General features: G+C 65.7%; 95 protein-coding genes, 3 tRNA genes and 3 pseudogenes (1 of these 101 running past the window's edge). 68 read left to right on the forward strand and 33 right to left on the reverse strand.

The genetic code is table 11. The features are described 5' to 3' along the window. From BM436_RS21270 to BM436_RS21285, 5 genes and pseudogenes are all read right to left on the reverse strand, one after another. A pseudogene (locus BM436_RS21270) lies at positions 1-199 on the reverse strand (IS481 family transposase); the annotation flags it as partial. Beyond that, positions 196-2,631, reverse strand: coding sequence for an NACHT domain-containing protein (locus BM436_RS36370; protein WP_143133261.1), 2,436 nt, complete (start codon positions 2,629-2,631; stop codon positions 196-198). The gene BM436_RS36370 and the pseudogene BM436_RS21270, both read right to left, overlap by 4 nt. A gap of 561 nt (positions 2,632-3,192) precedes the next feature. Continuing rightward, a complete protein-coding gene (locus BM436_RS21275; RefSeq protein ID WP_093557546.1) occupies positions 3,193-3,396 on the reverse strand; it encodes a type II toxin-antitoxin system MqsA family antitoxin in 204 nt (67 codons plus the stop codon). Between the two features lie 64 nt (positions 3,397-3,460). Next, positions 3,461-4,999, reverse strand: coding sequence for a D-alanyl-D-alanine carboxypeptidase/D-alanyl-D-alanine endopeptidase (dacB, locus tag BM436_RS21280; protein WP_093557547.1), 1,539 nt, complete (start codon positions 4,997-4,999; stop codon positions 3,461-3,463). Between the two features lie 8 nt (positions 5,000-5,007). Then, a complete protein-coding gene (locus BM436_RS21285; RefSeq protein WP_093557548.1) occupies positions 5,008-6,246 on the reverse strand; it encodes a spore maturation protein in 1,239 nt (412 codons plus the stop codon). A 178-nt stretch (positions 6,247-6,424) separates the two neighbouring features. Between BM436_RS21285 and BM436_RS21290 the strand changes: the two genes are divergently transcribed. Next, the gene (locus BM436_RS21290; protein WP_093557549.1) at positions 6,425-8,176 is read left to right on the forward strand and encodes an ABC transporter substrate-binding protein; all 1,752 of its coding nucleotides are present in this window, start codon (positions 6,425-6,427) and stop codon (positions 8,174-8,176) included. 65 nt (positions 8,177-8,241) lie between these two features. Next, positions 8,242-9,147, forward strand: a complete 906-nt coding sequence (locus BM436_RS21295) for a YihY/virulence factor BrkB family protein (protein ID WP_093557550.1) — start codon at positions 8,242-8,244, stop codon at positions 9,145-9,147. A 52-nt stretch (positions 9,148-9,199) separates the two neighbouring features. On the opposite strand, the gene BM436_RS21300 is transcribed toward BM436_RS21295, so the two are convergent. Next, positions 9,200-10,501: an ATP-binding protein gene (locus tag BM436_RS21300; RefSeq protein ID WP_093557551.1), complete on the reverse strand. Its 1,302-nt coding sequence runs from the start codon at positions 10,499-10,501 to the stop codon at positions 9,200-9,202. A 144-nt stretch (positions 10,502-10,645) separates the two neighbouring features. Here BM436_RS21300 and BM436_RS21305 point away from each other — a divergent pair, with 144 nt between their 5' ends. From BM436_RS21305 to BM436_RS21315, 3 genes are read left to right on the forward strand one after another with little or no spacing between them, the layout of a single operon-like run. Further along, positions 10,646-11,899: a protease complex subunit PrcB family protein gene (locus tag BM436_RS21305; RefSeq protein WP_093557552.1), complete on the forward strand. Its 1,254-nt coding sequence runs from the start codon at positions 10,646-10,648 to the stop codon at positions 11,897-11,899. 58 nt (positions 11,900-11,957) lie between these two features. Next, positions 11,958-12,872 (forward strand): MipA/OmpV family protein, encoded by a 915-nt coding sequence (locus tag BM436_RS21310; RefSeq protein WP_093557553.1) that lies wholly within the window; start codon positions 11,958-11,960, stop codon positions 12,870-12,872. Positions 12,873-12,874: 2 nt separating this feature from the next. Beyond that, positions 12,875-13,582: a hypothetical protein gene (locus tag BM436_RS21315; protein WP_229490573.1), complete on the forward strand. Its 708-nt coding sequence runs from the start codon at positions 12,875-12,877 to the stop codon at positions 13,580-13,582. 83 nt (positions 13,583-13,665) lie between these two features. On the opposite strand, the gene BM436_RS21320 is transcribed toward BM436_RS21315, so the two are convergent. After that, entirely contained in the window at positions 13,666-14,367 is a 702-nt protein-coding gene (locus BM436_RS21320) for a response regulator (protein ID WP_177307404.1), read from the reverse strand. Positions 14,368-14,760: 393 nt separating this feature from the next. Between BM436_RS21320 and BM436_RS21325 the strand changes: the two genes are divergently transcribed. Then, a complete protein-coding gene (locus tag BM436_RS21325; RefSeq protein WP_093557554.1) occupies positions 14,761-15,219 on the forward strand; it encodes a GNAT family N-acetyltransferase in 459 nt (152 codons plus the stop codon). Positions 15,220-15,394: 175 nt separating this feature from the next. Here the strand turns inward: BM436_RS21325 and BM436_RS21335 are convergent, their stop codons facing one another. The 7 genes from BM436_RS21335 to BM436_RS21365 form a co-directional block, all read right to left on the reverse strand. Beyond that, entirely contained in the window at positions 15,395-15,637 is a 243-nt protein-coding gene (locus BM436_RS21335) for a hypothetical protein (protein WP_093557556.1), read from the reverse strand. A gap of 29 nt (positions 15,638-15,666) precedes the next feature. Next, on the reverse strand, positions 15,667-16,806 hold the full coding sequence (locus BM436_RS21340; protein ID WP_093557557.1) for an acyl-CoA dehydrogenase family protein: 1,140 nt from the start codon (positions 16,804-16,806) through the stop codon (positions 15,667-15,669). Between the two features lie 135 nt (positions 16,807-16,941). Beyond that, positions 16,942-17,622 (reverse strand): SDR family oxidoreductase, encoded by a 681-nt coding sequence (locus BM436_RS21345; RefSeq protein WP_093557558.1) that lies wholly within the window; start codon positions 17,620-17,622, stop codon positions 16,942-16,944. A gap of 3 nt (positions 17,623-17,625) precedes the next feature. Further along, positions 17,626-18,825, reverse strand: a complete 1,200-nt coding sequence (locus tag BM436_RS21350) for an acetyl-CoA C-acyltransferase (protein ID WP_093557559.1) — start codon at positions 18,823-18,825, stop codon at positions 17,626-17,628. Further along, positions 18,818-20,647, reverse strand: a complete 1,830-nt coding sequence (gene aceK / locus BM436_RS21355; RefSeq protein ID WP_093557560.1) for a bifunctional isocitrate dehydrogenase kinase/phosphatase — start codon at positions 20,645-20,647, stop codon at positions 18,818-18,820. Before aceK ends, BM436_RS21350 begins: the two co-directional genes overlap by 8 nt. Positions 20,648-20,703: 56 nt before the next feature. Beyond that, entirely contained in the window at positions 20,704-21,888 is a 1,185-nt protein-coding gene (locus BM436_RS21360; protein WP_093557561.1) for an isovaleryl-CoA dehydrogenase, read from the reverse strand. A 119-nt stretch (positions 21,889-22,007) separates the two neighbouring features. Continuing rightward, the gene (locus BM436_RS21365) at positions 22,008-22,418 is read right to left on the reverse strand and encodes a MerR family transcriptional regulator (RefSeq protein WP_093557562.1); all 411 of its coding nucleotides are present in this window, start codon (positions 22,416-22,418) and stop codon (positions 22,008-22,010) included. A gap of 128 nt (positions 22,419-22,546) precedes the next feature. On the opposite strand from BM436_RS21365, the gene BM436_RS21370 reads away from it, so the two are divergent. The 3 genes from BM436_RS21370 to BM436_RS37180 all read left to right on the forward strand — a co-directional run bounded on the left by BM436_RS21370 (position 22,547) and on the right by BM436_RS37180 (position 24,584). After that, positions 22,547-23,605 carry an MBL fold metallo-hydrolase gene (locus tag BM436_RS21370; protein ID WP_093557563.1) on the forward strand — a complete coding sequence of 353 codons (1,059 nt, stop codon included), beginning with the start codon at positions 22,547-22,549 and terminating at the stop codon, positions 23,603-23,605. Positions 23,606-23,816: 211 nt separating this feature from the next. Continuing rightward, positions 23,817-24,224 carry a hypothetical protein gene (locus tag BM436_RS21375; RefSeq protein WP_093557564.1) on the forward strand — a complete coding sequence of 136 codons (408 nt, stop codon included), beginning with the start codon at positions 23,817-23,819 and terminating at the stop codon, positions 24,222-24,224. A 189-nt stretch (positions 24,225-24,413) separates the two neighbouring features. Continuing rightward, on the forward strand, positions 24,414-24,584 hold the full coding sequence (locus tag BM436_RS37180; protein ID WP_177307406.1) for a hypothetical protein: 171 nt from the start codon (positions 24,414-24,416) through the stop codon (positions 24,582-24,584). Between the two features lie 86 nt (positions 24,585-24,670). On the opposite strand, the gene BM436_RS21380 is transcribed toward BM436_RS37180, so the two are convergent. The 3 genes from BM436_RS21380 to BM436_RS21390 form a co-directional block, all read right to left on the reverse strand. Beyond that, a complete protein-coding gene (locus BM436_RS21380) occupies positions 24,671-25,264 on the reverse strand; it encodes a UbiX family flavin prenyltransferase (RefSeq protein ID WP_093557565.1) in 594 nt (197 codons plus the stop codon). Next, positions 25,257-25,568, reverse strand: coding sequence for a Grx4 family monothiol glutaredoxin (grxD, locus tag BM436_RS21385; RefSeq protein WP_093557566.1), 312 nt, complete (start codon positions 25,566-25,568; stop codon positions 25,257-25,259). Before grxD ends, BM436_RS21380 begins: the two co-directional genes overlap by 8 nt. 262 nt (positions 25,569-25,830) lie before the next feature. Beyond that, on the reverse strand, positions 25,831-28,191 hold the full coding sequence (locus BM436_RS21390) for a Tex family protein (RefSeq protein ID WP_093557567.1): 2,361 nt from the start codon (positions 28,189-28,191) through the stop codon (positions 25,831-25,833). 230 nt (positions 28,192-28,421) lie between these two features. Here BM436_RS21390 and BM436_RS21395 point away from each other — a divergent pair, with 230 nt between their 5' ends. The 8 genes from BM436_RS21395 to BM436_RS21430 all read left to right on the forward strand — a co-directional run bounded on the left by BM436_RS21395 (position 28,422) and on the right by BM436_RS21430 (position 49,960). Beyond that, entirely contained in the window at positions 28,422-31,544 is a 3,123-nt protein-coding gene (locus BM436_RS21395; RefSeq protein ID WP_093557568.1) for a DEAD/DEAH box helicase, read from the forward strand. A gap of 4 nt (positions 31,545-31,548) precedes the next feature. Continuing rightward, the gene (locus BM436_RS21400) at positions 31,549-32,592 is read left to right on the forward strand and encodes a PAS domain-containing sensor histidine kinase (protein ID WP_093557569.1); all 1,044 of its coding nucleotides are present in this window, start codon (positions 31,549-31,551) and stop codon (positions 32,590-32,592) included. 92 nt (positions 32,593-32,684) lie between these two features. Next, positions 32,685-33,365, forward strand: coding sequence for a response regulator transcription factor (locus tag BM436_RS21405; protein ID WP_093557570.1), 681 nt, complete (start codon positions 32,685-32,687; stop codon positions 33,363-33,365). Positions 33,366-33,500: 135 nt separating this feature from the next. Then, the gene (locus BM436_RS21410; RefSeq protein ID WP_093557571.1) at positions 33,501-35,096 is read left to right on the forward strand and encodes a methyl-accepting chemotaxis protein; all 1,596 of its coding nucleotides are present in this window, start codon (positions 33,501-33,503) and stop codon (positions 35,094-35,096) included. 102 nt (positions 35,097-35,198) lie between these two features. After that, entirely contained in the window at positions 35,199-35,891 is a 693-nt protein-coding gene (locus tag BM436_RS21415; RefSeq protein ID WP_093557572.1) for a transposase, read from the forward strand. 182 nt (positions 35,892-36,073) lie between these two features. Continuing rightward, on the forward strand, positions 36,074-40,795 hold the full coding sequence (locus BM436_RS21420; protein ID WP_093557573.1) for a glutamate synthase-related protein: 4,722 nt from the start codon (positions 36,074-36,076) through the stop codon (positions 40,793-40,795). 23 nt (positions 40,796-40,818) lie between these two features. Further along, a complete protein-coding gene (locus BM436_RS21425) occupies positions 40,819-42,282 on the forward strand; it encodes a glutamate synthase subunit beta (protein ID WP_093557574.1) in 1,464 nt (487 codons plus the stop codon). A 253-nt stretch (positions 42,283-42,535) separates the two neighbouring features. Next, positions 42,536-49,960 carry a DUF4214 domain-containing protein gene (locus BM436_RS21430; protein WP_093557575.1) on the forward strand — a complete coding sequence of 2,475 codons (7,425 nt, stop codon included), beginning with the start codon at positions 42,536-42,538 and terminating at the stop codon, positions 49,958-49,960. Positions 49,961-50,096: 136 nt separating this feature from the next. On the opposite strand, the gene BM436_RS21435 is transcribed toward BM436_RS21430, so the two are convergent. Next, the gene (locus tag BM436_RS21435) at positions 50,097-50,327 is read right to left on the reverse strand and encodes an AbrB/MazE/SpoVT family DNA-binding domain-containing protein (protein WP_229490575.1); all 231 of its coding nucleotides are present in this window, start codon (positions 50,325-50,327) and stop codon (positions 50,097-50,099) included. A gap of 263 nt (positions 50,328-50,590) precedes the next feature. On the opposite strand from BM436_RS21435, the gene BM436_RS21440 reads away from it, so the two are divergent. The 24 genes from BM436_RS21440 (at position 50,591) to tatC (ending at position 67,857) form a co-directional block, all read left to right on the forward strand. Continuing rightward, positions 50,591-51,394: an ABC transporter ATP-binding protein gene (locus BM436_RS21440; RefSeq protein ID WP_093557577.1), complete on the forward strand. Its 804-nt coding sequence runs from the start codon at positions 50,591-50,593 to the stop codon at positions 51,392-51,394. A 29-nt stretch (positions 51,395-51,423) separates the two neighbouring features. Next, positions 51,424-52,182 (forward strand): lipid asymmetry maintenance ABC transporter permease subunit MlaE, encoded by a 759-nt coding sequence (gene mlaE, locus BM436_RS21445; RefSeq protein ID WP_093557653.1) that lies wholly within the window; start codon positions 51,424-51,426, stop codon positions 52,180-52,182. A 67-nt stretch (positions 52,183-52,249) separates the two neighbouring features. Further along, the gene (mlaD, locus tag BM436_RS21450) at positions 52,250-52,720 is read left to right on the forward strand and encodes an outer membrane lipid asymmetry maintenance protein MlaD (RefSeq protein ID WP_093557578.1); all 471 of its coding nucleotides are present in this window, start codon (positions 52,250-52,252) and stop codon (positions 52,718-52,720) included. After that, positions 52,720-53,559, forward strand: a complete 840-nt coding sequence (locus BM436_RS21455; protein ID WP_093557579.1) for an MlaA family lipoprotein — start codon at positions 52,720-52,722, stop codon at positions 53,557-53,559. The genes mlaD and BM436_RS21455 overlap by 1 nt, the downstream gene beginning before the upstream one ends. A 31-nt stretch (positions 53,560-53,590) precedes the next feature. Further along, positions 53,591-54,232, forward strand: coding sequence for an MlaC/ttg2D family ABC transporter substrate-binding protein (locus tag BM436_RS21460; protein WP_093557580.1), 642 nt, complete (start codon positions 53,591-53,593; stop codon positions 54,230-54,232). Positions 54,233-54,257: 25 nt separating this feature from the next. After that, complete coding sequence (locus tag BM436_RS21465) at positions 54,258-54,623, forward strand: STAS domain-containing protein (protein WP_093557581.1); 366 nt, start codon at positions 54,258-54,260, stop codon at positions 54,621-54,623. Between the two features lie 163 nt (positions 54,624-54,786). Then, on the forward strand, positions 54,787-55,698 hold the full coding sequence (locus BM436_RS21470; RefSeq protein WP_093557582.1) for an ABC transporter ATP-binding protein: 912 nt from the start codon (positions 54,787-54,789) through the stop codon (positions 55,696-55,698). After that, entirely contained in the window at positions 55,695-56,456 is a 762-nt protein-coding gene (locus BM436_RS21475) for an ABC transporter permease (protein WP_093557583.1), read from the forward strand. Before BM436_RS21470 ends, BM436_RS21475 begins: the two co-directional genes overlap by 4 nt. 23 nt (positions 56,457-56,479) lie before the next feature. Then, a complete protein-coding gene (locus tag BM436_RS21480; protein ID WP_093557584.1) occupies positions 56,480-56,716 on the forward strand; it encodes a BolA family protein in 237 nt (78 codons plus the stop codon). 23 nt (positions 56,717-56,739) lie between these two features. After that, entirely contained in the window at positions 56,740-57,990 is a 1,251-nt protein-coding gene (gene murA / locus BM436_RS21485; protein WP_093557585.1) for a UDP-N-acetylglucosamine 1-carboxyvinyltransferase, read from the forward strand. Between the two features lie 28 nt (positions 57,991-58,018). Next, a complete protein-coding gene (gene hisG, locus BM436_RS21490) occupies positions 58,019-58,699 on the forward strand; it encodes an ATP phosphoribosyltransferase (protein WP_093557586.1) in 681 nt (226 codons plus the stop codon). A gap of 4 nt (positions 58,700-58,703) precedes the next feature. Beyond that, positions 58,704-60,026, forward strand: a complete 1,323-nt coding sequence (hisD, locus tag BM436_RS21495; protein WP_093557587.1) for a histidinol dehydrogenase — start codon at positions 58,704-58,706, stop codon at positions 60,024-60,026. A gap of 10 nt (positions 60,027-60,036) precedes the next feature. Beyond that, entirely contained in the window at positions 60,037-60,984 is a 948-nt protein-coding gene (locus BM436_RS21500) for a DNA-methyltransferase (RefSeq protein ID WP_093557588.1), read from the forward strand. Positions 60,985-60,999: 15 nt separating this feature from the next. Beyond that, positions 61,000-62,091 carry a histidinol-phosphate transaminase gene (gene hisC / locus BM436_RS21505; RefSeq protein WP_093557589.1) on the forward strand — a complete coding sequence of 364 codons (1,092 nt, stop codon included), beginning with the start codon at positions 61,000-61,002 and terminating at the stop codon, positions 62,089-62,091. Between the two features lie 21 nt (positions 62,092-62,112). Continuing rightward, on the forward strand, positions 62,113-62,703 hold the full coding sequence (gene hisB / locus BM436_RS21510) for an imidazoleglycerol-phosphate dehydratase HisB (protein WP_093557590.1): 591 nt from the start codon (positions 62,113-62,115) through the stop codon (positions 62,701-62,703). A 58-nt stretch (positions 62,704-62,761) separates the two neighbouring features. Then, positions 62,762-63,400, forward strand: a complete 639-nt coding sequence (hisH, locus tag BM436_RS21515) for an imidazole glycerol phosphate synthase subunit HisH (protein WP_093557591.1) — start codon at positions 62,762-62,764, stop codon at positions 63,398-63,400. Between the two features lie 31 nt (positions 63,401-63,431). Beyond that, positions 63,432-64,211 (forward strand): 1-(5-phosphoribosyl)-5-[(5-phosphoribosylamino)methylideneamino]imidazole-4-carboxamide isomerase, encoded by a 780-nt coding sequence (hisA, locus tag BM436_RS21520; RefSeq protein WP_093557592.1) that lies wholly within the window; start codon positions 63,432-63,434, stop codon positions 64,209-64,211. 7 nt (positions 64,212-64,218) lie between these two features. Continuing rightward, positions 64,219-64,980, forward strand: coding sequence for an imidazole glycerol phosphate synthase subunit HisF (gene hisF, locus BM436_RS21525; RefSeq protein WP_093557593.1), 762 nt, complete (start codon positions 64,219-64,221; stop codon positions 64,978-64,980). 19 nt (positions 64,981-64,999) lie between these two features. Next, complete coding sequence (gene hisI, locus BM436_RS21530) at positions 65,000-65,437, forward strand: phosphoribosyl-AMP cyclohydrolase (protein ID WP_093557654.1); 438 nt, start codon at positions 65,000-65,002, stop codon at positions 65,435-65,437. Then, positions 65,434-65,805, forward strand: a complete 372-nt coding sequence (locus tag BM436_RS21535; protein WP_093557594.1) for a phosphoribosyl-ATP diphosphatase — start codon at positions 65,434-65,436, stop codon at positions 65,803-65,805. The genes hisI and BM436_RS21535 overlap by 4 nt, the downstream gene beginning before the upstream one ends. 26 nt (positions 65,806-65,831) lie before the next feature. Next, positions 65,832-66,203: a histidine triad nucleotide-binding protein gene (locus BM436_RS21540; protein ID WP_093557595.1), complete on the forward strand. Its 372-nt coding sequence runs from the start codon at positions 65,832-65,834 to the stop codon at positions 66,201-66,203. Between the two features lie 100 nt (positions 66,204-66,303). After that, positions 66,304-66,543, forward strand: a complete 240-nt coding sequence (gene tatA / locus BM436_RS21545; RefSeq protein WP_093557655.1) for a Sec-independent protein translocase subunit TatA — start codon at positions 66,304-66,306, stop codon at positions 66,541-66,543. Between the two features lie 48 nt (positions 66,544-66,591). Then, entirely contained in the window at positions 66,592-67,098 is a 507-nt protein-coding gene (gene tatB / locus BM436_RS21550) for a Sec-independent protein translocase protein TatB (RefSeq protein WP_093557596.1), read from the forward strand. Continuing rightward, on the forward strand, positions 67,099-67,857 hold the full coding sequence (gene tatC, locus BM436_RS21555; protein WP_093557597.1) for a twin-arginine translocase subunit TatC: 759 nt from the start codon (positions 67,099-67,101) through the stop codon (positions 67,855-67,857). 62 nt (positions 67,858-67,919) lie between these two features. Here the strand turns inward: tatC and BM436_RS21560 are convergent, their stop codons facing one another. The 5 genes from BM436_RS21560 to BM436_RS21580 all read right to left on the reverse strand — a co-directional run bounded on the left by BM436_RS21560 (position 67,920) and on the right by BM436_RS21580 (position 77,150). Continuing rightward, on the reverse strand, positions 67,920-69,866 hold the full coding sequence (locus BM436_RS21560) for a DUF885 domain-containing protein (RefSeq protein WP_093557598.1): 1,947 nt from the start codon (positions 69,864-69,866) through the stop codon (positions 67,920-67,922). Positions 69,867-70,008: 142 nt separating this feature from the next. After that, positions 70,009-70,494 (reverse strand): hypothetical protein, encoded by a 486-nt coding sequence (locus BM436_RS21565; RefSeq protein WP_093557599.1) that lies wholly within the window; start codon positions 70,492-70,494, stop codon positions 70,009-70,011. 74 nt (positions 70,495-70,568) lie between these two features. Next, on the reverse strand, positions 70,569-70,919 hold the full coding sequence (locus tag BM436_RS21570) for a hypothetical protein (protein WP_093557600.1): 351 nt from the start codon (positions 70,917-70,919) through the stop codon (positions 70,569-70,571). 86 nt (positions 70,920-71,005) lie between these two features. Beyond that, the gene (locus BM436_RS21575) at positions 71,006-75,190 is read right to left on the reverse strand and encodes a DEAD/DEAH box helicase (RefSeq protein ID WP_093557601.1); all 4,185 of its coding nucleotides are present in this window, start codon (positions 75,188-75,190) and stop codon (positions 71,006-71,008) included. 10 nt (positions 75,191-75,200) lie between these two features. Beyond that, positions 75,201-77,150, reverse strand: a complete 1,950-nt coding sequence (locus BM436_RS21580; RefSeq protein WP_093557602.1) for a S9 family peptidase — start codon at positions 77,148-77,150, stop codon at positions 75,201-75,203. A gap of 116 nt (positions 77,151-77,266) precedes the next feature. Between BM436_RS21580 and hemE the strand changes: the two genes are divergently transcribed. Beyond that, positions 77,267-78,343: a uroporphyrinogen decarboxylase gene (hemE, locus tag BM436_RS21585; RefSeq protein ID WP_093557603.1), complete on the forward strand. Its 1,077-nt coding sequence runs from the start codon at positions 77,267-77,269 to the stop codon at positions 78,341-78,343. Between the two features lie 771 nt (positions 78,344-79,114). Beyond that, positions 79,115-81,136, forward strand: a complete 2,022-nt coding sequence (locus tag BM436_RS21590; RefSeq protein ID WP_093557604.1) for a primosomal protein N' — start codon at positions 79,115-79,117, stop codon at positions 81,134-81,136. Positions 81,137-81,271: 135 nt separating this feature from the next. Here BM436_RS21590 and BM436_RS21595 read toward each other — a convergent pair whose 3' ends face one another. Next, positions 81,272-82,165, reverse strand: a complete 894-nt coding sequence (locus tag BM436_RS21595) for an ArgP/LysG family DNA-binding transcriptional regulator (RefSeq protein WP_093557605.1) — start codon at positions 82,163-82,165, stop codon at positions 81,272-81,274. Positions 82,166-82,280: 115 nt separating this feature from the next. Here BM436_RS21595 and BM436_RS21600 point away from each other — a divergent pair, with 115 nt between their 5' ends. Both BM436_RS21600 and BM436_RS21605 read left to right on the forward strand, forming a co-directional pair. Next, positions 82,281-83,723 (forward strand): dihydrolipoyl dehydrogenase, encoded by a 1,443-nt coding sequence (locus BM436_RS21600; RefSeq protein WP_093557606.1) that lies wholly within the window; start codon positions 82,281-82,283, stop codon positions 83,721-83,723. Positions 83,724-83,786: 63 nt separating this feature from the next. After that, positions 83,787-84,905 carry an HD-GYP domain-containing protein gene (locus BM436_RS21605; RefSeq protein ID WP_093557607.1) on the forward strand — a complete coding sequence of 373 codons (1,119 nt, stop codon included), beginning with the start codon at positions 83,787-83,789 and terminating at the stop codon, positions 84,903-84,905. 25 nt (positions 84,906-84,930) lie between these two features. Here the strand turns inward: BM436_RS21605 and BM436_RS21610 are convergent, their stop codons facing one another. Further along, on the reverse strand, positions 84,931-85,413 hold the full coding sequence (locus BM436_RS21610) for an SRPBCC family protein (protein WP_093557608.1): 483 nt from the start codon (positions 85,411-85,413) through the stop codon (positions 84,931-84,933). Between the two features lie 125 nt (positions 85,414-85,538). Here BM436_RS21610 and BM436_RS21615 point away from each other — a divergent pair, with 125 nt between their 5' ends. The 4 genes from BM436_RS21615 to BM436_RS21630 all read left to right on the forward strand — a co-directional run bounded on the left by BM436_RS21615 (position 85,539) and on the right by BM436_RS21630 (position 90,492). Next, positions 85,539-87,599, forward strand: coding sequence for a UvrD-helicase domain-containing protein (locus BM436_RS21615; RefSeq protein ID WP_093557609.1), 2,061 nt, complete (start codon positions 85,539-85,541; stop codon positions 87,597-87,599). Between the two features lie 80 nt (positions 87,600-87,679). After that, a complete protein-coding gene (locus tag BM436_RS21620) occupies positions 87,680-89,602 on the forward strand; it encodes an adenylate/guanylate cyclase domain-containing protein (RefSeq protein ID WP_093557610.1) in 1,923 nt (640 codons plus the stop codon). 38 nt (positions 89,603-89,640) lie between these two features. After that, on the forward strand, positions 89,641-90,240 hold the full coding sequence (locus BM436_RS21625; protein WP_093557611.1) for a transglutaminase-like domain-containing protein: 600 nt from the start codon (positions 89,641-89,643) through the stop codon (positions 90,238-90,240). A gap of 48 nt (positions 90,241-90,288) precedes the next feature. Next, the gene (locus BM436_RS21630; RefSeq protein ID WP_093557612.1) at positions 90,289-90,492 is read left to right on the forward strand and encodes a SlyX family protein; all 204 of its coding nucleotides are present in this window, start codon (positions 90,289-90,291) and stop codon (positions 90,490-90,492) included. An 81-nt stretch (positions 90,493-90,573) separates the two neighbouring features. On the opposite strand, the gene BM436_RS21635 is transcribed toward BM436_RS21630, so the two are convergent. Then, positions 90,574-91,863, reverse strand: a complete 1,290-nt coding sequence (locus BM436_RS21635; protein WP_093557613.1) for a GMC family oxidoreductase N-terminal domain-containing protein — start codon at positions 91,861-91,863, stop codon at positions 90,574-90,576. A 102-nt stretch (positions 91,864-91,965) separates the two neighbouring features. On the opposite strand from BM436_RS21635, the gene BM436_RS21640 reads away from it, so the two are divergent. Next, positions 91,966-92,271 (forward strand): hypothetical protein, encoded by a 306-nt coding sequence (locus BM436_RS21640; protein WP_093557614.1) that lies wholly within the window; start codon positions 91,966-91,968, stop codon positions 92,269-92,271. A 25-nt stretch (positions 92,272-92,296) separates the two neighbouring features. Then, the gene (locus BM436_RS21645) at positions 92,297-92,629 is read left to right on the forward strand and encodes a prevent-host-death protein (RefSeq protein ID WP_177307408.1); all 333 of its coding nucleotides are present in this window, start codon (positions 92,297-92,299) and stop codon (positions 92,627-92,629) included. 39 nt (positions 92,630-92,668) lie between these two features. On the opposite strand, the gene BM436_RS21650 is transcribed toward BM436_RS21645, so the two are convergent. Further along, positions 92,669-93,469: a M48 family metalloprotease gene (locus tag BM436_RS21650; RefSeq protein ID WP_093557615.1), complete on the reverse strand. Its 801-nt coding sequence runs from the start codon at positions 93,467-93,469 to the stop codon at positions 92,669-92,671. 208 nt (positions 93,470-93,677) lie between these two features. Between BM436_RS21650 and BM436_RS21655 the strand changes: the two genes are divergently transcribed. From BM436_RS21655 to BM436_RS21675, 5 genes and pseudogenes are all read left to right on the forward strand, one after another. Then, complete coding sequence (locus tag BM436_RS21655; protein ID WP_093557616.1) at positions 93,678-94,253, forward strand: TMEM175 family protein; 576 nt, start codon at positions 93,678-93,680, stop codon at positions 94,251-94,253. A gap of 266 nt (positions 94,254-94,519) precedes the next feature. Continuing rightward, positions 94,520-95,179, forward strand: coding sequence for an RNA-guided endonuclease InsQ/TnpB family protein (locus tag BM436_RS21660; RefSeq protein ID WP_177307410.1), 660 nt, complete (start codon positions 94,520-94,522; stop codon positions 95,177-95,179). Continuing rightward, positions 95,125-95,484, forward strand: a pseudogene (locus BM436_RS21665) (M3 family metallopeptidase); the annotation flags it as partial. The gene BM436_RS21660 and the pseudogene BM436_RS21665, both read left to right, overlap by 55 nt. A gap of 88 nt (positions 95,485-95,572) precedes the next feature. After that, positions 95,573-96,205, forward strand: coding sequence for a hypothetical protein (locus tag BM436_RS21670; RefSeq protein WP_093557618.1), 633 nt, complete (start codon positions 95,573-95,575; stop codon positions 96,203-96,205). A gap of 70 nt (positions 96,206-96,275) precedes the next feature. After that, positions 96,276-96,557 (forward strand): DUF4404 family protein, encoded by a 282-nt coding sequence (locus tag BM436_RS21675; RefSeq protein ID WP_093557619.1) that lies wholly within the window; start codon positions 96,276-96,278, stop codon positions 96,555-96,557. Positions 96,558-96,629: 72 nt separating this feature from the next. Here the strand turns inward: BM436_RS21675 and BM436_RS21680 are convergent, their stop codons facing one another. Further along, positions 96,630-97,142, reverse strand: coding sequence for a DUF1269 domain-containing protein (locus tag BM436_RS21680; protein WP_177307412.1), 513 nt, complete (start codon positions 97,140-97,142; stop codon positions 96,630-96,632). A gap of 180 nt (positions 97,143-97,322) precedes the next feature. Between BM436_RS21680 and BM436_RS21685 the strand changes: the two genes are divergently transcribed. The 6 genes from BM436_RS21685 (at position 97,323) to ahpF (ending at position 109,131) form a co-directional block, all read left to right on the forward strand. Further along, a complete protein-coding gene (locus BM436_RS21685; protein WP_093557620.1) occupies positions 97,323-99,692 on the forward strand; it encodes a YgiQ family radical SAM protein in 2,370 nt (789 codons plus the stop codon). A gap of 179 nt (positions 99,693-99,871) precedes the next feature. Then, positions 99,872-101,272 (forward strand): Ig-like domain-containing protein, encoded by a 1,401-nt coding sequence (locus BM436_RS21690; RefSeq protein ID WP_093557621.1) that lies wholly within the window; start codon positions 99,872-99,874, stop codon positions 101,270-101,272. Between the two features lie 8 nt (positions 101,273-101,280). After that, on the forward strand, positions 101,281-104,091 hold the full coding sequence (locus BM436_RS21695) for an EAL domain-containing protein (RefSeq protein ID WP_093557622.1): 2,811 nt from the start codon (positions 101,281-101,283) through the stop codon (positions 104,089-104,091). Positions 104,092-104,172: 81 nt separating this feature from the next. Continuing rightward, on the forward strand, positions 104,173-106,707 hold the full coding sequence (locus tag BM436_RS21700; RefSeq protein WP_093557623.1) for a chemotaxis protein CheW: 2,535 nt from the start codon (positions 104,173-104,175) through the stop codon (positions 106,705-106,707). Between the two features lie 180 nt (positions 106,708-106,887). Continuing rightward, a complete protein-coding gene (ahpC, locus tag BM436_RS21705) occupies positions 106,888-107,451 on the forward strand; it encodes an alkyl hydroperoxide reductase subunit C (protein WP_093557624.1) in 564 nt (187 codons plus the stop codon). 90 nt (positions 107,452-107,541) lie between these two features. Continuing rightward, positions 107,542-109,131 (forward strand): alkyl hydroperoxide reductase subunit F, encoded by a 1,590-nt coding sequence (gene ahpF, locus BM436_RS21710; protein WP_093557625.1) that lies wholly within the window; start codon positions 107,542-107,544, stop codon positions 109,129-109,131. Positions 109,132-109,251: 120 nt separating this feature from the next. Here the strand turns inward: ahpF and BM436_RS21715 are convergent, their stop codons facing one another. From BM436_RS21715 to BM436_RS21735, 5 genes are all read right to left on the reverse strand, one after another. Further along, complete coding sequence (locus BM436_RS21715; protein WP_229490577.1) at positions 109,252-110,382, reverse strand: AI-2E family transporter; 1,131 nt, start codon at positions 110,380-110,382, stop codon at positions 109,252-109,254. After that, on the reverse strand, positions 110,379-110,858 hold the full coding sequence (locus tag BM436_RS21720; protein ID WP_093557627.1) for a cyclic nucleotide-binding domain-containing protein: 480 nt from the start codon (positions 110,856-110,858) through the stop codon (positions 110,379-110,381). Before BM436_RS21720 ends, BM436_RS21715 begins: the two co-directional genes overlap by 4 nt. Before the next feature lie 156 nt (positions 110,859-111,014). Beyond that, positions 111,015-111,091, reverse strand: a tRNA-Asp gene (locus BM436_RS21725). Positions 111,092-111,136: 45 nt separating this feature from the next. Continuing rightward, positions 111,137-111,213, reverse strand: a tRNA-Asp gene (locus tag BM436_RS21730). Between the two features lie 35 nt (positions 111,214-111,248). Further along, positions 111,249-111,324 (reverse strand) — tRNA-Val (locus BM436_RS21735). A 218-nt stretch (positions 111,325-111,542) separates the two neighbouring features. On the opposite strand from BM436_RS21735, the gene BM436_RS21740 reads away from it, so the two are divergent. The 6 genes and pseudogenes from BM436_RS21740 to BM436_RS21760 all read left to right on the forward strand — a co-directional run. Then, entirely contained in the window at positions 111,543-111,899 is a 357-nt protein-coding gene (locus tag BM436_RS21740; protein WP_093557628.1) for a nuclear transport factor 2 family protein, read from the forward strand. A gap of 307 nt (positions 111,900-112,206) precedes the next feature. After that, positions 112,207-112,527 (forward strand): annotated as a pseudogene (locus BM436_RS37980) (alpha/beta fold hydrolase); the annotation flags it as partial. A gap of 85 nt (positions 112,528-112,612) precedes the next feature. Then, positions 112,613-112,888, forward strand: coding sequence for an alpha/beta fold hydrolase (locus BM436_RS37985; RefSeq protein ID WP_229490579.1), 276 nt, complete (start codon positions 112,613-112,615; stop codon positions 112,886-112,888). Between the two features lie 12 nt (positions 112,889-112,900). Beyond that, positions 112,901-113,737 (forward strand): helix-turn-helix domain-containing protein, encoded by an 837-nt coding sequence (locus BM436_RS21750; RefSeq protein WP_093557629.1) that lies wholly within the window; start codon positions 112,901-112,903, stop codon positions 113,735-113,737. 72 nt (positions 113,738-113,809) lie between these two features. Beyond that, positions 113,810-114,958 carry a DNA polymerase IV gene (gene dinB / locus BM436_RS21755; protein ID WP_093557630.1) on the forward strand — a complete coding sequence of 383 codons (1,149 nt, stop codon included), beginning with the start codon at positions 113,810-113,812 and terminating at the stop codon, positions 114,956-114,958. Between the two features lie 57 nt (positions 114,959-115,015). Continuing rightward, positions 115,016-115,343, forward strand: the start of a protein-coding gene (locus BM436_RS21760) for a recombination-associated protein RdgC (RefSeq protein WP_093557631.1). Its footprint extends 569 nt past the window's final position; the window shows 328 of its 897 coding nt (coding positions 1-328); the start codon lies at positions 115,016-115,018; its stop codon lies off the right edge, out of view.

Consider the following 115,343-nt stretch of genomic DNA (forward strand, 5'->3'; position numbering starts at 1 on the left):
GCGCGGCCGACAACGTCGTATGTAGCGTGTGGGCCCGATGCGAACGGTCTTGCACGTCATCGCGCTTGAGCCACTTGGCGGCGGTCGCCTTGGTGATGTTGAACACCTTTGCCGCCTCGTGGGCGGTCAAGCCGGAGGCTTTGATCTCCTGGCGGATTTTCGGCGTTGTGCGGGCCTGCGGATGAATGCGTGTGCTCATGCTCTCTGACGCTCAGGTGTGCTGCTGCGGTGGGTTGGCGACCGCTTCGGAAAACCAGCGATCAACTCGTCAAGCACGGCCTTGGCACGGAGCAGAGGCATGCTGCGACGGGGGATATGATCGCATGAAACTAAACAGCTAAGTAGTGGTGCGATTAATATGTTATCAATTCGTCCGATATTTTTTCTTACGGGATGCACTACGTTACCTGTAACGAAAACAACTCCCTCGCTTTCCAATATGCCAACAATTTTATCTATATAATCTAATACTTGGCGTTGAGTAATTCCGCGATGTAATGCATTCATCTGCCGTCCGCCACCAGCTTGCTTAAAGAGCTTTCGCAATACGGTAATTAGAGCTTTCAACTGGGGCGCAAGATTTAGCTGCAAAACCGCATTTGTGGTCGACATTTCGTCATAATGCTCCACCGTGCATTTTAAGAATATGTTTTTTGGAAGTCCTAACTCGCCCCCCACGCCACCAATTTTCTGAATCAGACATTCATTAAACCTGATTCCATAGCCAGACACATTGGAAGCAGTTAAAACTTCTACGATGATACACTCCTGCAAAGTCAAGCCATGTAGAGCTATCTCTTCTAAATTTATTTTTCCGAATATCCCAGAATCAACAATCAAATCATCGAAGTTAACACTGCCAATTCCTTCATTATTTGCTACGGCTAAAACCACCATTACCAAATCAGCTAAAATTTGGTCGACATTGGAGATTCGAGATTTCTGGCGTGCTAATCCTAATACAACAGCCACTAATGTTGACGTTGTATAACCCGATTTTTGCAGCAAGTATGCTGCCATTTCGATGGCGCGAGGAGAGATTTCGGCAATTGGTAAAGTATTGTTAGACTTAAAATTATCGACTATCAATCTGTAGAATGCACCACCTTGCAAAGCGGAAAGCATATCTTCGTCAACAAACGAACGCGAACCTGGTTCTTTATCTCTCTGCGTTAGACCAGGAAGGCGCTGAAGCTGAGCGAGTACGCCTTCACTGGCAGACTGACCAGTTTCAAGGTTGAATGCATTCGAGAGATCAGTACCAGTTACCGGTCCATCTTTTGTTGGGCGCTCGCGCATCATAAAGGCTATACGTTCCATTACTGCGCGCAGTGTTAGTGACGCCATTGTAGATGACTCAAGATCAGCCTCGCGCTCAGTAATCTTTGCAAGAAATGTATCCCAAGCATGTGCAAAACCGTTTCTTCCATCAATAGCAACGATTTCATCAATTAATTCTTTTTGAATTAGATAGCCGAGAAGCAATGGCTTGCGCGGTAGCCAATCTGGAAGATTCTTTGACACGCCGTTTTTCTCCAGGAATTCGCGAACGCCATCCTCCGAAAATTCCCCCAGTCGAAAAACCTGCACATTTTTACTGCCAATTGCTAATGCATCGGCTACTTCCTTTTCATCATCAAAATAGTGGTCTCTGCCGCAAATAAACGCACCAATTCCGGCGGGGATCTTTGATAAAAAGTCTCGAACGCCACTCAATGCATCGCGCCGTGCTGCTCGCATGAATGTGATGTCATCGCGTCTCATTATAGTTTGCGATGCAACCTCATCAAAGCCATCCAATATTAATGTTGCCACGCCGGATCGCCACGCGATTGTCAGATCTTCTTTGGGTGAATATCCAATAGATCGACCGTGACGGTCAAGAATTTCATCTGCATGAACTTGGCCCCAGTGCTCTCGGAGATTGAGTGTAAAGGGAACTGGTTCGTTGCCATCAACCCTATGCTGTTCAGCCAATCGCAAGAAAATTTGCCGAGTAGTAATGCTTTTGCCAGAGCCAAACGGAGCTATTAATATAGCGATTTTCCCTTGAATTATGCACTTTATAATGCTGTCGATAAGAACCGATTTTTGTAAACAGAACGAAAGAGGTTTGCTAGGTAGTTTGTCGGCTATAAGCGTTATCGGAAGTTGAACATATTTCCTATCATCGATAGTGATCGAATCGGTATTTGGATCTCTGGCCGATCCGAAAGACGAGTTTTTTCTCAATTTTATATATTTAGAGCCATCAAAAAAACGTCTACGAAGCTGATTGAGCGTAATTGCAATAACCTTGCTTTTACGCGCATATTCGATATGTTGCGCGTCCAGTTGTTTTTCCGTGATGAACCATTTTGAAATTGCTACTCCATCTTTCCCCTCGTGCAATTCGGCGGCATTTAATTTTTTTACATCATCCTTGGCTTTTTCTAGACGAGTGCTGGTTGTCGCCATGATTAGATGAACCACGTCACGAAGTCGTACTATCCCATCGAGTTCCTGAATATGAGGATTGTTAGGATAATGCGAAGGCTGGCATTCTCCTGGCGATAGCCCCCATATCGCTTCTGCGACAACCCTTACTTCGGCTTCAAAATCCATATTATGCTGATGGTCAGTTTTTGACATTTTGAATTCCTAATGAATTTTTAACAAAAAATCATGAAATCATGAATTTAACTGTTTCTATCGATTAATTCATATTAAATCATTATGCTCTGACAGTGGAATTTTTATTTTTATCATAGGATACCTCGAAGAACGGGTAGTCCAAGGGAGCGCTTATATGCACCTCGTTACCGTGAAAGCCACGGAGCGCGGGCACATGGATTTCCAGCCCGCGTTGCAGCGAGTTAGTATATATCGCCAGGCCCGACCCCTCATTGTGGCGACGACTATGTGCTGGTCGGCGCTGCCGCCTTATCTGGCCACTGGCCAATTGCCTTCAGCTGCTTGATCCAACGTAGCGCGTTCTTTTTCGCACTCATGGCCTGGTAGTCGATCTGCGGGGCGTGACACAGGAAGGTGGAATGCTCGCTCGTGGCGGGGCTCACCCTACTGCACATCGCCAACCGTTAACTGGTGGTCGGCTTCGTCGGCATTAAGAGCGTAGGGTGGCATTTTATGCGGCGACCGTTCAGCAGTGTTGTCACACCTACCCCCCCGGGTCTCCAGACGCACGCATTGTGATCACGCAGCCTTGGTTTGATCGATAAAAGCGCGGATCTGAGCGGCATACCTGTCGCCCTCATCCGTATCCAGCACACCCTCGCCACAGGAGAGACAGTAGTCACCGGTTACGCCATGTATGAGGGTGCGGAACCCCCTGTAGGTGAAGGGCAAGTCGCGTGTTTCATGTATGAGCTCAGCGGCTCCGCAAGCAGGGCATTTCATTCACAACTCCTATCGCCAGTGATGTTTTAGCCTATCCGCTAAGCTTTGCAAGTTTGCCGCTTTCTTACTGCAGGCGTCGGGCCTGGGCCACCCAGTCGATCAAGGCGTCGACGGCCTTGCGGCCGTTGCCGTTGCCAACCAGCTCGTGGTTGACCATGGCGACCACGATGCACAGGTCGCCATTCGCGTCCGGCACGTAGCCGGCGATGGACACCACGTTGCGCAGCGCGCCGGTCTTGACGCGGGCGCGGGCGGCGGCGGCGCTGTCCTTCAGGCGCCGCCTCATGGTGCCGTCCACCGCCGCGATCGGCAGGCTGGTAAGGAACTCGGGCATCCACAGGCTTTTTTGCGCGGCCCGCAGCAGGCCGGCCATCTGCGCCGGCTTCACGCGCTCCAGCCGCGACAGGCCGGAACCGTTTTCAAGCACCAAGCCGTTGTCGTCGATGCCTTGGCGCTGCATCCAGGCGCGGATGACTTGCTCGGCGCGGATGGCGGTGGGCAGCACCGTCGCGGCCGCCAGGGCACCGGCTTGCGGGTCGCCAACGCCGGGACCGGCGGCGCCCTGCGGCGGCGCGGTGTAGATGGGCGCCAACGGCCGGCTGCCCAGCACGGCGTCGGCCTCCAGGCTGCCCAGACTGAGGAACAGCGTGCGCGCCAGGCCGTTGTCGGAGGGCTTGTTTATGTCGCGCAGCACATCCATCAGCGGGCGCGACACGTGCTCGGACAGCAGCCGCGACGTGGCCGGCGTGGCGCCGCCGGGCAGGGCCTCGCGCGCCTTGCCGGTGAACGTGCCGCCCAGCCGCGCCCAGCTGCTGCGGAACAGGCCCTCGGCATAGTCGTTGCGATCCAGCACGTTGACGGCGGTGGTCTTCGCGCAATTGCGCGGGAAGGTGCCGTGCAGCGTGACGGTGATCCTCGCGCCCCTGCGCTCGTATGTCGGCAGTTTCCACCCGCCTTCCCACTTCGCGCAGTCGCCGTCGACCAGTTGCATGTCCGACGCCACCGTCACGCGCTCCAGCACCGGCAGCATGTCCAGTTTCACTTGCGTGGCGGTCGAGCTGATGTCGACGCGCAGCATGTTCATGTTCAGCAGCAGCGCGTCCGGTATGACGTTGTAGTAGGACTCGGGCGATTCGTCGAACGGCGGCGCGCCGACGTCGGTGCGGGCGGGCTGGAACAGCTGGCGGTCCAGCACCAGGTCGCCGGTGATCTTGCGTATGCCCTGGGTGCGCAGCTTTTCCAGCATGTGCACCAGCGCGTCCTCGTCGAAGTCGGGATCGGCGCCGCCGCGCAGGTAGAGGTCGCCCTGCAGCGCGCCGTTCACCACGTCGCCGGTGGCGCGCAGCTCGGTGCGGCCCTTGAACACCGGACCCAGCTGGTCCAGCCCCACCATGGTGGTCACCAGCTTCATCGTCGAGGCCGGTTGCATGGGAAGCTCGGCGTTGTGCGACAGCAGCACGGCGTCGCCGCGCATGACCACCGCGCCCATGGCCTCCTCGGGGATGTTGGCGGCCTGCAGCAGCCGCGCCACCGGCTCGGGCAGGGCGGCGTGGGCGGCGCCGCAGGCGGCGAGCAGGGCGGCGACGAGAATGCGGCGCAGCATGCCCGGCCTCAACCGAAGAACACGTAGGCGACGCAGATCGCGGTGATGACGCCCGCGAAGTCGGCGATCAGGCCGCAGGAGATCGCGTAGCGCGTCTTGCGGATGCCCACCGAGCCGAAGTACAGCGCAACGATGTAGAAGGTGGTGTCCGCCGAGCCCTGGAAGATGCACGCCAGGCGGCCGACGAAGGAATCCACGCCGTAGGTGTTCATGGCGTCGATCATCATGGCCTTGGAGCCGCTGCCGCTGAGCGGTTTCATCAGCGCGGTCGGCAGCGCCGGCACGAAGTCGGTGTTCATGCCCAGGCCGGTGAAGATCCAGTTGAAGCCGGTGACGACGAAGTTGAACACGCCGGCGTTGCGGATCACGCTGATCGCCACCAGCATGCCCACCAGGTAGGGAATCACGGTCAGCGAGGTCTGGATGCCGCCCTTGGCGCCCTCGATGAAGGCCTCGTACACGTTGACCTTCTTGCGCAGCGCGCCGACGATGAACACGGTGATGATGCCGATCAGCACCAGGTTGCTGACCACCTTGGACACGGTTTCGATCTCGGTCTTGGTCAGGTATTGCGTGAAGTACCAGATCAGCGCGACGATGGCGGTGGTCATGCCGCCCAGCCAGGACAGCACCACGCTGTCCATCAGGTTGATGCGCTGGCGTATCGCCACGGCGATGATGCCGGTCACGGTGGCCACGTAGGTGGCGATCATGCAGGGGATGAAGATGTCGGACGGGTCGGCCGCGCCCAGGATGGCGCGCTGCGCCATGATGGACAGCGGGATCAGGGTCAGGCCCGAGGTGTGCAGCACCAGGAACATGATTTGCGCGTTGCTGGCCTCGTCCTTGTTCGGGTTCAGCGATTGCAGGCTTTCCATGGCCTTCAGGCCGAAGGGCGTGGCGGCGTTGTCCAGGCCCAGCAGGTTGGCGGAGAAGTTCATCACCATGTGGCCGGTGGCCGGGTGGTCCTTGGGGATTTCCGGGAAGATACGCGAGAAGAAGGGCGCGATCACCTTGGCCAGCCAGCCGATCGCGCCAGCTTTTTCGCCGATGTTCATGATGCCCAGCCACAAGGTCATCACGCCCGCCAGCGGCAGCGCGATGTCCATCACGCCCATCTTGGCGGACTCGAAGGTGCCGTCGATGATGCGTTTGAAGATTTCGTTATCGCCCAGGAAAATCCACTGCGCCAGGGCGGCCGCGAAGCCGACCAGGAAGAATCCAGACCAGATGTAATTGAGCGACATAGAGCGATAATCCACGAACGAAGGTGACGGGGCGGTTTTGCAGCCAAAGTATAGGGCCACACCGCCATTCGGCGATGAAAGATTGCGGAGCGCGCATGTAAAAAAGTTATAAGCTGGCGCCACGGCGCGGCAATCGTTATGCTGTCGCCGCGCCCGTCGTGGGGCTAACGGAGGAAAAATGATGCGTGGTTGGAAATCCGCCCTGCTGGGGAGCGTGCTGGCGCTGGCCTGCGCCGTCGCAAGCGCCGACGCGGCCGAAGCCGCCCCGAAAGTCTTGCACGCCTTCCTCTCCACCGGCGAAACCGGGCTGGACCCCGCCGTCGCGTCGGACATCGCCACCCTGGGCCTGCTGGAGAACGTGTTCGACCCCATGCTGCGCTACGAGTACCTGGCCCGTCCCGTCAAGCTGCAGCCGAACACGCTGCGCGCCATGCCGGAGGTGGACGCGGCCGGCACCACCTACACCTTCCGGCTGCGCGAAGGCGTCTATTTCACGCCCGATCCCGCCTTCAAGGGCAAGCGGCGCGAAGTCACCGCCGAGGACTACGTCTACAGCCTGAAGCGCCTGTACGACCCCGAACTGAAATCGCCCTGGCTGTTCCTGCTGGAGGACAAGCTGCAGGGCGACGCCGCGCTGAAAACAAGGTTCAGTCACGGCACCGCCATTCCCGGCTTGCGGGCGGTGGACAAGTACACCCTGCGCATCCGCCTGAACGCGCCCGATCCCAACTTCCTGTTCTACCTGGCCATGCCGGCCACCGCCGTGGTGGCGCGCGAGGTGGCGGAGGCCCACGGCGGCCAAGTCGGCAACCATCCGGTCGGTACCGGCCCCTTCATGGTGGGCGAGTGGAAGCGCAGCGACAAGATCACGCTGCTGGCCAACCCGGACTTCCGCGAAACGCTGTTCGAAGGCAAGCGCATCCCGCTGGTGGACCGGGTGGAAGTGAAGGTCATGGAGGAATACCAGTCGCGCATGCTGGGCTTCCTGAACGGCGAATTCGACTACATCGAGCAGGTGCCGGAATCGATGCGCGACATGGTGCTGCGCGCCGACAGCGCCGCGCCCGCGCTCAAGCCCGAGCTGGCGCGCCGCGGCATGGAACTGTCGCCCTTCCCGGTGTTGCAAACCTATTACATGTGGATGAACATGGAGGACCCGGTGATCGGCGGCTACGGCAAGGACAAGATCGCCCTGCGCCGCGCCATCGCGCTCAGCTACAACGGCCCGGAGGACGTGGCGCTGCTGAAGAAGGGCCTGGCGCTGCCGGCGCAATCGCCGCTGCCGCCCGACGTGCTGGGCTACGACCCCGCCTACCGCAGCCCCATCGCCTACAACCCGGCGCTGGCGCGCGCGCTGCTGGACCGCTTCGGCTACCGAGTGGGGGCGGACGGCTTCCGCACCTTGCCCAACGGCCAGCCGTTGACCTTGACCATGCACACCGAGCCCTCGCAAGTGGGGCGGCTGCGGGATGAATTGTGGCGCAAGGGCTTGAACGCCATCGGCCTGCGCGTGCAGTTCAAGAGCGACAAGAAAACCGAGATCATCAAGGCTTCCCGCCTGGGCAAGGTGATGATGTTCGAGACCAACTGGATCGCCGACTTCCCGGACGGCGAAAACTACTTCCAGCTACTGTACGGCCCCAACAGCGGCCGCGCCAACTACGCGCGCTTCAACCTGCCCGAGTACAACCAGCGCTACGAGCGGGCCCGCAAGCTGGGCGACACGCCCGAGCGCCGCGTGCTGTACCGCGAGATGAGCCAGCTGATCCACGCCTACAACCCGTGGGTGCTGCTGACCCATCCCATCTCGGCCGACATCCGGCAACCTTGGCTAAAAAACTACAAGCGCCACCCGGTGGAAGTCACCAACTGGCGCTACCTCGATATTGACGTCGCCGCGCGGAACCGCGCCTCCAAAACGGCGCCCTGACAAGCGGGGCGCGCGGGACGCATCTACCGAACGCCGCGTTTGCCCCGTCTGCGTAGAATGGGGTCATGCAGATACTCAACCACAAGGCTGCCGCCTGGGTGGCCGGCCATCCCCTGGAGTTCCTGCTGCAATGCGTCAGAGGCTTTCGCGCCAACCAGGGGCTGCTGCTGGCGGGCGCCGTCGCCTATTACTCGCTGTTGTCCATCGTGCCGCTGCTGATGCTGGTGGCCGTGGTGCTGTCGCACTGGGTGCCGGAGGGCGAGCTGCTGCAGACCATAGGCCGCTACCTCGAATGGCTGGTGCCGGGACAGTCGCGCGCCATCGTCAACGAAATCAGCCTGTTCCTCGGGCAACGCACCGTCATCGGCTGGGTACTGGCCGTCACCATGCTGTTTTTCAGTTCGCTGGCCTTCACCGTGCTGGAAAACGCCATGTGCGTCATCTTCCTGCATCGTGTCGCGATACGGCGGCGCCACTACCTCATCTCCGCGATACTGCCCTATTGCTACATCCTGTCGCTGACCGTGGGCGCGCTGCTGGTGACCCTGGTGGCGGGCAGCCTGCAGGTGATCGGCGAGGAGGAACTGAACTTCCTCGGCTACAGCTGGTCGTTGCACGGCGTGTCCGGCGCGCTGCTCTACCTGCTGGGCGTGAGCGGCGAGGTGCTGATGCTCAGCTCCATCTACCTGGTGATGCCGGTGGGGCGGCTGTCCTGCGCGCACGCGCTGATCGGCGGCGTGACCGCCACGCTGCTGTGGGAAATCGCGCGCCATGTGCTGGTGTGGTACTTCTCCACCTTGTCGCAGGTGAACGTGGTGTACGGCTCGCTGACCACGGCCATTGTGGTCATGTTCAGCCTGGAGATAGGCGCGACCCTGCTGCTGTTCGGCGCGCAGGTGATCTCGGAATTCGAGCGCGTCGGCCGCGACGAGCAGGACGAGCAGCCCGAGCCCATGAGCACCACCGGCTAGCGCGGGCTTGGGGCCAGGGCATGGGACACGGACCGCGGGTCTGACCCCGGTCTCAAGCGGGCAGGCGAATCACGAAGCGGGCCCCGCCCAGTTCCCCGTCCTCCGCGTGCAGCGTGCCGCCATGCAGCGCCACCGCCTTGCGCGCGATCGACAATCCCAGGCCGAAACCGCCGCTGGCGCGGTCCCTGCTGCGGTCCATGCGGTAGAAGGGCTCGAACACGCGGTCGCGCTCGTCCACCGGTATGCCGGGGCCGTCGTCCTCCACGGCGATCTCCACCAGGCCCGGCTTGCGCACCGCCGTCACCACCACCGCCCCGGCCGCATACTTGCGCGCGTTGCCGACCAGGTTGCCCACCGCCCGCATCAGCAGCCGGCGGTCGCCGTCCACGCCACCCAGGCCATCGGCGAGGCGCGTCTCCACCACGGGCGGTCCCTCGGGCTGCGCGGCGACGCAGTCCAGCAGCGCGGGCGCCAGCTCGAAGAACTGGCGCCGCATGGCCTGGCCGCTGTCGAGCCGCGTCATACCGAGCAGTTCGCCCACCAGCGCGTTCAGCTCGTGCAAGTCCGCCTCCATCGCGGCGATGCGCCCCTCCAGCGCGGGATTGTCGGCCGCCGAGCGCAGCAGTTCCAGCCCGAACTCCAGCCGCGCGATCGGCGTGCGCACCTCGTGCGACACCGAATGGAGCAGGTTGCGCTGCGACTCCAGCAAGCGCTCGATCCGCTCCGCCATCGCGTTCATGCGTTCGGCCAGCGGATGGATGCTGGCGCTGGGCCGCGTCGCCGCCCGGGCCGACAGCTTGCCCGCGCCAAATTCGTCCGCCACGCGCGACAGCTGCTGCAAGCCCTGCCAGTGGGCGCGCGACCACAGCGCGATCGGCAGCAGCAGGGCCAGCGCCACGATCACAAAGCGCAGCGCCTCCTGCTGCAGCGCCTGGGTGGTGTCGATCGGCAAGCCTTGCGCGAGGATCGCGTCCTCGTCGCTGCCCACGTAGCGCTCGCCCTTCAGGTCCACGCGGCGGTAGAAGGCCTTGGCCGCCACGTCGACCACCACCTCGCCCCGCTCCAGCGCCGCGCGGCGGCCGGCGGGCAGGGCGGCGCGCGCCTGCGCCAGCGGCAGCAGCTCGTAGCGCGCCTCGGACACTTCCCGCACCTTGTTCAGCCGCACCAGCCATTCGTCGGCGGGCGCCTGGTCGACATAGTGCTGCAGCAGGAAGATCTGGGCCGCCGCCTGGCGACGGGCGATGTCCTCCAGCGGATCGCCGTACAGGCGGCTGATCGCGAAGTAGATGAGGAAGGTCGCGCCGGTGATGGCCAGCATCACCAGCACGAAGAAGCGGAAGAACAGGCGGTTCATGGCCGACAGTGTATAAGAATTAACATTGCGCGAGACGTTGCTGGGCCGCAAGCTTACAAATTCACGACAATTGGCCTACATTTCGAAGGGGATGTCGGAGAGCGCCGCGCGTAGCATGGTCGCATCGATCATAACGGAGGCATCATGAGCAAGCTGGCTTTGGTTTTCGGTTCATCCCTACTCACCGCCGCGATGCTGAGCGCATGCGGCGGCGGCGACGGCGGAGCGGCCGAGCAGGTCTTCAGGCTGCCCGACACCCAGCCGATCGCCGTCGGCGAACCCAGTCCCGCGTCGCCGGTGGCGAAGGAGGACTTCATCAAGATGGCGCGCGACGCCAGCTGCGCGGACGTGCGCAACAAGCTGTACGTCATCGACGACCATCAGGTGTTCTGGGACGTGGCGGGCAATTGCGCCGACGCGTCGTATTCGCACGCGCTCTACGGTCCGCAACCGCAACTGAAGCTGTGTTCGTCCGGCGACTCCATCGCCGGCCCGCGCACCAGTTGCGCGGACGAGCGCTACCGCGAGATGTTCGACACCATCGTCAAGAACCGCGACAAGGCCGACCTGGGCCTGGGCGTGGCGCACAAGGTGGCGGTGCTGTACGAGCAGGCGCCGGCGGTCCAGGCCGGCGCGCCGGTCGTGTACCGTTCGCTGGTGCGGACCACCTACACCGGCGTATACAGCGCCAAGAACGTGGTGGTGGAAAACCTGGCCGGCTGGGAAGCGCTGTGGAAGGAAATCAACGCCAATTACACCGAGCCGCCACCCATGCCCATGGTCGATTTCACCAGCCAGGTCGTGGTGGGGGTCTTCATCGGCGGCCGGCCGGATGGCTGCCACGGCGTGGACATCATCCGCACCTCCAGCGACAACGGCGCGCTGCGCGTCGAGTACGAGGAATACGGCCCGTCCACGGACCCGATGGTCGCCTGCACCATGGCCATCACCTCTCCGGCCAGCGTGGTGGCGGTGGACCGTCCCGCCGGCAAGGTGGTGTTCGAATCGATCAAGACGCAGTACCTGAAACCCGTCCGCGTCGAGATGCCGCTGCGCCCGGATGTTGATCTGCGCCCGTACAACGTGGTCGTCAAGGACGAGGCCGCCCTGCTGGCGCTGTGGGCCGCGCACGTGGACAAGTCCATCCCGGCGCCGAAAGTCGATTTCGCCAAATCCATGGCGCTGTTCGCCTTTGGCGGCCTGGGTTCGCCGGGTTGCAACACGACGACGTTCACCCGCGTGAGCGAGACCGGCGGCAAGGTGTACGCCGAGGTGCGCCACCGCAAGCCCGGCCCCGCGACGCTGTGCCTGGCGTCCATCGTGGCCACCGGCGAGCTGGTCGTGGTGGACCGCGGGGACGCGCCGGTGCTGTTCGTCGAGAGCACGGAGCTGCTGTAGCGATGAAAGCCCCGGGGGGCGATAGAATGGCGGAGTTTCCAGCCCCCCGATCCTGATTATGCGCAAGTACCCTGTCCTCGTCCTCGCGGGCGCCCTTTCCGGCGCCTGTGGCGGCGTATCGGCCCAGACGCCGGCCCCCAACCCCATGCCGGACGGCAGCTACGACATGTACGCGGGCCTGGGGGTGCGCTCCGCGCCGAACTACGAGGGCAGCCGCGAACGGGGCCTGCGTCTGACGCCGGTTCTGCAGATCGCGTGGGGCAATGGCGTGTTCATTTCCGGCATGAGCGCGGGCATGCACCTGTCGCCGCTTCCCGGGCTCGAATTCGGGCCGCTGCTGTCGGTGCACGCCGCGCGCAGCAAGGACGGCTCCAGCGTCTTCGACACCCCGGTCGACGCCACCGGCGCGGGCACCGGTAGCACCATCCTGCCGCCGAAAGCGGTGACGACGTCGAGCGCGAGCACGGGCGCGACGGGCGTGGATGTCGCCGCGCCGGGCACCTGGTACAAGGTGCGCCGCATCGGCCCGCGGCTGGAGGGCGGCGCCTTCCTCAACTATTACCTGACGCGCCAGCTGCGCCTGACCAACAACCTGCTGTACGGCGCCGGCGACGGGCGCGACGGCCTGCGCTGGACGCTGGACCTGCAGCGCACCGCCTTCGAGGTGGCGCCGCACCAGAAGTTGTCGCTGGCGGTCGGCGTGACGGTGGTGAACCGCGCCTACAACACCAGCTATTTCGGCCTGCGCGACAACGAGATCGTGACCGTGCCCGGCCCGAGCCTGCCCTACCGCCCCGGCGGCGGCGTCAAGGACGTGCACGCCTCGCTGCGCTGGAACTGGGCGCTTTCGCCGTCCTTGCTGCTGACCACGGGCGTGCACGCGGCGCGCCTGGCGGGTGACGCCAAGGCCAGTCCGCTGGCCGGGCGCGCCGGCGACGTCACCGTGTCCACCGCGCTGGCCTACCGCTTCTGAACATGAGACCGACACGCCGCCTTTTCGTCCGCATTGCGCTCGCCGCCGGCATCGCCGGCGCGGCCGCCGCGCACGCGCAGGACGGCGATTGGCTCAGCTATCGCGACGTCTACCGGACCATGGTGGTGTTCGAGAAATACGGCAAGCCCAAGCAGTTCCTGCAGCAGCATTTCCAGGTCAGCGCGCGCGACGGCGGCGCGCCGCCGGAGGGCCTGCGCCTGGGCCTGAGCGGCAAGACCATCCAGCTGAACCTGCCGCTGGACGGGCTCGGCCGCGCCGTGTTCCCGCTGCTGAAGGCGGCCTACGACGAGAACGCCGTGCTGACGGTGAACCGCAAGCCGGGCCAGTACGCCTACCGGGCGCGCGTGTCCATCGTCGCCCGGCCGGACGGCGTGTACGAGGCGGCCGAGCTGCGCGCGGCTTGCGAGCAGGCGCTGGCCTACCAGCGGCACGTGGACGCGGGCGCCTACCGCGACAAGCGCTGCGTGGGGGTGCGGTTCGCGTTCGCCCGCAAGGGCGAGGCCAGCGTGCGCGCGCGCCTGGCGGGGCAGGACGGCACGGCCCTGCCGGTGGCCGAGGGCGCGGCCTTCGCGGACGAGGGCGGCGGGCACGCCGGCCACCCTATCGTCAATTACCGTTTCGAGGCGGGCGACAAGGGGCAGGTGGTTAGCCAGAACCCGCCGCTGGCCATCGCGCCGCTGTTCGAGTGAGGCGGCCAAAACCAGATGCAAAATCCGGGGACAGACCCATTGGGTCTGTCCCCAGCCTTTGCCGTCGGTTCTAACCGCGTCGCCTAGCCCCAGGCGGACGGCGAGAACAGATAGCCCTCGCCCCACACCGTCTTGATCTTCTCGCCCTCGTGGTCGTCGAACTTGCGGCGCAGCTTGGAGATGCTGTTGTCGATGCTGCGGTCCAGGCCGTCGAACTCGATGCCGCGCATCTTCTTCAGCAGCGCGTCGCGCGACAGCACCGTGCCGGCCGACTCGGCCAGCACCAGCAGCAGCTTGTATTCGGTATTGCTGAGCGTGACCGGCTGGCCGCGCCAGTGCACGGCGCGGTCGCTGTGGACGATTTCCAGCATGCCGAAGGCCAGCGCGCCGGCCGGCCGCGGCGCCGCCGGGGCGCCCGCCGCCGGCGCCGCGCGCCGCATCAGCGCGCGCAGGCGGGCCAGCAGCACGCGCGGCTGCACCGGCTTGTTGACGAAATCATCCGCGCCATATTCCAGCAGGGCCACCTGGTCGTAGCTGTCCTCGCGCGCGGTCAGCACCAGGATGGGCAGCGCGCTCACGGCGCGCAGCGCGCGGCACACCTGGGTGCCGTCGGCGCCGGGCAGCATCAGGTCCAGCACCGCGATGTCCGGCGCCCAGGCGTGGAAGCGCGGCAGCGCCTCGTCGCCGCGGGCCACCACCTCCACCTCGAACTCGTAGCCGGACAGGTATTCGGCGATCAGGGAGGACAAGCGCGCGTCGTCCTCCACCAGCATCAGTTTCGTCATGAACTCCTCCTGCGCGTATTTTACGCAGGAAACGAGCGCGTGTTATGGCGCGCGCCCGCGTGATATGTCCGGACGCGGCTCCCGATGGCCTCGCCGCTTCGCCTGCATAGGCGGCGTGCCGCATAATTCGTTTATTATTTGAAGTTATTAATTTGTTCTATGTGGGGAAGTAATTTCGTTCATTTCCGTGCGCCGGGAACTCATCAAACTGTTTGTGGAGGAACGCAACCACGACAAGATGATGATACGTTCGCTGGCCTGCGGTCGGCGTGGAGGAGGAGACGCTGCGCCGCCGGATGTCCAAATCGTCGACCGCTATGGCAAGCCGGACCGCGATTTGCCGAGAACGTTTTCAGCCTGGTTACGGGCCGATGCCTTTTTTGGAATCCCAAAATGTTGCAAAAAGTTTATGAATCACAAAGCGGCGAGTACCTTCTCAGCACCGACCAAAGCCGCCTCGACGTGGATACTGTGTATCAATTCCTGGCCGAATCGAGCAGCTGGGCGCGTGGTATTTCGCGCGGCGTCGTGGAGCTGGCGATCGCCAACTCGCTGTGCTTCGCCCTGTACCGCGATGGCGCGCTGCTGGCCTTCTGCCGCATCGTCACCGATGGCGCCACCTTTGGCAATCTGGTCGACGTGTTCGTGGTGCCGGACATGCGCGGCCGCGGCCTGTCCAGGGTGCTGATGGGCTTCGTCATGTCGCATCCGCTGGTGCCCCGCCTGCGCCGCTTCACCTTGGCCACCACCGATAGCCATGGCCTGTACCGGAAATTCGGCTTCGACGCGCTGACCAAGCCGGAAACCTTCATGGAGATCTATCAGCCGAATATTTACCGCTTGCCACCATGAAGGCCGATTCCAACCAGGAGTTGGCGCACCAATTCCGGTCGCGTCTTCCTGTCCCCAATTCCGTCCATCGATCCGGCCTCCCAGGCCCGCGCGCTAGACATCCTGTCTACATGGTCGAACTGAATTTCCGCGCCTTGGAGGAGCTGCATCAAGGCGTCATGTTGGAGGGGCAACCCTACATGGCATGCAGGCCAACTACGAGTTCGGCTTCACCCCCGGCCCGCTCGGTTTTGGCCTCGACGCCTAGCCCTGCTCCACGCTGGTGCTCAATGCCAGCAAGAACACGGGCAATATGATCAATGTGGCTGCGGACGGCGTCGGCCGGGATGACCGGGCCCGCGTCCACCTTGGGAAATATGTTCTCAAGGCGCGCCTGGGGAACGCGACGCTCAAATACGGCTTGCAGCAATTCAGCCATCCCTTCCTGGAGGGTAACCAAGCTCCGCGTTACAGGGCGCGCGCGATCAGCAGCTTCTGGATGTCGCTGGTGCCCTCGTAGATCTGGCACACGCGCACGTCGCGGTAGATGCGCTCGACCGGGAAATCGGACACGTAGCCGTAACCGCCGTGCACCTGGATCGCGTCCGAGCACACGCGCTCGGCCATCTCGGAGGCGAACAGCTTGGCCATCGCCGCCTCCTTCAGGCAGGGCAGGCCGGCGTCCTTCATGGCCGCCGCGTGCAGGATCAACTGGCGCGCCGCCTCGATTTGCGTCGCCATCTCGGCCAGCTTGAACTGCACCGACTGGTGCTCGAAGATGGGCTTGCCGAAGGTCTCGCGCTCGCGCGCGTATTTCAGCGCCGCCTCGTAGGCCGCGCGCGCCATGCCCACCGACTGCGAGGCGATGCCGATGCGGCCGCCCTCCAGGCCGGACAGCGCGATCTTGTAGCCCTGGCCCTCCTCGCCGATCAGGTTGGCGGCGGGCACGCGGCAGTTCTCGAACAGGATCTGCGCCGTGTCCGACGAGTGCTGGCCCATCTTCTGCTCCAGGTTGGCCACCACGTAGCCGGGCGTGGCGGTGGGCACCCAGAAGGCGCTGATGCCCTTCTTGCCGGCCGCCTTGTCGGTGACCGCCATGACGATGGCCACGTCGGCGTACTTGCCGCTGGTGATGAACTGTTTGACGCCGTTGATCACGTAATGGTCGCCGTCGGCGTCGGTGCCGCGGGTCGCGGTGGTGCGCAGCGCGGCCGCGTCCGAGCCCGTGTGCGGCTCGGTCAGGCAGAACGCGCCCAGCATCTCGCCCTGCGCGAGGGGGCGCAGCCACTGTCGCTTCTGCTGCTCGTTGGCGTACATCATCGCGATGCTGCAGACCGGGCAATTGTTGACCGAGATGATGGTGGAGGTGCCGCCGTCGCCGGCCGCGATCTCCTCCAGCACTAGCGCCAGCGAGACATAATCCATGCCCGCGCCGCCCAGCTCCTCCGGCACCGCCACGCCGAAGGCGCCCAGCGCGGCCAGCTCCTTCAGCTCCTCCTTCGGGAAATGGTGTTCCCGGTCCCAGCGCGCGGCTTGCGGCGCCAGGCGTTCCTGCGAAAAAGTCCGCAGGGCGTCGCGTATCATTTGGTGTTCTTCGCTCAGTATCATTATCGCGCGCTCATAAAAGTTGCGTTTCAATATCGGTGTCAGGCGCGACATTCGGACATTCGGACATTCGAACGGATGGTGCCGAGTCATTCATGCGGCGAATGTCCGAATGTCGCGCCTGACACCGATGTGGTTTTACCAACTAATCGGGGTGCCGTCGTAGTTGCGGTAGACGGCGCGGGGGGAGGCGGGCAGGGCGGCCAGCGTGCGGCGTATCCCGGCCGCGCTGTCCTCCACCGCGAGGTCGGCGCCGGCGCCGCCCATGTCGGTCCGCACCCAGCCCGGGTGCAGCGCCACGCAGGTGGCGCCCCGGTCGCCGAAGCTCAGCGCGGTGTCGATCAGCACGGAGTTCAAGGCCGCCTTGCTGGCGCGGTACAGCGAGCCGCCGGGGCTGCTTCGCTCGCTCAACGATCCCATGCGCGAGGACAGCACGGCCAGCTTGCCGCCGCCCTTGCCCTTGGCCGCGCACACCATCGGCGCCAGGATCGGCAACAGCCGCATCGCCGCCAGCACGTTGGTGTGCATCACCTGGTCGAAATCGCCCTGCGTGGGGAAGCCGTCGTGCCGCGGACCGTACACGCCCGCGTTCAGGATCGCCACCTCCAGCTGCTCGCCGTCCAGCTTCCAGCCCAGGCCGGCGACGGCCTCCACATTGTTCACGTCCAGCGTGTGCGTTTCCGCGCCCAGCGCGGCCAGCGCGGCGATGTCCTCCGGCTTGCGGGCGGTGGCGATCACGCGCCAGCCGTCGCGCAGGTATTGGCGCGCCAGCTCGTGGCCGATGCCGCGCGAGGCGCCGATGATGAGGGCGGACGGCATCGCTTACACCAGCTCGATGGCCATGGCGGTGGCCTCGCCGCCGCCGATGCACAGGGCCGCCACGCCGCGCTTGCCGCCGGTGCGTTTCAACGCGCCGATCAGCGTCACGATGATGCGCGCGCCCGAGGCGCCGATCGGGTGGCCCAGCGCGCAGGCGCCGCCGTGCACGTTGACCTTGGCGTGCGGAATGTCCAGCTCGCGCATGGCGGCCATCGGCACGGCCGCGAAGGCCTCGTTGATCTCGAACAGGTCGACGTCCTTGGCGCTCCAGCCGGTCTTCTTGAACAGCTTCTCGATGGCGCCGATCGGGGCCACCGTGAACTGGTTCGGCGCCAGCGCGTTGGTGGCGTGGCCCAGGATTTTCGCGATCGGCGCCAAGCCCAGCTCGCGCGCGGTCGATTCGCGCATCATCACCAGCGCGGCGGCGCCGTCGTTGATGGACGAGGACGAGGCGGCGGTGATGGTGCCGTCCTTCTGGAACGCGGCGCGCAGGGTCGGGATCTTGTCTATCCTGGCCTTGAGCGGGCCCTCGTCCTTCTCGATCACGCTGTCGCCGGCGCGGCCGCTCACCGTCACCGGCGCCACTTCCCATTTGAACCAGCCCTCGTTGGTGGCGGCCTGGGCGCGCTTGACCGATTCGATCGCGAACGCGTCCTGGTCCTCGCGCGAGAACTGGTACTTGGCCGAGCATTCCTCGGCGAAGGTGCCCATGGAGCGGCCCTCGCCGGTCTTCTCGTTGCGCGAGTAGGCGTCCTCCAGGCCGTCGTACATCATGTGGTCGAACAGCTGGCCGTGGCCGATGCGGTAGCCGCCGCGCGCCTTGGGCACCAGGTAGGGCGCGTTGGTCATCGATTCCATGCCGCCGGCCACCACCACGCTGGCGCTGCCGGCCAGCAAGGTGTCGTAGGCGAAGATGGCGGCCTGCATGGCCGAGCCGCACATCTTGGACAAGGTCACCGCGCCGGTGGAGGTGGGCAGGCCCGCCTTCAGCAGCGCCTGGCGCGCCGGGGCCTGGCCCTGGCCGGCCATCAGGCAGTTGCCGAAGTAGACGTGTTCGACCGCGTCGGCCTTGATGCCGGAGCGCTCGACGGCGGCGGCGATGGCGACCGCGCCCAGGTCGTGCGCGCTCTTGCCGGAAAAGTCGCCCTGGAAGGCGCCCATCGGGGTGCGCGCGGCGCCGACGATAACGATAGGATCATTCATTTTCAGTGGTCTCCAGTAGGGTAGGCGCCACGTGCGCCGGGGGCGGCGTGGGTGCGCCTTGGTAAGAAAAGCGGATGTGCTGCGGATACGGGAACACGTCCTCCACGATGCCGGCCTGGATGCGCTCCTTGCGCGTCTGCCAGAATTCGCGGGTGAACAGGTCGGCGTGGTGCCGCATGAAGTATTTGCGGATCTTCGCGTTGCCCAGCAGGAAGCGGCCGAACTGCTCGGGGAACACGTCGTGCTTGCCGACGTGGTACCACGGCTCGGCCGACATCTCGTCCTCCTCGTTGCGGGCCTGCGGGATGTCGCGGAAGTTGCAGTCGGTGATGTATTCGATCTCGTCGTAGTCGTAGAACACCACGCGCTTGTGGCGGGTCACGCCGAAGTTCTTGTACAGCATGTCGCCGGGGAAGATGTTGGCCGCCACCAGTTCCTTGATGGCGTTGCCGTACTCGATCACGCCGTGCTCGAGGCGGGTGTCGTCGCCCTCCTGGTCGGCGTTGCCCAGCCAGATGTTCAGCGGCACCATGCGGCGCTCGATGTACAGGTGCTTGATGACGATCTTGTCGCCGTCCTCCTCCAGCAGCGAGGGCGCGAAGTGGCGGATCTCGGCGATCAGCTCCTCCTTCACGCGGTGGCGCGGGAAGGCCACGTTGGAGTACTCCAGCGTGTCGGCCATGCGGCCCACGCGGTCGTGGTGCTTGACCAGCAGGTATTTCTCCTTGACCAGCGCGCGCGTGGTGTCCTTGGGCGCCGGGAAGAAGTCCTTGATGACCTTGAACACGTAGGGGAAGGATGGCAACGCGAACACCAGCATCACCAGGCCGCGGATGCCCGGCGCGACGTCGAACTGGTCGGACGAGTGCTTCAGGTGCTGCAGGTAGTCGCGGTAGAACAGCGTCTTGCCCTGCTTCTGCAGGCCGAGGATGGTGTAGATCTCGCTGCGCGGCTTGCGCGGCAGCAGGCTGCGCAGGAACTGCACGTAGGCCGACGGCACCTCCATGTCCACCTGGAAGTAGGCGCGCGTGAACGAGAACAGGATGATGATCTGTTCCTGCTCGAACAGCACGGTGTCCAGTATCAGCTCGCCGTGCCGGTTGTGCAGGATGGGCACCACGAAGGGATACTCGCGCGCGCCGTTGACGCCCTTGCCGACGATGTAGGCGCCCTTGTTGCGGAAGAACAGGCTGGACAGCACCTGGATCTGGTGGTTGGGCTCCAGCTCCTGGGCCCCGAACAGCTGGCGCAGGCGCTTCTCCACCTGTTCGATGTCGCGGTCCAGGTTGGCGAACCTGGTCTTCAGCTGGAAGTTGGTGACGATGCGCTTCAAGGTGAAGCGCAGGCCGTCCGTGCCGGGGAAGTACATGCGGTAGGTCGGCGACAGCTCGTCGGTCTCGATGTACTCGGTGGACACCACGGGGCGCACGAAGATGAACTCGTTGTGGAAGTAGCTGCGGTGCAGGATGTTGCAGCAGACCGAGTTGAAGAAGGTCTCGGCCAGCTCCGGCTGCTTGTGGCCGGTCAGCATGCCGATGAAGTGCAGCTTGCATTCGCGCCACACCTCGTCGGTCAGCTCGGCCGGGACGTACTCGTCCTCCAGCGTCTGCACGCACTCCTGCACGCGCTGGTCGTAAAAGCCGATGCGCTCGCGCGCCGCCAGCTGCGCCACCTTCCACGCGCCCTGCTCGAAATGCTGCTTGGCGAGCTGGCTGGTCTGGCGGAACAGCCGGTAGTGCTTGTCGAAGCCCTCGCGGATGGTGCGCGCGATGTCGAACGCTATCTGGGACGACAGCAGCTTGGGGAATGCGGCCTGGATCATGGTCGGGGTCGTGTTGGTTCTTGAACTTGCCGGCCAGCCGCGCTCCGCCCGCTCCGCTATTTCGTTTCCGCGAACAGTTCGCGGCCGATCAGCATGCGGCGGATCTCGCTGGTGCCGGCGCCGATTTCGTACAGCTTGGCGTCGCGCCACAGGCGGCCGACCGGATACTCGTTGATGTAGCCGTTGCCGCCCAGCGTCTGGATCGCCTCGCCGGCCATCCAGGTCGCCTTTTCGGCACTATACAGAATCGCGCCGGCGGCATCCTTGCGCAACTGGCGCACGGCCTCCGGTGTGGTGGCGCGGTCACAGGCCTGGCCGACGGCGTAGACATAGGCCTTGCACGCCATCATGGTCGAGTACATGTCCGCCAGCTTGCCCTGCATCAGCTGGAACTCGCCGATGGGCTGGCCGAACTGCTTGCGGTCGTGGATGTAGGGCACCACCGCGTCCATGCAGGCCTGCATGATGCCCAGCGGGCCGCCGGACAGCACGGTGCGCTCGAAGTCCAGGCCGGACATCAGCACGTTGACGCCCTTGCCCAGGCCGCCCAGCACGTTCTCGGCCGGCACCTCGCAGTCCTCGAACACCAGCTCGCCCGTGTGCGAGCCGCGCATGCCCAGCTTGTCCAGCTTTTGCGCGATCGAGAAGCCCTTGTAGCCCTTTTCGATCAGGAAGGCGGTCATGCCGCGCGGGCCGGCCTCCAGGTCGTTCTTGGCGTAGACCACCAGCACGTCCGCGTCCGGGCCGTTGGTGATCCACATCTTGGTGCCGTTCAGCACCCAGCGGTCGCCCTTGAACTCGGCGCGCAGCTTCATGCTCACCACGTCCGAACCGGCGTTCGGCTCGGACATCGCCAGCGCGCCCACGTGCTCGCCCGAGATCAGCTTGGGCAGGTACTTCCGCTTCTGCTCCTCGGTGCCGTTGCGCTTGATCTGGTTGACGCACAGGTTGGAGTGGGCGCCGTACGACAGGCCGACCGAGGCCGACGCGCGCGAGATCTCCTCCATCGCGACGATGTGGGCCAGGTAGCCCATGTTGGCGCCGCCGTATTCCTCGGAAACGGTGATGCCCAGCACGCCCAGGTCGCCCATCTTGCGCCACAGGTCCATCGGGAACTGGTCGCTGCGGTCGATCTCGGCGGCGCGCGGCGCGATCTCGGCGGCGGCGAATTGCTGCACGGTTTCGCGCAGGGCGGCGATGTCCTCGCCGTGGTCAAAGGTCAGGCCTGGAAGATGGAGCATGTCGTCCTCGTATTCTGTTGGGATGGAATGGAACGCTAATAATACGCCTATGTGACGTTTACGTAAACGTAAAGTAACCGCCGCGCGACACCGGCGGCCCGGTGCCGCCGCGCGGCGGCCTAGGCCGCGTCCCCGTCCGGCGCCGGCTCGCCGATGGCGGCCAGCAAACGCTTGCAATCGTCCTCATGCGCGGTGATCTCCGCCAGGGTCATTTCGATATCCTCGCGCTGCTGCTCCAGCGTTTCGCGGTGCTGGCCCAGCACGCCCAGGAAACGGTGCATTTGCGCGCTGGTGTCCTTGGGCGACTCGTACATGTCCACCAGGCTCTTGATCTCGGACAGCGACAGCCCCAGGCGCTTGCCGCGCAGGGTCAGCTTCAAGCGGGTGCGGTCGCGCGCGGTGTAGACGCGGTTGCGGCCGCCGGCGCCCTCGCGGGTCGGGCTCAGCAGGCCCTGGTCTTCGTAAAAGCGGATCGCGCGCGCCGTGACGTCGAATTCGCGGGCCAGTTCGGTGATGGTATAGGTCGGCATCTTGATTGCGGTAGTCGGTGGGGGGACGTCGCGGCGCGCTTGCGGCTAGAATGGCCGTAACGCTTCCGTTTACGTAACGTCAATCGCATTGTAGCGCGCCCGCTCCGTTGTGAACATGAAAGAGCAAAATGAACCCGCTTGAATCCCAATTGCGCTACCCGCTGGGCGACGCCCTGCCGGACACCGGCCAAGCGCTGTCCCTGGCGCCCGGCGTGGCCTGGCTGCGCATGCCGCTGCCGTTCGCGTTGGACCACATCAATCTCTGGCTGCTGGCGGACCGCCATCCCGACACCGGCGCGCCGGGCTGGAGCGTGGTCGACTGCGGCGTCGCCACCGACGCCACCCGCGCCGCCTGGGACGAGGTGTTCGGCGGCGCGATGGAAGGCCTGCCGCTGCACCGGGTGTTGGCCACGCATTGCCATCCGGACCATGTCGGCCTGTCGGACTGGCTGTGCCGCCGCTTCCAGGCGCCGTTCTGGATCACGACCGGCGAATACGGCTACGCGCGCATGCTGGCGGCGGCCCTGCCCGGGGTCGACGGCGCCGCCGCGCTGCCGCATTTCCGGCGCCACGGCCTGGCCGACCCGGCCATGCTGGAGCGATTGGGCGGCAGGCGCGATTACTACCCCTCGCTGGTGCCGGCCGTGTCGGAGGCGTACACGCGCATGCAGGACGGACAGTCGGTGGCCATTGGTGACCATCAATGGCGGGTCGTCACCGGCTTCGGCCACTCGCCCGAGCACGCCTCGCTGTACTGCGCGGACCTGAACCTGCTGATCTCCGGCGACATGGTGCTGCCGCGCATCTCCACCAACGTCTCCGTGTTCGCGGTGGAGCCGGAGGGCAATCCGCTGCAGCTGTACCTCGATTCCCTGTCGAAATACGCCGGTCTGCCGGAGGACGTGCTGGTGCTGCCCTCGCACGGCAAGCCCTTCCGCGGCCTGCACACCCGCATCGCCCAGCTGCGCCAGCACCACGTCGAACGCCTGGCCGAGGTCATGGACGCGTGCCGCGAGTGGCGCACGGCGAACGACATCGTGCCGCTGATGTTCCGCCGCCCGCTGGATGCACACCAATGGGGCTTCGCGCAGGGCGAGGCGCTGGCCCATCTTCACAAATTGTGGCGGGATGGTATCGTGCGACGTGAAACCGCTAGTGACGGCATCATACGTTTCAAAATGGGATAGGATGATGGACCGGACGAACGTTCAATCCACCGACAGCCCCCTGAATACAATTTTCCACATTCGCGCATCCTTGACATAAAATTTGGCGCACTGCGGCCCGCCAAACCGGCTCAGCAAGGGAGAATTGTTAAATCTTAAATTCTTGATTGTCATAATCGCTTGGACCGGCCGAGAGACTGACATTCATGCTGCGACATGAAATAGTGCAACTATGAATTCTTCGAATGAACGCGAAAGCTTTAGCCAGCGCTTGCAGCAGGCACTGAAAAACGCCCACTACTCCCCCGATAGTCCCACCCGCCTGGCGCGCGAATTTAACATTCGCTTCGATGGCCGCCCCATCACGGTGCACGCGGCCCGCAAATGGCTGGTCGGCGAGGCCATTCCCACTCAGGAAAAGCTGCGCATGATCGCGCAATGGCTGGGCGTGCCCGCCGATTGGCTGCGCTTCGGCGGCCCCGAATCGGCGGCCCCGGCCGGCGAGGGCGGCAACGGCCTGTCCCGCTTCGAATCGGCCGACGTCAAGCTGATCGCCGATTTGCAGCGCCTGGACGAGCACCACCGCCAAATCGCCCGCGAATTTATCCGCATGCTGGTGCGCGTCAATTACCAAAAGTAACAAAAAAGAACGATCGTTCTTGATTCATTGCTAAATAGTGGCCGGAATGCGGAAACATTCCGGCCTAAGCTTTTAGCCACCGAATGTTTGGCTCCGATAGCAAATCGTCATAGTTCCGACACAGAATTAGTGCACAATAGGGGAATGCAACCCGCATGCTTTTTCACGGAGTACGCATTGAGCCGCTTGATGAAGAACAACTACAGCAATGTAGCGCAGCTGAAAGACCTGATGACCGCCCCGCCGATGACGGCGGCCCGCCACGCGGAGGTTTTACGCAAGCGGATAGCCCAGCGGCGCATGCTGGAAGAGGTGCGGGAACTGAAGCGTGCCAGCGGCACGCTGTTCGACAAGGGTTAATAAGCAATTGCTGCAAAATGAGCGTGGCTAGGCGCGGCGACGAAGACAGTGCGCCTGCACGGCTAGGAGCCGCAACAACGCCACGGTCATTTTGAAGCGGTTGCTGTCAGGCCGTCCCAGCGGGGCGCCAGTTGATGCTCGACGCCGAACAGGTCGAGGACGCGGGCCACCGTGTGATCCACCATCTCGGCGATCGATTGCGGCCGGTGGTAGAAGCTGGGCAGGGGCGGGAAGACGATGCCGCCCATCTCGGTGACGGCCGTCATATTGCGCAAGTGCGCCAGGTTGAATGGCGTTTCGCGCACCATCAGCACCAGGCGGCGGCGCTCCTTCAGTGCCACGTCCGCCGCGCGCGCGATCAGATTGTCCGACAGGCCGTGGGCCACGGACGCCAGCGTCCGCATCGAGCAGGGCGCGATCACCATCCCGTCCGACTGGAAGGAACCGCTGGCGATGCTGGCGCCGATATTGTGTTGCTTGTGGACCACGTTGGCCAGCGCCTCGACCTCCTTGCGCTGCAGCCCGGTTTCCTGGTGCAGGGTCAGCACCGCCGCGTCGGACACGACCAGATGGGTCTCCATCCCGGGCAGCGTTTTCAACACTTGCAGCAGCCGGACGCCGTACACCGCGCCGGTGGCGCCGGTGATGGCGACAACCAGCCGCCGCGGACGATCAGGCATCCAGCAGGGCCTTCAATTCGCCGGACTCGAACATCTCGTTCATGATGTCCGAACCGCCGATGAACTCGCCCTTGATGTACAGCTGGGGGATGGTGGGCCAGTTCGAGTACTCCTTGATACCCTGGCGCACTTCCGGATCGTCCAGCACGTTCACGGTGGCGATGTTCTCGACGCCGCAAGCCTTCAGGATCTGGATCGCGCGGCCGGAAAAGCCGCACTGCGGGAACTGGGCGGTGCCCTTCATGAACAGGACCACGGGCGTGTTGGACACGGTCTCTTTGATCCAGGTTTGTACGTCGCTCATAACAGCCTCAGGGGGAAAAATGAAAGATGCCGACATTTTATAAGAAAACGCCGACCCGAGTACGCCCCCGGAAAAGCGCCCAGGGCTATTTTGTGTCCCGGGCAATAATAGCCCTGGGCGGTTTGTGCGGATATCCGCGGCTTTCGCCGCGCCGCGCCCTCTGTGAGCAGGCAGTCGGCGCGTAAAGCGCCCAGGGCCATTTTTGCTTGGCGGATAAAATAGCCCTGGGCGCTTTTCGGGGGGGCGGAGGGGGAGGCGGGGGTTAGCCGCGCAGCTTGGCGAAGGCGGCGGCCATGCTGCCGCCCATCGCCGGTTCGCGCGTTTGCTGCCGCTTTTGTTGTTCGTGCTGTCCCATGGCGCGGCGGTCGTTGCGGTCGGCGCGCTGCTCGGGCTTCGAGCCCGCCGCCGGCGCGCTGTCCGTCAGCCGCATCGTCAGCGCGATGCGCTTGCGCTTGGGGTCGACCTCCAGCACCTTCACCTTCACCACCTGGCCCGCCTTCACCACCGTGTGCGGGTCCTTCACGAAGGTGTTCGACAGCGCCGAGATGTGCACCAGGCCGTCCTGGTGCACGCCGATGTCGACGAAGGCGCCGAACGCGGCCACGTTGGTCACCACGCCCTCCAGGATCATGTCCGGCCGCAGGTCGCCGATCTCTTCCACGCCCTCTTTGAACGTGGCGGTGGTGAACTCGGGACGCGGGTCGCGCCCCGGCTTCTCCAGCTCCTTCAGGATGTCGGTCACGGTCGGCACGCCGAACTTGTCGTCCGCGTATTTCGCCGGATTGAGCGTCTTGATCAGCCCGGTGTCGCCGATCACGGCCTTGATGTCCTTCTTGATGTCGCCCAGGATCTTTTGCACCAGCGGGTACGATTCCGGGTGGACCGCCGACGCGTCCAGCGGGTTCTCGCCGCCCATCACGCGCAGGAAGCCGGCCGCCTGCTCGAAGGTCTTGTCGCCCAACCGCGGCACGTCCCGCAGCCCGGCGCGCGAGGTGAACGCGCCCTTCAGGTCGCGGTGGCTGACGATGCTTTGCGCCACGCTGGCCGACAGGCCGGACACGCGCGCCAGCAGCGGCGCCGACGCGGTGTTGACGTCCACCCCCACCGCGTTCACGCAGTCCTCGACCACGGCGTCCAGCGAGCGCGCCAGCTGGGTCTGGCCGACGTCGTGCTGGTATTGCCCCACGCCGATCGATTTCGGGTCGATCTTGACCAGCTCGGCCAGCGGATCCTGCAGCCGGCGCGCGATCGAGACGGCGCCGCGGATGGACACGTCCAGGTCCGGCAGCTCGCGCGAGGCGAACTCGGAGGCCGAGTACACGGAAGCGCCCGCCTCGGAGACGACGATCTTGGTCAGCTTCTGCTCGGGGTGCATCTTGATCAAGTCCTGCGCCAGCTTGTCCGTTTCGCGCGAGGCGGTGCCGTTGCCGATCGAAATCAGGGACACGTTGTGCTTGGCGGCCAGCTTGCTCAAGGTGTGCAGCGCGCCGTCCCAGTCGTTGCGCGGCTGGTGCGGGTAGATGGTGGCGGTGTCGACCACCTTGCCGGTGGCGTCCACCACGGCCACCTTGACGCCGGTGCGCAGGCCCGGGTCCAGGCCCATGGTGGCGCGCTGGCCGGCCGGCGCGGCCAGCAGCAGCGCCTTCAGGTTGGTGGCGAAGACGTTGATGGCGTCGGTCTCGGCGCGCTCGCGCAGCGCGCCCATCAGCTCGGTCTCCAGGTGCATGAAGCTTTTCACGCGCCAGGTCCAGCGCGCCGTGTCGCACAGCCACTTGTCGGCCGGGCGGCCGGCGCTCTTGATGCCGAAACGGGCGGCGATGCGGCTTTCGCAGGGATTGTGCGGCGCGTCCCACTTCGGCTTCTCGGCCTCCGTGTCCAGCCGCAGGGTGACGTCCAGCATGCCCTCGCGGCGCCCGCGCAGCAGGGCCAGCGCGCGGTGCGACGGCACCTGCGCCACCGGTTCCGAATAATCGAAGTAGTCGGCGAACTTTTCGCCCTCCTCCTGCTTGCCTTCCACGACTTTGGACTCAACTACACCATGTTCCTGCACGTACTCGCGCAGCGACTGCAGCAGGGTGGCGTCCTCGGCGAAGCGCTCCATCAGGATCTGGCGCGCGCCGTCCAGCGCCGCCTTGGCGTCGGCCACGCCCGGATTGTTGCCGCCGTCGGCGTTGGTGAAGGCCTCGCGCAGGTATTTCGCCGCCTCCGCCTCCGGGTTCAGCGTGGGATCGGCCAGCAGGTCGTCGGCCAGCGGCGCCAGGCCCGCCTCGATGGCGATCTGGGCCTTGGTGCGGCGTTTTTGCTTGTAGGGAAGATACAGGTCTTCCAGGCGGGTCTTGTCCTCGGCGTGCATGACGGCGCCCAGCAGTTCCGGCGTCATCTTGTTCTGTTCGGTGATCGAGGCAACGATGGCGGCGCGGCGGTCCTCCAGCTCGCGCAGGTAGCGCAGCCGCTCCTCGAGCAGGCGCAGCTGGATGTCGTCCAGGCCGCCGGTGGCTTCCTTGCGGTAACGGGCGATGAAGGGCACGGTGGCGCCCTCGTCGAGCAGGGCGACGGCGGCGGCGACCTGGACCGGCTTGGCGGCCAGTTCCACGGCGAGACGTTGTTCGATGGTAGGTAACATGGGCTATTCCTCAACAGACAAGCCCGGAATCATACGCGGTGCGGCACGCCGCGCCAACTTGGAAGTGCATGGGCGATATGGCACAGCCGGCATGATGTTTCACGCCGGATACGTATCTTGATCGTTAATTCACGACTATGTTCGAAGAAACACAAACAAGAATCCGCTTAAAACGGATAATATTGCATGTTGCAGTTTTTGAACCGTCTTCACCGTAAGCTATGCGCACTATGGATTTGACCCGCGACGAAACCCGCGAAACCACCACCGCCCCCGCGCCGGCACCGGCGACGGCCCCGGCTCCCCAGCTGCCGTACGCCGTCGTCACCTGGCTGCAGCGGGTGGACGCCGCTGCGCATCCGAAACCGAAACTGGCCGCCCCCGAGCCGGATCCGAAGCAGCCGCAGACCCAATACCGCCTGATCTACGTGCTGGCGCCCACCAGCGGCGGCCGCCACGTGGCGCTGTGCCTGTACAAGGCGCGCCTGCGGCCGAACGGCGACGTGGCCGCCGCCACCCCGGTCAGCGAGGTGTTTTCGCTGCTGTCGGCGCCGCCGAACTTCCTCGAGCCCAGCGACGACGACTTGATTCGTTTCTTTGTGGCAATGCGCAGCGGTCCGAACTCGCAGACCGGCAGCGCCACCGAGCCGCGCGGCAAGATCGGCGCGGCGCTGCTGCAAATGCTGTCCGACCAGGACAAGCTGCTGTGGGCCAATTCCTGGTCCGACGTCGGCAACGGCCTGGTGTATCCGATGAAGGCCGGGCCGCTGCGCCAGGCCAACCTGGCGTGGCGCGAGGAGGGCAAGGGCCTGCGCCTGGGCTGGACCGTGGAGCCGCCCGAGGGCGCGCGCCACCACGGCGCCGACCAGATCGACTACATGCTGCCCACCGATCCGCCCTGGTACATCGACAACCTGTCCTGTGGTGTGCTGAACCTGAACCAGGGCGGCGCCGAGATCCCGCTGGCCGACCTGCAGGCGCTGGTGGCGCAGGCCCCGCTGCTGACCAGCAACGACAAGCTGCGCGTGTCGCAGCTGCTGCTGGCGCACGGCCTGCAGCAGCTGATGCCGCTGCCGCAGCCGCTGCCGCAGCGCATCCGCCAGGACGTGACGCCCAAACCCATCCTGGCGCTGGACGCGGCCATGCTGGCCGACGGCCCGCACCAGCGCTGGCACGACTACGCCGTGCTGTCCTACGACTACGACGGCGAGCGCGTGTCCTTCGACCCGTCGCAGCGCGTGGTGCGCCAGCGCGGCGAGGTGACCGAGGTGATCCAGCGCAACGAACAGGCCGAGGCCGACGCCCTGGCCGCGCTGACCGCGCTGGGCTTCCGCAAGCCGAACGCGCTGCCGCTGTCGTCGGTGCGCGGCGGCCTGCTGCTGGCCAGCCAGGCCGACTGGCTGCGCTTCGCCGCCGACGGCATCGCCGAGCTGCGCGCCCACGGCTGGCAGGTGGAAAAGACCTCCAAGTACCGCTACGACGTGAACGCCGTCGACGCCTGGTACGCCGAGGTGGAGGAGGACGACGCCGACGGCGGCCACGCCTGGTTCGAACTGGAACTGGGCATCGTGGTCAACGGCGAGCGCGTTCCGCTGCTGCCGGTGCTGGTGCAGATGATACGCAACGCGCCGCTGGACTTCAGCCCGAAAACGCTGGCCGGCCACGCCGAGGAGGACCAGATGCTGGCCACGCTGGGCGACGGTTCGCGGGTGGCGCTGCCGTGGAACCGGGTCAAACCCATCCTGGCCACGCTGGGCGAGCTGTATTTCAGCGACAAGATCAAGCACGCGGTGCGCATGGCCACCCTGGACGCGGCCCGCCTGGACGAGCTGGCCCGCACGGTCGAGTTCGAATGGACGGGCGGCGACGAGCTGCGCGAGATGGGCCGCCGCCTGAACCAGTTCAACGCCGTCAAGCGCGTGCCGACCCCGGCCGGCCTGCGCGCCACGCTGCGCGACTACCAGGCCGACGGCCTGGCGTGGATGCAGTTCCTGCGCGAGTACGGCCTGGCCGGCATCCTGGCCGACGACATGGGCCTGGGCAAGACGGTGCAGACCCTGGCCCACATCCTGGTCGAGAAGGAGGCCGGCCGGCTGACGCACCCGGTGCTGGTGATCGCCCCGACCAGCCTGATGGGCAACTGGCAGGACGAGGCGGCGCACTTCGCCCCCGACCTGCGTGTGCTCTTGCTGCAAGGCAAGGATCGCATGCAGCAGTTCGACCAGATCGACCAGTCCGACCTGGTGCTGACCACCTACGCGCTGCTGCCGCGCGACGAGGAAAAGCTGCGCGAGCACGAGTTCCACATCGTCATCCTGGACGAGTCGCACTACATCAAGAACACCCGCTCCAAGGCGGCCCAGAGCGCCGGGCTGCTGAAGGCGCGCCACCGGCTGTGCCTGTCCGGCACGCCGCTGGAGAACCACCTGGGCGAGCTGTGGTCGCAATTCCACTTCCTGCTGCCGGGCCTGCTGGGCGACGAGAAGTCGTTCAACGCCCAGTTCCGCCACCCGATCGAGCGCCAGGACGACCCGCTGCGCCGCATGCTGCTGAACCGCCGCATCCGGCCTTTCCTGCTGCGCCGCACCAAGGACAACGTGGCCAAGGAGTTGCCGGCCAAGACAGAAATGGTGCGCAAGGTGGAATTGACGGGCGCCCAGCGCGACCTGTACGAGACCGTGCGCCTGGCCATGGACCAGAAGGTGCGCGAGGAAATCGACCGCAAGGGCGTGGCGCGCAGCCAGATCGTGATCCTGGAGGCGCTGCTCAAGCTGCGCCAGGTGTGCTGCGACCCGCGGCTGGTGAAGTCGCTGCCGTCCAAGAAGCAGACCGCCGGCTCGGCCAAGCTGACCGACCTGATGCAGATGGTCGAGGACTTGCTGGAGGAGAACCGCAAGATCCTGGTGTTCTCCCAGTTCACCTCCATGCTGGAGCTGATCGAGGAGGAACTGGAGCTGCGCAACATCCCGTACGCGCTGCTGACCGGCGAGACCAAGGACCGCGGCGCGCAGGTGGCTGCGTTCCAGCAGGGCGCCGTGCCGATCTTCCTGATCAGCCTGAAGGCCGGCGGCGTCGGCCTGAACCTGACGGCGGCCGACACCGTCATCCACTACGACCCGTGGTGGAACCCGGCGGCGGAAAACCAGGCCACCGACCGCGCCTGGCGCATCGGCCAGGACAAGCCGGTGTTCGTCTATAAACTGATCGCCAAGGGCACGCTGGAGGAGAAGATCCAGGTGCTGCAGCAGAAAAAGTCGGACCTGGCGCAATCCGTGCTGGCCGAGGGCGAATCGCAGAAGATGGCGCTGACGCAGGAGGATCTGCAGCAGATCTTCGCGCCGCTGGCGGACTGACCCCATGTCCGACGACGCCCTCCACCGCCAGATTCTCGACAACAGCGGCGAAGTCCACTGGATGCTGGACTGCGCCACCGGCCGCCTCATGTACCTGAGCCCGGCGGCCGGGCGCCGCTACGGCTACACGCTCGAGCGCGCCCAGGCGCTGGCCGACACGCTGACGGCCGGGTTGCCGCAGCGGCTGGAGCGCTTCGCGGCGGGCGACCGCAGCCGGCTGCGCGTGACGCGCGAGCTGGAGTTGCCGCACGCCGACGGCCACCTGGTCCCGGTCGACATCGAATCGGTGCTGGTGCTCGACGAACTGGGCGGCCCGGTGGCGCTGACCGGCTCGGTGCGCGACGCCAGCGAGCGCCAGGAATGGCGCGCGCAGCAGAAAAAATTCGCCTCCATGCTGTCACACGAATTCCGCACGCCGCTGTCCACCATCGACGGGGCGGTGCAGCGCCTGGAGATGACGGGCGCCCACCACGACGAGGCCACCCGCAAGCGCTACACCAAGATCCAGACGGCGGTCGACCGCCTGCTGGCCATGCTGGACGAGTACCTGTCGCCGGAGCGGCTGGCCAGCATCGGCCGCAAGCGCCAGCCCAACGAGGTCTCGCCGCTGGCGCTGCTGGAGACGGCCGCCGAGCAGGCGCGGCCGCGCCGGGCCGCGATCCGGGTGCAGGCCGAGGGCATGCCGCAATGGTTGCGCTGCGATCCGGCCGGAATGCGGCTATGCTTGGAACTGTTGATCGATAATGCAATAAAATATACGGATGATAATACCGAGATAACACTGATCGGTAAAAAAGCAACAGAGGGCGGCATTGAATTCGCGGTATCCGACCAGGGCGCTGGCATTGCGGACGATGAAGTGGGTAAGCTGTTCGACAAGGGCTTCCGGGGCCGCGCGGCCGTCGCCGGCGCGCGCGCGGTTCCCGGCTCCGGACTGGGCCTGTACATGGCGCGGGCCGTGGTGGAGGTGCACGGCGGCACGCTGACGGTTGAAAACTTTTCTGAAAGCGGCAAGAAATTCAGGATTTGGTTACCCATTCCCGTGTGAACCGGGAAATCCCTTGCGCCACACTGATGCAACCGTGATAATTCTCACACGCAAGCCCAGGCTTGCAACTAATTAGAGATTGGCGCTTCACAATGACGCAGATACTGATCGTGGAAGACAATCTGGACTACGCCGAGGAAATGGCGGAATTCCTGACTGAGCTTGAACACGAAGTGCATATCACCAACAACGCCGGCGAAATGTGGTCGGCGCTCAGCCAGGGCAACGTGGGCGTGGTGGTGCTCGACCTGGGCTTGCCGGACGAGGACGGGTTCAACGTCATCCCCCGCATGCGCCAGCTGTATCCCCAGATCGGCCTGCTGGTGCTGACCGGCCGCGTCGCCTTCGACAACCGCATCCTGGGCCTGCGCCTGGGCGCCGACCACTACCTCACCAAGCCCATCAAGTTCCCCGAACTGGCCGCCCACATCGAGGCGCTGGACCGCCGCGTGGGGCCGCAGGAAACCGTCCCCCTGCCCAGCAAGTGGACCCTGCGGGTCAGCGCGCGCCAGCTCGAGCTGCAGGGCCAGGCCATCACGCTGACCGAAAAAGAGTGCAACTTCCTGCACTTGCTGACGATCAACACCCGGCCCGTGCCGCGCCAGGTGATCGTGGCCGGCATCGGCGGCGACGATCCGGACGCCGGCCGCCGCGTCGACATGCTGGTCTACCGGCTGCGCAAGAAGGCGCGCAGCGGCCTGGGCCAGGACCTGCCCCTGCGCAGCGCCTACGGCGAGGGCTACAGCCTGTCCGCCAGCTTCAACATCTCCTGAGTTCCCGCGATTCCTCGTGCAGTGTGACTATTGAATAGTTTCCAGTAGTCACAATTCGCCTACCATGGATTTTCCACGCGCCGTCTGATCCACAGGCCTGCCGTAACGGCGCACGTCCGCATGGGGAGCGTAGTGATGATAATTCGCAACTGGAAAATAGGGACCCGCCTCGGCGGCGGCTTCGGCATGGTCATGCTGCTGATGGTGGCGATGGCGGCGGCCGGCGTGTGGCGGCTGCAGGCGGTGGGCCGCATGACCGAGGAGATGGTGGGCAGCGCCATGGTCAAGGAGCGCCTCACCGCCGAATGGCACAACCTGATCAGCGTCAGCGGCGTGCGCGTGATCGCCTTCGCCCGCAACACCGGGGAGGCCGAATCGAAGGCCGAGGCCGACAAGGCCGCCGCCACCCGGGCCCGCGTCAACGAGATCCAGAAGCAGCTGGAAACCGTGCTGGCCAGCGGCGAGGAAAAGGCCTTGCTGGCCGAAGTCGCCACCGCGCGCAAGCAGTACGCGGCCACGCGCGACGCCGTGTTCGCGCTGAAGAAGGCCGGCGACGCGGCGGCCGCGCGCGAAATGGTCGACGGCAAGCTCGAACCCCAGTTCAACGCCTACCTGGACGCGGTCGGCCGCATCGGCCGGCACGAGGCCGACGTGGGCCGCGGGCTGGCCGCCGGCGTGCAACAGCAGTACCGCGACGGCACGCTCTTCCTGCTGGGCATGGCGGCCTGCGCGCTGGCGCTGGGCAGCTGGTTCTGCTGGGTGATTTCGCGCTCCATCACCGGGCCGCTGCGGCAGGCCGTGCGCGTGGCCCAGACCGTGGCGGCGGGCGACCTGGGCAGCCGGATCGACATCACCGGCGGCGGCGAGACCGGACAGCTGCTGCGCGCGCTGCATGAAATGAACGCCAGCCTGGTGCGCATCGTCGGCCAGGTGCGGGGCGGCACCGACACCATCGCCACCGCCTCCGGCGAAATCGCCAGCGGCAATATGGACTTGTCGGCGCGCACCGAGCAGCAGGCCAGTTCGCTGCAACAGACCGCCGCCTCCATGGAACAGCTGACGGCCACCGTCAAGCAGAACGGCGACAATTCGCGCCAGGCCCACACGCTGGCCCTGTCCGCCTCGGACGTGGCGTTGAAGGGCGGCGCCGTGGTCAGCCAGGTGGTCGACACCATGGGCATGATCAACGCGTCGGCGCGCAAGATCGTCGACATCATCGGCGTCATCGACGGCATCGCCTTCCAGACCAACATCCTGGCGCTGAACGCGGCGGTCGAGGCGGCGCGGGCCGGCGAGCAGGGACGGGGCTTCGCCGTGGTCGCCTCCGAGGTGCGCAACCTGGCCCAGCGCAGCGCCGCCGCCGCCAAGGAAATCAAGCTCCTGATCGGCGATTCGGTCGACAAGGTGGACCTGGGCGCGCGCCTGGTCGACCAGGCCGGGGCGACGATGAATGAAATCGTCGTCAACGTGCGCCGCGTGACCGACATCATCGGCGAAATCACGGCCGCCAGCGTGGAGCAGACCAGCGGCATCGAACAGATCAACCGCGCCATCTCGCAGATGGACCAGGTCACGCAGCAGAACGCCGCCCTGGTGGAGGAGGCCGCCGCCGCCGCGGCCGCGCTGCAGGACCAGAGCCAGGCGCTGGCCGGCGCGGTCAGCGTGTTCCGGCTGGCCGGCCACGCCCCCGCGCGGGTGTCGCGTTCGCGCGAACTGGTGCTCGCGGCGTAATCGGGGACGGAGTCGCGCCGTTTTTCCGGCGTTTTGAAACAATCGGGGACGGAGTGGCGCCGATAGGGTAGCATGGGGTTTTCGTCGACTCCCCCGCACCGTATGGCCCGCCTGCCCCGCCTCGTCGTCCCCTTCCAGCCCCACCACGTGGTGCTCAGCGCCCTCAAGGGCCTGTCCGCCTTCCAGGACGCGGACGACTACACCGCCTTCCTCGGCTGGCTGCGCACGGCCGCCCGCAACTGGAAAGTCTCCATCCACGCCTACGCGCTGGTGCCCGATGGCTTGCAATTGCTGGTCTCGCCGGCCGACGAGGACGGCCTGGGCCAGATGATGCAGTGGCTGGGACGCTACTACGTGCCCTATTACAACCAGAAATACGGCCGCTCGGGCACCCTGTGGCAGGGACGCTACAAGACCTCCGTCATCGACGCGGATTCATACCTGATGCTCAATAGCCGCTATATCGAGTACGTGCCGGTGCGGGCGGGGCAGGCGGCCCGGCCGGAGGATTATCCCTGGTCCAGCTATGCCCACCACGCCGGCTTGCGTTCCGACCCGGTGGTGACCGACCACCCCCTGTATTGGTCCCTGGGCAATACGCCTTTCCAGCGGGAAGTGGCGTACCAGGAGCTGGCCACGCAGGACCTGTCCCAAGACCACATTCTCATAGTGGAAAAGGCGGTGCTGAAGGGCTGGCCGCTGGGTTCGGACAAGTTCAAAACCGACTTGCAAAAACGGATGAACCGGCAGGTGTTGCCGGCCAAGAGAGGGCGTCCATTCAAGCAAAGCGCTTGATATAAAGTCTACCACCCGGCGCTTTGCCGGGTTTTTCGTCGCCGCCTTCACTCTGTCCCCAATTAAAATTTCAAGCGCTTGGTTTTAATTTAATTCGACTCCGACCCTAATTGTTCTTGTTGAGTTTACTTGTGCGTTGCACTATTCTGGACTCTCAATATCTTTCAGCAGTGGAGAATCGCATGATTTCGCAAGGTTTGTACGACCCAGCCAATGAACATGACGCCTGCGGCGTCGGTTTCGTCGCCCACATCAAGGGCAACAAAAGCCATTCCATCGTTGAGCAAGGCCTGCTGATCCTGAAGAACCTGGATCACCGGGGCGCCGTCGGCGCGGACGCGCTGATGGGCGATGGCGCCGGCATCCTGATCCAGATCCCCGACCAGTACTATCGCGACGAAATGGCCAAGCAGGGCGTGGAACTGCCGCCGCCAGGCGAGTACGGCGTGGGCATGGTCTTCCTGCCGAAGGAAAACGCTTCGCGCATCGCCTGCGAACAGGAAATCGAGCGCGCCGTGCGCATCGAGGGCCAGGTCGTGCTGGGCTGGCGCAATGTGCCGGTCGACTACGACATGCCGATGTCGCCGACCGTGCGCGCGAAAGAACCGATCATCCGCCAGATCTTCATCGGCCGCGGCCCGGACATCATGGTGACCGACGCGCTGGAACGCAAACTGTACGTGATCCGCAAATCGTCCGGCCACGCCATCCAGGCCCTGAAACTGATCCACGGCAAGGAATTCTTCGTGCCGTCGATGTCGGCCCGCACCGTGGTCTACAAGGGCCTGCTGCTGGCCGACCAGGTGGGCGTCTACTATAAAGACCTGCAAGACCCGCGCTGCATCTCCGCGCTGGCCATGGTCCACCAGCGTTTCTCCACCAACACCTTCCCCGAGTGGCCGCTGGCCCACCCGTACCGCCTGCTGGCGCACAACGGCGAGATCAACACCGTCAAGGGCAACTTCAACTGGATGCGCGCCCGCGAAGGCGTGATGAAGTCCGCCGTGCTGGACCAGGACCTGCAAAAGCTGTTCCCGCTGATCTACGAAGGCCAGTCGGACACCGCCTGCTTCGACAACGCGCTGGAACTGCTGTTGATGGCGGGCTACCCGATCGCCCAGGCCATGATGATGATGATCCCGGAAGCCTGGGAAAACCACACCACCATGGACGAGAACCGCCGCGCGTTCTATGAATACCACGCCGCGATGATGGAACCATGGGACGGCCCGGCCGCCATGGCCTTCACCGACGGCCGCTACATCGGCGGCACGCTGGACCGCAACGGCCTGCGTCCTGCGCGCTACATCGTCACCGACGACGACCTGGTGGTGATGGCGTCCGAATCCGGCGTGCTGCCGATTCCGGAATCGAAGATCATCCAGAAATGGCGTCTGCAACCGGGCAAGATGTTCCTGATCGACCTGGAAGCCGGCCGCATCATCGACGACAAGGAACTGAAGGACACCTACGCCAACGCCAAGCCGTACAAGGCGTGGATCAACGCGGTGCGCATCAAGCTCAACGAGATCAAGCTGTCCGAGAGCCAGCTGGCCCACAACCGCATCAAGTACAGCGCCGCGCCGGGCGAAAAAGCCGTCGCGTCGGTGCTGGACCGCCAGCAAGCCTTCGGCTACACCCAGGAAGACATGCGCTTCGTGCTGGCCCCGATGGCCGTGAACGGCGAGGAAGCCACCGGCTCCATGGGCAACGACTCGCCGCTGGCCGTCATGTCCAACAAACTGAAGCCGCTGTACAACTACTTCAAGCAACTGTTCGCCCAGGTGACCAACCCGCCGATCGACCCGATCCGCGAAGCGATGGTGATGTCGCTGGTGTCCTTCATCGGCCCGAAACCGAACCTGCTGGACACCAACAACGTCAACCCGCCGATGCGTCTGGAAGTGGCGCAGCCGGTGCTGGGCTTCGACGACATGGCGCGCCTGCGCGGCATCTCGCTGCACACCGGCGGCAAGTTCAAGTCGTATGAGCTGAACATCTGCTACCCGCTGGCCTGGGGCAAGGAAGGCGTGGAGGCCTGCCTGGCCTCGCTGTGCGCGGAAGCCGTGGACGCGGTCAAATCCGGCCACAACATCCTGATCGTGTCGGACCGCTCGATCGGCGCCGACCGCGTGGCGATCCCGGCGCTGCTGGCCACCTCGACCATCCACCAGCACCTGGTGTCGAAGGGCCTGCGCGCCTCGACCGGCCTGGTGGTGGAAACCGGCTCGGCCCGCGAAACGCACCACTTCGCGCTGCTGGCCGGCTACGGCGCGGAAGCCGTGCACCCCTACCTGGCGATGGAAACGCTGCTGGAACTGGCGCCGACCCTGCAGGGCGAGCTGACCGGCGAAAAAGCCATCTACAACTACACCAAGGCGATCGGCAAGGGCCTGATGAAGGTCATGTCGAAGATGGGCATCTCGACCTACATGTCCTACTGCGGCGCGCAGATCTTCGAAGCCATCGGCCTGAACAAGTCGCTGGTCGACAAGTACTTCAAGGGCACCGCCTCCAACGTGGAAGGCATCGGCGTGTTCGAAGTGGCGGAAGAGGCGCTGCGCCTGCACAACCTGGCCTTCGGCAACGACCCGGTCCTGAAGGACGCGCTGGACGCGGGCGGCGAGTACGCCTTCCGCATCCGCGGCGAGGACCACCTGTGGACGCCGGACGCGATCGCCAAGCTGCAGCACTCGACCCGCAGCAACAGCTACTCGACCTATAAAGAGTACGCGCAGATCATCAACGACCAGAGCAAGCGCCACCTGACCCTGCGCGGCCTGTTCGAGTTCAAGCTGGACCCGACGAAAGCCATTCCGCTGGAGGAGGTTGAGCCGGCCAAGGAAATCGTCAAGCGCTTCGCCACCGGCGCCATGTCGCTGGGCTCGATCTCGACCGAGGCCCACGCCACGCTGGCCGTCGCCATGAACCGCATCGGCGGCAAGTCCAACACCGGCGAGGGCGGCGAGGATCCGGCGCGCTACAGCATGGAACTGAAGGGCATCCCGATCAAGCAGGGCGACACCATGGCGTCCGTGGTGGGTAAAGAGCAAGTGGTGGTCGACATTCCGCTGCAGGCGGGCGACTCCATGCGTTCGCGCATCAAGCAGGTCGCGTCGGGCCGCTTCGGCGTGACCGCCGAGTACCTGAACTCGGCCGACCAGATCCAGATCAAGATGGCGCAGGGCGCCAAGCCGGGCGAGGGCGGCCAGCTGCCGGGCCACAAGGTGTCCGAATACATCGCCCAGCTGCGCTTCTCGGTGCCGGGCGTGGGTCTGATCTCGCCGCCGCCGCACCACGACATCTACTCGATCGAGGATCTGGCACAGCTGATCCACGACTTGAAGAACGCCAACCCGCGCGCCTCGATCTCGGTCAAGCTGGTGTCGGAAGTGGGCATCGGCACCGTGGCCGCCGGCGTCACCAAGGCCAAGGCCGACCACGTGGTGGTGGCCGGCCATGACGGCGGCACCGGCGCCTCGCCGCTGTCCTCGGTCAAGCACGCCGGCACCCCTTGGGAGCTGGGCCTGGCTGAAACGCAACAGACGCTGGTGCTGAACGGCCTGCGCAGCCGTATCCGCGTGCAGGCCGATGGCCAGATGCGCACCGGCCGCGACGTGGTGATCGCCGCCATGCTGGGCGCCGACGAGATCGGTTTCGCGACCGCGCCGCTGGTGGTGGAAGGCTGCATCATGATGCGCAAATGCCACCTGAACACCTGCCCGGTCGGCGTCGCGACGCAAGATCCGGAACTGCGCGCCAAGTTCAACGGCAAACCCGAGTACGTGGTCAACTACTTCTTCTTCGTCGCCGAAGAGGCGCGCCAACTGATGGCCCAGCTGGGCATCCGCACCTACGACGAGCTGATCGGCCGCGCCGACCTGCTGGACAAGAAAAAGGCGGTCACGCACTGGAAGGCGTCCGGCCTGGACTTCTCCAACATCTTCTACCAGCCGGAAGTGGCCGAAGGCCAAGCCATCCGCCACGTGGAAAACCAGGACCACGGCCTGGAAAAGGCGCTGGACCACAAGCTGATCGCCCAGGCCAAGGCGGCGCTGGAAAAAGGCGAGCGCGTGTCGTTCATCTCGCCGGTGCGCAATGTCAACCGCACGGTCGGCACCATGCTGTCCGGCGAAGTGGCGCAGCGCTACGGCCACGCCGGCTTGCCGGACGACACCATCCACATCCAGCTGCAAGGCACGGCGGGCCAGTCGGCCGGCGCGTTCCTGGCGCACGGCATCACGCTGGACCTGGTGGGCGAGGGCAACGACTACGTCGGCAAGGGCTTGTCGGGCGGCCGCATCATCGTGCGTCCGAACACCGAGTTCCGCGGCTGGGCGGTGAACAACATCATCATCGGCAACACCGTGATGTACGGCGCCATCGCCGGTGAAGCCTTCTTCAACGGCGTGGCCGGCGAACGCTTCGCGGTGCGCAACTCGGGCGCCACGGCGATCGTCGAGGGCACCGGCGACCACGGTTGCGAATACATGACCGGCGGCACCGTGGTGGTGCTGGGCGCCACCGGCCGCAACTTCGCGGCGGGCATGTCGGGCGGCATCGCCTACGTGTACGACCCTGACGGCGATTTCGCGCAGAAGTGCAACCTGTCGATGGTGTCGCTGGAGTCGGTGGTGTCGGCTTCCGAACAGAAGGTCGACCAGGCCACCTGGCACAGCCAGCACCGCAACGGCGAGCCGGAGGCGGACGAGGTGATCCTGAAGCGTCTGATCGAGCGTCACTTCAAGCACACCGGCAGCACCCGCGCCCGTTTCCTGTTGGACAACTGGGCCGAGGGCCGCGGCAAATTCGTCAAGGTCTTCCCGAACGAATACAAGCGCGCGCTGATCGAGCTGGCCGAAGACGCCGCCCTGGAAATGGAAACCCAGGCCATCGCCGCCTGAACTGGAAAAGAATAGGAAATATCGTGGGTAAAATCACCGGCTTTATGGAATTCAAGCGTCAGGAAGAGAGCTATCTGCCGACCGACGCGCGTCTGAAGAACTACAAGGAATTCGTGCTGCACCTGTCCAACGAGCAGGCCAAGGTGCAAGGCGCGCGCTGCATGGATTGCGGCATCCCGTTCTGCAACAACGGCTGCCCGGTCAACAACATCATTCCTGACTGGAACGACCTGGTTTACCGCGGCAACTACCGCGAAGCGCTGGACGTGCTGCACTCGACCAACAACTTCCCGGAATTCACGGGTCGCATCTGCCCCGCGCCGTGCGAGGCCGCCTGCACCCTGGGCATCAGCGACGATCCGGTCGGCATCAAGTCGATCGAGCACAAGATCATCGACGAGGGCTGGGCGCACGGCTGGGTCGTGCCGCAGCCGGCCGCCGTCAAGACCGGCAAGAAGGTCGCCGTGGTCGGTTCCGGCCCCGCCGGCCTGGCCGCCGCCCAGCAGCTGGCGCGCGCCGGCCACGACGTGACGGTGTTCGAGAAGAGCGACCGCGTCGGCGGCCTGCTGCGCTACGGCATCCCCGACTTCAAGATGGAGAAGTCGCACATCGACCGCCGCGTCGAGCAGATGCAGGCCGAGGGCGTGACCTTCCGCACCAGCGTGCTGATCGGCAAGGACTTCCCGGCCTCGGTCAACAACTGGGCGAAGGAGACCATTTTCCCCGAGGACCTGGCCAAGGACTTCGACGCCATCATCCTGGCCGGCGGCGCCGAGCAGCCGCGCGACCTGCCGGTGCCCGGCCGCGAACTGAAGGGCGTGCACTTCGCCATGGACTTCCTGCCGCAGCAGAACAAGGTCAACGCGGGCGACAAGGTCAAGGACCAGATCAAGGCCGGCGGCAAGCACGTGGTCGTGATCGGCGGCGGCGACACCGGTTCCGACTGCGTCGGCACCTCGAACCGCCAGGGCGCCGCCTCGGTGACCCAGTTCGAACTGATGCCGATGCCGCCGGAGCAGGAAAACAAGCCGCTGGTGTGGCCGTACTGGCCGACCAAGCTGCGCACCTCGTCCTCGCACGAGGAAGGCTGCGAGCGCGACTGGGCGGTGGCCACCAAGCGCCTGGAAGGCAAGGGCGGCAAGGTCGAGAAGCTGATCGCCTGCCGCGTGGAATGGAAGGACGGCAAGATGCAAGAAGTGCCGAACTCGGAATTCGAGATGAAGGCCGACCTGGTGTTTCTGGCCATGGGCTTCGTGTCGCCTGTGCAACAGATCCTGGACGCCTTCAGCGTCGAGAAGGACGCGCGCGGCAACGCCAAGGCCGCCACCGAGGGCGACAACAGCTACAAGACCTCGGTCGCCAAGGTCTTCACCGCCGGCGACATGCGCCGCGGCCAGTCGCTGGTCGTGTGGGCCATCCGCGAAGGCCGCCAGTGCGCCCGCTCGGTCGACGAGTTCCTGATGGGTGCCTCCGACCTGCCACGCTGATCCACTAGTTAAACTCCCACCGGAACACGACGGGCGATCCCTGTCGGTTCCGGTTTTTTTTACGCCCGGCGCGCCTGTTCTGGCCGCGCCTCCCTCTCCGCCAGTCCATACCCTTTATCCATTGTTGTGACAATTGGTGATTTTGTTTCCAATTGTAAATTGCTACAATGCCAGGTTTGTTGTCAGCTTTTAAATAAATGAGTGCCGTCCACGGCGCCTTCACCCAACCACGTCCGCCGAAGAGATCTCCCGCATGAATGCCACGCAAGCCCAGTTGCAAAAACTCTATGTGTCCTACTTCAACCGTCCCGCCGACACCGGCGGCCTGGCGTACTGGAGCGGGGTGATTGAAAAAGGCGTGGGCATCGAGACGGTGGCGGCGTCGTTCGCCGCGTCGGCCGAGTTCAAGGCCTTGTACGGCGGCAAGCCCAGCGCCGAGCTGGTGAAGGCGGCCTACCTGAACCTGTTCGGCCGCGCGGCGGAGCCGGCCGGGGTCGAGTATTGGAGCGGCGTGATCGATTCGGGCGGCGTCAGCCCGCACGAGGCGGTGACGGCCATCATGCAGGGCGCGCGCGGCGTCGACGAGTTGACGGCCTACCACAAGGTGTCGGCGGCGTCGGTGTTCACGGCGGCGCTCGACACGCCGGCCGAGGCGGCCGCCTACGGCAACGCCGCCTCGGTGGCGGTGGCCGGCGCCTGGCTCAAGGGCGTGACGGACGTGGTCTCGCTGGCGCGAGCCGAACTGGTGCTGGGCAAGGTGGTGGCCGAGGCGGTCGAGGCCGGCAACGGCGTGGTCAAGGGCATCCTGGCCGATGGCTACATCAAGGGCGCGACCGTGTTCGCGGACGCCAACAACAATGGCGAGTGGGACGAGGGCGAAGCCACCACCACGACCGACGATCTGGGCAATTTCTCGCTGTCCGGCGGCAGCGGCACCCTGATTTCGCTGGGCGGCACCGACATTTCCACCGGCAGTGCCGTCAACGGCAGCTTCAAGGCGCCGGCCGGCTCGACCATGATCAGCCCGCTGACCACGCTGGTGCAATCGGTCGCCAGCGGCGGCAACATCAGCGCGGCGGACGCCGAGGCGCTGGTGAAAAGCAAGCTGGGCATTTCTGAATCGGTCGACCTGGGCAGCTACGACCCGATCGCGGCGGCGCTCGGAAAGGACGCCAGCGCTGAAGACAAGGCGCTGGCGCTGAAGGTGCAGTCGGTGGCGGCGCAGGTGAACACGGTGATGGGCCAGGTGGGCGCGGTGCTGAGCGGGGCCGGCGTGGCCGGCGGCAGCGACGGCGGCGCCAACGCGGCCAGCGACGCGCTGGCCGACCTGATCGTCAACGCGCAAGACACGGTGGACCTGGGCTCCAGCGACACCGCCAAGCAGCTCGTCAAGGACGCCGCGCAGACGGCCGGCGCCGACGCCGGCCAACTGGCGGTGGTCGACAAGCTGGCCGCCGACGCGGGCCAGGCCATCGCCAACCTGAACCAGGCGATCAACACGGCCAGCAGCAAGCCGGGCGCGGACGCAAGCTCGCTGTTGGTGGAGATCGCCAAGGTGCAGGTGGCGGCCGAGGACATCGAGAAGGACATGGAAAGCGGCGCCAAGAGCGGCGACGTGAGCGCCAGCGTGGGCGGGACCACGGGCGCGGCGCTGGACCAGGCGATAGTCGAGGCCGCCGGCCAGGTGGGCAATGCGATTCCGACGCAAGCGCCCACCCAGCCGCCGACCGCGGCCCCGACCGAGGTGCCCACCCAGGCTCCGACAGAAGCGCCGACGGCGCCACCGACCGCCGCCCCTACCACCGCCCCGACCGCTGCGCCAACGCAGGCACCAACCCAAGCTCCAACGCAGCCTCCGACCGCAGCGCCTACAGCGGCCCCGACATCCGCGCCAACCGAGCCGCCCACTGTGGCGCCGACGGAGGCGCCCACGCAGCCGCCCACCGCCGCTCCGACGGTAGCGCCAACGGAAGCGCCGACCCAGGCTCCCACGGAACTCCCAACGGTGGCGCCCACCGAGGCGCCCAAGACGCTGACTGCCAGCGTCGACAGCTCGACGCACGTGCTGACCATCGGCGGCACCGTCACCGGCACCATTGAAATGGTGCTGGACGCGGCGAATGTCGCCACCATCACGCGCGGTGGCTTGACCGCCAGCGCAAAACCGGATCTGGACACGGTCGCCAGTATTGCCGTCGGCGCCGGCCAGGTACTGAGCGCGAGCGCGGCACATCTATCCGGGAAGGTGATCACTGGCGCTGGCACGGTGGTGGTGGCGAATTTGCAGGCGACGCCAAATGCCAACCTCGACGGCATCACTGCGGACGTGGTCACCGCGCAGATGACGCTGGCCGACGGCGTTGTCGAATTGACCGGCAGCCTGGGCAAGCTTGCTCTGGCAATACATGGCGACGGTATCGTTCGGGTCAAGGATGCGGCGGCAGGCAATGCTAGTCTTGCCATCGACGCCGAGGTATTGCTATCGGGAACCGGCGCGGCGCTTTCTGGCGCGACGGTGACAGGCGATGGTACTGTGCACGTGTCGTATGTCGCTGCCGACACGGACCTGACCCGCGTCACCGCGCACAGTGTCGTGGTTGTTGTAGATGGCGACTCCGAGGCCGACCTCAGCACCAACCCCCATCTCTCCACCGTGACGGGATATCTGCCGATGTTCGGCAAGCTGACGCTGACCGCCGCGCAAGCGGACCACAAGTCGATCGCTGGGTTTGGCAATGTGGCCATCAAAGGCTCGGAAGGCAGCCAGGAACTGATTGTCCTTTCGTCCGGCGGCAGTTCAATCAGCGGCGGACTGGATGCCGACACCATTGAACTCGGTTACGGAGCACACACGCTGCAGTATGTGTTTGGGCAAGCGGATAGTGCCGCTTCCGATTCCACATTGGAAGCGTACGACACGGTTCGCAATTTCGAAGTCGGCACAGACCAGATCCGGCTGTTGAGCACCGAGGGCGGCGTCGCGGTGGTGCCAACTTCGCTGACGCGTTTCGCCGATGTCGATGGCGCGCTTGTAACGTCAAGCCAGAAACTGGCAGAACTGGTCCTCAACTCGGCCAGTTTCCAATCGTTGGGCGCGCAGCAGGCGGGGTTGATAGGCGTCACCGGCGGCGACTATGGCGGGGCCTACTTGTATGTGCACCGCCCCGGGCAGGCGGGCTTGGACCAGGCGCGCGACTTGTTTGTCAAACTGGCGGCGGCCCAAGGCGTGGGCGCTGTCGGTGCGCTGGATGTGTCGGCGTATTTCGTCGCGCCGGATCACACGGCCCCGGCTGCGACTATCAACTCCGCGGCATATAACCAGGACACCAGGACATTGATGTTCTCGGGCGCCGACTTCGACACCATCAGGAGCCGGAGCGAATACGTCAAACAGGACCTCAAGGCATTTCTCGACTGGAGCAAACTGCGCTGGGATATCAACGGCGACGGCGGCGCCAGCGCGGACGTCCAATTCGCCCTGGAAGACATCCAGAGTGCACGCCTGGGCGTTTCCAACACCTTGGAGGTGGTGCTTACCGCCGCCAAGCACGCGGCGCTGTTGGCCACGCCAGGCTATGGCGTGCTCAATTCCATGTCGGACACAATCGATGTCGCCCCCGGTTTCATCCGGGATAGCGCCGGGAACGCGGCCACGACGGATGGGCGGGAGAATGCCCCGCTCAGTATCAATCGCGTCGTCGAACTGAGCGAGGGAGCCCTGGCACCGGTCATCAACGCCGATTACACGACCTTGTCCGCTGCAAAAATAACGGCGGCCAACTTTACAGTCGATGCCGCCGCTATAAAAAGCGGCTCGCTTTCCATCTCCGATGTGGCGGCAGGCAGGACGGTAACGGTGATCAACGCCGAACACGTGACGTCGCTGTCCACCGCAACCATGAAAGGAAACCTGATCGTTTCGAGCGCCAGCGCGAAATCCCTGTATGGCGGCGATGGTGATGACCAACTGACCTCCACCAGTAACGGCAACGTGCACTTCGTGGGCGGCGCCGGTGCGGATGTGATGACTGGAGGACGAGGCGTGAACACTTACGCGACCTGGCTCGCCAGCGACAGCCGTGTCGGCAGTGCTGCGGAACTCATAGCGTCCGCCGACACCATCACCAATTGGAACGCGGCGGCCGGGAATCGGATCGATGTGCTGGAGGCCTTGATGATCGTGGCCACCAGCGCGGCCGCTGTCCAGGGACGCGCGTCGGTATCCCAGCAAGGTCTCGCCACATTCGCGGCCGCCGACAATACTGTGGCGCTGAAGTTGGCAGCGCTCGAAGCGGCCATCGGCACCCAGGGCGTAGGTACAACGGCGGTGTTCAACCACGGCACCGACGCCTACGTGTTCATGGTCGGCAGCTCTGCCCTGGGCATCCAGGAAAAGGATGGACTGATCAGGCTGAATGGCGTAGCGGCGGCGGGTTTGAGGATGGAAGGGGGCGACATCACCGGCATCCTGACGTCGCCCACCACGACCATTGCCAGCGTCGAATACCGCGAAGATGTGATGATGCTGGCGATAAGCGGCAGCGGCTTCTCCTCCCTCCTTGGTTCCGGCGGCGGGGACAACACCGATATCAAGGAGCAGCTGGATTGGTCCAAACTAAGCTGGGATATCAACGACGATGACGGTGCGACCGCCAATATCGGGTTTACGCTGAACGACATCGACTATGCCAAGGTATACGCGAATACGCTGGTGGTTGCGCTGAAGCCGGCCAAGCACGCCGCTGTATTGGCGACGCCGGGTTACGGGCAGGGCAATTCAGCCGTGGATTCCTTCGACATTGCCCAGGGTTTCACCCGGAACAGCGATGGCATCGCCAGCGCCACCGATGCCATGCCCAATGGCCCGCTCACCACTGGCTACTACATGGAACTGAGCGATGGTAGCGCACGGGCGCCGGTGACCAATGCCGATCAGCTGGTCATGTCCGCCTACCAAAAAAGCCCGAATGGTGCCGTCGTCGATTTCACCAACGTGACGAGCACTTACATTGAAATCCGAGCGCTTGCCGCAGGCAATACCGTTACGCTCAACAATATCGATCACGTCAAATATCTGTACACCAGCTCGCTTAACCCGTCGCAGGGCAATCTGGTGATCAGTGGCTCGAGCCTGGAGTCCATCCGCACCGGCGATGGCAATGATACCCTCACATCGAGCTCCACGGGCGGGGTGTGGTTCTCGGCAGGCGGCGGCGCCGACATGCTGACGGGCGGCACCGGCAGGAACTTTTACCAGTTCGCGCCCAACGGCGGCGACTTCAAGGCGAGCAGTGTGGAAAGCCTGTTGGCGTCGGCGGACATCATTACCAACTGGACCGCGGCCGAGTTCAACCTGATCAATTTCGGCGCCACGGAGCTGATCACGGTGGCGCACACTGCGGCGGCGGTCTCCGGCCGTGCCGCCATTTCCACCAAGGGCCTGGCCACGTTTGACGCGGCCGACAATACGGCCGCGTTGAAACTGGCGGCCGTGGTCGCGGCAGTGGGAACGGACTTGGCCGGCACGTCGGTGGTGTTCAATCATGGAGGCGACGCATATGTGTACGTTGCGGGCGACACCGCGGTTGGTGTCCAGGCTGGCGACGCACTGATTAGAGTCAATGGCGTCACCGCGGATGGGCTGGTGATAGGCGGAGGCGATATCGCTGGTATCACACTGGCGGATACCGCTGCCCCCACCGCGACGATCACCAGCCTCCGCTACTCCGAGGAATCGCGCACCATGCATCTGAGTGGGGGCGATTTCTCGACCATCCTGGCACCGACGGAAGACGTGAGTAAAGACGTCAAGGCCAACTTGGACTGGTCGAAGCTGGTCTGGGATATCGATGGCGACGACGAAGCGACTGTCAACGTCGTGTTTTCGCTGAGCGATATCGAAGGCGCGCGCGTTGTGGGCAATAGCCTGGAAATCGTGCTGACGCCGTCCAAGCACGCGGCACTATTGAGTACGCCAGCGTACGGCGCTTCGGGTCTGTCGAGCGACAAGCTCGACGTGCACGCCGGATTCATACGGGACAGTGCCGGCAATGCCAGCACCACGGATGGTGTGGCGAATGGTTTCCTGGACACCAACGCACTCTTGGAGATGAAGGCTGGAGTGACGTTCGCCCCGACCACCAATGCGGACCTTGTCATCGTGACCGGAACCGCCGGGGACGGGGATGCCACCGTCGACCTGGCCAACGTAGTCAGTGGCACCTTGTTCTTTGCGGCGCAGGCCAAGGGGACGGTTACGGTATCGAATGTCAATCATCTTAGGGATCTGCTCGTCTCCAGTTCCTCGGAGGCCGATTTTGTCATTACCAGCCCCAATCTGTTCAACTACGCAACCGGGGCGGGCGATGACCGCCTTACGTCGACCTCCACCGGCGCTGTAGTCTTCGCCGGAGGTGGGGGCGCGGACGTTCTGACGGGCGGCACGGGCGTCAACTCCTACTTGTTCGCCAGCAATGGAGCTGATTTCGTCGCTACCACCACAGACGGCCTGCTGGCGGCGGCCGACACCATTACCAATTGGGGCGCGGCGAATAGCTCGATCGAGTTCATGTCAACGACGCTGTCCACGACGGCGCATAGCGCCGCCCCGGTCGCTGGCCGCGCATCGATTTCGAGTCTTGGCTTGGCGGCCTTCGATGCGGCCGATAACACGGCCGCATCGAAGCTGACGGCCGTGGTTGCGGCGGCAGGCGCCGATCCGGAAGGGACTTCGGTGGTGTTCAACCACGAGGGTGACGCCTACGTGTATGTGGTGGGCAACGCCGCTGCCGGGATACAAGCGGGCGATGGCCTGATCAAGCTTGATGACGTCGTCGCCTCCGGCCTGAACGTTCAATCCGGGAAAATCGACGGGGTCAACCCGCTCGTGGTCGCTGCCGCGCATACCGAGATCCTCACCAGTACCACGGTCTGGGCACCAAATCTGGAGGCCGACTACCTCGTGCTCGACGCGCGCATGGACGGCGCCACCGTCGACGCCGTCAATGTGGCCGCCTCTTCCGTCACGGCCTCGATCCTGGCCAACCAGACCCTGACGGTTACCCATCTCGACCACGCGACCCAGGTGTCCGCCGCCTTCCAGGACGGCAACCTGATCGCATCCGGCAGCGGCGCGCTCCACTTCGAAGGCGGCAACGGCAACGACCGGTTCACCTCCACCTCCACCGGCAGCGTGTACTTCCAGGGCAATGGCGGCGCGGATACCTTCACCGGTGGCTCCGGCGCCAACACCTACGCCTACACGGCGTGGGGAGACGAGTTCGGCGCGGGCAGCGTTGCGGAACTGATCACCGGCGCCGACACCGTCACCAACTGGAACGCCGGCGCCAGCAATAAGCTGTATTTCGGCGGCAAGGTCCTGGCTACCGTCGCCCATACCGAGGACCTCGCGTCGGGCACGGCATGGATCTCCGAGCTGGGCGTCGCCAGCTTCGACGCGGCCGACGCCACCTTGTCCCTGAAGTTGGCGGCCGTAGTGTCGGCGGTGGGTGAGGACGAAGTAGGCACCTCTGTCATCTTTAACGATGGCGGCGATGCTTGGCTGTATGTGGTTGGCAACGCGATGGCGGGCGTGCAGGTCGGCGATGCTTTGATCCATCTGGTCGGTGTCAGTGCGACGCGGATCAGTTTCACGGACGGCGACATCACCGGCTTCTGACGCTGGACGGACAGGGGGCTTTACAGTGGAGGACAAGACCACGGTGGCTGGGGGCCGGCCTGCTCATGACCGCTCTGGAGCGTTAAGCTCAGCCAGACTATGCCCCTCGTCGCGAACATAGGGCAGGTCGCCGGGGTCAAGCTGTTCCTTGCCTCGGGCCGGGGCCGGTGTCCTGCTCGGCGTGCAGGTTTTGCGGAGTGATCCCCGCCAGAAGCTCGTCCAGCGCATATACGGGGAAAACCGGCTCGATGATGACCCGGCCCCGCTCCGTGCGCACGGTGACGGGCTGGTTCAGCGTCAGGTCGGCCGCCTCCATCATGGCGGCTGACAAGCGTACGGCAGGACTGTTGCCCCACTTTCTTAACATTTGAATCTCCATGCGCGCCTCCCCGCTAATAGATAAATTTGTCGAATGGCCAAGGTAGGTTGTTTACCTGTCCGTGGCAAGCGCCGCCACAATAGTGACTCCCGCACCGCAGCAAATTAACACTTCTTTCCAATTGTAAATTACTGACTTTGCAGTTATTACTGTTGTATTATTTGCCTCTTCTCCGCCCCCAGGGAGGGGCCTCTCAGCAGACTGTGTCATTTCTGCACTACAATACTGGATTCTACAAAGTGAGCTAAGTCGTGCCGAACCTCGTCGAAATCCGTGATTTACACTTCTCCTATGGAAAACGGTCCATTTTGTCCGGACTCCATATGGATTTCCCACGCGGGAAAGTGATCGCGGTGATGGGCGGTTCGGGCAGCGGCAAGACCACGGTGCTGCGCCTGATCGGCGGCCAGATCCGCCCGCAAAAAGGCATGGTTTCCGTCGACGGCCAAGTCGTCCACAAGCTGAAAACCGACGCGCTGTATCTGCTGCGCCGCAAAATGGGTATGCTTTTTCAGCACGGCGCGCTATTCACCGACCTCACCGTGTACGAGAACGTGGCCTTCCCGCTGCGCGAGCACACCGACCTGCCGGAGGAGCTGATCCGCGACCTGGTGCTGATGAAGCTGCACGCGGTCGGCCTGCGCAACGCGGCCAAGCTGAAGCCGGGCGAGATATCGGGTGGCATGGCGCGCCGCGTGGCGCTGGCCCGTTCGATCGCGCTGGACCCGCAACTGATCATGTACGACGAGCCCTTCGCGGGCCTGGACCCGATCTCGATGGGCGTCACCGCCAACCTGATCCGCAACCTGAACGACGCGCTCGGTTCGACCACCGTGCTGGTGTCGCACGATGTGAAGGAATCGTTCCTGATAGCCGATTACGTGTATTTCCTGTCGCAGGGCAAGGTCGTCGCGCACGGCACGCCGGCCGACATGACGGTCTCCACCGACCCGTACGTGAAGCAGTTCGTGCACGCCGAGGCCGACGGCCCCGTGCCCTTCCATTATCCGGGCAAGAGCCTGGCGGCCGACCTGGGCTTGGGGGAGCGCGCGTGACGACCCTCCTCCCGAACCTGCTGAGCCGCATGGGCGCCTGGGTGCGCGACCACGTGGAGGGCGTGGGCTACAGCACGCGCTCCTTTTTTTACATGCTGGGCGTGTCGCCCGGCCTGCTGCGCCGTCCGCGCCTGGTGGTCGAGCAGTTGCATTTCATCGGCAACCATTCGCTGCTGATCATCACCCTGTCCGGCCTGTTCGTCGGCATGGTGCTGGGCCTGCAGGGCTATTACACGCTGAATAAATACGGCGCGTCCGAATCGCTGGGCCTGCTGGTGGCGCTGGGGCTGACGCGCGAGCTGGGTCCGGTGATCACGGCGCTGCTGTTCGCCGGCCGCGCCGGCACCTCGCTGACGGCGGAGATCGGCCTGATGAAGGCCGGCGAGCAGCTGTCGGCGATGGAAATGATGGCGGTCAACCCGGTGCAGCGCGTGCTGGCGCCCCGTTTCTGGGCCGGCGTGATCGCCGTGCCCTGCCTGGCGTCGATCTTCAGCGCGGTCGGCATTTTCGGCGGCTACCTGGTCGGCGTGCGCCTGATCGGCGTCGACGAGGGCGCGTTCTGGTCGCAGATGCAGGGCGGCGTCGACCTGTGGAACGACGTGTTCAACGGTTTCATCAAGAGCATCGTGTTCGGCGTCGCCATCACGTTCATCGCGCTGTACCAGGGCTACGAGGCGCGCCCCACGCCCGAGGACGTGGCCGGCGCCACCACCCGCACGGTGGTGATCTCGTCGCTGATGATCTGGTGGCTGGACTTCATGCTGACGGCGTTGATGTTCAGCAAGTAATTGCCCGACAGTATGGATCGAGCGCGGCGCGCGCCGTGGAAATAAAAACAAGATAGGATATAGTGTCATGCAACGTAAATCTCTGGATGTCTGGGTCGGTCTGTTTGTCGTGCTGGGCGTCGTCGCCCTGCTGTTCCTGGCCCTGAAAGCGGGCAACGCCAATTCGCTGTCGTTCGCCCAGACCTATGAAATCACCGCCAAGTTCGACAACATTGGCAGCCTGCGCACGCAGGCGGCGGTGAAGGCGTCCGGCGTGGTGGTCGGCCGCGTGGCCGACATCCGTTTCGACGACAAGACCTACAAGGCGCTGGTGACCATGCATATGGAATCCGGCTACAAGTTCCCGAAAGACAGCTCGGCCAAGATCCTGACGGCCGGCCTGCTCGGCGAGCAATACATCGGCATCGAGGCCGGCGGCGACACCAACAACCTGGTCGCCGGCGACAAAATCGCCCGCACGCAGTCGGCTGCCGTGCTGGAAGACCTGATCAATCAATTTATCTACAGCAAGGCAGCCGAAGGAAAGGATAGCAACTGATGCGTGCAACGACCCCACTTCGCTCTCTGGCGCTGGCAGCGACCGCCGCCGCCGTACTGACCGGCTGCGCCGGTCCCAACCCGCGCGACCCCTACGAGGGTTTCAACCGGGCCATGTTCAAATTCAACGACAAGGTGGACCAGGTGGCCCTGAAGCCGGCCGCCACCGCCTACAAGACGGTGCTGCCGGGCTTCGTGCAGACCGGCGTGAACAACTTCTTCGGCAACATGTCCGACGTCTGGACCGCCGCCAACAACTTTATGCAGGGCAAGGGCGAGCAGGGCATGACGGACGTGATGCGCGTGGCGCTGAACTCCACCTTCGGCCTGCTGGGCGTGCTGGACATCGCGTCCGAGGCGGGCCTGCAGAAGCACAACGAGGACTTCGGCCAGACCCTGGGCCACTGGGGCGTCGATTCCGGCCCCTACCTGATGCTGCCGCTGCTGGGACCGTCCACCGTGCGCGACACGGCCGGCCTGCCGCTGGACATCGCGGCCGACCCGTGGCGCAAGGTGACGCCGGACGCGGCCCGCAACTGGGGCGTGGCGGTGCGCGGCGTCGACCAGCGCGCGGTGCTGCTGGACGCGTCCAACCTGATGGAGGAGGCCGCGCTGGACCGTTACGAGTTCGTGCGCGACGGCTTCCTGCAGCGCCGCCAGAGCAAGGTCTACGACGGCGAGGACGGTCCGCGCGGCAAGGCCAAGAAGGCCTACGCCGACGACGACCTGCCGCCGACCGCGGCGGCGGACAAGGGCGCCGAGCCGGCTCCCGCCGCTTCCCCCGCCGCTTCCCCCGCTATAATGACGGCACCGGCTGCGGACAAGAACGCCAGCCTGTGATCCGAAGCAAACCAAACAAAGGTAGACACAGATGAAATTGATTAAACAACTCTTCGCCTACGCCGCCCTGGCGTTCGCCTCCGCGTCGTTCGCCGCCGTGCCCGCCAACGAGGCGCCGGACGCGCTGGTCAAGCGCATCAGCACCGAGGTGCTGGACGTGGCCAAGGCCGACAAGGAAATCCAGTCGGGCAACCAGAAGCGCATCATGGACCTGGTGGAAACCAAGATCCTGCCCTACGTCGACTTCCAGCGCATGACCTCGCTGGCCGCCGGCCGCTACTGGCGCGAGGCCAGCCCGGAACAGCAGAAGCAGCTGTCCACCGAGTTCCGCACCCTGCTGATCTACACCTACTCGGGCGCGCTGTCCCAGGTGAAGAACGAAACCATCGAGTTCAAGCCGCTGCGCGCCGACGCGGCCGACGCCGAGGTGGAAGTGCGCTCGCAGGTCAACGTGGCCCGCGGCGAGCCGATTCCGCTGAACTACCGCGTGGCCAAGTCGCCCACCGGCTGGAAGATCTACGACATCAACGTGCTGGGCGCGTGGCTGGTCGAGACCTACAAGGGCACCTTCTCGTCCGAGATCGGCAAGGGCGGCATCGACGGCCTGATCAAGACCCTGTCCGAGAAGAACAAGAAGCTGGCGAACAAGCCGATCAAGGCCGCCGCCAAATAAGCGCTTTTCACGCTACAATCGCCCCATGTCCGATTCCACCGCCAACATGCAGTCCCTGACCTCGCTGACCGTGGCCAACGCCACGGCCGCGCTGGAGCAGGGCGTGGCCGCCATCCGCGCCGGCCAGGCCATGTTCGACCTGCGCAACATCCAGGCGGTGGATTCGGCGGCCGTCTCCGTGTTGCTGGCGTGGCAACGCGCCGCCCACGAGGCCGGCGTCCAGCTGGAGCTGCGCAACCTGCCGCCCATGCTGAAAAGCCTGACCAAGCTGTACGGCGTGTGCGCGCTGGTGTCGCCGTCGCTGGCCGATTGCGCCGGGCCGGCCGTCGCGCCCGGCGTCCCGCCGGCGCCGCCCGCGGCCGCCGAACCGCCACACCACCACCATCATTGATCCCCGCCCCGCTCCCGCAGTCGCAGTGAATGTCCGGTCCGGCGTAAGCCGAACCAAAATCCAATATAATTGACCGTTGCCGTTGCCGTAGTGCCACGGCGCACGCACCTCCGGCCTCGCGGCCCTCCCCGACGGTCCACGCCTTACACATACTTAGCCAAGCATGACAGCAATCCAAATCAGCAATGTCGAGAAGCGCTACAAGTCGCTCCAGGCACTGGGCGGCGTCTCCCTCGCCATCGAAGAGGGGGAGTTCTTCGGCCTGCTCGGTCCCAACGGCGCCGGCAAGACCACGCTCATCTCCATCATCGCCGGCCTCATCAAGCCGGACGCCGGCAAGGTCACCATCCACGGCCACGACGTCACGGGCGATTTCCGCGAGGCGCGCAGGAAGCTCGGCGTGGTGCCGCAGGAACTGGTGTTCGACCCCTTCTTCACCGTGCGCGAGACCTTGCGCCTGCAGTCCGGCTACTTCGGCCTGCCGAACAACGACAAGTGGATCGACGAGGTGATGGGCAACCTCGACCTGACCAACAAGGCCGACACCAATATGCGCGCGCTGTCCGGCGGCATGAAGCGCCGCGTGCTGGTGGCGCAGGCGCTGGTGCACAAGCCGCCCGTCATCGTGCTCGACGAGCCGACCGCCGGCGTCGACGTGGAACTGCGCCAGACGCTGTGGAAGTTCATCTCGCGCCTGAACCGCGAAGGCCACACCGTGGTGCTGACCACCCACTACCTGGAGGAGGCGCAGGCCATGTGCAAGCGCGTCGCCATGCTCAAGACGGGCAAGGTGGTGGCGCTGGACACCATGTCGCAGCTGATCCGCCGCATTTCCGGTTCCAGCCTGGTGCTGCACCTGAAGCAGGGCGCGCTGCCGGACGACCTGCGCCACCTGGTCACGCACCCGGAGGACGCGGCGCGCGGCAAGTACAGCCTGCGCATCAACGAATACACGGAAGTGGAAAGGATCCTGGCGCGCATCCGCGAGAGCGGCGCCGTCATCGACGAGATGCAGTTGCAGCAGGCCGACCTGGAAGACATCTTCCTGCAGATCATGGAAGGCGAGACCGTATGATGTCCACCGGCTTCCGCACCCTGGTCTACAAGGAAACCTTGCGCTTTTATAAGGTCGCGACCCAGACCATCGCCGCGCCCATCCTGACCGCCATGCTCTACCTGCTGATCTTCGGCCACGTGCTCGAGGGCCGCGTGCAGGTCTATCCGGGCGTCACCTACACCGCCTTCCTGATTCCCGGCCTGGTGATGATGAGCGTGCTGCAGAACTCCTTCGCCAACTCCTCGTCGTCGCTGATCCAGTCCAAGATCACCGGCAACCTGGTGTTCGTGCTGCTCACGCCCCTGTCGCACTGGGAGCTGTATTCGGCGTACGTGATCGCGGCCATGGTGCGCGGCCTCGCCGTCGGCCTGGGCGTGTTCGTCGTCACCGCCTGGTTCGCCCACATGTCGTTCGAGGCGCCGCTGTGGATCCTGGTGTTCGCCCTGCTGGGCGCCGCCATCCTGGGCACCATGGGCCTGATCGCCGGCATCTGGGCCGAGAAGTTCGACCAGCTGGCCGCGTTCCAGAACTTCCTGATCATGCCGCTGACCTTCCTGTCCGGCGTGTTCTACTCCATCCATTCGCTGCCGCCGTTCTGGCTGACCGTATCGCACCTGAACCCGTTCTTCTACATGATCGACGGCTTCCGCTACGGCTTCTTCGGCCAGTCCGACGTCAACCCCTACATCAGCCTCGGCATCGTCGGCGCCTTCCTGGCCGTGCTGTCGGTGCTGGCCATTCGATTATTAAGCAGCGGCTATCGCTTACGCCACTAAGGCGACACCAAGAGGAAACCACCATGACCACCACCCCTGAAGCGATCCACGGCTACATCTCCGCCGGCCTCGAATGCACCCACCTGGAAGTGGAGGGCGACGGCCAGCACTTCCAGGCCGTCATCGTCTCGCCGGCCTTCGCCGGCAAGCGCCCGATCCAGCGCCACCAGCTGGTGTACGCGGCGCTGGGCGACCGCATGCGCGAGGAGATCCACGCGCTGTCGATGAAGACGCTGACCCCGGAAGAATACCAAGGCTAACGCTCAACAAGGACCCAAGAACCATGGACAAACTCCTCATCCAGGGCGGCAAGCGCCTGGTCGGCGACGTGACCATCTCCGGCGCCAAGAACGCGGCGCTGCCCATCCTGTGCGCCGGCCTGCTGACCTCGGGCGACGTGGTGCTGGACAACGTGCCGCACCTGCACGACGTCACCACCATGCTGCGCCTGCTGGGCCAGACCGGCCTGAAAGTGGCGCAGGACGGCGACAAGGTCACCCTCAACGGCGCCAACATCACGAAGCTGGAGGCGCCGTACGAGATGGTCAAGACCATGCGCGCCTCGATCCTGGTGCTGGGTCCATTGCTGGCGCGCTTCGGCGAGGCCAAGGTGTCGCTGCCGGGCGGCTGCGCCATCGGTTCGCGTCCGGTGGACCAGCACATCAAGGGCCTGCAGGCGCTGGGCGCCGAGATCACCATCGACGCCGGCTACATCTACGCCAAGTGCAAAAAGCTCAAGGGCGCCCGCATCGTCACCGACATGATCACCGTGACCGGCACCGAGAACCTCTTGATGGCGGCGACGCTGGCCGAGGGCGAGACCATCCTGGAAAACGCCGCGCGCGAGCCGGAAGTGACCGACCTGGCGCACCTGCTGGTGGCCATGGGCGCCAAGATCGAGGGCATCGGCACCGACCGCCTGGTGATCCAGGGCGTGCCCGAGCTGCACGGCGCCTCGCACGCGGTGATCTCCGACCGCATCGAGGCGGCCACCTTCCTGTGCGCCGTGGCGGCCACCGGCGGCGATATCACCATCCGCAACACCCGCACCGACATCCTCGACGCGGCGCTCGACAAGCTGCGCGAGATCGGCCTGCGCATGACCGTCGGCCCGGACTGGATCCGCGCCGAGATGGACGGCCGGCCGCGGCCCGTCACCTTCCGCACCACCGAATACCCCGGCTTCCCGACCGATATGCAGGCCCAGTTCATGGCGGTGAACACCATCGCCAACGGCGCCAGCCGCGTGACCGAAACCATCTTCGAAAACCGCTTCATGCACGTCCAGGAGATGAACCGCCTGGGCGCCGCGATTGAAACCGACGGCAACACCGCCTTTATCAAGGGCGTGGACCAGCTGGTGGGCGCGCCCGTGATGGCGACCGACCTGCGCGCCTCGGCTTCGCTGGTGATCGCGGGTCTGGCCGCCAAGGGCGAAACGCTGATCGACCGCATCTACCACCTCGACCGCGGCTACGACCGCATGGAAGTGAAGCTGCAGGCGATCGGCGCCAACATCAGCCGCATCAAGTAAGCCGAATCTAGTAAAGAACGAGACCTATATGAGTGGATTTAACAGCGACGCCAACAACCAGCTGATCCTCGCGCTGTCGAAGGGCCGCATTTTCGAAGACACCCTGCCGCTGCTGGAAGCGGCCGGCATCACCGTCACCGAGAACCCGGAAACCTCGCGCAAGCTGATCCTGGCCACCAACGACCCCAATGTGCGCGTGCTGATCGTGCGCGCCACCGACGTGCCGACCTATGTGCAGCACGGCGCGGCGGACTTCGGCGTGGCCGGCAAGGACGTGCTGATCGAGCATGGCGGCGAGGGCCTGTACCAGCCGGTGGACCTGCAGATCGCGCAGTGCCGCATGTCGGTCGCCGTCAAATCCGGCTTCGACTACGAGGCGGCGGTGCGCCAGGGCGCGCGCCTGCGCGTGGCCACCAAGTTCACCCAGACCGCGCGCGAGCACTTCGCCGCCAAGGGCGTGCACGTGGACCTGATCAAGCTGTATGGCTCGATGGAGCTGGCGCCGCTGGTCGGCCTGTCGGACGCCATCGTCGACCTGGTCTCCACCGGCAGCACGCTGCGCGCCAACAACCTGGTGGAAGTGGAGGAGATCATGGACATCTCCTCGCGCCTGGTGGTCAACCAGGCCGCGCTCAAGCTCAAGCGCGCCCGTTTGCAACCGATCATCGAAGCCTTCGAGCGCGCTTCGAAGGCCCGCAAGCAAGGCTGACGACATGACACTCCAGATACGCAAACTCGATTCCTCCGCCGCCGGTTTCAAGCAGACGCTGGACGCGCTGCTGGCCTTCGAGGAGTCCACCGACGACGCCATCGAAGGCGCCGTCGCCAAGATCCTGGCCGACGTGAAAAAGCGCGGCAACGCCGCCGTGCTGGAATACACCAACCGTTTCGACCGCCTGCCGAACGGCGGCGCCGCCTCGGTGGACGTGCTGGACCTGCCGGTCGCCGAACTGCGGGCCGCGCTGGACGCGCTGCCGCAGGCGCAGCGCGCCGCCCTGGAAGTGGCGGCCGAACGCATCCGCGTGTTCCACGAGCGCCAGAAGCGGGAACTGCAGGGCTTCAGCTACACCGAGGCCGATGGCACGGTGCTGGGCCAGCGCATCACGCCGCTGGACCGCGTGGGCATCTATGTCCCGGGCGGCAAGGCGGCGTACCCGTCGTCGGTGCTGATGAACGCCATTCCCGCGCAGGTCGCGGGCGTGGGCGAAATCGTCATGGTGGTGCCGACGCCGGACGGCGTGAAGAACCAGATGGTGCTGGCCGCCGCGGCCCTCGCGGGCGTGACGCGCGTGATCACCATCGGCGGCGCGCAGGCGGTCGGCGCGCTGGCCTACGGCACCGAGACCATCGCCGCCGTCGACAAGATCGTCGGCCCCGGCAACGCCTATGTGGCCTCGGCCAAGCGGCGCGTGTTCGGCACCGTCGGCATCGACATGATCGCGGGACCGTCCGAGATCCTGATCGTGTGCGACGGCACCACGGACCCGGACTGGGTCGCCATGGACCTGTTCTCGCAGGCCGAGCACGACGAGCTGGCGCAGGCCATCATGCTGTGCCCGGACGCCGATTACATCGCCAGGGTGGAGGAGAGCATCAACAGGTTGCTGCCGACCATGCCGCGCCAGGACGTGATCCGCACCTCGCTGACCGACCGCGGCGCGCTGGTGAAGGTGCGCGACATGGCCGAGGCCTGCGCCATCGCCAACAGCATCGCCGCCGAGCACCTGGAGATCTCCGCCGCCGAACCGCAGCAGTGGGCCGACCAGATCCGCCACGCGGGCGCCATGTTCCTGGGGCGCTTCTCGTCCGAGTCGCTGGGCGACTATTGCTGCGGCCCGAACCACGTGCTGCCGACCTCGCGCACCGCGCGCTTCTCGTCGCCGCTGGGCGTGTACGACTTCCAGAAGCGCTCGTCCATCCTGTTCGTCAGCGAGGCCGGCGCGCAGACGCTGGGCAAGGTCGCCGCCGAACTGGCCTACGGCGAGGGCCTGCAGGCGCACGCCCGCAGCGCCGAACTGCGGATCAAGGCGAAGTGAGCCCCGACGCATGAGCGACTGGCAAAACCAGGTCTATTGCGAGGATGCGCTGGCCGGACTGGCGCGCATCCCGGACGGTTCCGTCGATCTGATCCTCACCGATCCGCCCTATAACCTGGGCAAGGATTACGGCAACACGTCCGACCAGCAGACGGTGGAGGAGTACCTGCGCTGGACCGAGCAGTGGATAGACGCGGCGCTGCCCAAGCTCAAGCCGAACGGCAGCCTGTACATCTTCCTGACCTGGCGCTTTTCGCCGGAAATCTTCGTCATGCTGAAAAAGCGCATGACGATGATGAATGAAATCATCTGGGACCGCCGCGTGCCGTCCATGGGCGGCAGCGTGCGCAGCTACTCGTCGGTGCACGACACGGTCGGCTTCTTCGTCGGCCGCAAGGATTACTATTTCGACCTGGACGCGGTCCGCATCCCCTACGACGCGGAGACCAAGAAGGCCCGTTCGCGCTCCATCTTCATCGGCGCGAAATGGTTGGAGGTGGGCTACAACCCCAAGGACGTGTGGAGCGTGTCGCGCCTGCACCGCGAGCACTCGGAGCGGGTCGACCACCCGACCCAGAAGCCGCTGGAGATCATCGAGCGCATGGTCAAGGCCTCGTGCCCGCCGGACGGCGTGGTGCTGGACCTGTTCATGGGCAGCGGCACCACCGCGCTGGCCGCGCGCCGCTGCGGGCGCCGCTTCGTCGGCTTCGAGCTGAACCCGGACTATTGCGCCGTCATCGCCGAGCGCCTGGCCGCGCTGGACGTGGCGCTGGAGGCGGAGCGCGTGATCGCCGCCGAGGCGGGCAAGCCGCCCGCCAAAAAAACCGCCGTCCCCAAGCCCGCCGCCAAAAAGCCCGCCGCCGGGAAAGCGGCGGCCAAGCCGTCGGCCGCCAAACCCGCCAAACCCAAACGAAGCCGGTCGCCCAAAAAGGCGCCCCCCGAAGAAGTCACTATTTAGAAGGAGTGCAGCAAGATGTCCATCGACAGTCTCATCCGCAACACCATCCGTTCCGACGTACTGGCCACGCCCGGCTACCACGTCGCCGATGCGAGCGGTTTCATCAAACTGGACGCGATGGAAAATCCCTACCCGCTGCCCGACCATCTGGCCACCGACCTGGCCAACCGTCTGGCCAACGTGGCGCTGAACCGTTACCCGGTCGCGTCCTACGCCAGCCTCAAGGCGCGCATTTGCCAACAGCTTGGCGTGCCCGAAGGCTACGATGTTTTACTGGGTAATGGCTCCGACGAGCTGATTTCCATCCTCGACATGGCTTGCGCCCACCAGGACCGCCGCGCGGTCGTGCTGTCGCCCGTGCCGACCTTCGTCATGTACGCCCGTTCCGCCAAGTTCGCGGGCATGGACTTCGTCGGCGTGCCGGTGAGGGACGACCTGACGCTGGACAAGGACGCCATGCTGGCCGCCATCGCCGAGCACAAGCCGGCGCTGGTCTACCTGTCCTACCCGAACAACCCGACCGGCAACCTGTTCGACGAGGACGACATGGTCGAGATCATCCGCGCGCTGGGCGACACCGGCATCGCCGTGGTCGACGAGGCCTACGAGCCGTTCGCGCAGAAGAGCTTCATGCACCGCTTGCCGGAGTTCGACAACCTGGTCGTCATGCGCACCGTGTCCAAGCTGGGCCTGGCCGGCATCCGCCTGGGCTATATGTCGGCCGCGCCGCAATTGCTGGAGCAGTTCGACAAGGTGCGCCCGCCCTACAACGTCAACGTGCTGACCCAGGTGGCCGCCGAATTCGCGCTCGACCACATCGCCGTGCTGAACGAACAAGCCGCCGTGCTGCGCGAACAGCGCGCCCTGCTGAGCGCCGCGCTGGCCGCGATTCCCGGCGTGCACGTGTTCCCGTCGGCCGGCAATTTCATCCTCGCCCGGGTGCCGGACGCGGAGGCCGCTACCGCCTATCTGCTATCCCATAAGGTGTTAATCAAAAATGTGGGTAAAATGCACAGTGTGCTGTCCAATTGCCTGCGTATCACGGTCAGCACCCCGGAAGAGAACGCCGCTTTCCTCGACGCCTTCAAGGCGTCGCAGGCAGCCTAAGACCACCGCTAGAGTTTTTCCATGAACCGCACCGCAGAAATCACCCGCAACACCAACGAGACCCAGGTCCGCGTCGCCATCAACCTGGACGGCACCGGCGCGCAGAAGCTGAACACCGGCGTGCCCTTCCTGGACCACATGCTGGACCAGATCGCCCGCCACGGCCTGATCGACCTGGACATCGAAGCCACCGGCGACGTGCACATCGACAACCACCACACCGTGGAGGACGTCGGCATCACGCTGGGCATGGCCTTCGCCAAGGCCGTCGGCGACAAGAAGGGCATCCGCCGCTACGGCCACGCCTATGTGCCGCTGGACGAGGCGCTGTCGCGCGTGGTGATCGACTTTTCCGGCCGTCCCGGCATCGAATACCACATCCCGTTCACCCGCGCCATGATCGCCGGCTTCGACGTCGACCTGACGCTGGAGTTCTTCCGCGGCTTCGTCAACCACGCGCAAGTGACTTTGCATATCGACAACCTGCGCGGCACCAACGCCCACCACCAGTGCGAAACCGTGTTCAAGGCCTTCGGCCGCGCGCTGCGCATGGCCACGGAACTGGACGAGCGCGCCGCCGGCATCATCCCGTCGACCAAAGGTAGCTTGTAATCAACATTCGGCGCCCATGCCCTTGCGCGGGCGCCGTTGTCTCTGCTTGAATGGCACTATGAAGAAAATTGTTGTAGTTGATTACGGCGTGGGCAATCTGCGCTCGGTGGCGCAAGCCCTGCGCGCGGTCGCGCCCGAGGCCGACGTGCGCATTTCCGGCGTGGCAGGCGACATCGCCGACGCCGAGCGCATCGTGCTGCCGGGCCAGGGCGCGATGGCCGACTGCATGCGCGGCCTGCGCGAGTCCGGCCTGATGGACGCCGTGCTGCGCGCGTCCGAGTCCAAGCCCATGCTGGGCGTGTGCATCGGCGAACAGATGCTGTTCGACTCGTCCGAGGAGAACGACGCCGAGGGCCTGGGCTTGTTGCCCGGCAAAGTCGTGCGTTTCCAGCTCGACGGCAAGCTGCAGGAGGACGGTTCGCGCTTCAAGGTGCCGCAAATGGGCTGGAACCAAGTGCGCCAAAGCCGGTCCCATCCCCTGTGGGCGGACATCCCGGACAACGCGTATTTCTATTTCGTGCATAGTTACTACGCGCGGCCGGCCAACGCCGAACACGCGGTCGGGGAAACCGTCTACGGCGACCCGTTCTGCTGCGCGGTGGCGCGCGACAACATCTTCGCCACGCAATTCCACCCGGAGAAAAGCGCCGGCGCGGGCTTGCAGCTGTACAAGAATTTCGTTCACTGGCAACCATAAAACACCCTCTCGACAACCCCACACACTCACTATGCTGCTCATTCCTGCCATCGACCTCAAAGACGGTCACTGCGTACGCCTGAAACAAGGCGATATGGAACTCGCCACTGTATTTTCCGACAACCCGGCCGACATGGCGCTGCATTGGCTGAAGCAGGGCGCGCGCCGCCTGCACCTGGTCGACCTGAACGGCGCCTTCGCCGGCAAGCCGAAGAACGAGGGCGCGATCAAGGCCATCCTGAAGGTGGTGCAGGAGTTCGCCGAGGAGAACGACATCGACGAGATCCCCGTCCAGCTGGGCGGCGGCATCCGCGACCTCGACACCATCGAGCGCTACCTTGACGCCGGCATCAGCTACGTCATCATCGGCACCGCCGCCGTGAAGAGCCCCGGCTTCCTGCACGACGCCTGCGGCGCCTTCCCGGGCCACATCATCGTCGGCCTGGACGCCAAGGACGGCAAGGTCGCCACCGACGGCTGGAGCAAGATGTCCGGCCACGAGGTGATCGACCTGGCGCAGAAGTTCGAGGCCTACGGCGTCGAATCCATCATCTACACCGACATCGGCCGCGACGGCATGATGGGCGGCGTCAACATCGAGGCCACCGTGCGCCTGGCGCAGGCGGTGAAGATCCCCGTGATCGCCTCCGGCGGCCTGCACAACCTGTCCGACGTGGAGGCGCTGTGCGCGGTGCAGGACGAGGGCATCGAAGGCGTCATTTGCGGCCGCTCGATCTACGAGGGCACGCTGGACCTGAATTCGGCGCAACTGCGCGCCGACGAACTGACGGAAGGCAGTCTGGAAGACTGATCCCACCATGCTTGCAAAACGCATCATCCCCTGCCTGGACGTGACCAATGGCCGCGTCGTCAAAGGCGTCAACTTCACCGAGCTGCGCGACGCCGGCGACCCGGTCGAGATCGCGCGCCGCTACGACGAGCAAGGCGCCGACGAGCTGACCTTCCTCGACATCACGGCGTCCTCCGACAACCGCGGCCTGATCCTGGACATCATCGAGGCGGTCGCCTCGCAGGTGTTCATCCCGCTGACCGTGGGCGGCGGCGTGCGCCGGGTCGAGGACGTGCGCCGCCTGCTGAACGCCGGCGCGGACAAGGTCAGCATGAACACCTCGGCGGTGACCAACCCGCAACTGGTGTTCGACGCCTCGCAAAAGCACGGTTCGCAGTGCATCGTGGTGGCGATCGACGCCAAGCAGGTCGAACCCGGCCGCTGGGAGGTGTTCACGCACGGCGGCCGCAACGCCACGGGCCTGGACGCCGTCGAATGGGCCAGGAAAATGGAATCGCTGGGCGCGGGCGAACTGCTGTTGACCAGCATGGACCGCGACGGCACCAAGTCCGGCTTCGACCTGGGCTTGACCCGCGCCGTCTCGGACGCGGTCGGCATCCCGGTGATCGCCTCGGGCGGCGTCGGCGGCCTGCAGGACCTCGCGGACGGCGTCAAGCTGGGCCGCGCGGACGCGGTGCTGGCGGCCAGCATCTTCCACTACGGCCAGCACACCGTGCAGGAAGCCAAGCGCTTCATGGCGCAGCAGGGCATTCCCATGCGCCTGCTCTGACAGAAGGAAGGACATCATGATGCCGAACCCGGTGGCCAGCGTGGCCAAGGCCAAGTGGCTCAACAAGATCAAGTGGGACGAACACGGCCTGGTGCCGGTGATCGCGCAGGAGGCGGGCAGCAACCACGTGCTGATGTTCGCCTGGATGAACCGCGACGCCCTGTACAAGACGGTGGAGCTGGGCGAGGCCGTGTACTGGAGCCGCTCGCGCAAGAAGCTGTGGCACAAGGGCGAGGAGTCCGGCCACACGCAAAAGGTGCTGGAGATCCGCCTCGACTGCGACGAGGACGTGGTGCTACTGACGATCGAGCAGGCCGGCGGCATCGCCTGCCACACCGGCCGCCACTCGTGCTTCTTCAACAAGTTCGACGGCGACGCCAAAGAGGGCGACTGGCAGGCCAGCGAGCCCGTGCTGAAGGACCCGTCCACGATTTATACGGAAGCGAAGAACAAATGAGCACCATCCTGGACCGGCTCGCCGACATCATCGAATCGCGCAAGCCCGCCAACGGCGGCGACCCCGCCACCTCCTATGTGGCGCGGCTGTTCGCCAAGGGCGACGACGCCATCCTGAAAAAGGTCGGCGAGGAGGCCACCGAGGCGGTGATGGCGGCCAAGGACGCCCGCCACGGCGGCGACAGCAGCAAAGTGCTGTACGAATGCGCCGACTTGTGGTTCCATTCACTGGTGATGCTGGCGCAATTCGATTTGACCCCGCAACAAGTACTGGATGAACTGGCGCGGCGCGAGGGCATGTCCGGCATCGAGGAAAAAGCGGCGCGCAAGGACGAACCGGCCGGCGCCGCGCTGCCCGCTGATAAATAGCGACCAAGAACTGATAGGAAACCGTAGTGGATAACTGCCTGTTTTGCAAAATCGCCAAGAAGCAAATCCCCTCGACCATCGTCTATGAAGACGAGGAACTGCTGGCCTTCAAGGACATCCACCCGCACGCGCCCGTGCACCTGCTGGTGATCCCGAAAACCCACATCTCCACGCTGTCGGACTGCACCGCCGGCCAGGCCCCGCTGCTGGGCAAGATGCTGGCGCTGGCGCCCCGCCTGGCGGAGGAGCACGGCTGCGCGGTCGGCCAGGACGAGGACGGCGCGCCCACCGGCGGCTACAAGACCCTGATCAACAGCGGTCCGGACGGCGGCCAGGAGATCTACCACCTGCACCTGCACGTGATCGGCGGCCCCCATCCATGGCGGGTGCAGCGGTAATTTCTTCACTACAACATGACAAGCACATGACGGGCGCGCATCGCGTATACTGTCTTGATTAACCGTATTTTGGACGCGCGCGTCCGCCAAGGGGAAAATGATGGGTTCTTTTAGCGTCTGGCATTGGGTGGTGGTACTGGTCATCGTGATCCTGGTTTTCGGCACCAAGAAACTGGGCAACATCGGTTCGGACGTCGGCAAGGCCGTGAAGGGCTTCAAGGATGGCGTGAAGGGCGACGACAGCGCCGCCGCGCCGACCGCCGCGCCCGGCGCTCCGACGCAGCAGGTGGCCGACAAGAGCACCATCGACGTCGAAGCCAAAGAGAAGAGCAAGTTCTAAGGTGCGGGCTTTTCGCCTGGCCCCGCTGGCCATGTCGGCTGACACGCCATGATCGATCTCGGTCTCTCCAAACTTGCCATCATCGGCGTGGTCGCGCTGGTGGTGATCGGCCCCGAAAAGCTGCCCAAGGTGGCGCGCATGGCCGGGACCCTGTACGGCCGCGCCCAGCGCTACCTGCATGAGGTGAAGTCCGAGGTCAGCCGCGAAATCGAGCTGGAGGAACTGCGCAACCTGCACAAGGAGGTGAAGGAGACGGCGGAGTCGGTCAAGAACGACGTCGAAAACTCCCTCACCAAGAACATGCAGGACGTGGAGGACGCCTGGCGCGGCGGCGACGACGGCTCGCACGACGCCTACGCGCACGCCCAGGCGCCGGCCAGCACCGAGCACCTGGCGCGCAAGGCCAAGGAGTTCCGCCGCAAGCGGCTGCTGCGCACCTCGTCCGTGCCGGCCTGGTACAAGCAGCGCAACGGCACCCGCATGCACGTCACATCCGGCGCGGCGCGCGTCGCCCGCCACCGTCCCGGCGGCAAAACTCCAGCATCGTTTTATTAAATGAGTGAACAAACCCCGGTTGAAGAAACCTTTATCTCGCACCTGATCGAACTGCGCAACCGGCTGGTCAAGGCGTCGATCGGGATCGTCGTCATGTGCGGGCTGCTGATGGCGTGGCCGGGCCCGTCCCGGATCTACGACATCATCGCCCAGCCGATGATCAATTCGCTGCCGGTCGGCTCGAAGATGATCGCCACCGGCGTCATCTCGCCCTTCCTGGTGCCGATGAAGGTGACCCTGATGATCGCCTTCATCCTGGCGCTGCCGTGGGTGCTGTACCAGGCCTGGGCCTTCATCGCGCCCGGCCTGTACACGCACGAGAAGCGCCTGGTGGCGCCGCTGGTGATCTCGTCCTCGCTGCTGTTCGCCGCCGGCGTGGCGTTCTGCTACTTCTTCGTGTTCGGGCGCGTGTTCAGCTTCATCAGCGAATTCTCGCCGCAGTCCATCGCCGTCACGCCGGACATCGAGAACTACCTCGACTTCGTCATGTCCATGTGTCTGGCCTTCGGCTGCACCTTCGAGGTGCCGGTGGTGGTGGTGGTGCTGGTGCGCATGGGCATCGTCTCGGTGGCCAAGCTGAAGGACGTGCGGCCCTACGTGGTGGTGGGCGCCTTCGTGATCGCCGCCATCGTCACGCCGCCGGACGTGGTCAGCCAGTTCTCGCTGGCGATCCCGATGTGGATCCTGTTCGAACTGGGCCTGTTGATCGCGCCCGTCTTCGTCAAGGCGACGCAGGCGCCGCCGGAAGAAACGGTCTAACAAAGAAAAAAGGGGTCAGGTTCGGTATTAAAAAAATACCGAACCTGACCCCTTTTTTCTTTTTATTGCATCAACTCCCGTATCACCCGCACCGGCGCGCTGCCGTAGCCGAGGAACTTCTCGTGGAAGTCCTTCAGCACGAATTTGCCGCCCAGCGCCTGCTTGCGCTCCTCGCGCAGCTCCATGATCTCGCTGTAGCCGCTGAAGTAGCTGGCCAACTGCACCGACGTCAGCTGCGCGCGGCGCCATTTCTCGGCCGCCTCGCGCTGGGTCTGGAAGGCCTGCCGCGTCAGCAGGTCCATCGCCTCGGCCTGCTGCATGCCCAGCACGTGCACGCTGTAGTCGAGGATGGTGTTGGTCACGCTGCGCAGACTCCACTTCGAATACATCAGCCACATCTCGGGCGCGTTGTCGCCGTAGCCCGATTCCAGCATCATGCGCTCGCCGTACACCGCCCAGCCCTCCACCATCGCGCCGTTGCCGAAGATGGACTTGACGATCGACGGCGACTTGTTGGAGTACACCAGCTGCGCGTAGTGGCCCGGGATCGCCTCGTGGATGTTCAGGATCTGCAATATCCAGTGGTTGTACTCGCGCAGGCTGCTCTCGGCCTGTTCCGGCGTCTCGCCGTCCAGCGGCGTCACGTTGTAATACGTGCGGTCCTGCGCGCGGTAGGGGCCGGGCGCCTCGATGCTGGCGCCGGCCACGCCGCGCTGGTAGGCCGGCGTCTCACGCACCTCCAGCGGCTTGTTCGGGTCCAGCGTCAGCAGGTCGTGCTTGACCACCCAGTCCTGCAGCACGGGAATCTGGCGGCGGATCTCGGGGAAGAAGTCCTCGCGCTTGACGTGGTTGGCCGACAGCAGGTCGATCATCATGCCGATCTTGGCGGTGCGGTCGGCCGGCTTGGCCTTGTCGTACAGGTATTTGGGCCACAGCTCGTCGGTCAGCCGCTCCATATTGGCCAGCAGCTGCTCGCGCGCCGCCAGCGCCTTCTGGTAGGTCTGCTCGCCGGTGCCGCCGGCCTGGATGTCGAAGGCGAATTTCGCCTCGTACAGCTCCTTGCCGATGCGGAAGGAGCGCCCGCCGCCCGTCATTGCCATGGCCTTGTCCTGCTCCGTCAGCCAGGCGGCGTAGCCCTCCACGGCGGCCCTGGCCTGGCCGATGCGCTGCGCGAACAGCTGTTTCTCGATCGTCGTGAGAATGGAGGCCTGCGCCGCCTTGTCCAGGTCCGCCAGCACGGCCAGCACGCCGGGCGCCTGGGCGATGGCCAGCTGCGTGTGCTCGCGGGTGGGGTTGTTGATGGTGGCGCGCGCCGCCTCGTAATAGGCCGGCACGCCGGCGATGCGCTTGAGCAGGGTGCGCAGGCGCTGCGGCTTGGCCGCGTATTCGGTGTTGAGCACGAAGTCGATCGGGCTGGCGATGTTGTACAGCGCCGGGTTCCACTCGTATTCGCGGAAAGTGCCCAGATACCAGCGGTCCGAATTGAGCTTGTTGACCAGCAGCGCCAGGTCGGTGCGCTGCTTGGGCGACAGTTGGCGCGCGTCGATCTTGCCGAAGCGGCCCAGCCAGTCGTCGATGAAGGCCAGCTGGCGGGCGCGGGTCGCCGCGTCGGGTATGGTGAGCGTGGCGGCGGTCTCGTACTTGCCCACCGCGATGGCGGTTTCGGGGTCGACGCGCCACAGCGCGCCCAGGAACTGGGTGGACAGCGCGTCCATGGCGCGGTCCTGGCGACGCTCGGAGGGCGCCTGGGCGATGACGGGGCCGGCCGACGTGGCGGCGGCGGCCGTCCCGGCGGCGGCCGCGGCGGCGCCCTTGCCGGTGTTTTTCTTGCCGTCACCGCCCTTGGCTGGCTTGGCGGCCTTGCCGGATTTGGCCGTCGATTTGGCCGGCGATTTGGACGGGGATTTGCTGGACTTGCTGGATTTGGCCTTCTCGGCCGGCTTGGCGGCGGCCGGCGACAGTGCGAAGCAGGCCAGGATTGCGGCGAGCGCAATATTGGTTTTGATCATGGAATTCAGCCTTGTGAGTAATCCGTGCGCCTGACCTCATAGGCGGGCGCCACAGGGTGCAGCGTGCGAGATTATCACTATTCAGTCCGCTTGCGCAGCCTGTTACACCCGGCAACGGGCCGCGCCGGGCGGCGCCGCGGGCTCAGTTGATGACGTTGTCGCGGATCAGCTTCTGGTGGTGGGCGTTCAGCCTGGCCACGGCGTCCTTGCCGTTCGCCATGCGCGTCAGCAGGATTTCGCTGGCCTTGGTGTAGCGGTGGCCGATGCGGATCGAATACGAGCGGAACAGCCAGCTCCAGAACGACTGCACGAAGCTGGCCTCGTCCATGTCGCGCCATTTCACGCCCTGCACGCCCCTGGTCCAGGGCAGGATGCCGGAATACAGCCAGACGCCGACGTCGTCGTAGTACAGCTGCACGCTGCGGATGGACAGCACGCGGTAGCCCACCAGCACGGCGGACACCGCCATCACGGCGCCGGCGGCCAGCTCCGAGTGGCGGAACGACAGCGGCAGCGCGAAGCCGAACAGCAGCACCGCCATCAGCAGCACGTTCAGGTAGGCTGTCCAGGATTTCACGCACAGCAGGGTGCCGTGGCCGGCGGGGCGGGAGGCGTTGTCTTCTTCCATGTGCTCTTTCCGGAATGGCAAAAGCGGAATGATTACATGGATCGGCCCGTTTTTGGGGCTTTTTCAGCCACGGTTCAGGGCGGCGCGCGCCGGCTGTCCGGCCGGTCGCCGCGCGCCAGCCGCACCAGCACCTGCTCGGCCACGGCGCGCTGCCCCTCGTCCTGCACCGTCACGATCAGCAGGCAGGTGTCGCGCGGCGCCGGGCCGCGCGGTTCGGACTGGCTGGACTGCCGGTTGGGCGCGTCCCGGCGCGGCGCGGGCTTTTGCGCCGCATCGGCCACGAAGTCGCCCCGCGGCGGGCCGCCGTCGTCCTCCTGGGGGCGCATCTGCAGCGCCGACTCTGGCAGCCCGGCGGCGATCAGCGCGCTGCGGGCTTGCTGGGCGACATCGAAACTGTCGAAAACACGTAACAAGGTATCGGCCATGATGGTCTCCTTCCAGGGTCATCATAGTCCCGGCGCGGCGGAACCCGCGCCAGCTTGCCGGCCGGACGCAAACCCCCGGCGCGGCGCTAGCGCAAGCCTTCCTGCAGCATCGCCAGCATCTCCTGCGACGACATGCGGGCCGACATGTCGCTGCCGTCCAGCAGGCTGTCGGCCAGGTCGCGCTTGTGCTGGTGCAGGTCGACGATGCCCTCCTCGATGGTGTGGCGCGCCACCAGCCGGTAGATGGTCACCGGCCGCAACTGGCCCATGCGGTGGGCCCGGTCCGAGGCCTGGTCCTCCACCGCCGGATTCCACCACGGGTCCATGTGGATCACGTAGTCGGCCGCCGTCAGGTTGATGCCCATGCCGCCCGCCTTCAGGCTGATGAGGAAGACGTCGCCCTCGCCGGCCTGGAAGGCGTCCACCCGCTGCTTGCGCGCCGCCATCGGCGTCGCGCCGTCCAGGTACTGGTAGGCGATGCCGTTGCGGTCCAGGTGCGCCCGTATCAGCGTCAGGTGGTCGACGAACTGGCTGAACACCAGCACCTTGTGGCGGTTCTCCAGCAGGCCCTCGAGCAGGTGCGCAAACGCCGCCAGCTTGCTGCTGGCCAGGTTCAGGCCCGGCGCCACCAGGTTGGGGTTGCAGCAGGCGCGCCGCAGCTTCATGATCTCGGCCAGGATCTGGATCGACTTCTTCTCCGGCGGCCCCTCCACCTGCGCCAGGCTCTCCAGCGCCTCGCGCCGCAGCGACTCGTACAACTCCTTCTCCTGCTGCGACAGGTCCACCTCCAGCACGATCTCGGTGCGCGACGGCAGCTCCTTCAGCACCTGCGTCTTGGTGCGGCGCAGGATGAAGGGGCCGATCAGGCGGCGCAGCCGCTGGCGCGCGCCCACCTCGGCGCGGTGGTCCTGCTGTTTTTCGATCGGCCCGGCGAAGCGCAGGTTGAACTGCTCGATGCCGCCCAGCAGGCCCGGATTGATGAAGCGGAACAGGTTCCACAGCTCGCCCAGGTGGTTCTCCAGCGGCGTGCCGGTGGCCACCATGCGGAAGTCGCCGCGCAGCGCCATCACGGCCTGCGAGCGCTTGGTGGCGCCGTTCTTGATGGCCTGCGCCTCGTCCAGCACGATGGTGTGCCAGTGCACGCCGGCGAAACGCTCGGCGTCCTGCTGCAGCAGGCCGTAGCTGGCGATCACCAGGTCGAAGGCGCCGGCGTTCGACAGCGTCCCGGCGCGGTCGCCGGTGCCGAACATCTTCACGTTCAGCGTGGGGGCGAAGCGCGCCGCCTCGCTGGCCCAGTTCAGGCACACCGAGGTGGGCGCGATCACCAGCGCCGGGCCTTGCGGCGCGCGCGACAGGATCAGCGCCAGCGCCTGCAGCGTCTTGCCCAGGCCCATGTCGTCGGCCAGGCAGGCGCCCACGCCCCAGTGGGCCAGGCGCGACAGCCAGTCGTAGCCGTCGCGCTGGTAGTCGCGCAGCTCGGCCTGCAGGGTGCTGGGCAGCCGCGGCGTGAAGGCGGTGCTGGCCTCCAGCCGCGCCAGGTGCGCGACCCAGGCCGGATCGGCCTCCACCGCGCCCGCCTCGCCGGCCAGCTCCTCCAGCGCGAAGGTCGCCAGCGGGTGGATGCGCACGCCGTCCGCGCTCTCCACGCCGAAGGCCTGCAGCTCGCGCAGGCGGCGGTGCAGCTCCTCGGTCAGCGCCAGGAACTGGTTGTCGCCCAGCGCCACGAAGCGGTCCTTGGTGGCCTGCATCAGCTCCAGCAGCGAGCGCAGGTCCATCACGCGGCCCTCGTCCACCCGCAGCTCGCCGCTTGCCGCGAACCAGTCCTTCTCGCCGCGTATCTTCAGGCGGAACTGGCCGCCGCCGACCTTCTGCGTCACGCGGAAGCGCTCGCCCTCTGGCCAGGCCACCACCACCTGTTCCAGCGGCAGCTCCTGCAGTTCGGACAGCAGCTGCAGGCACAGCGCGGGCTGGCCCAGCAGCCACTCGCCGTGGTCCTGCTCCGCCTGTTCCAGCACCGGGCATTGGGACACCAGCACGCGCTCGGCGTCGCGCTCCCCGGCCAGGTGGCGGCGCGCCTGCACCTGTTTGCCCTCCACCTCGGCGATCATGCTTTCCGCGCCGCTGCCGGGCGCGTAGTAGGCGCCCCCGGCCAGCGGGCGCACCTGGATCTGCATCTTGAGGCCCTGCTGGTAGGGGAACAGGTGCACGTGCAGGCGCGTGTCGGCCTCCACCTGCTCCGCGTTGCCCGCGCTGCCGCCGATGTCCGACTGCACCGTCACCAGCGACGACACCGCGCCGATGGCCTCCAGCACCTGCTTCTCCGCGTGCAGCGGCACCGACAGGCCGTCGCCGACGATGGCGGCGATGCGGCGGTGCTCTTCCTCGATGCTCACCACGCGCAGCCGCGTCGGCGTCTCGCGCACCACCACCACGCCGGCGTTGATGTCGTCCAGCGCCGGCTGCAGGGTCAGGCGCAGCTGGCCCGCGTCGGCCCGTATCATCAGTTCCGGCGCGCCGGGCAGCAGCTCCACCCGGGTGTCCGGCGCTTCCAGCCAGTACACGTGCGGATGGCCGACCAGCGCCAGCGCCGCCTGTTCATGGTCGATGTCGTAGCGCAGGCCGGACGAATAGGCCTGGCGCGACGGCGCGATGGTGCTGCTGATGCGGATGTCCTGCGGCGTCAGGAACTCCATCTGCGCCGCGTCCTCGCGCAGGCGCTTCAGGGCCAGCGGGCGTCCCTTGCCCCAGGCGCCGCGCGCGTCGCGCTTCTGCTCGCGCGGCTCGATCTCGGTGACGCCGTGGCGCGGGTCGTAGGTGATCATCCACACCAGCCGCGTCTCGCCGCCGGCCGCGTCGGGCGCGGCCTGCTGCAGGTTGATCAGCGCGGTCAGCTGGCGCTGCCAGGCTTCCTGGCGCTCGAACCATCCCGTCAGGTCGGCGAAGCCGAGGCGCTCGCGCAGCGCCGCCGCGTGGGTGGCCATGTCGGCGTCGCCAAGGTGGCCCAGCAGGCTGGCGGCCTGCGCGGCGATGAACTTGTAGCCCAGCGTTTCGGCCTGCTGCGCCAGCGCGTGCAGCGGCTCGCGCTTGTCCCCCAGTTGCGGCAGCGAGAGCCAGAACCAGAGCAGGGCCTGGAACATCTGCGGCTGCATGCCGGTTTCCCAGGCTCGCGACAGCACCACGTCGGTCTGCATGGTGCCGGCGCGGATCTGGCGCAGCATGCTCAGTTGCTGGTACACCGTGCTGTCCGGGTTGGCCTGGGTGTGCACCGCCAGCTCCAGGTAGCTCTCGGCCGCCTTCTGCATCTTGGGGTCGGCGCTGCGCAGCAGGGCCAGCACGTACAGGTGGCCGCCCATGCCGCGGAACAGCATCTTGCGCTTGCCGGTGTCGCGGCGCAGCGTTTTCAGCGCGCCCTCGAAGCCGGCCAGGGACTTCTCCAATGAGTTGTCCAATGCGTTCTCCGAATCGCCGCGCAGCAGCACGATCACGCTGCGGAAGAACTGCGCCAGCGAGCCGTCCATGCCCTCCAGCCAGGTGGCGCCCTGTTTCAGCTCGCCGCACAGGATGGCGTCCTCCGCCAGCGCCAGGCGCAGCGCGTCGCTGATGTATTCGTTCTTGGCGATGCGGCGCTGGCAGTGGCGCTCCGTGAAGCCGCGCACGCCCGGCGCCAGCGACGGTTCGCGCTGGCAGTGCTGCAACAGCAGCATCAGCACGTCGTCCAGCAGCAGCGGGTGCACCAGGATCAGCATGCCCGGCTCGAACGGGCGGGTGAAGATGTCGACGATGGGGTGCAGCTGCGCCGCCTCGTAGCAGGCCATGCAGGCCTGCAGCAACGGCAGCACCTGCTGCGGCGCCTGGCCGCGCAGCAGCGCCATGCGCAGGCGCGCCACGCCCTGGCGGTAGCTGCGCGGCTCCGGCGCGCCGTTCCAGCCCTGGCGCATCGGATGCAGCGCGTCGTGCGCGGCGCACAGGTCGCCCAGCACGTGGGCGCCGATGGCGGCGCGGATGGCCGGCCAGCGCAGCTTGGTGTTGCACATGTAGCCGCGCGCCGTCAGCACGCTGACGAAGGCCAGCCGCTCCAGCTTGAGCAGCGGCTCGTCCAGCGTGTTCACGTTGAACATGAAGCCGCGCGCGTCGCGCACGCCGGCCTTGTTGAGCAGGTCCAGTATCGCGGTGCGGCCGGTGGCCTCGCCGATCAGCGCGAGCAGCGCCAGGATGATTTTCTCGTCGGCGGCGAGCGCCTCGAATTCGGCGAGCAGTTGCTGGTCCGTCATGTGCTATTTTCTACAGGTTATGGATGTCCACCGGCGCCGGCGCGGCGGCGTCGTGCAGGCCGAACATGCGCTGGTAGAAGTACAGTTCCGCCTCCAGCGTGCGGACGATGTTCTCGGCCTTGCGGAAGCCGTGGCCCTCGCCCTCCAGCGGCACATAGGCCACCGGCACGCCGCGCGCCTTCAGCGCCCGCACCATCATTTCGGACTGCTGCGGCGGCACCACCTTGTCGTCCAGGCCCTGGAAGAAGATCATGGGACGCGCCAGGCGGTCCGTGTGGTTGATGGGGGAGCGCGCCTGGTAGACGGCGTCCGCCTCGCCGGCGGGGGCGATCAGGTATTCGTTGTAGTGCGACTCGAACTTGTGCGAGTCCTGGTCCAGGCCCTTCAGGTCGGACACGCCGTAGTAGCTGGCGCCCAGCTTGAACACGTCGTGGAAGGTCAGCGCGCACAGCGTGGTCAGGCCGCCGGCGCTGCCGCCGCGGATGATCAGGCGGTCGGCGTCGGCCATGCCGCGTTCGGCCAGGTGGCGCGCGCCGGCGATGCAGTCCTCCACGTCGACGACGCCCCACTGGCCCTTGAGCGCGTTGCGGTAGGCGCGGCCGAAGCCGGTGCTGCCGCCGTAGTTCACGTCCAGCACGCCGAAGCCGCGGCTGGTCCAGTACTGCGTGGCCAGCTTGAGCGTGTTGACCGTCATGCTGGTCGGGCCGCCGTGGCTGATGACGATCACGGGCGGCTTGCCGCCCTCGGGGGCGCGCACGTCCTGGTTTTGCGGCGGATAGAAGAAGGCGTGCGCGGTGCGGCCGCCCGCGCTGGCGTAGCTGATGCTTTGCGGGACGGACAGGTAGCCCAGCGCCGGCGTGTCGGCGATCGAGTGCGCCAGCACTTCCAGCTCGCCGCTGGACAGGTCGATGCGCGCCAGTTCCAGCGGAATGGTGGGGCTGCCCGCCAGCACGGCGACAAAGCCCGGCCCCGCGCGCAGTTCGCGGATCTCCTCGTAGGGCACGGCGATGGGCGACAGCGCGCCGCTGTCCACATCCAGCCGCGCCAGGCGGCTCACGCCCTGCTCTATATAGGTGCAGACGATTTCGCGCGCCGACGCGAAGCCGTACATGGAATTGCCGAACACCCAGTGCGGCGAGCCGAATTCGGCCTCCATCGGGCACACCGGCCGCGCGCCGCCCCCGGCGTGGCGGTACAGATTCCACCATCCGCCGCGGTCGGACACGAAATACAGCGAGCCGTCCGGCGCCCACTCCGGCTGGCAAATGGCCTCTTCCGGGCCGCCCGCCACCAGCAGCGGCGCGTCCAGCGCGCCGTCGTCCCGCACGGCGGCCAGCCACAGCTCCGTGCCCTGCCACGGCATGCGCGGATGGTCCCAGCTCAGCCAGGCCAGCATGCGGCCGTCCGGCGACAGGCGCGGGGCGGCGTAGAAGTCGTGCCCTTGCGCCAGCACGGTCTCGGCGCCGTCGAAGCCGACCGCGCACAGCGTGTTGACCGGTTGCGCGTGGGAGGCCTGGTCTTCGGGATGCTGCTCGCGCACCGCGACCAGGCGGCCGCGCGCGCGGTCCACCACGAAATCGGCGAAACGCTGGCGGCCCGCCGCGGTGAACGGCGTCGCCTCGGCGCCGCCGTCCTTGCGATACAGGCGGTTGTCGGCGAAATGCGAGAAATAGACGGTGTCGCCATCGACCGCGTAGGCGCCGCCGCCGTATTCATGCACGCGGCTGCGCACATTGAGCGGGACCGGCGTCAATTCATCGGTGCGGCCGCCGTGGCGGCGCAGCAGCGTGTTGCGTCCCGCCTCGCTGGCGCGGCCGGCCAGCCAATAGACGTCGCCGTCCGCGCCCAGCGCGAGCTGGGACAGCGGCGTGGCGCCCGCCGCCACCAGGGCGGCGCTGATGGGGGAGGCCCAGGCGCCAAACGGCGCGGCGTTGGTATGGGACTGCTGCGGGTTGGACATCGTCTGCGCTCCATGGAATATCGGCTGAATGATACAGATACGCGCGGGGCCATGCGTAAAAAAGCCCGTGCGGGATGCGATAATAGCTCCTTTATTCCGCCTTTGGATTGCCTTCCATGCCACAATTCGCCCCGCTGAAGAACGACACCTTCCTGCGCGCGCTGCTGCGCCAGCCGACCGAGTACACGCCAGTCTGGCTGATGCGCCAGGCCGGGCGGTATCTGCCCGAGTACCGCGCCACCCGCGCCATAGGCGGTTCCTTCATGGGCCTGGCCACCAATCCCGACCTGGCCACCGAGGTCACGCTGCAGCCCATCGACCGCTATCCGCTGGACGCGGCCATCCTGTTCTCGGACATCCTGACCGTGCCGGACGCCATGGGCCTGGGCCTGCGCTTCGTGGAGGGCGAGGGCCCGAAGTTCGACCGCCCGCTGCGCACCGAGGAGGACGTGCTGGCGCTGCGCGCGCCCGAACCGGGCTCGCTGGACTACGTGTTCAAGGCCGTGACCCAGATCCGCACCGAGCTGAATGGCCGCGTGCCGCTGATCGGCTTCTCCGGCAGCCCGTGGACGCTGGCCTGCTACATGGTGGAGGGCGAGGGCTCGCGCGAGTTCCACACGATCAAAAAGATGCTGTACAGCCGTCCGGACCTGATGCACCGCCTCCTGTCCATCAACGCGCAGTCGGTGGCGGACTACCTGAACGCCCAGATCGACGCCGGCGCCCAGGCAGTGATGGTGTTCGACTCGTGGGGCGGCGCGCTGGCCGACGGCGCCTTCCAGGAGTTCTCGTTGCAATACATGCGCCAGGTGGTGTCCCTGCTCAAGCGTGAAAAGGACGGCGTGAAGATCCCCGCCATCGTCTTCACCAAGGGCGGCGGCCACTGGGCCGAGGAAATCGCCGCCACCGGCGCCGACGCCATCGGCCTGGACTGGACTGCCAACCTGGGCAAGATCCGCGCGCTGGTGGGCGACAAGGTCGCCCTGCAGGGCAATCTGGACCCGGCCATCCTGTTCGCCGAGCCGGACCAGATCCGCGCCGAGGTGGTCAAGGTGCTCAACGCCTACGGCAGGCACGACACCGGCCACGTTTTCAACCTGGGCCACGGCATTTCGCAGTTCACCCCGCCGGAGTCGGTGGCGGCCATGGTGGACGCGGTTCACAGCCACAGCCGCACCCTGCGCAATACCTGATGTAGTCTGCCAACAAAGGGCGCGTTTCGCCGGAAACGCGCCCTTTTTCCATGGTGCGGCTGAACAAGTCCAGCCGACTTATACACATTTTTTTTTGCTGTGGAAATAACAGCCTGTGTATTTCTTTTCTTCGGCAGCCACTTTGCAAGTGATTGATTATTATGGGTTTATTTTTTGCTTCATAGGGGGCTGGATGCCAGCCTGTAAACTTTCCCCGGCCGTCGAAGTGGTCCTATTCGCGCATTCTCCACAAAGTTATCCACAAAAACTGTGGATAATGGACGAAAGTACTTAGTAAACCGTGACTTAGTTACAATGCTAAGGTTTCTGATGAGGAAATGTTGCGGCGCATGATATTTAGTTAGCTTGTTATTGGCAGGAACGCATTGCGTTTGCGCAAACTTAGGCTTTCCAGACGGAGTAGAATGCGGCGGCCCGGATGCTGTGGTGCAGCAGGGTTATTGCAGACCAGTTATCTCCAAAAAGCGCTTGATTTCGGCAAAAAACCCGTCCCTAAATACTTCAGTTATGCACAGCAGCTGAATAACTGAGCAGTAGAACCGGTCCCTAGGGAGGGTTCTTCAAGTCGTTGATTTTAAAGGTGAAAAAATCGGAGATTTTGGCCGGTTTACGCGAATTTCCCTCAGCGATCATGGGTTTCTGAAGATAAATGCTCTGTTGTTCACAAAGTTATCCACAAAATATGTGGATAGCGCGGCGGGACCGGAAGCGCCGCGTTTCGGCGCGTTTTTTTGATTAGGTTAGGACCCGATGGCGCAGTGCATACTGAAAATCGCGCTCGACACCCCGTTGAACGCCGTGTTCGACTATCGCTGGGAAGGCGAGGACGGCGCGCTGCCCCAAGTGGGCCAGCTGGCGCTGGTGCCGTTCGCGCGGCGCGAGGTGGTCGGCCTGATCGTCGGCCTGGCCGAGCACAGCGACGTGCCTGTGGAAAAGCTCAAGGACGCGCTCGCCGTGCGCGGCCAGTTGTCCCCGTTGACGGCCGAATGGCTGGCGCTGGCCGGCTTCGCGGCCGACTACTACCAGCGTCCGCTGGGCGAGGTGGCGTTGCCCGGCATCCCCAAGAACCTGCGCGTGCTGACCACGGTGGCGCTGGACCGCGCCATCAAGAAGCTGGGCAAGCTGGAGGACAAGCACGACCACACGCCGCTGAACATGCCCGCGCTGAACGCGGAACAGCAGGCGGCGGCCGACCACATCGGCGGCGCACTGGGCTACCAGCCGGCGCTGCTGTACGGCGTGACCGGCAGCGGCAAGACCGAGGTCTACCTGCAAGCCTGCGCCCAGGTGCTGGCGCGCGAGCCGGAGGGCCAGATCCTGATCCTGGTGCCCGAGATCAACCTCACGCCCCAGCTGGAGGGCAACATCCGCGCCCGCTTCCCCGGCGTCATGCTGGCCACGCTGCACAGCAGCCTGTCCGAGGGCGAGCGCATGCTGCACTGGCTGGCCGCGCACCAGGGCCGCGCCCGCATCGTGCTGGGCACGCGGCTGGCCGTGCTGGCCTCGCTGCCCAGGCTCAAGCTGATCGTCATCGACGAGGAGCACGACCCCTCCTACAAGCAGCAGGAAGGGCTGCGCTACTCGGCGCGCGACCTGGCCGTGTGGCGCGCGTGGCAGCTCAAGATCCCCATCGTGCTGGGTTCGGCCACGCCGTCGCTGGAAAGCTGGCACCACGCGCAGGGCGGGCGCTATCGCAAGCTGGAGCTGCGCGAGCGCGCCGTGAAATCGGCGGTGCTGCCCAAAGTGAAACTGATCGACATGGAGCGCGACAAGCCGCGCGACGGCCTCACGTCGCAGCTGGTGGCCGCGCTCAAGCTGCGCATGGAGCGGGGCGAGCAGTCGTTGCTGTTCTTGAACCGGCGCGGCTACGCCCCGGTGATCTGCTGCGAATCCTGCGGCTGGATCAGCGATTGCAAGCGCTGCACCTCCTTCATGGTGCTGCACAAGCCCGAGCACCGGCTGCGCTGCCACCACTGCAGCCTGGAAATGCGCATCCCGCGCCACTGCCCCACCTGCGGCAACATCGACCTGCAGCCTGTGGGGCGCGGCACCCAGCGGGTGGAGGAGGGCTTGCAGGCCCTGTTCCCGGAGGCGCGCATCCTGCGCATCGACGCCGACAGCACGCGCAAGAAGGGCAGCGCGCAGGAAGCCTTCGACACGGTGCACCGGGGCGAGGTGGACATCCTGGTCGGCACGCAGATGGTCGCCAAGGGGCATGACTTCAAAAAGTTGACCCTGGTGGGCATCATGAACCCCGACACGGCGCTGTTCTCGCAGGACTACCGCGCCAGCGAGCGCCTGTTCGCGCAACTGATGCAGGTGGCGGGCCGGGCCGGCCGCGCGGCGCAGGTGGAGGGCGGCAGCCCCGCCGAGGTGCTGATCCAGACGCGCTACACGCAGCATCCGCTGTACTCGGCCGTGGTCAACCACGACTACGACCACTTCGCCTCCGCGCTGCTGGCCGAGCGCAAGCAGGCCGCCTTGCCGCCCTACCTGTTCCAGGCGCTGCTGCGCGCCGAGGCGCCCGAACTGGCCACGGCCATCGAATTCCTCACGCTGGCGCGCGACTGCAGGCAATGGGAAGGCGTCACCCTCAACGACCCCATCCCGATGACGATGACGCGCGTGCACAACGTCGACCGCGCCCAGTTGCTGGTGGAATCGGCGTCCCGCCCCGTGCTGCAAGCCTTCCTCAAGGAATGGATGCAGGCGCTGCGCGACACCAAGACCCGCGTCAAATGGTCGCTCGAAGTCGACCCGCTCGACATTTAAACCCGCGCCCAAGCGGCGTCAGCAGCTATTTGGGGTCAGACCCCAAAGCGGCGTCAGCAATGGTAAGGGATCTGATGCTGTGTGGAAGCGGCGTCAGCAGCCCTCTGGGGTCTGACCCCAAAGCGGCGTGGACAGTTAGGGTTGCAGCAGGTAGCGGCGGGCGCTGTGGATGACTTGCTCGGACAGCGCGCGCGTGAACGGCGTGTCGAGGTTCCAGGCGTGCCATTCGAGCGGCACGTCGAAGACTTGGCCCGGGGCGAGGTCCACCAGCCTTTCGCTGTCGATCGCGCCGGCCACGTGCATCAGGGGCAGCAAGCCGTACGCCAAGCCGCCGTAGATGCACTCGTACAGCGCCGGCGTCAGCGGCAGCGTGTGGCGCGGGTAGGGGCCCTTGACGCCGAGCGTGTCGGCCAGGAAGCGGCTGTGGTGTGAACGGTCACTCACCACCGCCGGCGCCAGCTGCGCGGCCTCGGCGGAGAAGCCGTCGCCGAACCAGTGGCCGGCGAACACCGGCGTGGCGACGCACACATGGCGCATCACGCCCAGCGGCGTGGTGGCCGGACCGTTCAAGGCCGACGGCGACTCGCAGCGCGCGGCGATGGCGCCGAACACGCTGCCTTCCTGCACCATGTGCAGCGCCTGCTCGCGGCCGGCCTGGTGGATGTCCAGCTGGCAGCGCGGTGGCGACAGCAGCGGACCCAGCGCCAGCGGGAACCACGTCGCCAGGCTGGCGGCGTCGATGGCCACCGAGATTTCCGGCATGCTGACCCGGTTGCCCAGGTCGATGTCCAGCGCCGCCTCCATCAGCCGCACGTTGCGGTGGTGCGAGATCAGCCGCTGGCCCAGTCCGGTCGGCACGCAAGGCGCGCCGCGCACGATCAGCAGGCGCCCGCTGGCGTCCTCCAGCGCCTTGATGCGCTGCGAGACGGCGGACTGGCTGATGCCCAGCGCCGCGGCCGCCTTTTCAAAACTGCCATGGCTGGCGACCGCGTCCAGGACGGCCAGCGCTTTGTAATCGATATTGCCCATAAGAGACGCTTATAAAAATCTGAAACGATAAGCAATACTAATGGGTTTCCATGTTTCATGCTGGATTTTTCGCAAGAGAGTAGACTCCCAGCTCATCAGAATGGAGGCCGATGCGATGAAGACTATGCGTACCGATGTGGCGATCATAGGGGCCGGCACGGCCGGCTTGTCGGCCTACCGCGCCGCGCGCGCGGGCGGCAAGCGCGCCGTGCTGATCGAGAGCGGTCCCTACGGCACCACCTGCGCCCGCGTCGGCTGCATGCCCAGCAAGCTGCTGATCGCGGCGGCCGACGCGGCGCACGCCGTGGCCGACGCGCCGGCCTTCGGCGTGCATCCCGGCCCCGTGCGCATCGACGGCCGGGCCGTGATGGCGCGCGTGCGCAGCGAGCGCGACCGCTTTGTCGGCTTCGTGCTGGAGGGCATGGAACACATCCCCGCCGAGGACTTGCTGCGCGGCCACGCGCGCTTCGCGGGACCGCGCGAACTGAGCATCGACGGGCACACGCTGGTGCAGGCCGAGCGCATCGTCATCGCCACCGGTTCCACGCCCATTGTGCCGCAGGAATGGCGACAGGCCGGGGACCGCGTCATTTCCAGCGACGCCGTGTTCGAGTGGACCGATCTGCCCGGCTCGGTGGCCGTGGTGGGCACCGGCGTGATCGGCCTGGAGCTGGGGCAGGCGCTGCACCGGCTGGGCGTGCGGGTGACGATGTACGCGCGCGGCGGCAGCGTGGCCCAGCTGGGCGACCCGGAGGTGCTGGCCGAGGCGGCGCGCGTGCTGGGCGGGGCGCTGGACATCCGTTTCCAGACCAGCGTGGCGTCCGTCACCGCGGAGGACGGGCGGCTGGCGCTGGCCAGCCGCGACGAGACGGGCCGGGAACGCCGCGAATCCTTCGACTTCGTGCTGGCCGCGATGGGCCGCAAACCCAATGTGCACGAGCTGAACCTGGAGCTGGCGCAGATCGCGCTGGACCGCCGCGGCGTGCCGCTGTACGACCGCCGCACCATGCAGTGCGGCAGCAGCGCCATCTTCATCGCCGGCGACGCGGACGACGAATTGCCGCTGCTGGGCGAGGCCGCCGACCAGGGCAAGATCGCCGGCGCCAACGCCGCCCGCTTTCCGGACGTGCAGCCCGGCCTGCGCCGCACGCCGCTGACGGTGGCCTTCTGCGAACCGCAGATCGCCACCATGGGCGCCAGCTACCGCGACCTGTGCGCCAGCCACGGCGGCCGCTTCGCGGCCGGTTCCGTCTCCTTCGGCAACCAGGGCCGCAGCCGCGTGATGCGCCAGAACCAGGGCATGCTGCGCGTCTACGGCGAGTTCGGCAGCGGCCGTTTCCTGGGCGCCGAGATGGTGGGCCCGCGCGCCGAGCACATCGGCCACCTGCTGTCCTGGGCCTGCCAGGCGCGGCTGACCGTGTCCGCCATGCTGGACATGCCCTTCTACCACCCGGTGGTGGAGGAGGGCGTGCGCACCGCGCTGCGCGACCTGGCGGAGCAACTGGCCGCCGAGCCGCCGGCGCCCGTGCCCTGCCCGGATTGCACGCCCGGCACTTGAATGCCCGCGTCTTCTCTACTATGCTGGAAGTAAGTTGATGTACGGCAACACTATGGAGATGCGGTGAAAATACGGAAGATCGGCCCTGGCGACCTGCGTGTCGGTCAGCTGCTGCCTTGGGATGTCTACGGGGCGGGCGGCGGCCTGCTGGCGCTCAAGGGGCAGTTGATCGCGAACAGCAGCCAGCTTGACAGCCTGGTCGAGCGCGGCGTTTATGATGACGCCGGCGAACGGCCCGAGGGCGCGGAGCCGGCGTCGGTGCTGCGCCTGCTGAACGGCGCCGCGCTTGCGCTGCAAGCCGTGCTGGAACAGATCGCGGGCGGGATGGCGTCCGATGCGCGCGGGAAGCTGGAGGAAGTGGCCGGGATGGTGGCGCGGGCCGTGGCGCTGAACGCCGATATCGCGGTCGCGTCCATCCTGCACAATCAGCGGGCCATGCCGTATCCGGTGCGGCACAGCGTGGACACGGCCGTGGTGACGCAGATCGTGGCCGCTTCGCTGAACAAGCCGGACGAAGACGTGCGAACAGCGACGTTGGCGGCGCTGACGATGAACGTCGGCATGCTCGCCGGCCATGCCCGCCTGCACGCGCTGACCGCCCCGCTGAGCGCCGACGACCGGCGCCTGATCCAGGCCCATCCGCAGGCCGGCGTGGCGCTGCTGCGCCAGGCCGGCGTCGACCACCCGGACTGGCTGTCCTGCGTGCTGCATCACCATGAAAACGAGGACGGCAGCGGCTACCCGTCCGGCAAGGGCGGCGCCCAGGTGCCGGAGTCGGCCAAGCTGGTGGCGCTGGCGGACCGTTATTGCGCCCGCGTGTCACAGCGGGGCTACCGCCAGAGCCTGGCGCCGAACGCGGCGCTGCGCGACATCCTGCTGGAGGGCAAAACCACGCTGGGCAGCCTGCCGGCCGCCGTGCTGATACGCGAACTGGGCATTTACCCCATCGGCACCCGCGTGCGGCTGCGGAACGGGGAAATCGGCGTGGTGTCGCGCAAGGGATTGAATTCCACGTCGCCCTGGGTGACGTCGCTGACCGGTCCGCGCGGCGCGCCGCTGGACCCTTTCCCGCAGCGCGACACGCGCAGCGACCAGAACGGCATACGCGAGGTGCTGGCGCCGGGCGAGCCGGCGGCGGAGTTCCGCATGAGCCAGGTCTGGGGCAGCGCGGCGCTGCCCTGACGCGCGGTCCCCGGCCCGGCCGCGGTCAGTTCAGCATCGCGTCCAGCCGGCCCTGCTCGGCCAGGTCGCGCAGCACGCGGATGGTGTCGATGTCCGATTCCTCGTAGGCCGACTTGCGGAACTCGTCGTACATCGCGTTCGCCTCGTCGGTGGCGGCGTCGTGGCCGTCCTCGTACTCGAAGCGCACGAACAGCCGGCCCGGGTGGGGGATTTCGATGGTCATCGTCAGGCTGGAGGCGCTGATGTCCTGCTGCGGCGCCACCACGTAGCGCACGCGGTGCATGGTTTCCAGCACCACGCGGTCGGTGATCACCAGTTCGCCGTAGCGCAGCTTGCGGTCGAAGCCGTTCTCGCCGCGGTTGGCGATCTGGCACTCGTCCAGGTGCGGCACGAACAGCCTGGGTGATTCCGCCCGCAACACGAGGCCGCGCCACAGTTGTTCGTGGCTGATCTCGTCGATCAACGGGTTCATCGGATCGTTGATTTCTATTAAGTGTTCAAATTTCATGATGCGTAGCCCAGGTAGGTGAGGCGTACCGACGCCTGACGACACTATATTCCGCCCGGCCCCCAATTATCAATGCTTGCGCTGCTACAATGGCTGGCTGTACTTCCCGCTCCCGCCCCGAAACCATGTCTAACGCCCCACAGTTTGGTCTGAACGCCCCCCAAAGCGAAGCCGTGCTCTACCTGGACGGGCCATGCCTGGTGCTGGCCGGCGCGGGTTCCGGCAAGACGCGCGTGATCACGCAGAAAATCACCCACCTGGTCGAGGACCGCGGCTACGATCCGCGCACCATCGCCGCGCTGACCTTCACCAACAAGGCCGCGCTGGAAATGCAGGAACGGGTCGCCAAGCTGCTCAAGCAGCCGCGCCAGGCCAAGCAGTTGACGGTGTCCACCTTCCACTCGCTGGGCGTGAAGATCCTGCGCCAGGAGGCCAACCACCTGGGGCTGAAGGACCGCTTCTCCATCATGGACAGCGACGACTGCTATTCGCTGGTGCAGGACCTGGCCGTGACCACCGACAAGCAGATCATCCGCGGCATCCAGAACAGTATTTCGCTGTGGAAAAACGGCCTGGTCGTGCCCGAGCAGGCGCTGCGCGACGCCAAGGACGAGGACGAGGCCCAGGCCGCCCGCATCTACGGCAGCTACATCTCCACGCTGGCGGCCTACCAGGCGGTCGATTTCGACGACCTGATCCGCCTGCCCGTGGAGCTGTTCCGCGACAACGGCGCCGTGCGCGACAAGTGGCAGCGCCGCCTGCGCTACCTGCTGGTCGACGAATACCAGGACACCAACACTTGCCAATACGAACTGGTGAAGCTGATGGTGACCGGCATCGGCAAGAAACCCATGTTCACCGCCGTGGGCGACGACGACCAGGCCATCTACGCCTGGCGCGGCGCCACCATCGAGAACCTGCGCAACCTGCAGGTCGATTTCCCGGACCTGAAGCTGATCAAGCTGGAGCAGAACTACCGTTCCACCACCCGCATCCTGCAGGCGGCCAACGCGGTGATCGGCAACAATCCCAAGCTGTTCGAAAAGTCGCTGTGGTCCGAGCACGGCCTGGGCGAGCCCATCACCGTGCACGCCATGCCGAACGACGAGCAGGAGGCGGAGCAGATCGCCATCATGATCTCGGCCGACCACTTCGAGCGCAAGAACAAGTGGACCGACTACGCCATCCTCTACCGCGGCAACCACCAGGCCCGCATCATCGAGCAGGCGCTGCGCAACCAGCGCATCCCGTACACGATCTCCGGCGGCCAGAGCTTCTTCGACAAGGCCGAGATCAAGGACATCATCGCCTACCTGCGCCTGTTGGCCAACCAGGACGACGACCCGGCCTTCATCCGCGCCGTCACCACGCCGCGGCGGGGCATAGGGCAGTCCACGCTGGAAGTGCTGGGCGCGTTCTCGGGCCAATGGCAGTGTTCGCTGTTCGAGGCCGTGTTCAAGGGTGGCATCGAGGCCAAGCTGCCGGACAGGCAACTGCTGCCGCTGCGCGAATTCTGCAACTTCATCAACAACCTGGAGGCGCGCGCCAGCCGTCCGGGCCCGTCCGGCAGCGGCGACAACGCCGCCCAGGTGCTGGACGACCTGATGGAGGCCATCCATTACGAGTCCTACCTGTACGACAGCTTCGAGGAGCGCGCCGCCCAAGGCAAGTTCCAGAACGTGATGGAGTTCGTCAACTGGCTGAAGGACCGGGGCCGGGGCGGCAAGGACCGCGACGGCGAGGAAAAGAACGTGCTGGAACTGACGCAGATGGTGGCGCTGATGTCCATGCTCGAAGGCAAGGACGAGGAGCCGGACGCGATCCGCATGTCCACCCTGCACGCCTCCAAGGGGCTGGAGTATCCGCACGTGTTCCTGGTCGGCTGCGAGGAGGGCATCCTGCCGCACAAGGGCGATCCGGACGCGCCGGTGGAAACGGTGGCGCAGCGCATCGAGGAGGAGCGCCGCCTGATGTACGTGGGCATCACCCGCGCCCAGCGCACGCTGCGCGTCACCTGGTGCAAAAAGCGCAAGCGCGCGGGCGAACAGGTGCATTGCGACCAGTCGCGCTTCATCAAGGAGATGGAGCTGGACGTGGGCGACGCCGTGCCCAAGGAATCCGAAATCCTCACCCCGCGCGAACGCCTGGCGCGCATGAAGGAACTGCTCGCCACACCCAAAGCCTGAGCCCCGCCGCGCCGGTTTACTTCCCGCGGTGATTATGTGATTCTGGGAATTCTTTTCCGGGAGTAAACAGGGGGCCTGCCATGAAGTCGATCTTCAAGCAGTTGCTTTTGCATTGCGCGCTGTGGATGGCGTGCGGCGCCTGGGCCCAGCCGCTGGACCTTTCCGGCGCCGCGTTGCTGCTGGAGGACCCGGGCGGCGCGATGACGGTGCAACAGGCCGCCGCGCAGGCCGCGCGCTTCGCTCCCGGCAAGGTCTCGGTCGGTTTCACGACGTCCGCCTACTGGATGCGTTTCACCGTGCGCAACAGCGGCCGGGAGCCGGCCACCTGGTGGCTGGACACCAGCAACCGCACCTTGCAGGAAGTGGACCTGTACCAGTCCGACGGCAAGGGCGGCTACCTGCACGGCTCGGCCGGCGCGGGGCGGCCGTTCTCCCAGCGTCCGCTGGCCACGGATTACTTCGTGTTTCCCGTCACGGTCGCGGCGGGCGGCACGGCGGAACTGTATTTGCGCGTGCGCAGCACCGGCTTCCAGGGCGTGATGATGAAGCCGCTGATGTGGACGCCGTCCGCCTACCAGGCGCGGGCCCAGTCCGAACGCACGCAATGGCTGCTTTACCTGGGCATGGCCGCCACGCTGGCCGGCTTCAACCTGATGCTGTGGCTCTACCTGCGCGAGCACGACCACCTCGTGTACGTGCTGTCGTTGCTCGCCATCATCTGGACCACCAGCAGCGCGGCGGGCGGCTACGGTTCGGCCTTCCAGATGCTGTGGCCGGACGCGCCCCGGTTCGAGCAGTGTTCCTGGGTGCTGTCGCTGCTGGCCGTGTGCGTGTTGACGCCGCTGTTCATTTCGCGCCTGCTGGACCTGTGGCGGCGCATGCCGCGCGTGAGCATGGTGCTGTGGGGCCTGATCGGCATCAACTGCGTCACCAGCCTGATCCTGGCGGGCATGACGGCGCTAGGGGTGCGGGGCCATGCGGAGGAAATGCAGCTGGTCTACATCGTCGGCGGCCTGCTGTGGCAGCCCATCTTTCCATTGCTTGGCTACGCCATCGTCAAATGCGCGCTGCGGGGAGACCGCTTCGCCCGCTTCATGCTGGTGGCCTACCTGCCCGCCATTGCCGCCTCCACCTACACCTCGCTGCAAAACGTGCGCGGCGAGCCGCCCAGCCTGGTGTACGTGATGTGGGGCGCGGGCTTCGAACTGCTGGTGATGGCGCTGGCGCTGGCCGACCGTTTCAATCAAGAACGTTTGCAAAAGTTGGCCGCGCAGGAGGCGCTGCTGGACAACCTGCGCCGCTCCGAGCAGGAGCTGGAACAAAAAGTCACGCAACGCACGCTGGAACTGAACGCCGAGCAGAAGCGCACCAAGGAGTTGCTGTACAACATACTGCCCGTGGAACTGGCCGAGGAACTGTCCAGCACGGGCCAGGCCCAGCCGGCGCGGCACGAGTCCGCCACCGTATTGTTCACCGACTTCGCCGGTTTCACCGCCGTGGCCGCCACCATGCCGGCCGACCGCATGATTTCGGAACTGAACGAGATCTTCGCCGCCTTCGACGACATCACCGACGAATGCGGCGTGGAAAAGATCAAGACCATCGGCGACTCCTACATGGCCGCTGCCGGCCTGCCCAAGCCGTGTGCGGACCATGCCCAGCGTTGCGTGCGCGCCGGGCTGAGAATGATCGCCTTCATCGAGGAGCGCAACAGCAAGGCGCCGTTCAAGTGGACGCTGCGGGTCGGGATTCATTCAGGCCCGGTGGTGGCGGGCGTGGTTGGCAAGCGCAAATACGCGTTCGATATCTGGGGCGACACCGTCAATATCGCCTCGCGCATGGAAAGTTCCGGCGCCGTGGGGCGGGTGAATGTGTCCGCCTATACCAGCGATTTGGCGCGTGACGATTTCGATTGCGAATACCGGGGCAAGGTCGCGGCCAAGGGCAAGGGCGAAATGGATATGTATTTCATTACCGGGGAGCGTGCGGCCGGCGCGGTTTAACTATAGAATTGTATTTCATTTAACTATTTCGGAAGCACATGTTAATCAAAGATTACCTCGCCTTCAGTACCTGGATAGACGGCGACCAGCCGAATGTGGCGCGCAAGGCGGCCGAACTGGCGGCGGGCGCCAAGACGGACGCCGAAATCGCCGCCCGCTGCTTCGAGTTTGTCCGCGACGAGATCAAACACAGTTGGGACCACAAGCTCAATCCCGTGACTTGCCGCGCGTCGGACGTTCTGCATCACGGCACCGGCTATTGCTACGCCAAAAGCCATTTGTTGGCCGCTTTATTAAGGGCGAACCGCATTCCGGCCGGCTTGTGCTATCAGCGTTTGGCGGTCGGCACGGAAGGACCGCCATTTTGCCTGCATGGCTTGAATGCGGTGTTTCTCGAGCAATACGGCTGGTATCGCATCGACGCGCGCGGCAATAAACCCGGTGTCGATGCGCAATTCACCCCGCCGCGCGAGCAATTGGCTTTTCCCGTACTGGCGCCGCAGGAACGCGATCTGCCCGAGATTTGGGCCGAGCCGTTGCCGGTGGTGCTGGATGCGCTGATGAACCATGCATCCGTACTGGCGGTGGCGGAAAACCTGCCGGACGTGGAATTGCTGCCTTCTGTCAGGCTGCGTTAAAAATCTTCCCGGCGGGAGTACAATGCCCGCTTTCCCGCAGGAGCATATATGAACACCGAAGACCGTTTCGTCGATATCGAAATCAAAGTGGCCCACCAGGAGGATATGGTGGAATCCCTGAACCAGCGCATCTACGAGCAGCAAAAACAGATCGATAAACTGGAGGCGATGATTTCCGCCCTGGCCCAACATATCCGTGAAAACCCGCAGGGCGGCCAGGGCGCGCTGAACGAACGGCCGCCGCACTACTGACGCATGCCACACTCAGGCATGATCGCGCCAGAATATGGCACGATGTGCAAGAGTTTTCCCTGTGAGGGATTGAAAAGGGCTTCAGGAACGGGTGATGTGCATGCCCAGGCGCTTGCCCAGGCATAACAGGGTGAGCGATGGCGGCAATCCCCAGGGTTGGGGAATGACGGAGGCGTCGCAAACATAAAGCCCGGGCGTTGGCGTCATCAAATTCTTATCCACGCCGTCGTTGATGCGTATGCCGCCGCCGGGGTGGGCGGCGAAATGCCAGCTCTTGAATATATGGCGCGCGCCCGCCTCGGCCAATATGGATCTGGCTATCGCCACGCCCTTGCGGAACTTGAGTTTATCGGTTTCCCGCAGTGTTTTATCCGCCCAGCGCGGGCCGGTTCCGCCGCCGATTTCATCGCGTATTTTCACCATGATGCTCAGCGTTTTATGATGCGCGAAAAGGCGGTCGAATCTCCCGACCTGCATGGCGAAGGCTTGGTACATCGGTTTTGGCAGGGTTAAATCAGCCAATGCGATGCCATCGGCATGCATATTCAATCCGGCGGCCATCGGCACTTCGGCACCGCCATTGATATCGTCCACCGATCCCATGACCGCCACGACGGGATCGCTAAAGAATGGCACCGATCTCGGCCCCAATCCGGATTGATAAAGAAGGCGCGGACTGCCCAATCCGCCGCCAGCCAGAATGACATTATTGGCGCGGATGGTTTGCAAACGGCCCCCGGCGAAGAACTCGATTCCGGCGGCGCGTCCGTTTTCCAAAATAACGCGCGTTGCCCGTGCCTCATCCATTAAATGCGCGCCTTGCAGACAAGCCTCGTCGATGAAATCCCGCGCCGTCCATTTCGCGCCAAAGGGACAGCCATAAACGCAACGCCAGCAACCGGTCCGGCATATTTGAGGGCGTATCATTTTATCCAGCTTATGCCAATCCAGGCCGACCGCCAAAGCGGATCGCATAATCCTGGCGGCCATGGGTCCGATTAAAGCGTCGGGCAGGGGAGCCATGGGCAATTCCGCGCGCAGCGATTCCAGCGCCGGCGCGAGATCGACGCCATACGCCGCGAACATTTCCAATGGCGGCGGCGCTGCGGTCGCGAAATTAATGGTCGAACTGCCGCCGGCGGTAATGCCGCGCACCAGCAGGGACGCGTCGCGATGGATAAAAGCGCCCTTGCCGGGAACCGCCGCGATGGCGGCCATTTGCTTGAGCGTGCCGGCGACCGGCGCCGCGCTGCCCTGTTCGAGCACGAGTACGCTCAGCGACCGCCGCGCCAATTCCCGCGCCACGCTCGCACCGCCCGGCCCGCTGCCGACCACGATGGCGTCGTAAGATGAACGTAGGGGCGAATGCATGGCGGTGTGGGGATAGGGGGAGAGCCGATGCTATCACGGTGTGCCGATGGTCGGCCCACAGCTGTTAAAATTGCCAGGATGTAAATTCCAGAGGAACGCTACATGAAACGTTATGTCTTGGCTCTGGTCTCATATTTGTTGCTGGCGACGTCCGCCCACGCCGCCGACGGCACCCAGCCTAGTGTGGACGGCATGGCGAAATGGAAGAAGGAAACGCTCTCCAGGTACGAGGAGGTGATCTATCTGGAAACGGATGGCAAGCCGCTCACCGGAGCCATGTTCAACCAGCGCATCGTGAACGACAAGCCCGCTTTTCGCATGACCACGGAGTCGACTACGCCGAAGAAGATTGTCATCCGGATATTGAGCGACGCGGAAACGAAGCAGGGGCAAACCGCTGAGAAGTAGTGTCCACGGCGGCGCAAAGGGAACAATGATGAAAAATGTTCGCATCCATCCTTTGATTCCAACGTTGCCGGGGCTTGCCGAGCGGAACCCGCAGAAGGGCGAAACAGCTGCCAGTTTCACCGCGCAGGCGATCCGCGAAGATATGGAGCACCGCCAGGAGTGGAGCGAATTTGTCGCCCGGGGCATTGCTTCCCGCGATGAAGCAAAACGCACCGGCATCTATGTCGCGCCCGATGCCGTGATCGGGCGCCTTGGGCGGATGCTGGCCCGGATCAAGGCGAATCGGACCCGGTTGACTCCGCAAGTCGAGCATGCTGGCGAATTCACGCGCCAAGGTCGTGACTCCGACCGCTATTGATGCGCTGCATTGACACAGGCTGGGCCCTCGGCATTTCCATTACCCGTCTTTATCGATACGGGACTGCATGCGCTGCGCGCGATCCGGCGACGAGGGATGCGAACTGAACATGCTGCGTCCAGCACCGTCCAGCTTCGCCAGCTTCTGGAAGACCGTCACCAGTCCCGTCCGCGACAATTTTTCCTTGTGCAGGATGCCGTAGGACTGGTCGTCCGCGTCCGTTTCCTGCGACTGGGAAAACTGCGCTTCGATGAATTTGTGCCCCAGATCCCCCAGATCTGACTGGCTCAACGTCGCGGCGGTGGTGCTGACGGCGCCGGCGGCGCCGCGCGCCGCCTGCAAGCTATAGGCCGTTTGCATGGACTTCTTGGAATGGCCCAGCAACACGTGCCCGATTTCATGTCCGACCACGGCGCGCACCTCGTCGTCGTTCATCATGTCCATCAAGCCGGCGAAGACACGGATACAGCCGTTGTCCATCGCGAACGCATTGACCTCGGACACCAGATAAACCTTGGCATCCAGCTTCTTGCCATTGAACTTGCTCATATTCAGTGGCTTCAACGCCGCCTCCAGGCGTTTCGCGTACTTGCTGCCCGGCGCGGCGACTTTGTTCGTGCGATCGAGCGCGGCGCAGGATTTGTCCGCCAAATCGACCACCTCCGCGTCGCTCAAGGTGGCGGCCTTGATCGCCAGGCCGGCCGAATTGGCGAGCCCACCCAAATCGATGGCGCCCGCCAAGGGACAGGCAAGCGTCGAGAACGCGAGCGCTCCGCCCGCGAACAGCTTGGGCAATGATTTGACCGGACTTTCCGGCAAGGACGAATGAATGAATCCCATGGTTTGGCTCCCCAAAAAGTGGCTACCCCGCACCCTGCGGGGCAGGCGATGTGTTTCCGCAAGGAAATCGTAGCGATATTCGTCGCTTCGACCTTAAGGAAGATCATCAACCCATCCTTGTTTCCCGTTTTTTCCCGCAGGCCGGGCCAAGGTTGTCGCCCGGTGTGATTTGGAACACAATGCGTTTTCATTGTTTCCGGGAGGTTTTGTGGGGAAAAACAGGCTCGAGGCCTTCAGCGACGGCGTCATCGCCATCATCATCACGATCATGGTGCTGGAGTTAAAGGTGCCGCACGGCGCCGATTGGGACACGCTGGTGCCGCTGGCGCCCGTGTTCCTCAGCTACGTGCTGAGCTTCATCTACACGGGCATCTACTGGAACAACCACCACCACCTGCTCCACGCCGCCGCCAAGGTCAACGGGCCCGTGCTGTGGGCCAATCTGCACCTGCTGTTCTGGCTGTCGCTGATACCGTTTGTCACCGGCTGGATGGGCGAAAACCACTTTGGCGCGCTGCCGGTCGCCATGTACGGCGTGGTGCTGGCCATGAGCGCGCTGGCCTACCTGCTGCTGGAACACCTGCTGGTGCGCCTGCACGGCAACGAGTCCGCGCTGGCGCAGGCGGTGGGACGCGAGCGCAAGGAATGGCTGTCGATCGCCCTGTACGCGCTGGGAATCGGGCTGTCCTTCGTCCACCCCATGCTGGGCGTGGGTCTGTACGCGGCCGTCGCCGTGCTCTGGTTCCTGCCGGACCGCCGCATCGAGGCCAAGCTGGCGCACTGAGCTGATTGCGCCGCGGCATCGAATGCGGATGACGCGGCAAATGTCCTGATATCATCCTTGGCTTCCCATGCTGCCCCAAAACGCAGTGTGCTTATGTCTTGCCTGCCTTTGTTGCGAAAGCACCGGCTTTCAGGCCGGTGATGGATAAAACGGGTTGCGAAGCAATCCAACTCCGCAGTGACGATTTCGCTTTTTTTCTCCCGGAGTCCGCGACGTTTTTCTCAACGGTTGGTCTAATGAGATATAGGCGCTCTTGGAGAACCGTCATGAAGCGGCTTCAGGCATTTCGATTCGAACTCCGCCCGAACTTCGAGCAGCAGCGTTCGATGCGTCGATTCGCGGGAGCTTGCCGGTTCGTGTACAACAAGGCGCTGTCGCTTCAACAGACGCGCCATGCGGAAGGCGCAAAGCATTTGTCGTACGCAGGCATGTGCGCCGCATTAATGGAATGGAAGGCGCAGCCCGAGACGGACTGGCTGCGCGAAACGCACTCGCAGGTGTTGCAGCAGTCGCTCAAGAACCTCGACCATGCCTACGTGAATTTCTTCGCCCGCCGGGCCGGCTTCCCCCGTTTCAAGCGCCGCGGCCGGCACGACGGTTTTCGTTATCCCCAGGGATGCAAGCTGGAGCAGCATAGCGACCGCATCTACCTTCCCCGGCTGGGCTGGTGCCGCTATCGCAACAGCCGGGTGGTCTCGGGCGAGATCAAGAACGTCACCGTGAGCCTGTCCGGCGCCGCCTGGTTTGTCAGCATTCAGACCGAACGTGAAGTCGCCGATACTGTGCCCCTGCCCGGTGGCGCCGTGGTCGGAATCGATCTGGGTATCGCGCGCTTCGCCACCATGAGCGATGGCCACCACGTCGAACCGCGCTGGGCGCGTCGCAGATCCCGTCCGACGTGCTGGCCTTCGAGGCCGCCGCGCTGAGGGACGCCGGCGTCGATTTCGCCCCGGTGCCGCCGCGCTACCGCAGCACCTACTTCTCGCACGTGTTCGCCGGCGGCTACTCGGCCGGCTACTACGGCTATCTGTGGAGCGAGAAGCTGGACGCCGACACCGTCAACTGGTTCGAGGAAAACGGCGGCATGCTGCGCAAGAACGGCGACCACTTCCGCAAGGCGCTGCTGTCCAAGGGCGGCACCATGGACGCGATGCAAATGTACCGCGCCTTCCGCGGCCGCGACGCCAGGATCGAGCCGCTGCTGGAACGCCGCGGCCTGACGGAGAAGTAAGCCGCGCGATGAAACCGCACTTCAAGGTGCGGTTTTTTTTCGGCGGTACGGTAAGATAGCCCATCCTCAAGCACGCAAGGAGTTGGGAATGAAGCAACTAGCTGACAAACTGGCCCAGGTGATGGACCAGCTGGACAACGTGGACCAGGACGCCTTCATGGCGCTGATGGCGGACGCGCTGGAACCGTATCCCGAACTGGGATGGGAACTGGGGCCGGACCCCGAGGACGGCGACCTGATGCGCCTGAGCCTGGTGGTGCGCGACGCGCCCGCCTTCCGCGACGAGGCGGCCACCACGGAGGCCTTCCCGGTCGAGGGCGAGGGCTGGCGCATCGACCTCGGCGTGCCGCCGCGCGACGCGGAGATCTACCTGGAGGCGCAGGTGGGCGAGGGCGAGGACGCGGCCGTGCTGGAGATCGAGGGCGAGCAGCTGGGCTGGCAGATGCGCGGCGCCGACGGCGTGGTCGACCTGGTGGTGGGCATCCCGGCCGGGCCGCTGCGCCGGCTGGGCACCGAGGAGCGCGAGGAGCTGGCCGACATCTTCGTCATGGGCGAGCTGGGCGAGATCAACCTGCTGGACTACGTCAATTCCGTCAGCGTCGAGGACATCGAGGCGCTGTCGGAGGAGTGGCCGTCGCTCACCACGCTGCGCCGCGCCTTCGTGGCCCGCTACCCCGATTGCGCCTACGCGGAGTGGATGCGGTGGTCGCGGGAAGAGTGACCGCATGCGTAGCTTGGGGCCGCGATTCGGTGTATAAGAATACTATGGCGACTACTTTGGGGACGGGGACATGGATAACAATCTGAAGGCATCGTTGAAGACGCTGCACGCCAAACTGGCCACTTCGCCGGGGCCGATCGACGAGGAATTGCAGGACCTGCTGCTGCAGCTCGATGGCGACATCCGCCAGCTGCTGGAGCAGCGCGCCAGCGACGACGACGGGGAGGACACCACCACCTACGGCCTGGCCGAACGGACGCAGGAAATCTCGGCCAAGTTCGCCGTCAAGCATCCCACGCTGGAGCCGGCGCTGCGCGAGCTGGGCTCCATCCTCGCCAACATGGGGATCTGAAAAAAAACCGGAGCCGCGAGGGCTCCGGTTTCGGTATCAGAGCCCGGGACCGGCAGTCCCGGGCGGCCGGCGTTACGGAAACGCCAGCGCGGGCGGTTCGATACCGCCAAAGCTGATTTCGGGATGACGCTTGGCGATCATCTCCTCGATTTCGACCACGCGCCTCGGCGGCACGTCGACGATCAATAGCACTTGTCCCTCCGCGATGCGCGGCGCGAACTGTTCCAGCTTGGTGTTCGGGATGGCGGCCGCGTTCATGCCGGAGGCCCAGCCGCCGAACAGCGCGCCGCCCAGCGCCACCGCGAGGATGGTGGCCGTGCGCAGGGTCCAGCCGTCGGGCGGGAACATGGTCAGCAGGATGGCCGCGCCCAGGCCGACGATGCCGCCGATGACCATGCCGAGCTGGGCGCCGTGCACCAGGTCGGTTCGCTGCAGGAAGCTGCAGTCGGGCATGTCGTCGGGCAGCGTGCCCTCCCTGGCCATGAATTTGATGTGGCGTTCTTCGATGCGGGCCAGCAGCAATTCGTCGAGCATGGCGCGGGCACTGGGGATGTCGGGAAGCATGTAGTAGAGGCGGCGGCGCATGGCAAATCTCCTTGTGGGGTCTTCTCGTTATAGCAAAATTGACAGCAAAGGCAATGGTATTGCCTACATTTTTTGACAGGTCGTCATGATTGTCCGTATCTCACAAGTTATTGAAATTTAAAAAGAAATTCCAATTGATATAGACTATCGAATGCGCGTTGCCGGTGCATTTCCGGTACAATGGCGGCCATGACCCCCACCAATCTGTTTGCGACCGTCCCCAAGCGGTCTGCCCGCGCTCCCGCCGCGCCTTTCCTGCCCATGACCCGCGCTGAAATGGACGCGCTGGGATGGGACGTCTGCGACGTCATCCTCGTGACGGGAGACGCCTATATCGACCACCCCAGCTTCGGCATGGCCCTGGTCGGCCGCCTGCTCGAGGCGCAGGGCTACAAGGTCGGCATCATCAGCCAGCCCGACTGGCACTCGGCCGACGCCTTCCGCGCGCTCGGCAAGCCGCGCCTGTACTTCGGCATCACCGCCGGCAACATGGACTCCATGGTCAACCGCTACACGGCCGACCGCAAGATCCGCTCCGACGACGCCTACACGCCGAACGGCGAGCCGAACAAGCGCCCCGACCGCGCCGTCACCGTGTACGCGCAGCGCGCCCGCGAGGCCTTCCCGGACGCCGCCGTCATCATCGGCAGCATCGAGGCCTCGCTGCGCCGCATCGCCCACTACGACTACTGGTCGGACAAGGTGCGCCGCTCCGTGCTGCCGGACTCCAAGGCCGACATGCTCATCTTCGGCAACGCCGAGCGCGCGCTGGTGGACCTGACCCACCGCATGAACGCGGGCGAGGACATCAAGGACATCAAGGACCTGCGCGGCACCGCCTTCATGGTGCCGGCCGGCTGGCTGCCCGGCCCGGACTGGGGCGAGCAGGGCTCGGCCCGCGTGGACGTGCCCGGCAATGTCGACGCCCATCCGGACCCCTACGCCATGGCCCAGGAGGACAAGAGCGCCTGCGCCACCGACAACGCCGCCAAGGCCCCGGAAGTCATCAAGCCGATCCGCATCATGACGCGCGAGGAGCGCCAGCAGCTGGCGCGCGAGCAGCACATGCGCACCGTGGTGCGCCTGCCGGCCTACGAGACCGTCAAGGACGACCCGGTGATGTACGCGCACGCCTCGCGCGTGTTCCACCTGGAATCGAATCCCGGCAACGCGCGCGCGCTGGTGCAGGGCCACGGCGAGCGCGACGTGTGGATCAACCCGCCGCCGCTGCCGCTGGCCATGGACGAGATGGACGGCGTGTACGACATGAACTACGCGCGCGCCCCGCACCCGAGCTACGGCAAGGCCCACATCCCGGCCTGGGAAATGATCCGTTTTTCCGTCAACATCATGCGCGGCTGCTTCGGCGGCTGCACCTTCTGCTCGATCACCGAGCACGAGGGCCGCATCATCCAGAGCCGCTCCGAGCCGTCCATCCTGCGCGAGATCGAGCACATCCGCGACAAGACCAAGGGCTTCACCGGCACCATCTCGGACCTGGGCGGCCCCACGGCGAACATGTACCGCCTGGCCTGCAAGGACAAGAAGATCGAGGAATCGTGCCGCCGCCTGTCGTGCGTCTACCCGTCCATCTGCGTCAACCTGGGCACCGACCACGGCAAGCTGATCTCGCTGTACCGCAAGGCGCGCGCGATCCCCGGCGTGAAGAAGATCCTGATCAGCTCCGGCCTGCGCTACGACCTGGCCGTGCGCTCGCCCGAGTACGTCAAGGAACTGGTGACCCACCACGTGGGCGGCCTGCTGAAGATCGCGCCGGAGCACACCGAGTCCAACGTGCTGAGCAAGATGATGAAGCCGGGCATCGGCGCCTACGACGAGTTCAAGGCCATGTTCGACAAGTTCTCGGTGGAGGCGGGCAAGAAGCAGTACCTGATCCCCTATTTCATCGCGGCCCACCCCGGCACCACCGACGAGGACATGCTGAACCTGGCGCTGTGGCTGAAGAAGAACAACTTCAAGCTGGACCAGGTGCAGACCTTCATGCCGACCCCGATGGCGATGGCGACCACCATGTACCACTCGCGCCGCAACCCGCTCAAGCGCGTCAGCCAGGACTCGGAGGTGGTCGAGACCGCCCGCAGCGGCAAGGTGCGCAAGGCGCACAAGGCCTTCCTGCGCTATTACGACCCGGAGAACTGGCCCATCCTGCGCGAGGCGCTGGTGAAAATGGGCCGTGGCGACCTGATCGGCAACGGCGAGAAGCACCTGATCCCGGCCTGGACGCCCGGCGAGGAAAACCTGAAGGCCGCGCCCGAGGGCAAGCGCGCCATGCCGACCCTGGCGCCGGGCGCCAGGTCCGGTCCCGGTCCCAAGCCGGCGCCGGGCGCGGCGGGCGGACGGCACGCGGCGGGCCGCGCGGCGGTGCCGGCGGCCGTGGCGCGCGGCGGCCGCGCCAACGCGCTGACCGGTTCCCTGACCGCGCGCGAAAGCGTGGACACCAAGGCGCGCGCCTCCATCCTCGATACTATCAAGGTGAAAGCCAAGCCGGCGGCCCCGGCGGGCAAGGGCGCGCCGCGCGGCCGCAAGTAGGCCGGGCGCCCCGCGCGACTCCGCACCCCCACGACAGCCGGCCACGCCGGCTGTTGTTTTCTGCCCTCATTTTTCATAAATGCATGGATAATTCGTCCCAGCTCCCCTGATCGCGCGGGCTTGGTTGCGGCTACACTGGCTGCTCTGGCCACCGCGGTCCAGATCACAACTGGATGAATATGAAAATTGCACTGAACCTGAACACCATGCTGCTGGCGCCCGTGCTGGCGCTGCTGGCCGCCTGCGGCGGCGGCGGCGATGGCGACAGCACCTCCACGCCGACCACCCCGACCACCCCCGCCGCGGCCACCCTGCAGTCGATCGTCGTCACGCCGGCCAACCCCACCGTCACCGTCGGCCTCACGCAGCAGATGGTCGCCACCGGCACCTATTCGGACGGCAAAACCAGCGCCATCAGCACCGGCATCACGTGGAGCGCCAAGGGCACGAACATCACCGTCATCTCCGGCACCGGCCTGGTGACCGGCAAGGCGCCGGGCGCCGACACCGTGACCGCCACCGTCGGCACCGTCACGGCCAGCACCGACATCACCGTCAAGGCCCCGTGGGCCGTGGTGGCCGCCGGCGGCAACCACACGCTGTCCCGCCACGCGGACGGCAACCTGTATTCCTGGGGCTGGAACCGCCAGGGCCAGCTGGGCGACGGCACCACCATCGACCACGGCAAGCCGGCGGTCGTCGCGGGCGGCGTCACCACCTGGCGCCAAGTGGCGGGCGGCGAGCTGCACACGCTGGCGCTGCGCGCCGACGGCACGCTGTGGGCCTGGGGCTACAACCAGAACGGCCAGCTGGGCGACGGCACCACGGTCGACAAGCCCACGCCGGTCAAGATCGGCACCGCCACCGACTGGGTCTACGTCGCCGCGGGCAAATCGCACAGCCTGGCCATCAACAAGGCCGGCGCGCTGTGGGCCTGGGGCCGCAACTTCAACGGCCAGCTGGGCGACGGCGCCAAGATCGACCGCCTGGCGCCGGTCAAGATCGGCACCGACACCTGGACCATGGTGTCGGCCGGCGCCACCCACTCGCTGGGCCGGCGCAGCGACGGCGCGCTGATGGCCTGGGGCCGCAGCGGCACCAGCGACGTGCTGGCGCCGGCCCGCATCGGCACGCTGACCTGGGCCAGCGTCTCGGCCGGCGGCACGCACTCGGCCGCGATCCGCGCCGACGGCACGCTGTGGGCCTGGGGCGACAACAGCTCCAGCCAGCTGGGCACGGTCAGCACCGCCAACGCCACCACGCCGCAGCAGGTGGGCACGGCCAGCAACTGGTCGGTGGTGGCGGCCGGCCTGGCGCACACGCTGGCGGTGCGCACCGACGGCACGCTGTGGGGCTGGGGCTCGAACAGCAACGGCCAGGTCGGCAACGGCGCCACGGTCAACGCGGCGCAGCCGGTGCAGATCGGCGACGCCACCACCTGGGTCACCGTGGGCGCTGGCCTGCAGCACGGCGTCGCGCTGCAGAAGGACAACACCATGTGGACCTGGGGCCGCAACGCGGAGGGCCAGCTGGGCAACGGCACGCTGATCGACGCCAACGCGCCGCTGAACGTTCCGTAAGCCGCGCGATGCTGCGGCGCCGGTTCCCGTCCCTGCCCCTGCTTGCAGTGCTGCGCCGCCTGCTGTGCTGCGCGCTGCTCGGCGCGCTGCCGGCCTGGCCGGCGGCGGCCCAGGAAAAGATCGTGCTGCAGCTCAAGCACTTCCACCAGTTCCAGTTCGCCGGCTATTACGCGGCGCTGGAAAAGGGCTTCTACCGCGAGGCCGGGCTGGACGTGCGGATCGTGGAAAGCAGCGACGGCAACGAGCCCGAGCGCTCGGTGCTGGCCGGCAAGGCGCAATACGGCGTGGGCAGCAGCAGCCTGCTGCTGGCGCGCCTGGCGGGCAAGCCGCTGGTGGTGCTGGGCGTGGTGTTCCAGCACTCGCCGTACGCGCTGGCCACCGCGCAGTCCGGCTCGACGCCGGACCTGCGCGCCATCGCCGGCAAGCGCGTGATGATAGGCTCGCTGACCGACGAGCTGACCCAGGCCGACGAGATCATGGCCTACCTGAAGAAGGAGGGCATCGAGCCCTCGGCGCTGCAGCGGGTCGAGCACACCTACAACCCGGACGACCTGGTCAAGGGCAAGGTGGACGCGCAGTCGATCTTCGTCACCAACGAGCCGGACTATTTCGACCGCATCGGCTTCCCCTACGAGATCTACAGCCCGCGCAACGCGGGCATCGATTTCTACGGCGACAACCTGTTCACCAGCGAGCAGGAGATCGAGGCCCATCCGGAGCGGGTCAAGGCCTTCCGCGCCGCCAGCATGCGCGGCTGGCAGTACGCGATGAGCCACCACGAGGAGATGGCCGACCTCATCCTGAACAAATACTCGCGCCGCAACGACCGCCAGCACCTGCTGTACGAGGCGCGCGCCATGGTGGCGCTGGTGCAGCCGGTGCTGGTGGAGATCGGCTACATGAACCCGGACCGCTGGCAGCACATCGCCGATGTGTACGCCGAGCTGGGCATGCTGCCCAAGGGCGCCTCCTTCGACGGCTTCCTGTACAACATGGAGAGCGGTCCCAGCCTGGCGTGGCTGTACCGCGTGCTGGGCGCGGCGGCCATCCTGCTGGCGCTGGGCGCGGGTGTGCACTTCAGCCTGCTCACGCGCGAGCGCAGCCGTGCCGACGAGGCCATCCGCAAGGGCGAGGCGCGCTTCCGCACCATGTTCGAGGCGGCGCCCATGGGCATCGCGCTGATCGACACGCTGAGCGGCCAGTTCCGCGACGTCAACCCGCGCTTCCTGGACATCGCCGGCCGCGGCGCCGACGAGATGAAGGCCCGCGGCTGGCGCGACATCAGCCACCCGGACGACGTCGCCGCCGAGCAGGAGCAGGTGGACCGCATGGTGGCGCAGCAGCCGGGCGCGCCGCAGCACGGCTTCAAGCTGGCCAAGCGCCTGCTGCGGCCGGACGGCGGCGTGGTGTGGGTCGACGCCTCCATCACGGCGATCGACGCGGCCGGCGCCGGCCAGCCGCACCACCTGTGCATGATCGAGGACATCACCGAGAAGAAGCAGTCCGAGGCGCTGATCTGGCAGCAGGCCAACTTCGACGCCCTGACCCAGCTGCCGAACCGGCGCATGTTCCACAACCGGCTGGAGCAGGCCATCGTCAAGAGCCGCCGCGACGGCAACCGCGTCGCCATCCTGTTCATCGACCTCGACCATTTCAAGGAGGTCAACGACACGCTCGGCCACCACCAGGGCGACATCCTGCTGATCGACGCCGCCCGCCGCATCGGCGGCTGCGTGCGCGAGTCCGACACGGTGGCGCGCCTGGGCGGCGACGAGTTCACCGTGATCCTGGGCGAACTGGCCGACATCGGCCGGGTCGAGACCATCGCCCAGAACATCATCGACGCGCTGCGCGCGCCGTTCGCGCTGGGGCAGGAGCAGGCCTTCGTCTCGGCCAGCATCGGCATCACGCTGTACCCGGACGACGCCGGCTCGGTCGACGACCTGCTCAAGCACGCCGACCAGGCCATGTACGCCGCCAAGGACGCCGGGCGCAACCGCTTCAGCTATTTCACGCCGGCGCTGCAGGTGGCCGCGCTGAACCGCATGCGCCTGACCAACGACCTGCGCGGCGCCGTCAAGGGCGGCCAGCTGGAGCTGTACTTCCAGCCCATCGTGCACCTGAGGACGGGCCGCATCCACAAGGCCGAGGCGCTGATACGGTGGCGCCATCCGCTGCGCGGCCTGGTCAGTCCGCTGGAATTCGTGCCGCTGGCCGAGGCGAGCGGCCTGATCGTGGAGATCGGCGAATGGGTGTTCCAGGAATCGGCGCACTGGATCAAGCGCTGGCGGAGCGAGATCCATCCGGCGTTCCAGGTCAGCGTCAACCAGTCGCCGCTGGAGTTCCAGCGCGAGGGCGGCTACGAGCACTGGCTGCGCCTGCTGGGCGAGCTGGGCCTGCCGGGCCAGTCGATGGTGATCGAGATCACCGAGGGCCTGCTGCTGGACGCCAGCAACGCCGTCACCGACCAGCTGCTGCGGCTGCGCGACGGCGGCATCCAGGTCGCGCTGGACGACTTCGGCACCGGCTACTCGTCGCTGTCCTACCTGAAGAAGTTCGACATCGACTACCTGAAGATCGACCGCAGCTTCACCCGCAACCTGGCGCCGGACTCGTCCGACATGGCGCTGTCGGACGCCATCATCGTCATGGCCCACAAGCTGGGGCTGCGGGTGATCGCCGAGGGCGTGGAAACGCCCGAGCAGCGCGACCTGCTGGCCGCCGCCGGCTGCGACTACGGGCAGGGCTACCTGTTCGCCCGGCCCATGCCGGCGGCCGAGTTCGACGTCCTGCTGCGCGCCCGCAGCGCCGCCGCCTGACGTCGCTATCATCGGCGAAGCATCTTTGTTTTTGGTACGGATATTGCTTATTTGTTATATCTTTATCAGCCCAGCGATGCCATGGAACCAGTTCAACCGGTGCGGTCCGAAGCCTTTCTCGCTTACATGGCCGAGGTCAGGCAATGCGAGCTGTCACTGCGGGAACTGAGCCAGATGTGGCGCCTGATCGAGGCGTCGGCGATGATGAATTGCGCGCAGGAGGCGCGCCTGCTGCTGCCGGCCATGCAGGCCGCGCGCACCGGATTGACGCACCTGGAAGGGGCGCTGATCACCAATCTGGTGCGCGAGAAGGTGGCGCAGGCGCTGGCGGGCATCGGCACCAAGGCCAGGTACATGATCGACATCCTGGTGCGCAACCTGTTCGAGCGCACCGCCGACGTCGGCTTCCTGGCCACCGACAGCGAGCTGTGCCGCTTTGTCGCCGGGCTGGACACGGACCGCGCCGCGGTGCTGGAGCGGCTGGCCGAGTACCGCGCCAAATACACGGTGTACGACGAGATCCTGCTGCTCGACGCGCGCGGCCGGGTGCTGGCCCAGGCCGACCCCGCCGCGCCGCTCGAGCGCAGCGCCGACCCGCTGCTGGCCGCCACCCTGGCCAGCGCCGGCTACGTGGAGACCTTCCGCGCCAGCGACCTGCGCCCCGGCCGGCCGCGCGCGCTGATCTATTCGCACCGCATGACGCATCCGGGCAGCGGCGAGCCGATCGGCGTGCTGTGCCTGTGTTTCCATTTCGAACAGGAGATGCGCGCCGTGTTCGACACCTACCGCGACCCGGACGGCCGCGCCAACATGCTGCTGCTGGACGCCGACGACCGCGTCATCAGCAGCGCCGACCCGCACTGGATCCCGCCGGGCGTGCGGGTGCCCACCAACCCCGGGGGCTCGCCCGAACCGCTGCTGTTCGCCGGCCGCGAATACCTGGTGCGCACCGTCGGCTCCGACGGCTACCAGGGCTATCCCGGCCCGGCCGGCTGGAAGGGGCAGGTGATGATCCCCGTCGAGCTGGCCTTCCGCGAGCGGAGCGCTGAGCGGGGCGGCGCGCTGGCGCAATGCGAGCCGTCCGTGCTGCGGGGGCTGCGCTCGCACGCCGACAGCTTCAGCCCGCCCTTGCACGAGCTGATGTCGTCGGTGACGCAAGCGACCCGCACCATCGAACGCATCGTCTGGAACGGCAAGGTGGCGACCGCGGCCAACGAGGACGGCGGCAAGCTGAACACCGTGCTGGACCAGATCACCGACACCGGCGCCCGCGGCGACGCGCTGTTCTCGCAGTCCATCCAGGACCTGTACCAGACCGTGGTCTCGTCCAGCCTGCACGCCGCAGAAAGCACGGCGCAGTTGCTGGTCGACATGCTCGACCGCAACCTGTACGAGCGCGCCAACGATTGCCGCTGGTGGGCCCGCGCGGCGCAGCTGCGGCACGGCCTGGCCCGGCCCGAGCGGCCTGGCCAGGCCGCCGCCATCGGCGCCGTGCTGGCCCACATCAACGGCTTGTACACGGTGTACAGCCGCTTGTTCGTCTACGACCGCAACGGCCGCGTCGTCGCCAGCAGCGGCGCCCAGGACATCGTCGGCGAGCGCATCGCGGCCGAGACGCTGGGCCGGGTCTGCGCGCTGGGCGACGAGCAGCAGCATTATCCCGAACCCTTCGCGCCGGCCCCGTTCTACGGCGGCCGGCCGACCTTCGTCTACCACGCCGCCGTGCGCCATCCGGAGCACGAGACGCAGGTGGTGGGCGGCATCGGCATCGTGTTCGACGGCGAGCCGGAGCTGCTCAACATGCTGCGCGGCGGCGTGGCGGGGCGGCCCAATCTGCGGGCCTATTTTGTCACGCCGGCCGGCAGGGTGCTGGCCGCCACCGATCCGGACTGCCCGCCCGGGTCGCAACTGGAACTGGAGCCCGGCCTGCTGGCCGCGTGCGGCCACGGCGCCAGCCGCGTCGTCGTCCATCGCGGCCAGTACGCCATCGCCGCCGCCGCCACCGCTTCCGGCTACCGCGAATTCCGCGCCGGCGCGGCGCGCGAGGACGAGGTGATCGGGCTGGTGCTGGAATCGTTCGGCCCGGTGCGCGCCGACGCGCAGCCGGCCATGGGCGGCGCCGCCCTGCGCATCGAGCCGCGCGCGGCCGCCGTCCGCGCGGACGCCGCGCGCCCGTACGCCGGACGCCCGTACGCGACCTTCTACGTCGGCCGCGCGCTGATGGCGGTGGCCGCCGCGCACGTGCTCGAGTCCGTGCCCTGCGCGCGCATGCGCAGGACGCCCGGCGCGGCCGGCCGGCTCGGCCTGCTGGACGGCCAGCACCGGCAAACGACCTGGGTGTTCGACCTCGCCCACCTGATCAATGGCGGCGCCACGCCGCTGCGCCCCGACAGCCAGATCGTGCTGGTGCGGCGCCACGCCCACACCATCGGCCTGCTGGTGGACGAGCTGCATTCGGTGCAGCCCTTCGACGACGCGGACATGACGCCGTTGCCGCTGCAGGCGGGCGGCCACGCGCTGTCGACCCGGCTGATCAAGGCCAACGACGGCCGCCTGCTGATCCAGGAGCTGTGTCTGGACCGTTTGTTCCTGCGGCTGGGCGCCAGCGCCGCCTGAGCGCGCGCAACCCTGTTGAAGCGACAACGCGTCGCGCGCGGAACGGGGATAATAGCGGTCTCGCAAACATGGCTTGATAGTTAAAGCCAATTGAATCTATTGGAACAATCAATTTTCCAAATAGACGAGAAAACCGTAGACTGACGTCTCATTAGTACACAACCTCACGAGGAAACCACAATGTCCCTGATTAACACCCAAGTAAAACCATTCAAAGCTACCGCTTACCACAATGGCAAGTTCATTGACCTGAGCGAAGAATCCCTGAAAGGCAAGTGGTCGGTATTCGTGTTCTACCCAGCCGACTTCACCTTCGTGTGCCCGACCGAGCTGGAAGACTTGGCCGACAACCACGCCGCCTTCCAGGCGCTGGGCGTCGACGTGTACGGCATCTCGACCGACACCCACTTCGCCCACAAGGCATGGCACGACACCTCGGAAGCCATCAAGAAAGTGCAATACCCGCTGATCGGCGACCCGACCGGCCTGCTGTCGCGCAACTTCGAAGTGATGATCGAGGAAGAGGGCCTGGCCCTGCGCGGCACCTTCGTGATCAATCCTGAAGGCCAGATCAAAGTGATGGAAGTGCACGACAACGGCATCGGCCGCGACGCCTCCGAACTGCTGCGCAAAGTGCGCGCCGCCAAATACGTGGCCGAGCACCCGGGCCAGGTTTGCCCGGCCAAGTGGACCGAAGGCGCCGCCACCCTGACCCCGTCGCTGGACCTGGTCGGCAAGATCTAAGCAGGCCGATCCAGGCAAGCGGATCCAGGAAGCACCGTAGCACCGCGCCGGGCCCCCGCCCGGCGCAGCAACCCGAAAAAGGAAAACACCATGTTGGATGCCAATCTCAAAACCCAGTTGAAAACCTATTTGGAAAAGGTCGTGCAGCCGATTGAGATCGTCGCATCGCTGGATGATTCCGCCAAGGCGCGCGAAATGCAGGAACTGCTCCAGGAAATCGTCCTGTTGAGCGACAAGATCACGCTGGTCGAGAAGACCGGCGGCGCCGGGCGCACCCCCTCGTTCGCCATCACCCGCCCCGGGACCGACATCGCCGTGACGTTCGCCGGCATCCCCCTGGGCCACGAATTCACCTCGCTGGTGCTGGCCCTGCTGCAAGTGGGCGGCCACACCATCAAGTTCGACCAGGCCGTGATCGACCAGATCCGCGACCTGGAGGGCGACTACAGCTTCGAGACCTTCATCTCGCTGTCGTGCCACAACTGCCCGGAAGTGGTGCAGGCGCTGAACGCCATGTCCATCATCAATCCGCGCATCAAGGTCACCACCATCGACGGCGGCGTGTTCCCGAAGGAAGTGGAAGCGCGCCAGATCATGGCCGTGCCGATGATGTTCCTGAACGGCGAGCACTTCGGCCAGGGCCGCAGCAGCGTGGAGGAGATCCTCGCCAAGCTGGACAAGAACACCGGCGCCCGCCAGGCTGCCGAGCTGAGCAAGAAAGACGTGTTCGACGTGCTGATCGTCGGCGGCGGTCCCGCCGGCGCGGCCGCGGCGATCTACGCCGCCCGCAAGGGCATCAAGACCGGCGTGCTGTCGGAGCGCTTCGGCGGCCAGGTGCTGGACACGCTGGCGATCGAGAACTTCGTCTCCGTCACCGAGACCGACGGCCCGAAATTCGCGGTGGCGCTGGAGCAGCACGTCAAGGCCTACGAGGTCGACATCATGAACACCCAGCGCGCCGACGGGCTGACGCCGGGCAGGCTGGTGGAGGTGAAGACCGCCAGCGGCGCCGTGCTGAAGAGCAAGACCGTGATCCTGGCGACCGGCGCGCGCTGGCGCGAGATCAACGTGCCGGGCGAGAAGGAATACCGCAACCACGGCGTGGCCTACTGCCCGCACTGCGACGGCCCGCTGTTCAAGGGCAAGCGGGTGGCGGTGATCGGCGGCGGCAACTCCGGCGTGGAGGCGGCGATCGACCTGGCCGGCCTGGTCAAGCACGTGACGCTGATCGAGTTCGGCGCCGAACTGCGCGCCGACGCGGTGCTGCAGCGCAAGCTGCGCAGCCTGCCCAACGTGACGGTGATCGTCTCGGCGCAGACCACCGAGATCCACGGCGACGGCAAGATCGTCAACGGCCTGAGCTACAAGGACCGGGTCGGCGGCGAATTGAAACGGGTGGAGCTGGAAGGGGTGTTCGTGCAGATCGGCCTGGTGCCCAACACCGAATGGCTGAAAGGCACGGTGGCCCTGTCCAAGCACGGCGAGATCGAAGTGGACGCGCGCGGCCAGACCTCGGTGCCGGGCGTGTTCGCCGCCGGCGACGTGACGACGGTGCCGTTCAAGCAGATCATCATCGCCACGGGCGAAGGCGCGAAGGCCGCGCTGTCCGCCTTCGACCACCTGATCCGCTCGGGCGACGAAGAGGAGGTGGCGGTTCCCGCCGTCGCCGTCGCCGCCTGACCCGCGACGAACATTATCAAAAACACATCGGTGTCAGGCGCGACATTCGGACATTCATAGCCGCGAAGCAACGGATGTCCGAATGTCGCGCCTGACACCGATGTTGGTTTGGCAAGTTTTTCAGGCGACGAGGTCGGCGCTGGCTTGTTTTTCGCGCAGCGCCTTGGCGTTGCGGTGCCGGGCCCGCAGCCGGGGATTGGTGATCAGCCGGCCCAGCGTCTCGCCCACCACCATCGCCACCCCCAGCAACGGCAGCACCAGCATCAGCCCCGCCACCCCGGCCACCGCGCCGCCCACGAAGATCATCAGCACCGTGATCAGCGGATGCATGTGCAGGCTGCGCCCCAGCGTCAGCGGCATGAACACGAAGTCGTCCAGCAGCCGCACCATGACGAACACGCCGATCGCGCTGTAGGCCACCAGCGGGTCGCCCGGCGCGTCGGTCGAGGCCACCATCACCACCAGCGTGCAGCCGACGATGGAGCCCACGTACGGCACCCACGCCAGCACGGCGGCGATCAGCCCCAGCACCACCGGCGAGGACACGCCGATCGCCCACAGCCCGAAGGCCAGCACCGCCGTGTCGAGCACGGTCAGCTTGAGCAGGCCCTGGAAGTAGCGGTGCGCCGTCTGGTCGACCTCGTGCAGCAGGCACAGGGTGCGCTCGAAGAAGGCGTTCGGCACGGCGCGCGCCAGGAACTTCTTGAACAGGTGGCCGTCGCGCAGGAAGAAGAAGGTCAGGAAGGGCGCCAGCAGCAGCGCCGGCAGCCAGCCGGCCACCGACACCACGATCTCCGTCAGGTGGCGCTGCACGAAGTCCTCGCTGTAGGCGGCGAACTGGGTGTTGACCGTTTTGCTCAGGTGCATCTCGTGCAGGATGGGGAACTTGTCCTCCAGCGACTGCAGCAGCCCGCGCACGAAGGCGATGCCGCCGGCCATGTAGTGGCCCAGCATCTCCTGCCAGGAGTCGGACGGCGCGGCGGCCCAGCCGATGCCGATCAGCGCCGCCAGCCCCAGCACCACGATGAAGCCGCCGCCCACGATCAGCGCCGCCATGCTCTGGCCCACGCCCAGGCGCAGCAGGCGCTGCATCGGCGGTATCAGCAGGTAGTACAGGATGATGGCGAGCAGGAAGGGGACCGCCAGCCACAGCATGTGCTGCATCAGCGCCAGCAGCGCGCAGGTGGCGCCGATGATGCCGGTCCACACCACCGGCCCGGCCGGCTGCTCCCGGTGCCGCTCCACCCTCACAGCGCTTCCACTTGCGAGCGGCCCGCCATCCATTCGCGCAGGCGGAAGCCGATGTGGCGCGCCAGCGCCAGCGCGATCTTGTAGCCGATGCGGGCGTCCGTCTCCATCAGCCCCATGAAGTCGGCGCGGAAGAACACCGCCAGCTCGCAGTTGTCGAGCGCGCGGGCCTGGGCGTTGCGGGGCGCGTTGTCCAGCAGGGCCAGGTCGCCGAAGAAGGAGCCGGGCGTGATTTCCGCCACCACCTCCACGCTGTCGGCGTGCGCGCGGCTGATGATCACGCGGCCCGACATCACCAGGTACAGCGCCTGGCCTTCCTCGCCCTCGTCGAAGACGATCTCGTCGGTCAGGTAGCGCCGCTCGTGCAGCAGGCCGTCGACGATCTTCAGCTCCAGCGGCGTCAGCGAGGAAAACAGCGCGGACTCCTTCAGCCGGTGCAGGCGCGGGGACATCGTGTGCGTTTTGAGAAAGCCGAACATCGGGGGAAACTCCGTTGACGAGGGAAGGGGCATCTTTGATTGTGACGCATTCTTGTCAACTTGCAAGTGTCGACTGTCACAAGCGGGGGGAGGAATGTGGCGGAAACGGAAAGACAATAGAAAAAGGCCCGACGAATCGGGCCTTCCTCAGGATGTTGGCGGAGCGGACGGGGCTCGAACCCGCGACCCCCGGCGTGACAGGCCGGTATTCTAACCAACTGAACTACCGCTCCTTGCTTGCGCAATCGAACTTACGAATCGGGCCTTCCTCAGGATGTTGGCGGAGCGGACGGGGCTCGAACCCGCGACCCCCGGCGTGACAGGCCGGTATTCTAACCAACTGAACTACCGCTCCTTGCTTGCGCAATCGAACTTGTTCCCATGCTCCAGTGGTGGGCGCTGAGAGGGTCGAACTCCCGACCTAATGCTTGTAAGGCATCCGCTCTACCAACTGAGCTAAGCGCCCCATCCCGAACACTCCGACGCTTGTCATGACGTCTGAAGGAGGCCGAATTATAGACGCCCCGATTGCGTCGCGCAAGGAATTTTTTTGGCCAGGACGCAATGTTGTCCGCCGTGGCGCGATTTTTTCGCGGCCCGATTACCTGGGACGTAATCGCCGCGGACATGCCGATTGCGGAGAATGGCTTCCGTCGACACGACACAACCCACCAGGAGATCAGCATGAACAACCCCGTCCACATCGCCGAACAATACCTGTCCGTCTGGAACGAGCGCGACGCCGCCGCGCGGCGCGCCAAGGTGGCGCGCGCCTTCACGCTCGAGGCCAGCTATGTCGATCCCATGATGCGCGGCGCCGGCCACGAGGGGATAGACGCCATGATAGGCGCCGCCCAGGGCCACTTTCCCGGCATGCGCTTCGAACTGGACGGCGCGCCGGACGGCCACAACGACGTGGTGCGCTTCTCGTGGACGCTGGGCCTGCCGGGCGAAGCGCCGGTGGCGCGCGGCACCGACATGGCCACGGTCGATCCGGACGGCCGCCTGTCCAGCGTGACCGGCTTCCTGAACCAGGCCTGAGAGGCTGAGAGTCTTTCGATCATGCCCGCTCATCACGCCAGAAAGTGCCCGCTCGTCGTTGCAAATGCTCGCCATAGCCCGAGCTATGGCTGTGCTTTGCGCCTCGATCGGCCACTTTCTGGCGCGCTGCTCTGGCACGCCCGAAAAACTCTCAGCCTCTGAGGAGACGACCATGCGCGCGAACCTCATCCGCACCGCCGACGGCGTCGACCTGTTTTACCGCGACTGGGCGCCGGCCGCCGGCAAGGGCGAACCGGTGCTGTTCGTCGGCGGCTGGTCGCTGCCGTCGGACGCCTGGAACTACCAGATGCTGGCGCTGCGCGAGCGCGGTCTGCGCGTGCTCGCCTACGACCGGCGCGGCCATGGCCGTTCCAGCGATCCCGGCCGGGGCTACGATTTCGACACCCTGGCCGACGATCTGGCCGCCGTCATCGAGGCGCTGGACCTGCGCGGCGCGACCCTGGTCGGCCACTCCATGGGCTGCAACGAGATCGTCCGCTACCTGAGCCGCCATGGCGGCGACCGGGTGCGCCGCGTGGCGCTGCTGGGCACGATGACGCCGATGGTCGCCAGGGCCGACGACAACCCGGACGGCGTCGATCCCGCGCTGTTCGACTACTTCCGCAACGAGCAGCTGATGAAGGACTTTCCGCTGTGGATGGACGAGAACGTCGGCCCCTTCCTGACGCCGGAGACCACGCCCGCCATGGGGGATGGCGCTGGGGACCTCGGCGCTGGCGCTGCTCGAATGCAACCGCGCGGTGACGACGGCGGATTTCCGCGCCGAGCTGCGCGGCATCGACCTGCCGGTGCTGCTGATCGCCGGCGACATGGACGTCAGCGCGCCGCTGGACCTGACCGCGCGGCCCACGGCGGCGCTGCTGCCAAACGCCAGGCTGAAGGTGTACCATGGCGCGCCGCACGGCATGTTCCTCACGCACATGGGGCGCGTGAACGCGGACCTGATCGAGTTTGTTTCCTCCAACTAGCCCGGAGCGCGTATGAGCGTGGCCACGCCCGACCAGTATTTCAGCGATTTTTCGGCGGCCCTGCGCTATTGGCGCGGCAAGCGCGGCCACAGCCAGCTGCGCCTGTCCACCGAAAGCGGCATTTCGCAGAGGCACATCAGCTTCCTCGAGAGCGGCCGCTCGCAACCGAGCCGGGAGCTGATCCTGAAGCTGGGCGTGGTGCTCGACATCCCGCTACGGGAACGCAACGTGATGCTGCTGGCGGCCGGTTTCGCGCCGGCCTACCAGGAGCGCAAGATGGACGATCCGGAGCTGCGCGCCGTCAAGCAGGCGCTGGATTTCATGCTGGCCCAGCAGGCGCCGTACCCGGCGCTGGTGGTGGACCGGCTGTGGAACCTGGTGATGAGCAACGAGCCGGCCAACGCCTTCTTCAAGTGGCTGCTGGACATGCCGGCCGACGCGCCCATCCCGCGCGACGGCAGCGTCAACGTGCTGAAGCTGACGCTGGCGCCCGACGGCCTGCGGCCGCATCTGCGCAACTGGGAAGAGGTTGGGGCGGACCTGCTGCACTGGATACAGCGCGAGGCCATGAGCGACGGGCCGGGCAGCGAGGCGACCTCGCTGCTGTCGGAACTGACGGCGATGGCGGGGCTGGCGGCCGGCGGCGTGGCGCCCAACCTCGACCGGCGCGCCTTGCCCTTCCTGCCGCTGGCCATCCGCAAGGACGGCGTGGAGCTGAACCTGTTCACCACCATCACCACGTTGGGCACGCCGCACGACGTGACGGTGCACGAGCTGCGGCTGGAGGCCTTCTTCCCGGCCGACGAGGCCAGCGCCGCATGGTTCCGGGCGCAAGCCAAGCACCGCTGACGCCGCTTCCGCCGGGACAAAGTGCGGAGTGCTGTATATAATTACAGTATTCAACACTAGCTCCCGCGTTCTATGGCCCGTCGCATTGCCCATCTCGACATGGATGCGTTCTACGCCTCCGTCGAGTTGCTGCGCTATCCGGAATTGCGCGGCCAGGCGGTGGTCATCGGCGGCGGCTCGGCGCACCAGCCGCGGCTGCTGGCCGACGGCAGCCGCCAGTTCTCGCGCCTGCGCGATTACGCCGGCCGCGGCGTGGTCACCACCTCCACCTACGAGGCGCGGGCGCTGGGCGTGTTTTCGGCGATGGGCATGATGAAGGCCGCCGCGCTGGCACCGGACGCGGTGCTGCTGCCGACCGACTTCGATTCCTACCGCCGCTACTCGCGCCTGTTCAAGGCCGCCGTGGCCGGCATCGCGCCGCACATCGAGGACCGCGGCATCGACGAGATCTACATCGACCTCAGCGAGCTGCCGGACGACACGCGCGAGCTGGCGCTGCGCATCAAGGCGGCGGTGCGGGAGCACACCGGGCTGTCGTGCTCGATCGGCATCGCGCCCAACAAGCTGCTGGCCAAGATCTGCTCGGACCTGGAAAAGCCCGACGGGCTGACCGTGGTGTCGCTGGACGACGTGCCGGCCCGCATCTGGCCGCTGGCGGTGCGCAAGGTGAACGGCATCGGCCCCAAGGCCACGGCGCGGCTGGCCGAGCTGGGCATAGCGACGGTGGGCCAGGTGGCGGCGGCCGATCCGGCCCTGCTGCGGGAGCACTTCGGCCTGAACTACGCCACCTGGCTGGGCCGCGTGTCGCGCGGGCTGGACGAGCGGGCGGTGGTGACCAGCTCCGAGCCCAAGAGCATCAGCCGCGAGACCACCTTCGAGCGCGACCTGCACGCCAGGCACGACCGGGAGGCGCTGTCCGAGATCTTCACGCGGCTGTGCATGCGCCTGGGCGAGGACCTGGCGCGCAAGCGCTACGTGGGCCGCACGGTCGGCATCAAGCTGCGCTATTCGGACTTCCGCACCGTGACGCGCGACGTCACCTTGCCGGCGCCGACGGCGGACGGCGCCGCGATCCGGCGCGCGGCCGGCGAGTGCCTGCGGCGGGTGCCGCTGGAGCTGAAACTGCGGCTGCTGGGCGTGCGCGTGAGCGCGCTGAGTGGCATGGACGAGGCCGCGCCGGCCAAAACCGCAACACAGGGCGATCTTTTTTCGGACCTTTAAAAACGGCGTGTAAAATGTCGTTCCCCTGGAAATAGTTAAACAAGGCAAACCAAACTTATGTGGTTCAAGAATCTGCAAATTTACCGACTGCCCGCGCCGTGGGCATTTACTCCAGAACAACTCGAAGAAGCGCTGCGCCCGCACGCCTTCACGCCAGCGAGCAGCAACGAGCTGCTGCGCCAGGGATGGGACGCGCCGCGGCCCAATGGCGGACTGGTCCATGTGGTCAACCAGCAAATGCTGATCCTGCTGGGCACCGAGAAGAAACTGCTGCCGGCCACGGTGATCAACCAGGTCGCCAAGGCGCGCGCCGCCGAGATGGAGGAGGCGCAAGGTTTCGCTCCGGGCAAGAAAGCCATGAAGGAACTGAAGGAGCGCGTGGCCG

The organism is Pseudoduganella namucuonensis (assembly GCF_900116645.1).
Taxonomy (GTDB): domain Bacteria; phylum Pseudomonadota; class Gammaproteobacteria; order Burkholderiales; family Burkholderiaceae_D; genus Rugamonas; species Rugamonas namucuonensis.

Bases quoted from the DNA above. Each gene is read 5' to 3' on its own strand.
- BM436_RS21475 (WP_093557583.1), top strand. From the start codon at position 55,695: ATGATGTCCACCGGCTTCCGCACCCTGGTCTACAAGGAAACCTTGCGC.
- BM436_RS21455 (WP_093557579.1), top strand. From the start codon at position 52,720: ATGCGTGCAACGACCCCACTTCGCTCTCTGGCGCTGGCAGCGACCGCC.
- BM436_RS21335 (WP_093557556.1), bottom strand. From the start codon at position 15,637: ATGGCTGAATTGCTGCAAGCCGTATTTGAGCGTCGCGTTCCCCAGGCG.
- BM436_RS21305 (WP_093557552.1), top strand. From the start codon at position 10,646: ATGAGCAAGCTGGCTTTGGTTTTCGGTTCATCCCTACTCACCGCCGCG.
- BM436_RS21310 (WP_093557553.1), top strand. From the start codon at position 11,958: ATGCGCAAGTACCCTGTCCTCGTCCTCGCGGGCGCCCTTTCCGGCGCC.
- BM436_RS21390 (WP_093557567.1), bottom strand. From the start codon at position 28,191: ATGTTACCTACCATCGAACAACGTCTCGCCGTGGAACTGGCCGCCAAG.
- hisI (WP_093557654.1), top strand. From the start codon at position 65,000: ATGCCGAACCCGGTGGCCAGCGTGGCCAAGGCCAAGTGGCTCAACAAG.
- BM436_RS21345 (WP_093557558.1), bottom strand. From the start codon at position 17,622: ATGCCGTCCGCCCTCATCATCGGCGCCTCGCGCGGCATCGGCCACGAG.
- BM436_RS21420 (WP_093557573.1), top strand. From the start codon at position 36,074: ATGATTTCGCAAGGTTTGTACGACCCAGCCAATGAACATGACGCCTGC.
- BM436_RS37985 (WP_229490579.1), top strand. From the start codon at position 112,613: ATGGCGCTGGGGACCTCGGCGCTGGCGCTGCTCGAATGCAACCGCGCG.
- BM436_RS36370 (WP_143133261.1), bottom strand. From the start codon at position 2,631: ATGTCAAAAACTGACCATCAGCATAATATGGATTTTGAAGCCGAAGTA.
- ahpF (WP_093557625.1), top strand. From the start codon at position 107,542: ATGTTGGATGCCAATCTCAAAACCCAGTTGAAAACCTATTTGGAAAAG.
- hemE (WP_093557603.1), top strand. From the start codon at position 77,267: ATGCCACAATTCGCCCCGCTGAAGAACGACACCTTCCTGCGCGCGCTG.
- ahpC (WP_093557624.1), top strand. From the start codon at position 106,888: ATGTCCCTGATTAACACCCAAGTAAAACCATTCAAAGCTACCGCTTAC.
- BM436_RS21535 (WP_093557594.1), top strand. From the start codon at position 65,434: ATGAGCACCATCCTGGACCGGCTCGCCGACATCATCGAATCGCGCAAG.
- BM436_RS21405 (WP_093557570.1), top strand. From the start codon at position 32,685: ATGACGCAGATACTGATCGTGGAAGACAATCTGGACTACGCCGAGGAA.
- BM436_RS21430 (WP_093557575.1), top strand. From the start codon at position 42,536: ATGAATGCCACGCAAGCCCAGTTGCAAAAACTCTATGTGTCCTACTTC.
- BM436_RS37180 (WP_177307406.1), top strand. From the start codon at position 24,414: ATGAAGAACAACTACAGCAATGTAGCGCAGCTGAAAGACCTGATGACC.
- BM436_RS21580 (WP_093557602.1), bottom strand. From the start codon at position 77,150: ATGTCCAACCCGCAGCAGTCCCATACCAACGCCGCGCCGTTTGGCGCC.
- BM436_RS21600 (WP_093557606.1), top strand. From the start codon at position 82,281: ATGAAGACTATGCGTACCGATGTGGCGATCATAGGGGCCGGCACGGCC.
- BM436_RS21635 (WP_093557613.1), bottom strand. From the start codon at position 91,863: ATGCATTCGCCCCTACGTTCATCTTACGACGCCATCGTGGTCGGCAGC.
- BM436_RS21695 (WP_093557622.1), top strand. From the start codon at position 101,281: ATGCTGCGGCGCCGGTTCCCGTCCCTGCCCCTGCTTGCAGTGCTGCGC.
- BM436_RS21720 (WP_093557627.1), bottom strand. From the start codon at position 110,858: ATGTTCGGCTTTCTCAAAACGCACACGATGTCCCCGCGCCTGCACCGG.
- BM436_RS21290 (WP_093557549.1), top strand. From the start codon at position 6,425: ATGATGCGTGGTTGGAAATCCGCCCTGCTGGGGAGCGTGCTGGCGCTG.
- BM436_RS21460 (WP_093557580.1), top strand. From the start codon at position 53,591: ATGAAATTGATTAAACAACTCTTCGCCTACGCCGCCCTGGCGTTCGCC.
- BM436_RS21275 (WP_093557546.1), bottom strand. From the start codon at position 3,396: ATGAAATGCCCTGCTTGCGGAGCCGCTGAGCTCATACATGAAACACGC.
- BM436_RS21410 (WP_093557571.1), top strand. From the start codon at position 33,501: ATGATAATTCGCAACTGGAAAATAGGGACCCGCCTCGGCGGCGGCTTC.
- BM436_RS21300 (WP_093557551.1), bottom strand. From the start codon at position 10,501: ATGAACCGCCTGTTCTTCCGCTTCTTCGTGCTGGTGATGCTGGCCATC.
- mlaD (WP_093557578.1), top strand. From the start codon at position 52,250: ATGCAACGTAAATCTCTGGATGTCTGGGTCGGTCTGTTTGTCGTGCTG.
- dinB (WP_093557630.1), top strand. From the start codon at position 113,810: ATGGCCCGTCGCATTGCCCATCTCGACATGGATGCGTTCTACGCCTCC.
- BM436_RS21690 (WP_093557621.1), top strand. From the start codon at position 99,872: ATGAAAATTGCACTGAACCTGAACACCATGCTGCTGGCGCCCGTGCTG.
- BM436_RS21620 (WP_093557610.1), top strand. From the start codon at position 87,680: ATGAAGTCGATCTTCAAGCAGTTGCTTTTGCATTGCGCGCTGTGGATG.
- hisF (WP_093557593.1), top strand. From the start codon at position 64,219: ATGCTTGCAAAACGCATCATCCCCTGCCTGGACGTGACCAATGGCCGC.
- hisA (WP_093557592.1), top strand. From the start codon at position 63,432: ATGCTGCTCATTCCTGCCATCGACCTCAAAGACGGTCACTGCGTACGC.
- hisC (WP_093557589.1), top strand. From the start codon at position 61,000: ATGTCCATCGACAGTCTCATCCGCAACACCATCCGTTCCGACGTACTG.
- hisB (WP_093557590.1), top strand. From the start codon at position 62,113: ATGAACCGCACCGCAGAAATCACCCGCAACACCAACGAGACCCAGGTC.
- BM436_RS21500 (WP_093557588.1), top strand. From the start codon at position 60,037: ATGAGCGACTGGCAAAACCAGGTCTATTGCGAGGATGCGCTGGCCGGA.
- BM436_RS21465 (WP_093557581.1), top strand. From the start codon at position 54,258: ATGTCCGATTCCACCGCCAACATGCAGTCCCTGACCTCGCTGACCGTG.
- BM436_RS21315 (WP_229490573.1), top strand. From the start codon at position 12,875: ATGAGACCGACACGCCGCCTTTTCGTCCGCATTGCGCTCGCCGCCGGC.
- hisD (WP_093557587.1), top strand. From the start codon at position 58,704: ATGACACTCCAGATACGCAAACTCGATTCCTCCGCCGCCGGTTTCAAG.
- aceK (WP_093557560.1), bottom strand. From the start codon at position 20,647: ATGATCCAGGCCGCATTCCCCAAGCTGCTGTCGTCCCAGATAGCGTTC.
- hisG (WP_093557586.1), top strand. From the start codon at position 58,019: ATGAGTGGATTTAACAGCGACGCCAACAACCAGCTGATCCTCGCGCTG.
- BM436_RS21595 (WP_093557605.1), bottom strand. From the start codon at position 82,165: ATGGGCAATATCGATTACAAAGCGCTGGCCGTCCTGGACGCGGTCGCC.
- BM436_RS21575 (WP_093557601.1), bottom strand. From the start codon at position 75,190: ATGACGGACCAGCAACTGCTCGCCGAATTCGAGGCGCTCGCCGCCGAC.
- BM436_RS21685 (WP_093557620.1), top strand. From the start codon at position 97,323: ATGGCGGCCATGACCCCCACCAATCTGTTTGCGACCGTCCCCAAGCGG.
- BM436_RS21370 (WP_093557563.1), top strand. From the start codon at position 22,547: ATGAACCCGCTTGAATCCCAATTGCGCTACCCGCTGGGCGACGCCCTG.
- BM436_RS21325 (WP_093557554.1), top strand. From the start codon at position 14,761: ATGTTGCAAAAAGTTTATGAATCACAAAGCGGCGAGTACCTTCTCAGC.
- BM436_RS21435 (WP_229490575.1), bottom strand. From the start codon at position 50,327: ATGTTAAGAAAGTGGGGCAACAGTCCTGCCGTACGCTTGTCAGCCGCC.
- BM436_RS21590 (WP_093557604.1), top strand. From the start codon at position 79,115: ATGGCGCAGTGCATACTGAAAATCGCGCTCGACACCCCGTTGAACGCC.
- BM436_RS21565 (WP_093557599.1), bottom strand. From the start codon at position 70,494: ATGGAAGAAGACAACGCCTCCCGCCCCGCCGGCCACGGCACCCTGCTG.
- BM436_RS21700 (WP_093557623.1), top strand. From the start codon at position 104,173: ATGGAACCAGTTCAACCGGTGCGGTCCGAAGCCTTTCTCGCTTACATG.
- BM436_RS21630 (WP_093557612.1), top strand. From the start codon at position 90,289: ATGAACACCGAAGACCGTTTCGTCGATATCGAAATCAAAGTGGCCCAC.
- BM436_RS21670 (WP_093557618.1), top strand. From the start codon at position 95,573: ATGAAGCAACTAGCTGACAAACTGGCCCAGGTGATGGACCAGCTGGAC.
- murA (WP_093557585.1), top strand. From the start codon at position 56,740: ATGGACAAACTCCTCATCCAGGGCGGCAAGCGCCTGGTCGGCGACGTG.
- hisH (WP_093557591.1), top strand. From the start codon at position 62,762: ATGAAGAAAATTGTTGTAGTTGATTACGGCGTGGGCAATCTGCGCTCG.
- BM436_RS21350 (WP_093557559.1), bottom strand. From the start codon at position 18,825: ATGAATGATCCTATCGTTATCGTCGGCGCCGCGCGCACCCCGATGGGC.
- tatB (WP_093557596.1), top strand. From the start codon at position 66,592: ATGATCGATCTCGGTCTCTCCAAACTTGCCATCATCGGCGTGGTCGCG.
- BM436_RS21660 (WP_177307410.1), top strand. From the start codon at position 94,520: ATGAAGCGGCTTCAGGCATTTCGATTCGAACTCCGCCCGAACTTCGAG.
- BM436_RS21295 (WP_093557550.1), top strand. From the start codon at position 8,242: ATGCAGATACTCAACCACAAGGCTGCCGCCTGGGTGGCCGGCCATCCC.
- BM436_RS21470 (WP_093557582.1), top strand. From the start codon at position 54,787: ATGACAGCAATCCAAATCAGCAATGTCGAGAAGCGCTACAAGTCGCTC.
- BM436_RS21285 (WP_093557548.1), bottom strand. From the start codon at position 6,246: ATGTCGCTCAATTACATCTGGTCTGGATTCTTCCTGGTCGGCTTCGCG.
- BM436_RS21480 (WP_093557584.1), top strand. From the start codon at position 56,480: ATGACCACCACCCCTGAAGCGATCCACGGCTACATCTCCGCCGGCCTC.
- BM436_RS21675 (WP_093557619.1), top strand. From the start codon at position 96,276: ATGGATAACAATCTGAAGGCATCGTTGAAGACGCTGCACGCCAAACTG.
- BM436_RS21750 (WP_093557629.1), top strand. From the start codon at position 112,901: ATGAGCGTGGCCACGCCCGACCAGTATTTCAGCGATTTTTCGGCGGCC.
- BM436_RS21570 (WP_093557600.1), bottom strand. From the start codon at position 70,919: ATGGCCGATACCTTGTTACGTGTTTTCGACAGTTTCGATGTCGCCCAG.
- BM436_RS21320 (WP_177307404.1), bottom strand. From the start codon at position 14,367: ATGACGAAACTGATGCTGGTGGAGGACGACGCGCGCTTGTCCTCCCTG.
- BM436_RS21415 (WP_093557572.1), top strand. From the start codon at position 35,199: ATGGCCCGCCTGCCCCGCCTCGTCGTCCCCTTCCAGCCCCACCACGTG.
- BM436_RS21640 (WP_093557614.1), top strand. From the start codon at position 91,966: ATGAAACGTTATGTCTTGGCTCTGGTCTCATATTTGTTGCTGGCGACG.
- BM436_RS21680 (WP_177307412.1), bottom strand. From the start codon at position 97,142: ATGCGCCGCCGCCTCTACTACATGCTTCCCGACATCCCCAGTGCCCGC.
- BM436_RS21395 (WP_093557568.1), top strand. From the start codon at position 28,422: ATGGATTTGACCCGCGACGAAACCCGCGAAACCACCACCGCCCCCGCG.
- BM436_RS21340 (WP_093557557.1), bottom strand. From the start codon at position 16,806: ATGATACTGAGCGAAGAACACCAAATGATACGCGACGCCCTGCGGACT.
- BM436_RS21400 (WP_093557569.1), top strand. From the start codon at position 31,549: ATGTCCGACGACGCCCTCCACCGCCAGATTCTCGACAACAGCGGCGAA.
- dacB (WP_093557547.1), bottom strand. From the start codon at position 4,999: ATGCTGCGCCGCATTCTCGTCGCCGCCCTGCTCGCCGCCTGCGGCGCC.
- BM436_RS21380 (WP_093557565.1), bottom strand. From the start codon at position 25,264: ATGCCTGATCGTCCGCGGCGGCTGGTTGTCGCCATCACCGGCGCCACC.
- BM436_RS21615 (WP_093557609.1), top strand. From the start codon at position 85,539: ATGTCTAACGCCCCACAGTTTGGTCTGAACGCCCCCCAAAGCGAAGCC.
- mlaE (WP_093557653.1), top strand. From the start codon at position 51,424: ATGGGCGCCTGGGTGCGCGACCACGTGGAGGGCGTGGGCTACAGCACG.
- BM436_RS21740 (WP_093557628.1), top strand. From the start codon at position 111,543: ATGAACAACCCCGTCCACATCGCCGAACAATACCTGTCCGTCTGGAAC.
- BM436_RS21610 (WP_093557608.1), bottom strand. From the start codon at position 85,413: ATGAAATTTGAACACTTAATAGAAATCAACGATCCGATGAACCCGTTG.
- BM436_RS21360 (WP_093557561.1), bottom strand. From the start codon at position 21,888: ATGCTCCATCTTCCAGGCCTGACCTTTGACCACGGCGAGGACATCGCC.
- BM436_RS21560 (WP_093557598.1), bottom strand. From the start codon at position 69,866: ATGATCAAAACCAATATTGCGCTCGCCGCAATCCTGGCCTGCTTCGCA.
- BM436_RS21625 (WP_093557611.1), top strand. From the start codon at position 89,641: ATGTTAATCAAAGATTACCTCGCCTTCAGTACCTGGATAGACGGCGAC.
- tatC (WP_093557597.1), top strand. From the start codon at position 67,099: ATGAGTGAACAAACCCCGGTTGAAGAAACCTTTATCTCGCACCTGATC.
- BM436_RS21650 (WP_093557615.1), bottom strand. From the start codon at position 93,469: ATGGGATTCATTCATTCGTCCTTGCCGGAAAGTCCGGTCAAATCATTG.
- BM436_RS21375 (WP_093557564.1), top strand. From the start codon at position 23,817: ATGAATTCTTCGAATGAACGCGAAAGCTTTAGCCAGCGCTTGCAGCAG.
- grxD (WP_093557566.1), bottom strand. From the start codon at position 25,568: ATGAGCGACGTACAAACCTGGATCAAAGAGACCGTGTCCAACACGCCC.
- BM436_RS21645 (WP_177307408.1), top strand. From the start codon at position 92,297: ATGATGAAAAATGTTCGCATCCATCCTTTGATTCCAACGTTGCCGGGG.
- tatA (WP_093557655.1), top strand. From the start codon at position 66,304: ATGGGTTCTTTTAGCGTCTGGCATTGGGTGGTGGTACTGGTCATCGTG.
- BM436_RS21365 (WP_093557562.1), bottom strand. From the start codon at position 22,418: ATGCCGACCTATACCATCACCGAACTGGCCCGCGAATTCGACGTCACG.